The sequence below is a fragment of the Aeromicrobium sp. 9AM genome (assembly GCF_902506105.1).
Lineage (GTDB): Bacteria > Actinomycetota > Actinomycetes > Propionibacteriales > Nocardioidaceae > Aeromicrobium.
In genome coordinates, this window is record NZ_LR733304.1 from 2261959 (window position 1) to 2371589 (window position 109631).

Below are 109631 nucleotides of genomic sequence, written 5' to 3' on the forward strand. Positions count from 1 at the left end.
CTGCGTTTCATAAGGGCAGCCTAACCTAAGGAAAAGCGCTACTCCGGGGTGCCCCCGTACGTGAACTCCACCTCGCGCCGGGCCTCGTCGATCCGGGCCAGGACCACGCTGACCTGCGTACCTTCGCGCAGACCGGGACCTTTGCAGCGCGCGATGGCCGGCGGATCGTGGAGCACGATGTCACCGCCCTCGCGATCGGCATGCACCACGATCGCGTCGAACGACTCACCGATGCGGCCGGCGAGCGCCCAGACCTCGGCCTGGTCGATGCAGGTGCGGTCAGCCTTGGCCGCTCGCTGGTCCGAGGACTTCATGATCTCCGGAAGCGAGGGCAGCGCCTCTCGTACCCAGTCCGGCACGTCCCGCTTCTCACAGATCGCGAGGCAGGCCTCGGTGCCGAAGCGGTCGGCCAGTCGCCTCAGCGGCGCGGTGACGTGGGCGTAGGGCCCACCGACCCCGGCGTGGTCGGCCTGGGCGGGCGCGGACGCGTCGAACGCCTCGTAGCCGGCGCCACGGAGCAACCGGGTCGCCTCGGTCATGAGCGCAAGGGAAGCCGGCCGTGCCGGGTCGAGCGACAGCAGCACGAGCGCCGGAGTCGCCCCGTCGGGCACCGGAATCTGCAACGTGCGCGCCGTGCGGAGGAACCCGGCGTTGGCCCGCTCGTCCGCCGGAGGGAGCGTACGCAGCAGTCCGACCTGCGCCTCGAGCATCAGCTGGGCGGCCGCCATGCCGGTCAGCAGCGAGACCTCGGCGTTCCAGCCGTCGACGTCCGTCCGGATGCGCATCACGACCCGCCAGCCGTCGCCGTCGCGCTCGACCTCCTGCTCGGGCAGGGCCAGCTCGATCGCGCCGCGGTCGACGCGTACCTTCTGGCGGAGCCGGCCGAGGTCGGCGAGCGGCTCGAGCGACGGGTGCGGCGAGCCCGCGTCGAACGACTTCTGCACGCCCTCGTAGTCGAGCTGGGCAACCGACTTCACGAGCGCTCGGCGCACCGACGCGTTGCTCAGGCTGCCGTCAGCGGCGACGTCGACGGTCCACAACGCTGCGCCGCGGACCTGGTCGGCAAGCAGGCTCAAGGCGCCCTCCGACAGCACCGGCGGGTGCAGCGGCACACGTCCGTCAGGCAGGTAGATCGTCTGCCCCCGGAGCCGCGCCTCGGTGTCGACCGCGCCGCCTGGCGGGATCGCGGCACCGAGGTCGGCGATCGCGTAGTGGACCTTGAAGCCGCCGCCGTCCCGTTCGAGGAACATCGCCTGGTCGAGGTCCTTGGCGCCCGGTGGGTCGATCGTGACGAACGGGATCGAGGTCGCATCCTCGAGGTCGCCGCGTTCGGCTGCGGCGATCGTCGCCGCTTCGGCGAGCACATCAGGTGGGAAGCGATCGGTCTCGTCGACGGACGGGAGGCCCAGGTCAGCGCGTACGCCGGCGAAGTCGTGCCGTGGAGTGCTCACCCCGATGAATCTAGCGGGAGGGCGTCCTTCGCTCGCAGAGCTCGCTCCCGGTCGGCCGCTGGCGGCCTCCCTAGGAACCGGATCATCGCAGGATCTGACATACGAGGGCCGGGCCCCAGCACAATGCTGGAGCCCGGCCCTCGGGTCATTCTTGGGTCCGGATCAGTGATTGTGACCCGCGTGCGCGTCCTCGGCCTCTTCGGCCGGCTTCTCGACGATCAGCGTCTCGGTCGTGAGGAGCATCGCGGTGATCGACGCGGCGTTGGCGAGCGCGGAGCGCGTCACCTTGACCGGGTCGAGGACACCCTGGGCGACCAGGTCGCCGTACTCCTCGGTGGCCGCGTTGTAGCCCTCGCCGCTCTCGCGGACCTTGTTGACGACGACCTCACCGGAGACGCCGCCGTTGCGGGCGATCCACTCCAGCGGGGCGTCGGCGCCGATGCGGACGATCCTTACGCCGACCGCCTCGTCGCCCGTGAGGCCGAGGTTGCCCTCGAGCACCGAGACGGCGTGGACGAGAGCCGAGCCGCCACCGGCGACGATGCCCTCCTCGATCGCCGCGCGAGTCGCCGAGACGGCGTCCTCGATGCGGTGCTTCTTCTCCTTGAGCTCGACCTCGGTGGCCGCGCCGACCTTGATGACGCAGACGCCGCCGGCGAGCTTGGCGAGGCGCTCCTGGAGCTTCTCGCGGTCCCAGTCGGAGTCGGTGCTGTCGATCTCGGCCTTGATCTGGCTGACGCGTCCGTCGACCTCGGCCTTGTCGCCGCCGCCGTCGATGATCGTCGTGTTGTCCTTAGTGATGACGACGCGGCGAGCCGTGCCGAGCACCTCGAGGCCGATCTGGTCGAGCTTGAGGCCGACGTCGGGCGTGACGACCTGCGCGCCGGTGAGGGTCGCGATGTCCTGCAGCATGGCCTTGCGGCGGTCACCGAACGCGGGCGCCTTGACGGCCGCCGAGGTGAACGTGCCGCGGATCTTGTTGACGACGATCGTCGACAGCGCCTCGCCGTCGACGTCCTCGGCGATGATGAACAGCGGCTTGCCGGCCTGGACGACCTTCTCGAGGATCGGCAGCAGGTCGCTGACCGACGAGATCTTGCCCTGGTTGACGAGGATGTAGGGATCGTCGAGGACGGTCTCCATGCGCTCGGTGTCGGTGACGAAGTAGGGCGACAGGTAACCCTTGTCGAACTGCATGCCCTCGGTGAACTCGAGCTCGGTGCCCATGGTGTTGGACTCCTCGACCGTGATCACGCCGTCCTTGCCGACCTTGTCGAACGCCTCGGCGATGAGCTGGCCGATGACGCCGTCACGCGACGAGACGGTCGCGACGTCGGTCATGTCCTTGATGTCGTCGACGTCGCGGGCGACCTCGTGCAGGCGCTTGACGACAGCCTCGACGGCCGCCTCGATGCCCTTCTTGAGGCCAACCGGGTTGGCGCCGGCCGCGACGGCGCGGAGGCCCTCGTGGACCATGGCCTGGGCCAGGACGGTCGCGGTCGTCGTGCCGTCACCGGCGACGTCGTTCGTCTTGGTGGCGACTTCCTTGGCCAGCTGGGCGCCGAGGTTCTCGAACGGGTCGTCGAGCTCGACCTCACGGGCGACGGTCACGCCGTCGTTGGTGATCGTGGGGGCGCCCCACTTCTTGTCGAGGACGACGTAGCGGCCCTTGGGACCGAGGGTGACCTTGACGGTGTTGGCGAGCTTGTCGACGCCGCGCTCGAGCGAGCGGCGGGCGTTCTCGTCGAATTCGAGGATCTTGGGCATGTCAGCTTCTTTCGAAAAATGTGGGTGCGACTGAGGGGCTGCGTGGTGCAGAAACGTGAGAGGCCCCGGCGCCCTCGGAGGGGCGCCGGGGCGTCAGATCACGAAACGACAGCGAGGACGTCGCGAGCGGACAGGATGAGGTACTCCTGGCCGTCGTACTTGACCTCGGTGCCGCCGTACTTGCTGAAGATGACCTTGTCGCCGACGGCGACGTCAAGAGGAACGCGGTTGCCGTTGTCGTCGACCCGACCGGGTCCGACAGCGATGACGTTGCCCTCCTGGGGCTTCTCCTTGGCGGTGTCCGGGATGACCAGACCTGATGCAGTGGTCTGCTCGGCTTCGACAGCCTGGATGACCAGGCGATCCTCGAGCGGCTTGATGGTGACCGACACGTGTCGACCTCCCCTTTCAGGCGGTGGAACGTTGGACGCTGGTGGGCACGCCGTCGCGGGGGTCGTACTCACCGATGCTTGGCACTCTCATGGCGAGAGTGCCAATACGAAATCTAGCACGCGGTTAGCACTCACCCCAAGAGACTGCTAATCGCGAGATGCAGGCGCTGGCAGGTTCATCCTCTTGAGTCTGGCCGGGTCGCGGAGGGAGAGCATCTCGACGATCCGGCCACCGACCACGGCGCAGGCCGCGACGGCGACCGGCTCGCCACTCGGGGTACGGGCGACGATCCCGGGCTCGCCGTTGACCAGCACGGGCTGCGTCATCACAGCGGCGCCGATCCCCTGCATCACCTGGTGCGCGATCTCGGAGGCGCCGATCAGCGAGGCCGGACCCTCCGGGGAGAAGTGCCGCCAGGCGACCTCGGGATCGAGGAGCCGGAGCAGGGCGGCGAAGTTCCCGTCCCGCGCTGCGCTGAGGAATGCGTCGACGACGGCGCTGCGGGGCCGGCGATCCTGCGGCGGGGCCGCGCCCTGCACCTTGCGGCGAGCGCGGCTCGCGAGCATGCGGCTGGCCTCGACGGACCGGTCGAGGATGAGCGCGATCTCGTCGAACGGCACAGCGAACATGTCGTGCAGCACGAAGGCGAGGCGTTCGGCCGGCCGCAGCGTGTCCAGCACCACCAGCATGGCGAGCCCGACCGAGTCCGTCAGCAGCGCATCGCTCTCCGGCCCGGCGTCAGGATCGGTGACGACCAGGTACGGCAACCGGTCGTCGAAGGAGGTCACCGGCCGGGACGTACGTGATCGCAGGGCATCGATGCACACCCGGCTCACCACGGTCGTCAGCCACCCGGCGAGGTTGTCGATGGCGTCGGAGTCGTGCCGCGCCAGACGGAGCCAGGCTTCCTGGACCGCGTCCTCGGCGTCCGACTGCGAGCCCAGCATCCGGTACGCCACGGCCGTCAGGCGCGTGCGCTGGTCCTCGAACGCTGCCACCAGCACGTCGTCGCGGGTCGCTCTGCTCATGTCGTCGCCTTCCATCTGCTCATCTCGTCTCAGTGATGACGAACGGCGCACCGTCCATGTAACCAATCGAGGGAGAAAATTTGTATCCAAGCCGCACACGGCAGACTGCTCCTCATGGATCTGGCGACGTTCGAGCAGCTGCAGTCCCCTGCGGGCCAGCTGCTGCTCGCCGAGATCGCCGAGCGAGCCGGCGTCGAGTCGGATCTCGCGCTCGGCACCCGGCTCCGCAAGACGTACGCGCCGGCGCTCGTCGCGGCAGCCGTGACGCAGAACCACCTGCGCGGCAAGGCGGTGCCGAAGTTCGGTGCCGACGCAGCGCGGATGTACTTCACGCACGACGCGCTCGAGCAGTCCACGCGCATGCCCGTCGCCACGCACCGGGCCGCGAGACTGGCGTCGACCGGCGCGTCCGGCGTCATCGACCTCGGCTGCGGGATCGGCGGTGACCTCGTGGCGCTCGCGCGGGCCGGCTTGCGGGTGCGGGGGGTCGAGCTGGATCCCGTACGAGCTGCGATCGCCTCGGCCAACCTGCGGGCCCTCGACCTCGACGGCGAGATCGTCTGCGCCGATGCCCGCTCCGTCGAGATCCAGGCGGACGAGGTCGCCTTCATCGACCCGGCCCGCCGCGACGGCCGCGGGCGTACGTTCTCGACCGCCGACCTGCAGCCACCGTGGGACTGGGTACGACAGCTGCTCGCAGGACGCGCGGTCGCCAAGCTCATGCCGGGGCTGGCTCACGACGCGGTGCCGCACGGCGTCGAGGCCGAGTGGGTCAGCGACGGCGGCAACCTTGTCGAGGCGTGCCTGTGGGGTGCGCCGTTCGCGACGGCGACCCGACGAGCCACGGTGCTGCCGTCCGGTGCCGGGCTCGAGTCGACCGGCGAGCCCGTGGCGGTCGCCGACGTCGGGGCCTACCTCTACGAGCCCGACGACGCGGTCATCCGTGCGGGCCTCGTCAGCGAGCTCGCGACGACGATCGGCGGCTGGCTGCCGGACGCGCACATCGCGTACGTCAGCTCCGACGGCGCGCATACGACACCGCTCGCCCGCGGGTTCCGCATCATCGATGAGCTGCCGTTCCGTGAGAAGCCGCTCAAGGCTGCCCTCCAGGTCCGGCGGGTCGGCACGCTGACGGTCAAGAAGCGGGGCGTCGACATCGTCCCGGAGGAGCTGATCCGCCGGCTCAAGCTCAAGGGGCCCAACACCGCGACGGTCATCATGACGCGAGTGCTGGGCGTCGGCCGGGCATACCTCGTCGAACGCCTCTGACCTCCGAGATTCGGGGCATAGGCTGGCGGCATGCGGATCGACCTCAACGCCGATCTCGGTGAGTCGTGGCCACGGTGGGAGTCCGGCGAGGACATCGCGCTGCTCGATGTCGTGACCAGTGCCAACGTGTGCTGCGGGGCGTACGCCGGCGACGCCGACCTGATGCGGGCCACGTGCGATGCCGCCGTCGCCCGGGGCGTGGCGATCGGGGCGCAGGTCGGCTATGCGGACCGGGAGAACTTCGGCCGCCTGTGGCTCGACCTGCCCGCCGACGAGCTCACCGGCGAGCTGCTGAGCCAGATCCTGCTGCTCGACGAGATCGCGCAGGCCGCCGGTGGCCGGGTCGCGTACGTCAAGCCGCACGGTGCGCTCTACAACCGGATCGTCGACGACGGCGAACAGGCCCAGGCGGTGGTCGACGCCCTCCAAGGTCTCGCCTCCCCGCTGCCCCTGCTCGGGCTGCCGGGATCGGTGTCGCTGTCGATCGCCGAGGCGTGCGGCATCCCGATCGTCCGCGAGGGATTCGCCGACCGGGCCTACACCTCCGACGGCAGGCTCGTCCCACGCGGTGAGCCCGGCGCGGTGCTCGACGACCCGCATGCCGTGGCGTCGCAGGCCGTACGCCTGATGGACAGCGTCTCGTCGGTCTGCGTGCACAGCGACAGTCCCGGCGCGGTCGCTCTGGCGCGTGCGGTGCGCACGGCTCTCGAAGCCTCCGGGGCCGAGCTGACGGGCTTCGCGACGTGATCCTCAAGCCGTACGGCGACACGGCTCTGCTGCTCGACTGCGCGTCGCTCGACGAGGCGCAACGCTGGTTCGCCGCGCTGCACGGCGACGCGGAGGCCGTGCTGGGGGCGCGGAGCGTGCTGCTGCGTGGGCAGCCAGCGGACCTGCGGTCGCTCGTCGGGCGGACCACTCCGGGGGACTCGGCCACGCCCGATGACGGCGCCGAGATCGAGATCCCGGTGGTCTACGACGGCGCTGACCTCGACGAGGTCGCCCGGTTGACGAGCCTGACCACTGCGGAGGTCGTCCAGGCCCACACCGGCACGCCGTGGACCGTGGCGTTCGGCGGCTTCGCACCCGGCTTCTGCTACCTCGTCGACGGCGACGCGGGGCTGCAGGTGCCGCGCCGCGACTCCCCTCGGCCACGGGTGCCGGCCGGCGCCGTGGGGTTGGCCGGCGAGTTCAGCGGGGTCTACCCGCGCGAGTCACCCGGCGGATGGCAGCTCATCGGTCGTACGGAGCTGACGATGTGGGACACCTCCCGCGAGAAGCCTGCGCTGCTCGTCGCGGGCATGACCGTCAGGTTCGTCGTCGCATGACCCTCGTCGTGGAGTCGCCCGGGCTCCGGACCCTCGTGCAGGACCTCGGTCGGCCGGGTCTGGGACATCTCGGGGTCAGCCCGTCCGGCGCGTTCGACCGTTCGGCGCTGCGCCAGGTCAACCTCGTGCTCGGCAACGACGCGGACGCCGCGGCACTGGAGGTGCTCGGTGGCGGGCTCGTGCTGCTCGCGGAGACATCGTCGTGGGTCGCGGTCACTGGCGGAGCGGGCGCCATCACGGTCGACGGCGATCCTGCGGCGTACGGGCGGGCGATCCCGCTGCAGCCGGGTCAGCGCGTGTCGCTGGGATCTCCGACGACGGGCCTGAGGGCGTACGTGGGGGTGGCGGGCGGTTTCGCGGTCCCGGAGGAGCTGGGCTCGCGGTCGACCGACACGTTGTCCGCGCTCGGACCGCAGCCAGTGCGGGCGGGTGACCGGCTTGAGACGGGATCGCCGAGCCATCCACCGGAGCTCGAGGACGTACCGCCCATCGGACGGGCCGGCGAGCTGACGCTCGACGTGACGCTTGGTCCGCGAGACGACTGGTTCACCGCCGCGGCCGTGCGACGGTTGCTGGAGTCCGCGTGGCACGTCAGTCCTGCATCGGACCGGGTCGGCGTACGCCTGACCGGAGCCACGCTGGAGCGGTCCCGCACCGAGGAGCTGCCGAGCGAGCCGTGCATCCGAGGCAGCATCCAGGTGTCCGCGGACGGCCAGCCGATCGTCTTCGGCCCGGACCACCCGGTGACCGGCGGCTACCCCGTCATCGCGGTCGTCCTCGACCAGCACACCGACCGGCTCGCCCAGGCCGCGCCCGGGCAGGTCGTCCGGTTCCGCCGGGTTGGCTAAGCCGCGACGACGTGGGTCACCGGCATGCTGGAGTCGGCCGGCAGGTTGAGCGACGACGGCGGCAGCCCGCGGCGTACGACCTCGGCGCCGAGCGCGGCGACCATCGCACCGTTGTCGGTGCACAGCCCCATGCGCGGCACGCGGATCTGGATGCCGGCCTTGGCGGCGCGCTCCTCGGCGAACTGGCGCAGGCGGCCGTTGGCGGCCACTCCCCCGCCGATGATCAGGGTCTTGACGTCATGGTCGAGGCACGCGTCGATGGCCTTCTTGGTCAGCACGTCGCACACCGAGTCCTGGAACGACGCGGCGATGTCGGCGACCTCGAACGTACGGCCCATGCGGTCCTCGTGCTGCACGTGCCGGGCGACGGCGCTCTTGAGTCCGGAGAACGAGAAGTCGTAGCGGTGCTTGTCGAGATCGCGCCCGGTCAGGGCTCTGGGGAAGGCGATCGTCGTAGGGTCACCGTCGCGGGCGACCCGGTCGATGTGCGGACCGCCGGGGTAGGGCAGGCCGAGCAGCCGGGCCACCTTGTCGAACGCCTCGCCAGCGGCGTCGTCGATCGTCTGCCCCAGCAGCGTGATGCCGGTGACGATGTCGTCGACGAGCAGGATCTCGGTGTGACCGCCGCTGACCAGCAGTGCCACGGCGCGTTCCTCGAAGCGCCCGTGCTCGAGCTGGTCGACCGCGACGTGGGCCGCGAGATGGTTGACCCCGTAGAGCGGCTTGTCATGCGCGAGGGCCAGGGCCTTGGCCGCCGCGACGCCGACCAGCAGTGCACCGGTGAGGCCGGGTCCGCTGGTCACCGCAATCGCGTCGACGTCCTGCACACGTACGCCGGACTCGGCGTAGGCCTGCTCGAGCGTCGGGACCATCGCCTCGAGGTGGGCACGGCTCGCGACCTCCGGGACGACACCGCCGAAACGTACGTGCTGCTCCATGCTTGACGAGAGCGCATGGGCCAGCAGCTCCGTCCCACGCACGATGCCGACGCCCGTCTCGTCGCACGACGACTCGATGCCCATCACCAGAGGTTCGCTCACCGTTTCATTGTGTCAGGCTGAGGCATGGCGCCTTCGGACACACCGGACTCGTACGACGAGCGCAGCATCCTGCTGCAGATGCTGCGCTACTCGCAGGAGACGGCGATCGGCAAGGTACGCGGACTCAGCGAGGAACAGGCCCGCACCGCGCCCCTGCCGACATCGCCGAGCATGTCGCCGGCCAACGTGCTCAACCACCTGCGCTGGGTCGAGTGGTCGTGGATCAACGAGGACCTGTTCGGCGGCCCGGAGGTGAGTCCGATGCTCGCTGACCGGCCGTACTCGTCGTTCGACGAGGGCTCGGTGCTCCCGCTCGACGAGGTGCTCAGGCTGTACGAGGAGCAGGCCGCGGCGTCGCTCGCGGTGTTCGCCGAGGTCGATCTCGACATGCGCATGGTCGGCACCTACAGCAAGGACCCCCTGACCGCCCGGTGGATCCTGCAGCACCTGATCGAGGAGACCGCGCGCCACAACGGCCACCTCGACATCCTGCGCGAGATGATCGACGGCTCGGTCGGCTAGCCGCGGGTCGCGCTGTGTCAGGGTGGGCCCATGGTCCGTACAGACACGCCCCCCGCCGGTGACGAACGCTCCGTCCAGATGCAGATGCTGGAGTACGTCCAGCAGACCGCGCTGTTCAAGGTGCGCGGTCTCAGCCAGGAGCTCGCGCGCACGGCACCGGTGGCGACCTCTCCGCTGACCAACCCGGCCTCGCTGCTCAACCACCTGCGGTGGAACGAGCACTACTGGATCGAGGTCGTGACACTCGGCGGCGACGACCGGGCGCCGTGGAGCGCGGAGCACCCCGACGGCGAGCTCGAGGCGGGTCTCACCGTGCCGATCGAGGAGATCATCGACGGCTACAGCGAGCAGGTGCAGCTGACCCGCACCCTGCTCGCCGACCTCGACTTCGACGCCGAGACGGAGAAGCCGCTCAAGGACTTCCACCCGACCGTGCGCTGGGTCGTCGCCCACCTGATCGAGGAGACCGCCCGCCACAACGGCCACCTCGACCTGCTGCGCGAGATGGCCGACGGCTCAGTCGGCGACTGACTCCCCGCTGGGAGTTGGGGGCACCTCCCGCGAGCTCTGCGAGCAGGGGGCCGTTTCGGTCGGCCATCCACGGCGTTTCGCGACCCAAACGTCACTCCCAGCGACGGTTCTCAGCTCTCGTACGGGAGTCCGCCGAGCTTGACCTTGCCCTCGCCGCTGATCGGCAGGTCGATGCGGTCACACCTGCCGGTGGCCGGCTTGCACACCACGAGCTTGTCGCTCTTGGCGTCGACCTCGAGCGTGTTGCCTCCTGGCGTCCAACCCAGCGGCCCGCTTCGGTCGAGGTCGACGACCTTGCCGGAGGCGATCGCGATGAACTGGAACGGACCGGGACCCTGGATCAGGTTGTCCTTGTCGTCATAGCCCGTGTAGTGCGCGTCGAGGCGGATGAACCGGCCGTCGGGCGAGAGCTCCGGGCTCGGAACGTGTCCCATGTCGTCGTCCGTCGCCGGGCGAAGCTGCACGGTCTGGAGCGTCCTGCCGGTGACGAAGTCACGCAGGGCCCAGTGCGTCTCGTCCTTGTCGGTCGGCTGGAGGAACTGGCCGTGCGCTGCGCTCAACGGCGCGTTCTTCGTGCCGGGAATCATCCGCGTCGCGCCGGACTTCCAGTCGTACTCCATCCAGCCTGCGTCGAACAGCGCCCACATGCGATGCCCGGCCATCGTGACCGGAGGCGCCTCCCAGCCGCCCCAGGTGAAGGCCCCGTCGACCGTGGTGCGCGCGACCTCCTTGCCGGTCACGAGGTTGACCACGACGAAGGACCAGCGCTTGCCGGCCGGTTCGGCGTACGCCACGTCGGGGCTGCTCGGATCGGTCGCGACGACGCGGTCGCCCATGCGGAGGTCGATGTTCGAGTGGCTGCCGTCGGGACGGATCAGTGAGTAGTGCGACGGCCCGTTGTCGTCGGTGTAGTCGACCCGCCCCATCCGCACCAGGACACCCTCGGACGTGTAGTACATCGCCTTGATCTTCTCGTCGAACGTCACCTGGTGGTTGCCGATGTAGACCGTCCTGCCGGCCGAGAATGCGCCGTAGGTGCCATACGCGGGTGCCGCGCCAGCGTTGGTGAATCGCTCCTGCGCGGCACTCGCCGGCGAGGACCCACCGAAGGTCAGGCTCAGGCCCGCACCGACGACGGCCAGCACAGCCGCCGCGGCGGTCAGCCGGACCAGGGTGCGGCGCCGGCGTACGCGTGGCAGCACCGTGGCGTACGAATCGCCGGTCTCGGCCAACGCAGTGGTCAGGACGTCGGATCGCAGGCGACCGGCTTCGTCGCGCATGCCAGTCGTGCTGGGTGCGTGCTTCTTGAGCAGCTCGTCGACGTTCATGAGAGGGCCTCCTTGGAAGGCAGGTGAGGGGCAACGACGGTGAGTCCCGACTCGAGCTCGGCAGCGAGCCGTGCGCGGGCACGACTCAACCGGGCCCGGAAGGCCCGCGGCGCACAGCGCGCCACCTCGGCGGCACCGCGCGGATCGAGCCCGTCCCACGCCACCAGCAGCAACGCCTCGCGCTCGAGCTCGCTGAGCCGTTCCAGGGCGGCGAGCAGGTGGGCGCGTTCGGCCACGACCTCGTCCACACCGGCCGAGTCGGCCTGGTGCACATACGCCAGGTTGCTGGCGAGGGTCGACCGCCGTACGTCTGCACGTCGCCGGTTGCGGATGACGTTGCCCGCCGTCACCAGGAGCCACGGGAGCGGCTCCGGCGGCACGATCTCGATGCGTCGCCAGGCAGCGGCGAACGTCTCGGAGACCACGTCGTCGGCGTCATCGCGACCGCAATGGCGCAGGGCGTAGGCATAGACCTTGGGCGCGCAAACGTCGTACATCGACTCCAGGCGCTGATGGTCCTTCATCGGGCTCACACTAGGTAATGTCGCGGGCCCTCAGAAATGCCACATCGCGTACGCGGAAAGTTTCTAGTCCGCCTTCTTGGCTGCCCGGCGAGCGGCGCGGGCGATCAGCTCTTCCTCGTCGAGCTTCTTGGCCTGCTCCGGCGTCGGGGCGGTGCCGCCGTGCCGGGCGGGCGCCCACCACTGGCCCTCGGGGCTGAGCGGGTACTCGGCGATCGCCTTGTCGAGCAGCGCCGTCATGGCCTCGCGGAGGCGCGCCGTCTCGGCGACCGGGTCCTCGCCCGTGACATCGAGGGGCTCTCCGACGTGCAGCCCGATGGTCTTGCCCCGGCCCTTGAGGTCGGACGGGTGGTCCTTGGTCTTGAGCAGCTGCGTGCCCCACGTGACCATCGGGATCAGCGGGACGCCGGCCTCGGCCGCCATGCGTACGGCGCCGGTCTTGAGCTCCTTGATCTCGAAGGAGCGACTGATCGTTGCCTCGGGGAAGATGCCGACGATCTCGCCGTTGCGGGCGTACTCGACCGCCTGCTCGTACGACGCCTGGCCGTTGTCGCGGTCCACCGAGATGTGGTGCAGGGAGCGCATGATCGGGCCGGAGACCTTGTGGTCGAAGGCGTCCTTCTTGGCCATGAACCGCACGAGCCGGCCGCTGGGGTGCGCCGCGAAGCCGTCGAAGATGAAGTCGACGTAACCGATGTGGTTGGCCGCGAGGATCGCGCCACCGGTGCGCGGGATGTGCTCGGTGCCCGACATCTGGAACTTCATCCCCAAAGCCTTGAACAGCGTCTTGGCGGTCAGGATCACCGGGGGGTACGTGATGTCGCGCATCAGGTCACCTTAGTGGACACGTGTGCACCGGAGCGATGTTCGAGATCAGGCTCACGGCCGCTCACGCTCAGGTCCGCCGTCAGTCGTCTTCGACAACGTGCACGGCGGCTTCTTCGGCGCTCGCTGCGGCGCCGTCGATGCCGACGTCCTCGCCGACGAGGTCCTTCTCGGTGTCCTCGCCGATGCCCCCATCCGGATCGACCAGCCGACCGGCGCGCTCCGTGCCGACCTCACCGTCGTCGACATCCTCCGCAGGCTCGGCGTACGGGTCGGCCTCCGGCTCCTCCTGGCGGAGGCGCTCGTCGAGCGACTCGCCCTGCAAGGCCTCGTCCGCCGTGGTGCCGAAGCCCTCGCCGCGGTAGCTCTCGGGCGGCGAGTAGCCGGAGTCGAGGGTCTCGTCTGGGTTGTCGAAGATCGCGTCCTGGTCGGGGCCGTCGCCATCGTCGTCGAACGTGTCAGGAGTCTCGGTCATGAGCCCAGCCTTCCACGCCAGCCTGAGGGCGCAACGTGTGCGTCGATCTCGATCTCCACGAGGTGCTCGGGGCGCGCCAGCGCGACAACCTGCACCATCGTGGCGACAGGGCGTACGACGTCGAAGATCTCCTTGTGCGCCCGGCCGACCTCCTCGAAGTCGGCGATGTCGGTGACGTACATCCGCGTGCGGACGACGTGCTGCGTGTCCATGCCTGCCGTACGGAGTGCCGCCAGCGCGATCTCGAACGCGATCCGCGTCTGCTCGTACGGATCGCCGACGCCGACCACCTCACCCTTGACCGTCGCGGTCGTGCCGGCGACCCATGCGCTGTTGCCGACCCGGACGGCGCGGGAGTAGCCCACGACGTCCTCGAACGGTGACGGTGAGCTGACGTTCTTCCTCATCGGGTCTCCTCGAGCTCGAGCTGCATGACGAGCGCGTCGACGCCGCCGCGGTAGTAGCCGGCGCGCTTGCTGATGGTCGTGAATCCGTACGCGTCGTAGAACGCGAATGCGGCCTCGTTGTCGGCCGCGACCTCCAGCAGCATGCGCGTCGCTCCCTGGGCCACGGCTGCGGCGCACAAGGCGTCGAGCAGCTGGCGCGCGACCCCGTGCCTGCGTCGCGACGGCATCACGGCGATGCGTTCAAGATCCGCGACGTCGCCGGCCACCGACGCCACGGCGTATGCCTCGAGGTCGTCGATCAGGACCGTGCGGCGCTCGTCCTCGATCGCATCACGGACCAACGTCTCGGTCCAGGCGTCACGGCCGAAGCACGCGAGGTCGATCGCCGTGACAGCGGTGACCTCGGTGCGCAGGGCCACCCGGATCATGCGCGTTTGGTCGTCGCCGAAGGCACGGCGTCCGGGCGCCGGAGGTAGAGCGGCTCGAGCGGCAGCGTCTGTGCGGTGCCCGCGACGACGATCCTCGCGAGGGCAGCGGCGCGCGGGTCGTGCGACTCCCCTGCAGCACGGAGGACGCCGTCGTAGAGCTGGCCACCTCGTCCGTACGTCGGAAGGTCGGGATGGCGCGCCGCGACCTCGGCCGGAAAGTCGACATGTGGACCGTCGAGGCGTACGTGGTCCGCTCCGTAGCGAGCCCAGTAGACCTCCTTGCGGCGGGCATCCGTGGCGACGAGGAACTCGCCCTCGACCTGGCAGTCGGCGGCGATGATGTCGAGCGTGCAGACGCCGTGCGTCGTCAGGCCGAGAGTGGAGCCGAGCGTCAGTGCCGTGACGACACCGACCCGGAGGCCGGTGAACGGTCCGGGCCCCACGCCGACGGCGACGTCGGTGAGGTCAGCCATCGTGGCGCCGGCCTGCACCAGCGCGTCGCGGATGGCCGGTGCGAGCAGCTCGCCGTGCGCCATGGCCCCCTCGCCGGCCGCCTCGCCGACGACGCGCTCGCCGTCGTGGACGGCGACCGTGATGGCCGGGGTGGCGGTGTCGAACGCAAGCAGCAGCACGCATGAACCCTAACGCTGACGGTGGGGGTCCCCCCGTGAGCCCTGCGAGCAGGGGGACAGTTGTTGCCCCGTGACGGGTCAGTTACCGCCCCGTGACGGGTCACTTCCCGGCACCAAGGCAGACCACAAGTGACCCGTCAGCGGGCCATAAGTGACCCCTCAGCGGGCCAAAAGTGACCCGTCAGCGATGTGGTCAGGAGAGGAGGGTCGAGCGGAGGGGGGTGCCGACCCAGCGGGGGCCGTGGGGCTTCACCGTCACGACGCGCGGCTCGGCCTCGTCGACGAGGTCGCCCTCGTGCGGGGTGCCGAGCGGGTCGATCGGCCGTGCACCACGCACCTCGATGCGTACGTGCAGCCAGCTGTCCGCGAGCTGCTCGGCCATGCCGTCGCCCCACTCGACGACCGTGACGGCCTCCTCGGTGGTGGCGTCGAGGTCGATGTCATCGAGCTCGGCCGCGCTGCCGAGCCGGTAGGCGTCGACGTGCACCAGCGGCGGACCGTCCGCCAGCGACGGGTGCGTGCGGGCGATGACGAACGTCGGCGACGTGATCGGCCCGCGTACGCTCAGCGCCTCGCCGAGACCCTGCGTGAACGTCGTCTTGCCGGCGCCCAGGTCGCCGGACAGGACCAACAGGTCGCCGGGGCGCAACAGCGTCGAGAGCTTGGCGGCGAGGTCGTGCATCTCGTCGGGCGTCGGCACCTCGCGAGCGAGCCACAACGTCTTGCCGAACTCGATGAACTGCCGGTCGCGGCCGACGGGGTAGTAGAGCCGCCGCGACCAGAACTGCACCGTCTCGGGCAGCTCTTCGCGGACGTCGAGCCAGATGCCGTCCTTGCCACGCTCCTCGGCGGTGTCCTCCGCGACGCCGACCATGGCCGACGCGACACCGCGAGCCTGGATGTCGGGGTCGACGCAGACCCGCTTGAGGCCCAGCTGTCCGGGCCGGGACTCGTCGAACAGCATCGCACCCATGGGCAGGCCGCGACGCTCGACGAGCAGGCCGCCGGCGGTGCCGAGCACCTCGGCGACCGACTCGACGGTCTCCTCGGAGGCCGTCGACGGCGGGTCGAGCACGGGGCGAGCCCCGAACGACCGGTGGATGATGTCGACGATCTGCGGAGCGTGCTCCGGCCCGGCGTGTATGACGTTGAGCGCGGTCATGCCGCCACCTCCAAGAAGAACCCACGATACGGAGGCAGCGGCATGACATCTGCCACATGATTCCCGCCCCCTACTCGCAGGGCTCGTGGGGGTGCCCCCAGCTGGCGCTCGGTCATGCGATCTCCTCCAGGACGTCCTCGATGACCTTGGTGACCTTGGCGTGCTCCTCGAACATGACCATGTGGCCGACGTCCTCGAGGGCGACCAGCCTGGCGCCAGGGATGGCCTCCGCGAGCCGCCGGCTGTGCTTGATCGGTGTGACGAGATCGGCGGTCCCGCCCATGACGACTGTCCTGGCCTTGCCGATCACCTTGAGGCCAGGGGTCAGGTCGAGCGTGACGAAGTTGGGATAGAAGTCCATCAGCACGTGGGTCGGCGTCTTGAGGATCATCTCGTTGGTCATGTCCGCGTGGCGCTCCTGGGCATTCGGCCCGAGCCCCCAGCGGCGGACGATCGAGTAGCTGTTGAACGTACGACCCCAGTCCAGCACGGGTGAGGTGACGCGCAGCAGCGGGACCAGGTAGCGAAGGGCGGGGCTGCTGCGCATGAGCTTGCCGGAGCTCGTGCTGATCAGCACGACGCCCTTGACCCGGCGACCGAACTGCTGGGGCTCTGCCGCCGCCAGCTCCATGATCGCCATGCCACCCATCGAGTGGCCGACAAGGACGATCGGCCCGCGCGGCACCAGGGCGCTGATGACGGTGCGCAGGTCGTCCGCGAGGTGCGGGATCGAGGAGTTGTCGTGGTACGAACGGCCGGACTCGCCATGCGATCGCAGGTCGACGAACACCATGCGGACCTTGCCGCGCAGCGCGAGTCGCTGGTAGTGCCAGACGTCGATCGACTCGACCCAGCCGTGCACGAACACGACCGTCGGGGTCTTGCGCTCGGCCTCGTCGATCTCGCAGTTGAGCTGCACCCCGTCGGTCGCCGTGACCTGCACCGGATCGCTGTGTACGGAGCCGAACTCGACGTCCTCGCCCCGCCGCAACCGCCGCTGCTGGCGCTGCCGGCCGTTCAGCACCGAAGCGACGACACCCGCAGCCACGAACGCCCCAGCCGTCGTGGCGACCTTGGCCGTGCGACTCATACCGCCGCCTGCAAGAAAAGCCCACGATACGCAGACGGCGGCATGAGCTCTTCATTGTTCGCTCGCTGGCGCTCGCTCATGACTGCTCCCCCACGTACGTACGCTCGATGCGACCGCCCAGCCGGGTGACCACCTCGTACGCGATGGTGCCGGCTGCCTCGGCCCAGTCCTCGGCGCTCGGCTCGCCGTCGTGCCCGGGACCGAACAGCGTGACGACGTCACCGCGAGCAGCCTCGGCGTCGCCGAGATCGATGACGAACTGGTCCATGCACACCACTCCGACCTGGCGCGCGCGGCCGCCGGCGAAGCCGACCTCCGCACGGTTGGACGCGGTCCGCAGGATGCCCTCGCCGTAGCCGAGGGGCACCAGCCCGAGCGTCTTGTCGCGGTCGGCGGTCCAGGTGTGGCCGTACGACACGCTGGCCCCGGCCGGCACCCGCTTGACCGCGGCGAGGCGGCCCCGCAGCGTCATGACAGGGGTCAGCTTGGTCGCGTACGTGAGCTGGGGATCGGGCCGGATCCCGTACGCCGCGATGCCGACCCGCACGAGGTCGAAGTGCGCGGACGGCCTGGTGAGGGTCGCTGCGGAGTTGCTGAGGTGGTGCAGCGGCGGCTCGATGCCGGCTGCCGCCAGCTCGTCGACCGCGTGCCTGAACGCCGCCTCCTGGGCGTCGTTGGCCGGGTGTTCGGGCTGGTCGGCGCACGCGAAGTGCGACCAGACGCCGGTGATCTCGGCGGACCCGGCGGACTGGGCGGCTGCCGCCGCGGCGACGAGCTCGGTCCACTGCTCCCCGAAGGCGCCGTTGCGCGACAGCCCGGTGTCGACCTTGAGCTGGACCCTCGGCCGTAACGACGCCGGCGCGGCGAGGATCTCGGCAAGCTGCTCGGCCGACGACGCGGTGACCTCGATGCCCGCGTTGATCGGCGCTGCGAAGTCGGCACCCGGTGCCGCCAGCCAGCACAGCAGGTCGCCGTGGTCCCCGGCCCGTCGCAGGGCCAGCGCTTCGTCGAGTGTCGCGACGCCGAGCCAGTCCGACCCGGCCTGTCGCGCGGCGCGAGCCATCTGGGCGGCACCGTGGCCGTAGCCGTCGGCCTTGACGACGGTCATGAACGCCGACTGCGGCGCACACGCCTTGAGCGCGGCGATGTTGGCGCGGAAGGCGTCGAGGTCGACGACGGCCTCAGCCTGGGGTCCGGTCATGCCAGGCTCCCCTGCACGAATGCCGCCACCGTCGCCGGCAGCTCGTACGCCACGTCGGTGGCCACGACGGGTCCGTCCGGATTGGCCCTGACCGAGGCCACCCCGTGGAGGTAGGCGGCGATCGAGCCGGCGTCGCGCGGGTCGAGACCAGCGGCCAGCAGTGATCCCGCGAAGCCGGCGAGGACGTCGCCCGCGCCTGCGGTGCCGAGCCACGACGAGCCGCTGCGGTTGACGCGGGTGGGCGCGCCCGCCTGCGCGATGAGGGTGCGGCGCCCCTTGAGCAGCACGGTGGCGTTCCAGCGCTCGGCCGCGGCGGTGGCGTGGCCCAGCGGATCGCCCTCGACCGCCTCGCGGGTCGTGTCGAGCATGGTTGCGAGCTCGCCGGCGTGCGGAGTCAGCAGAGCGGGCACGTCGAACGTCGCCGGTGCGTGCTGCAGCGCGCTCGCGTCGACCACGACCGGCACGCCGTCCTCCAGGGCCATCGACAGCTGGGACTCCGCGTCGTCACCGCTCCCGGGGCCGACGACCCAGGCCTGGACGCGACCCCGCCCTGCGACGACCTCCGGCGCGCGATCGACGACCCGCTGGCTCAGCGCCTGGCTGCCGACGAACCGGATCATCCCGGCCAGCCCAGCCTGCGCGCCCGCGACGCAGAGATGGGCCGCCCCGGCGTACTGCTCGGAGCCGGCGGCGATGCCCAGGACGCCTCGGGCGTACTTGTGCGAGGTCTCTCCCGGCAGCACGGCGTCGAGCAGGTGGCCGTCCGTCGCCTCGATCGCCTCGATCGACGGGGCCGGCAGGTGCGGGATGAGGCCGATGTCGACCAGCGACACCGGTCCGGCCGCCCGGGCCGCCGGGTCGGCCAGCAGCGCCGCCTTGTGGGTCCCGAACGTCACGGTCGAGTCGGCACGCACGTACGCACCCGGGAGCGTTGCACCGTCGACATCGACGCCGGACGGCACGTCGACGGCGACGACGTACGGCCTGTGCTCATCGATCCAGTCGGCCCACTCCGCTGCCTTGCCGCTGAGACCGGGACGCGCACCGATGCCGAAGACCGCGTCGAGGCACCAACGCTGTCCGGTCGGGGCGACCACGACCTGCGCCCCTGCCGATGTCGCAGCGGAGAGCCCGGCAGCGTGGACCTTGGCCCCGTCGAGCAGGCACAGGTCGACGCGGACGCCGCGATCCAGCAGGTGCGTCGCGGCATACAGGGCATCGCCGCCGTTGTTGCCGGGCCCGATGAGGCACAGGACGACGTCGCCGGCGGGGATCAGTCCAAGGCCGTCGGCGAGACCGCGCGCGGCTCTCTGCATGAGCTCACCGTCAGGAAGCGTCGCCGCGAGAGCCTCCTCGGCGGCACGGATGTCGCCGACGGTGTGCGCACTCAGCATTCAGCCACCACGAAGGCCGTCGCGACGCTGGTGTCGTGCGAGATCGACAGGTGCACCGTCACGATGCCCAGCGCGCTCAGCCGTTCAGGCGCAGCGCCGTGCAGCGCGAACGTCGGTGCCCCGCGTGCGTCGTTGACGACCTCGAAGTCCTGCCACGACAACCCCGACGGCGCACCCATGGCCTTGGCGAGCGCCTCCTTGGCGGCGAACCGGCCGGCCAGCGACTCGAGCGGCAGCCCTCGCTCGGCCTCGGTGAACAACCGGCTGCGCATCATGGGCGTACGTTCGAGCGTCTCGGCGAACCGCGCGAGGTCCACCACGTCCACCCCGATGCCCAGAATGGTCATGTCAGCCCCGCACCTTGGTCATTCGTGGATCACTCGACCGTGACGGACTTGGCGAGGTTGCGGGGCTGGTCGACATCGTGGCCCAGCACCGAGGCGAACTCGCACGCGAAGATCTGCAGCGGCACGACCGCGACGAGAGGTTGCAGCAGCGTCGGGACCTTGGGCAGCCGGACCAGGGTGTCGGCATAGGGCACCACGTCCTCGTCGCCGTCCTCGGCCAGCACGATCGTGCGAGCGCCGCGGGCGCGGATCTCCTGGATCGAGCTGACGGTCTTCTCCTGCAGCTGGTCACGGCCCTTGGGCGGCACGACGATGAACACCGGCAGGCCTTCTTCGATCAGCGCGATCGGGCCGTGCTTGAGCTCGCCGGCGGCGAAGCCCTCGGCGTGGATGTAGGCCAGCTCCTTGAGCTTGAGCGCACCTTCGAGCGCGACCGGGAACCCGGCGTGGCGGCCGAGGAACAGGATCGACCGGGACTCCGCGAGATCGGCGGCGAGCTTGCGCATCTGGTCGCCCTCGTCGAGGAGGCGCTGGATCGCGGCCGGGATCTGCTCGATGTCGGCGATGATGTCGCTGATCTCGTCGCCGTACTTGGTGCCCTTGACCTGGGCGAGGTAGAGCGCGAGGAGGTAGCACGCGACGATCTGCGCCAGGAAGCCCTTGGTCGAGGCGACCGCGATCTCGGGGCCGGCGTGGGTGTAGATCACGGCGTCGGACTCACGCGGGATCGTCGAGCCGTTGGTGTTGCAGATCGACAGCACGCGCGCCTTCTGCTGGCGGGCGTAGCGGACGGCCATCAGGGTGTCCATCGTCTCGCCGGACTGGCTGATCGACACGACCAGCGTCGAGCGGTCGATGATCGGGTCGCGGTAGCGGAACTCCGACGCGAGCTCGACCTCGCAGGGGATGCGCGTCCAGTGCTCGATCGCGTACTTGGCCACCAGGCCCGCGTACGCCGCGGTGCCGCACGCCACGATGATGATGCGGTCGACGTCGCGCAGCTCGCTGTCGGACAGACGCATCTCGTCGAGCTGCAGCCGACCGTCGGCCGAGTGCCGGCCCAGCAGGGTGTCGGCGACGGCCTGCGGCTGCTCGGCGATCTCCTTGAGCATGAACCAGTCGTAGCCACCCTTCTCGGCGGCCGACACGTCCCAGTCGACGTGGTACTCCTTGGTCTCGGCGGGGTTGCCGTCGAAATCGGTCACGACGATGTCGTCGGGCGTGATCGTGACGACCTGGTCCTGGCCGAGCTCGATCGCGTCGCGCGTGAACTCGATGAACGCCGCGACGTCGGAGCCGAGGAAGTTCTCGCCCTCACCGCGACCCACGACGAGCGGGGAGTTGCGGCGGGCACCGACGACGACGTCCGGGTGGGCCGCGTCGCAGATCACCAGCGTGAACGCGCCCTCGAGCTGACGGCACACCGCGCGTACGGCCTCCGGCAGGTCGTCCGTGTGCTCGAGCTCGTCATGGAGGAGGTGCGCGACGGTCTCGGTGTCGGTCTCGGAGATCAGCTCGTGGCCCGTCGCCTCGAGCTTGGCGCGAAGGGCGGCGAAGTTCTCGATGATGCCGTTGTGGACCACGGCGATGCGCCCGGTCTGGTCCAGGTGCGGGTGCGCGTTGCGGTCGTTGGGCGCCCCGTGCGTGGCCCAGCGGGTGTGGCCGATGCCGGTGTGGGCGACGGGCAGCGGATTGGCCTCGAGCTCCGCGTCGAGGTTGACGAGCTTGCCGGCCTTCTTGGCCGACACCATCGTCCCCTCGTGGACCAGCGCGACTCCGCCGGAGTCGTATCCGCGGTACTCAAGACGCCTCAGACCACCCATGACGACGTCGAGCGCAGAGCGCTGTCCGACATATCCGACGATTCCACACATAGCGTCAAGGGTACCGGCGCTCAGGGCGGCGACTGCCGTCGCGTAAGCCTCCCGAGGGGACCGCGTGCGCCCGTCATACGAGGGAGACGAGAGAATGGCAGCATGACGCGCGACCAGTCACCGTATGTCGAGCTCGAACGCGCTGCGTGGGCCAAGCTCGCCGGCGACGCTCCGCAGCCGCTCCAGCCGGCCGAGATCGAGCGCGTACGAGGTCTGGGTGATGAGCTCGACCTCGAGGAGGTCCGGCAGGTCTACCTGCCGATGACGCAGCTCATCAGCATGCGCGTACGCCTCGCCGGTGCGCTCTACCAGGCGACCGAGGCGTTCCTCCACGCTCCGCAGACGCAGCGCACGCCGTTCGTGATCGGCATCGCCGGGTCCGTGGCGGTCGGCAAGTCGACGACGGCCCGCCTCCTCAAGGAGCTGCTCTCCCACTCCCCCGACCACCCCGTCGTGGAGCTCGTGACCACCGACGGGTTCTTGTTCCCCAACGCCGAGCTCGAGCGCCGCGGCCTGCTCGAGCGCAAGGGCTTCCCCGAGTCGTACGACCGCAAGGCCCTGCTGCGGTTCGTCATGGAGGTCAAGTCCGGCGTCGAGGTCGTGACCGCCCCGGTCTACTCCCACCTGACGTACGACCGCACTGACGAGCTCGTGACGGTCAAGGCGCCGGACATCGTGATCGTCGAGGGCCTCAACGTCCTCGCGCCGGCCCGCCCTCGCGGCGACGGCAGCCCCGGCCTGGCGGTCAGCGACTTCTTCGACTTCTCGATCTACGTCGACGCCTCCAGCCGCGACCTTCGCCGCTGGTACGTCGACCGGTTCCTGACGCTGCGCAAGACCGCGTTCGCGGACCCCGCGTCGTACTTCCACCGCTACAGCGCACTCACCGACGACGAGGCCGAGGCCCGCGCAGGTGAGCTGTGGGACACGATCAACCTGCCCAACCTGCGCGAGAACATCCAGACCACCCGCGGCCGGGCATCACTCGTCCTGCGGAAGGGACCCGATCACTCCGTCGACTGGGTCCGCCTCCGCAAGATCTGAGCGATCAGAGGTCGCAGTACGACTGCCGGTACGTGAACGGGGCCGAGGTCTTGGCCGCCGCGCTGTTCTCCTGGTCCGTGGTGGCCTTCCCGGCGAACGTGAACGCCGATGCGCCCGGATAGAAGTTGACCGCTGCGTTGCCCTTGGCGTCCTGGTATGCCTGGAGCGACCCGACGTTGGTGCTGAAGTGCACTGACCGGTAAGGCCGCACCGGATAGAAGTGCGCGAACATCGTGACGTTCTCCGGGCTGAGGTTCGAGCACTGGAAGCTCGGGGTCACCGCGAAGAACGTGACCTTCTGCGACACCACCGTGATCTTCTTGGAGTTCCCGGAGATCTTCGGGTCACCACCTCCGGCCGGCACGTAGTAGCGGAAGTAGCGCGTGCGGCTCGTGCTGGGGGTGAACTCGAAGTAGCCGAGCGAGCTGCTCTTCTGGGTCGACAGGGTCTTCCAGGCGTTGTCGACGTCATCGCGGTACTGCAGCTTGACCGTGCGGATGTTGTGGGTGGCCAGCCGCCCGTACGCCGAGAACCTCTCGTTCTTGATGACCTTGGTGTAGGTGACGTTGAGGTCTTTCGAGCTGGCAGCGTTGGCCGCCTCGGTCGTCAGACCCACCGCGACCAGGCCGGTGAGCGCCAGGATGGCGGCACAGAGCAGACGTACGGGTTTCATGAGGTCTCCCATCAGAGGATCTGGCACGAGGTGATGGAGTAGTGGACGACCGGAGTGGCGAACGAGCTGGCCCCGTAGAAGCTCTCCGCGCTTGCTGCGGCGTCGAACGTCCCGTTGGTCGTGCCGGGATTGAAGCGGAACGACACCTTGCCGGAGCTGTCCTGGTAGTCGTTGGTGTCGATCGCGCTCGACGCGAAGTTGACCTGACGACCCACCCGGTTGGGATAGAAGTCGAACGTCACGGTCACGTCACTCGTGGGGTTGGCGCCGAAGTGGCACTGAGTCTTGCGGACGACGTCGATCGAGACCTTCTGCGCGACCACGGTGACCTTGCGAGGGTTGCCCTTGATCGATGCCAGCGAGCCGCTCGCCGGGGCGTAATAGCGCCAGTAGCGGGTCTTCGTGGTGCTGGGCGAGAACCCGAAGTAGCCCTCCGAGTCGCTCGTCGTGGAGCTCTTGGTGGTCCACGGGCCGGAGCTCGAGTTGCGGTACTGGAGCCTGACGGTGCGTACCGCGTTGGTCGACAGCTCGCCGTAGGCGAAGAAGGTCTCGGACTTCATGACCTGGCTGTAATTGACCGTGAGGTCCTTCGAGCTGGCGGCATTGGCCGCCTCGGTCGTCAGACCCACCGCGACCAGGCCGGTCAGGGCCAGGATGGCAGCGCAAAGCATACGTACGGGTTTCATGGGGTTCTCCCTGTAGAAGTGTCCCGAGAGGCGTTCGAAAAACTACTGCAGTCCGGGACAGCGCGTACCCGAAACGGAGAAATCGTCTGGACCTATTGAGTCCGGACGTACTCGCCCAGCCAGCCGACCTGGCGGAAGCCCATCTGCTCGTTGACGGCGATCATCGGTCCGTTGCTCGCGGCGTTGAAGGTGTGGACGTGCCGGCGCGACTCGAGGAGGTCCGCCGACTCCTCCATCGCCCGCACCTTGAGCGACAGGCCGAGACCGTGCCCCCGATGATCCGGCAGCACGAGGGTGTCCCACTGGTAGGCGTCCTGCGGGTCGGTCTCAGAGAACACGAGCTGTGTGTGCCCGGCCAGGACACCGTCGGGCGACATCGCCGCGACGATCTGCATGACCCTGCCCTGCGCCACCAGCAGCTCCTCGTCAGAGCGTATGCGTGCCCGGTCGAAGAACTCGTTCTCCAGCGGATAGTCGCCCGACGGCGCCTCCTGGACGATCAGCGTGAGCAGGTGCGCGTACTGGTCGATCCACTCCTCCGGGCACGCCCCCCGCCAGGCATGCAGCACATAGCCGTCGCGGGGTGGCGCCGGCGGGAGCTCGGCAGGCAGGGTCAGTACGCGGTGCGCGTCGGCCAGGTCGCGCGTGAAGCCCATCGCCTCGGCGAACGCCGTGTGACCAGATCCTTCCTCGCCGATGCCCCACCCGACCTCGGCATACAGCGTCGAACGGCCCGCACCGGCGGCTATCTCGGCGAGCCGCGCCAGGATGGCCGACCCGTGGCCGCGGCGCCGGTGCTCGGGGCGGACGACGACATCGATGTAGCCGAGGTCGACGTTGTCCTTCTGCGGCATCTCGACGTAACCCATGCCGACCACGTCGCCCGACTCGTCCCGGGCGACCACGCCCTGGATCGTCAAGTGAGCGGCGTCCTGGAGCAGCTCGGCGCGCTGCTCACGAGCCGTGTAGGGCCGATCCCACTCCTCGGCGTGCCCAGCGGCGTACGCAGCGTGGTACGCCGCGAACTGCTCGTCGTCCCGGGGGTCCAGCAGCTCGACGTTCGTCATCAGGGGAGTCTACGAAAGCGGGTCGGCCTTCTGTCGGTGGCCGGCGGCAGCATGAGGGCCATGACCTCACCACGACACCACCGCATCGACTACGTCGAGCTCGCCGCCACCGACCTGGCGCGGCTCAAACAGTTCTACGCCGACGCCTTCGGCTGGGCGTTCAACGACTACGGACCCGACTACGCCGGCATCCAGGGCCGCACGCCCGAGGATCCCGAGGTCGGTGGCCTCAATCCCGAGTCCAAGCCCAGCCGCGGAGGCGTCTTCGTGCAGCTCTACTCCGACGATCTCGACGCGACCGCCGAGGCCATCCGGTCGGCCGGCGGCGAGATCGTCGACGGGCCCTACGGCTTCCCGGGTGGTCGCCGACTCCACTTCGTGGACCCCAGCGGCAACGAGCTCGGCGTCTGGTCCGAGCAGCAGTAGCTCAGAGCGCGAGGGTCGAGCGGACCACGCCGGCGAGGCGCTGGGCGACCTCGGTCGCCTCGTCGTGCGTCGCGGCCTCGACCATGACGCGTACGAGGGGCTCCGTGCCGGACTGACGCAGCAGCACCCGGCCGCTGTCGCCGAGCTTGGCTGCGGCGATCGCGACCTCGCCTTGCAGCACCGGGTCGGTGTCGGCGCGGGCCTTGTCGACATCGGGGACGTTGATGAGCACCTGCGGCAGCCGGGTCATGACCGACGCGAGCTCCTCGAGCGTCTGGCCGGTCTCGCGGATGCGGGACGCCAGGTGCACCGCGGTCAGCACGCCGTCGCCGGTCGTCGCGAAGTCGGCCATGATGACGTGCCCGGACTGCTCGCCGCCGAGGCTGTAGCCACCCGACCGCATGGCCTCGAGGACGTAGCGGTCGCCCACGGCGGTCTGGATCACGGTGAGGCCTGCGGCCTGGAGCGCCTGGACGAAGCCGAGGTTGCTCATCACGGTGGCCACGACGGTGTCGTCCTTGAGCCGCCCGGCGTCACGGGCGGCGATGCCGAGGATCGCCAGGATCTGGTCGCCGTCGACGACGGCTCCGGAGTGGTCGACTGCCAGGCAGCGATCGGCGTCACCGTCGAACGCGAAGCCGGCGTCCGCCTTGTGGTGGATCACGGCCTTCTGCAGGTCGTCGAGGTGCGTCGAGCCGCAGTCGAGGTTGATGTTGAGGCCGTCGGGCTCGGCGTGGATCGCGACGACCGTGGCGCCGAGCTGCTCGAACACCTGGGGCCCGACCTCGTACGCCGCACCGTTGGCGCAGTCGAGCACGATCGTCAGCCCGTCGAGCGGTCCGGGCGCCGAGGCGACGAGGTGCTTGACGTACGCACTCACGCCCGCGTGACTGTCGCCGATGCGGCCGACGTCGGAGCCGGTCGGCCGGTCCCACGGCTCCTCGAGGCGGTTCTCGATCTGCAGCTCGAGCTCGTCGTCGAGCTTGAGCCCGCCACGCGCCAGGAACTTGATGCCGTTGTCGGGCATCGGGTTGTGGCTCGCCGAGATCATGACGCCCATGTCGGCCTCGAGGTAGGACGTCAGGAACGCCGCACCCGGGGTCGGCACGACGCCGAGCCGGTGCACGTCGACCCCGGCAGACGCAAGACCCGCGACCACCGCGGCCTCGAGGAATTCTCCTGAGGCGCGGGGATCGCGGGCTACGACTGCGGTCGGACGCTGATCGGCGAACGCACCGACCTCGCCGAGGATGTGGGCTGCCGCGACCGCGAGGTCGACGGCCAGCTCTGCGGTCAGATCACGGTTCGCGAGTCCGCGAACGCCATCTGTGCCAAAGATCCGGCCCACAGCGTGATTAGCGCTTGCTGTACTGGGGAGCCTTACGGGCCTTCTTGAGGCCGGCCTTCTTGCGCTCCTTGATGCGCGAGTCGCGCGTCAGGAGTCCGGCCTTCTTGAGCACCGGGCGGTTGGCCTCTTCGTCGATCTGGTTGAGCGAGCGGGCCACACCGAGGCGCAGCGCGCCGGCCTGGCCGGTCATGCCGCCGCCCGTGACACGGGCGATGACGTCGAAGCGGTCCTGCAGACCGGTCTCGGCGAAGGCTTCCTTGGCAATCTGCTGGTGCAGCTTGTTGGGGAGGTACTCCTCGAGCGGCTTGCCGTTGACGGTCCACACGCCGGTGCCCGGAACGATGCGGACGCGCGCGATGGCTTCCTTGCGACGACCCGTCGCGGCACCCGGAGCGATCGTCGCGGGCTTGTCGGAGGTGACAGCGGAGCCAGTCGTCTCGGAGGTGTATGCCACACCTTCGGCGTTGGTCTCGAACTCGGTCTCTTCGGTGGTGGTCTCAGCCACGATGCGCCTGCTTCTCTTCTTTACTGGGAGATCTGCGTGATCTCGAACGGCTGGGGCTTCTGGGCGTGGTGCGGGTGCTCGGGGCCGGAGTAGACCTTGAGCTTCGTGATCAGCTGATCACCCAGACGGTTCTTGGGGAGCATGCCGCGTACCGACTTCTCGATCGCCTTGCGGGCATCCTTGTTGAGCAGGTCACCGTAGGCGATGGACTTGAGTCCACCCGGGTAACCGCTGTGGCGGTAGGCCAGCTTGTCGGTGCGCTTGTTGCCCGACAGGGCGACCTTCTCGGCGTTGATGATGATGACGAAGTCGCCACCGTCGACGTGAGGTGCATAGGTCGGCTTGTGCTTGCCGCGGAGCAGCGTCGCAGCCTGGACGGCGAGACGGCCCAGGACGATGTCCTCGGCGTCGATGACGTGCCACTGACGGGTGATGTCAGACGGCTTGGGGCTGAACGTGCGCACGGCGTGACCTTCTCGTTCTTGGTGGTGTGGTGTCGGTGGTCGTTCCCGCGGGTCAAGCCGACGGAGACACGACACACAAGGTTAACCGGCGGCAGCCACTCGGGTCAAAACGAGGCGGCGACTCGTCTCACACTTGAGACCCCCGCATCGTGTGAATTGCGGGCCCGCACTAAGTTGGTTGATGGCTGCATCACCTCGCAGCAGGGCATTTCCCCGCCGTCACAGGAGACCCATCGTGACCGAAAACCAGACTTTGACCGTACGCGACAACCGCACGGGCGAGGAGTACGAGCTCCCGATCACCGACGGCACCGTCCGCGCCGGCGACTTCGGCAAGATCGGCAAGACCGACGACGAACCAGGCCTCGCGGTCTACGATCCGGGCTTCACCAACACCGCCTCGACTCGCAGCGCCGTCACCTTCATCGACGGCGAGAAGGGCATCTTGGAGTACCGCGGCTACCCCATCGAGCAGCTCGCGGAGAAGTCCACGTTCCTCGAGGTCGCCTACCTCCTGATCCACGGCGAGCTGCCCACCAAGGAGCAGCACGAGCGCTGGGTGCACGAGATCACGTTCCACACGTTCGTGCACGAGAACGTCAAGTCGCTGATGCAGGGCTTCCGCTACGACGCGCACCCCATGGGCATGCTGCTGTCGAGCGTCGGCGCGCTGTCGACGTTCTACCCCGAGGCGCGCAACATCAGCGATCCCGAGGTCCGCCACGAGCAGGTCGTACGCCTGATCGCCAAGATGCCGACCCTGGGCGCGTGGTCGTTCCGGCACGCGCAGGGCAAGCCGTACGTCTATCCCGACAACGACCTCAACTACACCGAGAACTTCCTCTCGATGCTGTTCAAGATGAGCGAGCCCAAGTACGACCCCGACCCGCGGCTGGCCAAGGCCCTCGACGTGCTGCTGATCCTGCACGCCGATCACGAGCAGAACTGCTCGACCAACGCCGTCCGCTCCGTCGGATCGAGCCAGGTCGACCCCTACTCCGCGGTCAGCGCCGGCATCGCGGCTCTCTACGGGCCGCTGCACGGTGGCGCCAACGAGGCCGTCCTCAAGATGCTCCGCCGCATCGGCACCAAGGACAAGATCCCCGCGTTCATCGAGGGCGTCAAGAACGGCGACGAGAAGCTCATGGGCTTCGGTCACCGCGTCTACAAGAACTTCGACCCGCGCGCCACGATCATCAAGAAGGCCTGCGACGACGTCTTCGAGGTCACCGGCGTCAACCCGCTGCTGGAGATCGCCCAGGAGCTGGAGCGGATCGCGCTCGAGGACGACTACTTCATCTCCCGCAAGCTCTACCCCAACGTCGACTTCTACTCCGGCCTGATCTACGAGGCGCTGCAGTTCCCGCCCGAGATGTTCACGGTGCTGTTCGCCATCGGGCGTACGCCCGGCTGGCTGGCGCAGTGGCTCGAGCTGGTGGACGACAAGGAGCAGAAGATCGCCCGCCCCAAGCAGATCTACACCGGCGACCGGCAGCTCGAGTTCGTCCCCGCTGAGGAGCGCTGGGCCTAGCCCGTCCAAATGACCTCGGCGGGCACGCCGGGTCTGCCACAGTGTCCGCATGAGCGAGACGCAGACCGCCGTGCCGGCCGGAAGGCTCGCGGTGCTGCTCGTCAGCGTCCTGCTGATGGGGCTCACACTGACGTGGGCGTTCTTCAGCATGCGCGCCGTCATGGCCGTCGGCGGCTCCTGCGCTGACGGCGGGCCGTACGTCAGCGCGCAGCCCTGCCCCGGCGGTGCGGGATTCATCGGCGTCGCGATCCCGGTGCTGATCTTGGCGACGTTCGCCGGCACTGTCTCGGCGATCAGCATCAAGGCGCCCAACCTCCTGGTGCCGATGTGGACGCTGTTGTTCGGCTCGCTCGGCTGGAACTTTCTCGAGTCCGCCATCACGTGGCCCGGCGGCGTCGACCCGGGCTGGCTGATCTGCGGGATCGTCTTCGAGCTGATGGCCCTGCCCGGCCTGATCGTGATCATCATTTCCCGGGGATCGATGTGGACGACGGGCCAGGGCGCTGAGGGCAGACCCGCGGACTCCGTCCTGTGGTGGGGCATCTATCTCGCCGTCGGCACGGTCGGCGCTGCGCTGGGTGCCTGGTCCTTCTACTCGTGGCGCTGACCTGCCCGGTAGCGTGACGGGGTGCGATTGCGACTCGACCTCTCCTATGACGGGACCGGCTTCCGGGGATGGGCCATCCAGCCGGGCCTGCGCACGGTCCAGGGCGAGCTCGAGGCGGCCATCGCGATGATCCTGCGACTCCCCCGGTCGGCCCCACTCACCTGCGCGGGCCGCACCGACGCCGGCGTCCACGCCCGCGGGCAGGTGGCGCACGTCGACCTCGACGACGTGGACCCGGCGTACCTCGAACGCCGATTGCGCCGGCTCCTGCCCGACGACATCGTCCTGCGGTCGCTGAGCCTCGCGCCTGACGGCTTCGATGCCCGCTTCGCCGCCCTGGAGCGCCGCTACACGTACCGGATCTCCGACAGTCCCTCCGGCGCTGACCCCCTGACCCGCACCTCGGTCGTACGGTGGCAGCGCCGCCTCGACGTCGACGCCATGAACGCGGCCGGCGAACGCCTGCTCGGCCTGCACGACTTCGCCTCGTTCTGCAAGAAGCGCGACGGTGCGACCACGACCCGTACGCTCCGACAGCTCAGCACCGAGCGTTCCGGCGACACCCTGGCCACCACCGTGCGTGCGGATGCGTTCTGCCACTCGATGGTGCGATCGCTGATGGGCCTGCTGGTCGCGGTCGGCGAGCACCGCTACGAGCCGGAATGGGCCGACGACGTGCTCGCCAAGGCGTCGCGCGACGCCCGGGTGATGGTGATGCCGCCACACGGCCTCGTGCTCGAGGACGTCGTCTATCCCGACGACGCCGGGCTCGCAGTCCGCGCCGCCGAGTCACGTCGCAGGAGGGACGAATGAGCCTGCGTCTGGTGCCCCTGTCGTTGGCCGCGTTCGAGGCGCTGGCCGCAGGGCAGGTCGACGAGGCCGAGCGGCTCACCGGGCTGACCATGAGCGAGTGGTTCGCCGAGCGGCTCGAGATCTGGCGCTACATGATCAGCCTGCTCGACGGCCGGCCAGAGAATGCCGACTGGCTCATGCAGGCCGTGGCGATGGGCGACGCTGCCGTCGGCAACGCCGGCTTCAAGGGTGCCCCCCTCGGCGGTCAGGTCGAGCTCGGCTACAGCATCGCGCCCGAGCTCCGTCGACGCGGGCATGCGTCCACCGTCGTGGGCCTGCTGCTCGAACGCGCCGCCGGCGACCCGCGCGTCGATCGGGTCATCGCGCGGATCAACCCGGACAACGCGGCCTCCCTCGGAGTCATCGCCAAGGCCGGCTTCGTACGCGACGGTGAGTACCTCAGCCCGAGCTCTGGCCTCCAGCTCCAGTTCGCGCACCCGATCGACCGAGCCACGCGATGAGAGACTGATCGGCATGGCAGTCACCTGGGACGAGCTCGTGGCGTACGCGACGACACTGCCGGAAGTCGCGACCTCGACGTCGTACGGCACCCCGTGCCTCAAGGTCGCGGGCAAACTCATGGCCCGGCTCCGCACGGAGGACGACGGCGGCCTCGCGATCAAGTGCTCGGCGTCCGACAAGATGGCGCTCGCCGGCGGCGACGACCCGGCGTTCTACACGACGCCGCACTACGACGGCTACAACTACGTGCTCGTACGTCTCGACCTGGCTCGGCCCGACGAGGTCTTCGAGCTCATCGCCGACGCGTGGCACATCGCGGCGCCCGCGAAGCTCCGCAAGGAGCACAGCCCATGAGCGCCTTCCTGGCTGCTCTGGTGGCGCTGATCGGGCTGGCGGCCCCGACCGGGCCACCCGAGGCCGGCGTCGCCGACTACCAGCTCGGTGGCGCGTACCCGCCTGAAGCCAACGTGCAGATCGTGACCCGCGACCGCACGGAGAAGCCGGCCGAGGGGACGTACTCGATCTGTTACGTCAACGCGTTCCAGACCCAGCCCGGCACGTACTCGTGGTGGAAGAAGCATCACCCCAAGCTCCTGCTGCGGACCGCGGCCGGCCGGGTCGTGCGCGATCCGGGCTGGCCCGACGAGATCCTGCTGGACCTCCGTACGTCCGCGAAGCGGACGGCGCTCGCCAAGGTGGTCAAGGGCTGGTTCGACCGATGCGCCAGCGACGGCTTCCAGGCCATCGAGCCGGACAACCTCGACTCCTGGACCCGTTCGCGCGGACTGCTCCGCCAGCAGCACGCGGTGGCCTTCGCCAGGCTGCTGGTCCGGGATGCCCACGGCGCGGGTCTCGCCATCGCGCAGAAGAACACCCCCGAGCTGTCCGGCAAGGGCATCGGCTTCGACTTCGCCGTGGCCGAGGAGTGCGAGGTCTACCGGGAGTGCGGCGCGTACACCAAGACGTACGGGCGGCGGGTCATCGAGATCGAGTACACCGACAACGGCCTCAGCGCCTATCGACGGGCCTGCGCCGCGCGTTCGGGCAGCATCTCCATCATGCTGCGCGACCGGGACGTCGTGCCTCGCGGCGCTGAAGGCTACGTCCACCGCACCTGCTGAGACACCGGCAGCGGCGTCAGGACGGCAGGTCCGCGGCGATGACCTCGTCGCCCCGTGCATCGACGACCTTGAAGCGCTTCGCGTCGGCCAGCAGCACCGATGCGCTCATGTCGCAGGTGATGACCTTGCCCTTGACGCCGATGAACTCACCCGCGTCGTACGCCTTGCCGTCATCGCCCTCGACCCACATCTCGAACGTCTCCCCCGCGGGCAGCCCCTTCGTCGTCAGCTTGATCTCGACCCCCCACGTGTGGTCGACCAGACCGGCCGACGCTGTCACACCGTCGACCGACTCGACATGCGGCACGGCAATGACGGTCGGTGCCGGTGGTTCATCCTGCTCCGGGAGTGCCACCACGACGATCGCGGCGGCAGCAGCCCCCACCAGCGCGCCCCCGACCGCCGGCGCCCAGCGACGGAGGCCATGAACCGGCTGCGGCAGCGCACGCCTGACGCGTTCATCCAGCTCGGGTGGCGGCGCGACACCCACGGGCCGTACGTCGTCGGGGTCGACCTGCTTCAGGGCGGCGGCCAACGGGCCGATGTCGGCGACTTCTGCTTGGCACTCGTCGCACGTGGCCAGATGCCTCTCGACGTCGCGCAGCAGATCCGCGTCGTCGAGCTGGCCGAGAACGTACGCGCCCAGGGCCTCTCTCAGCTCGTCGTGCGTACGGCTCACGGCTCGACCACCATCATCTTCATCGCGTGTCTCAGCTGTTTGAGTCCATGGAACACCCGGCTCCTGAGCGTACTCACCGAGACGCCCAGCTCAGCGGCCACCTCGTCGTACGGTCGGTCGCGCAGGTAGGTCTCGACGATCGCCGTTCTGTGGTCGTGACTGATCAGCCCCAGAGCGCGCGTGATGAGGTCGGCATCTGCCACGACGCCCGTCTGGTCCGGCATCTGTCCCTCCCCTTGCTCGGCGACCGCTCCAGGCAGGGTCGCAACCCTCGCGCGGGCTGCAGCATGGTCGATGATGACGTTGCGCAGGATCGCGAAGAGCCAGGTCCGGAGTGTTGCCCTGGCCGGGTCGAACCGGACCCCTGCCCGCCAGGCCCTCACGATCGTCTCCTGCACCGCGTCCTGGGCAGCACCGTCATCGGACAACCGGCTCAACGCATAGCGGTAGAGCTCAGCCCCGTGGCGGTCATAGCCCTCGCGGGCCAGCGACTCCGGCGAATCGAGGACGCCGTCGTCGCTGGCCCGTGAGCTCCTCCACGGTGCCACCAGTGCTGCTCCTGTGCTCAGTTGCGCGGCGATCCGCGCCCGGTCTCAGGGCTGCGGAATGGCGAGGTCGGCGACGTCGTGATTGAAGCCTGCCACCTTGGTGACATCTCCGCTCAGCAGATCGACCTTGTAGAGACCGCCCAGGCCGCCGCTGGTCGGACGCAGGGTGGCGAAGCCGACGTTGCCGGTGGCGGTGCCGTTGGACGAGACCGTGGTGACGATGTCAAAGCCTGAGATCGGCCCGACTCCACCGCCGAACGGTCCGGACACCACGAGCGTTCCGGAGTTGGCGGGCACCTGCTGGGCAACCCGGTCGAGCGTCGTGTCGAGGTCGAACAGGGTCGTGCCCGTGCTCGTCACGGAGAAGGCGTCGTTGTTGGTGTACGCAGCACCCGTGATGCCCGTGGTCGTGGGACCAGGCGTCGGCGGGTTGCCGACCGGGTAGTTCAGCGTGCCGTCGACTGCCGTCGCGGGCGCCGCCATCGAGACGTCGTGGCGCAAGCTCTGTCCGGTGTTGCTCACGATGCGGAGGCGGTCAGCGGCCGGGTTGAAGTCGACACCGAAATGGGTTCCGTTCAACGCCACGCTGAGCTGCGAGACCTTGACGGCGGCACCCGTCGAGGAGCTGATCGTGTAGATGCCACCCGCGTTGCCCACGCCGTAGAACTTGTGGTTGCTGGGGCGCTGGTCGATGCCGATGAGCGTGGTGTCACCCGCCAGACCGCTCACTCCCCCGAGCGCCTTGACCTGTGCACCGGTCGTCAGGGAGAACGTCTTGAGGCTCTTGCCGTTCGAGGAAAGCCCGAGTGCAGTCTTGGGAATCGTGTCGGCGCTGGCCGATCCGACGAGTGCTGCGGTGGTGCCGAGTCCGAGAGCAGCGACTGCTCCAAGAGCGATGGCCGTACGAGTGCGCTGACGCATGGGTTCCTCCGTCGTCCGGGCCGGCACCGTTGCCGGTCTCGTAAGGGATACCGGCCCCACACCGTCCGCGTTGAAGCTGCCGCAGACTTTCTTCGGCAGGCGCCTGAGACACTGGTCCGGTGCCAGAGCACTACTTCGAGGGAACGCCCACCAGCGACGACCGCCGACGAGACATCACGACACACATCTGGGGGCGCGACCTGACGTTCACGACGTCGTCGGGTGTGTTCTCGCAGGACGGGCTCGACAAGGCGACTGCGGTGTTCCTGCGGGCCTCAGCGCCGCCGGCCGGCGGCACGATCCTCGACCTGGGCTGCGGCTGGGGCCCGATCGCCTGCGCCCTGGCCGGCACCGGAGCCACCGTGTGGGCCACCGACACCAACCAGCGCGCGCTCGAGCTGACGGCGCTCAACGCCTCCCGCCTCGGCGTCACGGTTCACACGGCCCTGCCTGACGACGTACCGGCCGACCTCGTGTTCGACGAGATCTGGTCCAACCCGCCGATCCGCATCGGCAAGCAGGCCCTCCACGACCTGCTGCTGCGCTGGCTGCCCCGCCTGGCGCCCGACGGTGTCGCGCGCCTCGTGGTCGGCAAGAACCTCGGCGCCGACTCGCTGCAGCGGTGGCTCGGTGACCAGGGTTGGCCGACCGAGCGCACCGCGAGCGAGAAGGGTTTCCGGATCCTCGAGGTCCGGCGCGCCTAGTACGACTTGATGCGTTCGGTCTTCGCGGTCTTCCCCGAGATCACATCGGTGCCGGAGTAGACGACCTTGATGTTGTGATAGCCCTTCGACAGCCGCGGCAGGAGGATCGACCGCTTCCCGTTGGCACCCGAAGACAGCGTGGCGTAGACGATCTTCTTCGACCCGTCGTATATCCGCAGCTGACCGCTCGGCTTGGGAACGTTCGGCACCGTCACGGTGATGCCGATCGTGGCGCGTGACGTGTAGCGGATGCTCGAACGCAGCGACGTGGCGATTGCCGAGCTCGCCTTGGTCACCACGACCGGGACGCCCACCGAGGACGCCTGTGGTTTCGTCTCACCGAGCGGGATGAATGTGGCGCGGATGCGGTTGCTGCCCGCAGCCCACTTCGTCCCGTCGATCGTCAGGTCCGCCGTACCGGTGGCCGACTCCTGGGAGGCCAACACCGTGGTGCCACGCCGCAGCTGGATGGTGCCGTCGGCGCCACCATTCGCCACGTTCACGCTCGCCGTCGCGGGGATGCCGTACGTCACCGTGGGCGGCAGGCCCGTCAGGGTGATCTCCGGCCCGGCCGGCACGGTTGCGGTCGGCGCGGAGGTGGAGCCGAACATCGAGTAGGCAGCGGTGCCCGGGCTGATCCGCACTGTCAGTGCCTTGCCGACGTCCAGCTGCGTCGGGTAGTAGGTCGCACTCGTTGCGCCGGCGATCGGGCCGCCGTTGCGGAACCACTGGTAGGTGAACGTCGTGGGGATCCTCACCCAGCCGCCGCGGACAGCTGTCAGAGGTTCACCGATGATCGGGTCGCCGCTGATGGTGCTCGCTGTGCGGGGGACCTGGAACTTGCTCAGGTCGATGATGCCCTTGCCGCAGATCGACGTGGTGCACCGCTTGAACTGTGACGACCGACCGCGCGGGAACCCTTGCACCGAAGCCCTGATAGCCGTGTCCGTCTGCCCCGCCGTGAGGTCTGGGTCGATCGACTTCAACAGCGCGGCGGCGGCCGAGACGACCGGGGCGGCCATGCTCGTTCCGCTGTAGCGGGTGTATCCGGCGCCTCCCGGTGTCGTCTTGCCGGTGTTGATCGAGGAGACGATTCCGCCGTCGCTCCAGTAGACGTCGCCGCCGGGTGCCACCAGGTCGACCGCGGAGCCGTAGTTGGAGTAGACGCTCTTGCGGCCGCTGTCATTCGTGTAGCCGGCCCGGTCGCCGTACTCGCTGGTCGCACCGACGGCGAGCACACCCGCGCAGCTGGCGGGGAGCACAGGGTGGGTCGACATGTTGGCGCCGTCGTTGCCCGCGGAGGCGACCACCACCGTGCCGGTCGCACGCACGGCTTCGATGGCTGCTTTCATCGGCAGAGCATTGGCGCTCGTGCAGGAGCCGGACTCCCCCAAAGACATGTTGATGACGTCGGCATGGTTGGGGTTCGTCGGCACCGGCAGTCCGGTGAGCGGATCGACCACGGTCAGTCCGGCCGCCCATTTCATCGCTGCGATGATGTCATTCGTTGTGCCGCCGCAGCGGCCGAGGACGCGGACCGGGAGGATCTTCGCCTCGGGCGCGACGCCCACGACTCCACCGTTGTCCTTGCCAGCGGCCACGATGCCGGCCACGTGGGTGCCGTGCCACGAGCTCGGCTCCTTCGGAGCGCCGGGGTAGCAGTAGCCAGCGGACGACTCCCAGTCGCCTTGGTCCTGCGGGTTGGGATCCCAGCCGTCATGGTCACGCCCGGTGTCCTCGAGCTTTCCGTCGTCGAACACGTACTGGCTCACGAAGTCGCGGCCCTGGAGGATGCGTTGGCTCGCCGCGGTGCCGTTCCAGATCGGCAGGTCGGGGTGCGCGGTGATGCCGGTGTCGAGCACCGCCACGACGGCGCCTGCGCCCTTCGTCGCGCGCCAGGCGTACGGGGCGCGGGAGCTGAAGCCGCCGCTTCCGAAGGTGTTGGACGTGCCCAGCACGGACCTGACCTTCGAGTCGTTCTTCGAGCGCCAGTCCCACACGGCACGGTTCTTGTCCTGCACGAAGTACTTGTCGGTGGCCGGCTCCGGCGGACTCGCATCTGCCGTCAGGATGTAGTTGGGCGCCGCCCACACCACGTCGGACCGCTCCCGCAGCTCGGCCGCGACCTCTTCGGCCTCGGCCGCGGTGACCCGCCGACTGGTTGGCAGTACGGAAGTTCGCGCGCCTGCTGCACTCTTGCCGACACGAGCCACGTCGACTCCCTTCGGGAGTGCGCGCTCCGCCTCCTGGATCACGGCAGTGCTCGGTGTCGAGGTGGTCGTCTTCACGATCACTCCGGCCGCCATGGCGGGCGCCGATGCCGCGCTGGGCGACGAGGCCGAAGGCACCGCCGGTGCGGCGGTGACGGGCGACAAGGCAAGCCCGGTGGCGGTCAGGGCGCCGACGGCGATGACAGCGATGACAGCGAAAGAACGGCGGACGGCCAACGTGTGCATGAAGCTCCCCAAGAGGTGGTGGACGGAGCTCTGAGGCGGCACCGGCCGGGAAAATCTAGCATTGCGGGGTCTCGTTGGAGACACGGACCACCGAGTACCCGCGGCATAGCAGGAAGCCCGCCACCTTGCGGTGACGGGCTTCCTGACGAGCTGATGCCTACTTGGCGTCGTCCTCGGTGGTCTCCTCTGCAGGAGCCTCCTCGGCGGCCGGAGCCTCGTCGGTGACCTCGGCAACCGTCTCAGCTGCCTCGGCAGCGTCGTCGGTGGCGTCGACCGGCACGTCGGTGCCGAGGTCCTCGGTCACGACGACCTCGTCCTCAGCAGCCGGCTCCTCGACGGAGGCTTCGACAGGCTCAACCGGCGCGGACTTGGCAGCCTTGGCCTTCTTGGGCGTCTGGTTCTGAGCGCCGAACTGCTTGGCCTCGACGATCTCGATGACGGCCATGGGGGCGTTGTCGCCCTTGCGCGGCGCGACCTTCGTGATGCGCGTGTAGCCGCCGGGACGGGTCGCCATGGCGGGACCGATCTCGGTGAACAGCGTGTGCAGGATGCTCTTGTCACGGATGACCTTGACGACCTGGCGGCGGTTGGCCACCGTGTCGGTCTTGGCCTTGGTGATGAGCGACTCTGCGTAGGGACGCAGACGACGGGCCTTGGCCTCGGTCGTCGTGATCTTGCCGTGCTCGAACAGGTTCTGCGCGAGGTTGGCCAGGATCAGACGCTGGTGGGCCGGGCTACCGCCGAGGCGAGGTCCCTTGGTGGGGGTGGGCATGTTGTGTCTCCAGAATCAATCGGGCTGGTTGCCGTGATCGGGCAGTACGTCAGTACTGCTCGTCCTCGGCGAAGCTGGCGTCGTCGTCGTAGGCGTCGATGACGGCCGACGGGTCGAAACCAGCCGGGCTGTCCTTGAGCGCGAGGCTCATCTCGGCGAGCTTGGCCTTGACCTCGTCGATCGACTTCGAACCGAAGTTGCGGATGTCGAGCAGGTCCTGCTCCGAGCGCGTGATGAGCTCACCCACGGTGTGGATGCCCTCGCGCTTGAGGCAGTTGTAGGAGCGCACCGTGAAGTTGAGGTCCTCGATCGGCAGTGCCAGGTCGGCAGCGAGCTGCTCGTCGACCGGCGACGGTCCGATGTCGATGCCCTCGGCCTCGACGTTGAGCTCACGAGCCAGGCCGAACAGCTCCACCAGGGTGGAACCGGCCGACGCGATCGCGTCACGCGGCAGGATCGACTTCTTGGTCTCGACGTCGATGACGAGCTTGTCGAAGTCCGTACGCTGCTCGACTCGGGTCGCCTCGACCTTGTAGGTCACCTTGAGGACCGGCGAGTAGATCGAGTCGACCGGCATACGGCCGATCTCTTCGTCACCGGACTTGTTCTGCACGGCCGACACGTAGCCACGGCCACGCTCGACGACGAGCTCGATCTCGATCTTGCCCTTGGCGTTGAGCGTCGCGATGTGCAGGTCGGGGTTGTGGACCTCGACACCAGCCGGGGGCTGGATGTCAGCGGCGGTCACCGCACCGGCACCGTCCTTGCGGAGGTACATGACGACGGGCTCGTCGTTCTCCGAGGAGACCACGAGCTCCTTGAGATTGAGGATGATCTCGGTGACGTCCTCGGTCACACCGGGGACGGTCGAGAACTCGTGCAGGACTCCGTCGATCTTGATCGACGTGACGGCAGCACCCGGGATCGACGACAGGAGCGTACGACGCAGGGAGTTGCCGAGGGTGTAGCCGAAGCCGGGCTCCAGGGGCTCGATGACGAACCGCGAACGGAACTCGTCGACGACCTCTTCGGACAGGGCGGGGCGCTGGGCGATGAGCATTGTTTCTTCCTTTCCGGACCAACCTCTATTTGAAGGTCCGGGTTGTTTTCTCTGGTGAGAGTGGGCCGATCAGATCTTGGAGTAGAACTCCACGATGAGCTGTTCGTTGATCGGGACCGTGATCTGCTCGCGTACGGGCTGGCTGTGCACGAGGATGCGACCGCGCTCGGGCGCAACGTCGAGCCAGGCAGGAACCGTGTCGCGGTCGTGGGTCTCACGCGCGACGATGAACGGCGTGGTCTCCAGCGACTTGGTCTTGACGTCGATGATGTCGTGCTTGCTCACCTGGAACGACGGGATGTCGGTCTTGACGCCGTTGACCACGAAGTGACCGTGGTTGACGAGCTGGCGGGCGTGACGACGCGTACGGGCGAAGCCGGCACGGTAGACGACGTTGTCGAGGCGCGACTCGAGGATCTGCAGCAGGTTGTCGCCGGTCTTGCCGGGACGACGCGAGGCGAGCTCGTAGTACTTGCGGAACTGCTTCTCGAGCACTCCGTAGGTGTAACGCGCCTTCTGCTTCTCGAGCAGCTGGTTGCGGTACTCCGACTCCTTGACGCGCGCGCGGCCGTGCTGGCCGGGAGGGTAAGGACGCTTTTCGAATGCAGCGTCACCACCGACGAGGTCGATGCCGAGGCGGCGCGACTTCTTGGTGAGAGGTCCGGTGTAACGGGCCATGGTTGATAGCTCCTAGAAAACTGTGTAAGTCGTGGGCAGCGCGTCAGAGACGACGGTGCTTGGGAGGACGGCAGCCGTTGTGGGGGCTGGGGGTCACGTCGGAGATGGTGCCGACCTCGAGGCCGACTCCGCTCAGCGACCGGATCGCGGTCTCGCGGCCCGAACCGGGGCCCTTCACGAAGACGTCGACCTTCTTCATCCCGTGCTCCATCGCCTGACGACCGGCCGACTCGGCAGCCATACCGGCAGCGAACGGCGTCGACTTGCGCGAGCCCTTGAATCCGACGGTTCCGCCGGAGGCCCATGCGATCACAGCGCCCGAGGGATCCGTGATGGTGACGTGGGTGTTGTTGAACGTGCTCTTGATGTGGGCCTCGCCCTGAGCGACGTTCTTCTTCTCCTTGCGGCGAACCTTCTTGCCAGCTGTCTTAGGAGGCATGCGCTATCACTTCTTCTTTCCGGCGACGGTGCGCTTGGGGCCCTTGCGGGTACGCGCGTTGGTCTTGGTGCGCTGGCCACGAACGGGCAGGTGCGCACGGTGGCGACGGCCCTGGTAGCTGCCGATCTCCATCTTGCGGCGAATGTCACCGGTGACCGTACGACGCAGGTCGCCCTCGGTCTGGTAGTTCGCTTCGATGTGATCGCGCAGAGCGACGAGGTCGTTGTCGTCGAGCTCGTGGACGCGCTTGTCCGGGCTGATGCCGGTTGCTGCGAGGGTCTCGGCGGCGCGGGTGCGACCGATCCCGAATACATACGTGAGTGCGATCTCAATGCGCTTTTCGCGCGGGAGGTCGACTCCTACGAGGCGTGCCATCTAGGCATTTCCTTCCATTCGGCGAGGTATGGCCACCTGATGCATCCCGACTGCCTCCAGGATCTTTGGTCGATCCTGAGTCGGGCTCCGGCCTACGCTTCCGGAGGTGACCCGCCACGGTGGTGCTGTGACGGGAGCGATCAGATGTTTCGTGTTGCTGTGTGAAGAACTTCTGCTCAGCCCTGGCGCTGCTTGTGGCGGGGGTTTTCGCAGATCACCATGACGTTGCCGTGGCGACGAATCACCTTGCACTTGTCACAGATCTTCTTCACGCTCGGGTTGACCTTCATCGAGATTCTCTCTTTGGGATCTGAACGTGTTGGATTTACTTGTAGCGGTAGACGATGCGGCCGCGGGAGAGGTCGTACGGCGAGAGCTCCACCACAACGCGGTCCTCGGGGAGGATGCGGATGTAGTGCTGGCGCATCTTGCCGCTGATGTGCGCGAGAACCTTGTGGCCGTTGGCCAGCTCCACGCGGAACATCGCGTTCGGAAGTGCCTCTACTACGGCGCCTTCCATCTCGATGACGCCTTCTTTTTTCGCCATAACCTCTTCTTTGTGTCGCTTGTCTGGTCCGGCCGTCCTGGCGCACCCCAGCGAAGCCGCCTGAGCGGTGGCCACGACATGGGAATGCAGACCTAAAAAGGCCGACTCCCGATTCTACGCTCACAGGGGCGGCAGACTCAAATCCGCTGAAACCGAGCGAGCTCTGCGAGCGAGCGTTGAGGCGCGCCAGGGAGCGAAGCGACCGTGAGCGTTCGCGGCGAAGCCGCCAGCAGCGAGGCGTGGCGAGCCGAAAGGCTCGGGTGAGCCCGTGACCGTTACGCCCCTTCGCTTCGCTCACAGTCGGCCGCGGACGGCCTCCTTAGGGGCCGAACCATGGCTCAAGCCGGTGGGTTGAACTCGGTCTGGCCGGGACCGTACCGCTCGATCAGGCGGGACAGCACGATCGCGGTCTCGGTGTGGTCGATGTTGTCGGTCTCGATCCGGACCCGTTCCAGCGCCCGCTCGAGGTCACGTACGTCCTTGGCGACGATGTGCAGGATCGCATCAGCCGCGCCGGACACCGTCGCCGCCGCATGCACCTCCGGAACGCGGCTGAAGGCGGCCCGCAGCTCATCCGGGGAGATCGTGCCCTTGCAGTGCACCTCGACGTACGCCTCGGTGCTCCAGCCGACGAGGTCAGGGTCGAGCACGGCGGTGAATCCGCTGATGACGCCGTCCATCAGGAGGCGATCCATGCGGCGCTTGACCGCCGGCGCCGACAGCCCGATGCGGTCGCCGATCGTGGCATAGCTCGCCCGGCCGTCCTCGAGCAGGCAGCCGATGAGCTTGCGATCCAGATCGTCCATCTGCCCAGTATTGCAAGAATCCGCCACGAAACGGCCAATGACGCAACTAATCGCCGGGGTCAGCGCGACTTTCCGATTCGTTGCCCCGCTCATCGCGGCTCTAGCATTGATTCATTGCGCAGGGCTCACTTCTGGAGGCACGACGTTGACCGTTCTCGACACCCGCTCCGTCACCCGCACCGCGGCCCCCACCACGCGCACGTCGAGAACCCGGCACTACCTGATGTGCGCACCGACGCACTTCGAGGTCACCTACGCGATCAATCCGTGGATGGACCTGACCAACCCGGTCAACGTCGAGCGCGCGCTGCTGCAGTGGGAGGTGCTGCGCAACACCTACCTGAGCCTCGGCCACCGCGTCGACGTGATCGACCCGATGCCGGGCCAGCCCGACATGGTCTTTGCGGCCAACGGCGGCCTCGTCGTGGGCGGTCGGGCGTACGGTGCGAAGTTCCGCTTCGCCGAGCGCGCCGCCGAGGGTCAGGCGTACGCGACCTGGCTCCGGCTCTCGGGCGTCTCGGTCGCCGAGCCCAACCACACCAACGAGGGTGAGGGCGACTTCCTCGCGCTCGGCTCGATGGTCCTCGCGGGCACCGGCTTCCGGACATCGCTCGCGGCCCACATCGAAGCCGCGGAAGCGGTCGACCGGCCCGTCGTGTCGCTCGAGCTCGTCGACCCGCGGTTCTACCACCTCGACGTCGCGATCGCCGTGCTCGACGATGGCAACGGCGATGCCCCGGCGGAGATCGCGTACTACCCCGGCGCCTTCAGCAAGCACAGCCAGCGCACCCTGCGCGACCTGTTCCCCGACGCGGTCATCTGCTCCGAGGCCGATGCCCGGGTCCTCGGCCTCAACGCCGTCAGCGACGGGCGCCACGTCGTGCTCCCCACTGCCGCGAAGGGGCTCGCCGCCTCACTCAAGGAGCGCGGCTACACCCCCGTGCCGGTCGACCTGAGCGAATACCTCAAGTCCGGGGGCAGCGTGAAGTGCTGCACGATGGAGCTCCACCGCTAGTTGTGATGCCCAGCCAGGTTGTCCAATCTGGTGATGGGCGCTTTCTGCCCGACTGCTGAGTGGGGCCGGTGGTGGTTGTATTCGTGGATCCATGATGGCAGCGCTGCGAGTCGTGCTGATTCGGAGTTGTAGAACTTCTTGAAAGCCCAGCCCTCGGCCAGTGTGCGGTGGAAGCGTTCGATCTTGCCGTTGGTCTGGGGCCGGTAGGGCCGGGTCTTCTTCGGAGTGNCACGAAGCTTCGCCACGATCTGCTCTGTCGTGTACCTCTTAGCTGCTGGCATCCTCAACCTCCATTAGCACTCTCATTATCTGAAGCACTCACACAGAAGTTGGACCGAAAAACGGGGGGCCGGACAGTGATTACGCATTGGCGGCTCTCAAGGACGCCGGCTCGGACTTAGACCCCACTCTCTTGACAACGTGGCTACGAGCCGGCGAGTTGACTCAAGAATTCGAGGGAGGCAGACACTTTAGATACAGCCCATCAGCTCTTCTTCGAAAGCTTCCAGAACTACGTGCACGCGCTGCCGACCCAGACATTCAAATGCTTAACGATTTGGCGAGAATGCTTGCTGAAACAGGAGTTGTCCTACTCGTAGTCGAGCCCCCGGCGAAGTTCCCCCTCCTTGGCATGACCAGGTGGATCGACAAGAAGGTTCCGGTCATCCAGCAAACCGGACGATGGGGCAAGGACGGCTTCGTCATCTGGACGCTCTTCCACGAAATTGGGCACGTCCTCAACGATCCTCGAGGTGAAATGCACCTTGAGTTCTCGTCTGAGAAGAAGCGCAACACCGTGGCGGAAAAGAATGCGAACAGCTTCGCCCTAGACACACTTTTCGGCGACAACGGACTCGATCGCCTCAGAGGCCTTACGTCAGAACGCGACATAGCCAACGCAGCTCGAAGTATCGGAATTTCGCCCGGCCTTGCTGTTCATCAAATGCATCGACGCCGAATGCTCGACTACAGCTATGGCAATCGACTTTGCGTAGACCTGAGTGGAACCTACGTGCAGATGAACTAGGTCGGCGTAGCACCAAGCCAGACTCCCGCGTAACCACCGTTTCGAGCACATCCGCGAGCACGTCGAGGTCAGATGCAATCACCGGATATTTGGGCTTCGCCTAGCAGTAGGGCCGACTGCAGCACCAGAATCATTGGCCTTGCCGGATATCAGGACTTGCGATGGTGGGAGCAGAGCAACTCCCCGACAGCCACGGCCAGGACCGGACCCAGGCCACGCACTTCACAGGTTTCCACAACCAGGTCGCGCCCGTTGGACACGACGCAATCAGTGATGAACACAGTCTTCTCCAATCAGATGTAGCCCGAAGGCTCGAACAAGCTAGGTGCGGCCCGCTTACGCGAGCCGGCCTAGCTTGTGCATCTGATGAGTTTTGGTCACGACGTCACGGTATCGGTCGAAGCGCTCCTCAGCACAACAATTTCCCCGTCGCTTCCCCGCGCCCGTGCGGAACCATCCGACTCTGTCGAGGAGTGTCGATGCCTGCTCGAGAGGTTGACGAACCGTTCTATGACGTCTGACCAGATACTCCGGCTCGCGACGGGCCAACCGACATACATGCAGGTAGACGCGACCGCGGCGGTAAAGGCCGGAAATTTCCCCGCGTATTCCCCGCACGCTCCGCCGCACAGCAGGTGGCGCTGACGTTTTCGCAGGTCAGAGGGTCGCGGCAGCCAATGGAGATTTGCCTTCGCCAGACGCCATAGAAGCGGACACAGAAGAGCCCGTGACCTGCGTCTCCGCTGGTCACGGGCTCTTCGTCGTGCTGTGGCAGGTGCAGGGTTCGAACCTGCGTAGGCTGAGCCGTCTGATTTACAGTCAGATCCCTTTGGCCACTCGGGCAACCTGCCGGGGGTGTTGCCGGGGCAACGACAAGCAAGACTATCGCAGCCGATTAGGGTGAGAGAAATCAGATCCCCGCGGCGCACCACCAGGAGCACTCATGGCCGACTCTTCCTTCGACATCGTCAACAAGATCGACCGCCAGGAGGTCGACAACGCGCTCAACCAGGCCGCCAAGGAGATCGCGACGCGCTACGACTTCAAGAACACCGGCGCAGCGATCGACTGGAGCGGCGAGTTCGGCATCGAGATCAAGGCGAACGCCGACGAGCGGGCCCTGGCGATCCTCGACGTCTTCAAGGACAAGCTGATCAAGCGCGGCATCTCGCTCAAGACCCTCGAGGAGGGTGAGCCCCGCCAGTCCGGCAAGGAGGTACGCCTGACGTCGACGATCACCGAGGGCATCAGCCAGGAGCAGGCCAAGAAGGTCTCCAAGCTGATCCGCGACGAGGGCCCCAAGGGCGTCAAGGTCCAGATCCAGGGCGACGAGCTCCGGGTCAGCAGCAAGAAGCGCGACGACTTGCAGGAGGTCATCGCCCTGGTCAAGGGCGCCGACCTCGACTTCGCGGTGCAGTTCGTCAACTACCGCTGACCACACCTCGCTGAGCGTGACGTTGCGGTCGGGGTCGTACGGCGATTCGCGACCGAAACGTCACTGCCAGCGAGGTTGTCAGGGCAGGTGGGCCAGCAGGAGGTCGGGCCAGGCGCTGAGAGCGACGAGGCCGGCGGTGCCGATCAGTACGGCGGCCTTGGAGATGCGGATCGAGACCGGCGGTGAGGGACTGCGGTACGGGTCGTCGATCGCAGGCCGGTCGACGAGCACCACGACGAACTTCAGGTAGTACGCGAGTCCCAGCATCACGTTGACCGCCATGACGACCGCGAGCCAGGTCTCGCCGGCCTCGATGACGGGGCGGATCACGACGTACTTCGTGACGAGGCCGATCACGGCGGGCGGGAAGCCGGCCAGCGTCAGGGCGGCCATCACGAGCGGTACGCCCGTCGGCGGGTCCGTACGGGCCAGGCCCTTGAGCTCGCTGTAGTCGGTGCTGCCGCGCAGCCGCAGCACGACCGCCAGCGCGGCGAACGCGACGAGGTTGGCCAGGACGTACACCGCGAGGTACTGAACCGCGGCCTTCGGGCCGAACCGGGTGACGACGGCGACCGGCGCGATCAGGAAGCCGGCCTGCGCGATCGACGACCAGGCCAGCATCGAGATGGCATTCGTCTGCCGCAGCGCCCCGAGGTTGCCGACCGTCATCGTCACGGCGGCGACCACCGCGAGGATCGTCGTCCACGTGTCGAACGCCGCGGGCAGCGCCACGACCAGGAGCGTGTAGACGGCACCGAGCGAGGCGGCCTTGGAGACCGACGACAGGAAGCCCGCGACCATGACCGGAGCACCGGTGTACGTGTCGGGGATCCACACGTGGAACGGCACGGCGCCGAGCTTGAACAGCAGCCCGATGATCGTCAGGATGACCGCGACCGCGACGACTCCGTCAGGCAGGTCGGTGCTCGACAGTCCCGCGTTGAGGCCGTCGTACGTGAGCGTTCCCGCGACGCCGTAGAGCAGCGAGACGCCCATCAGCGTGATCGCGGTCGACACGACCGAGGCGAGGAAGAACGTCCACGCCGACTTGATCGCCCGTTGGTCACCCTGCCGGAGCCCGACGAGCGCGATCGAGGGCAGCGACAACAGCTCGAGCGCGACGATCAACGTCACGAGGTCACGCGCCGCGACCATCATCAACGCGCCACCGGCGGCCGCGAGCAGCAGGAAGTGATACTCCCCCGGCGGCATCGCGTTCTCGAAGTTCATGACGTTCGACGCCACCACGACGACAAGGGTTCCGACGAGGATGACCAGCGACAGCGCGAACGTGAAAGGGACGATGTCGTCGTGCAGCCGGAACAGCTCGATGCCGGCCCAGACGAGCGCGATGCTGGCCGGCAGGCCTGACCCCAACCACGTACGCCGGGAGTAGAACGCATCGACCAGCAGCGCGACCAGCGCACCGAGCGCGACGATGACTGCGGGACCGACGACAGACCAGTCCACGGGGATGTTCATGGCGTCACCGCCGTATACGTGCCTTCATACGTGACGGTCGACCCCGAGTCGTACAGACCGACGATCAGGCCCGGCGCCAGGCCGAGCACCAGGATCGACACGACGAGGGCGACGCTGACGACCGACTCCCGCACGGCGAGGTCACGATCGGCCTCCTGCGCGACCGGCTCACCCTGGGCCAGCAGGCGGATCGCCCGGACGAAGTACGCCGTGGTGAGCGCGACGCCGAGCACGGCGAGCCCGAGGGCGGTCCACGCGTACGGCTTGTCAAGCACCCCGACCTCGTACGCCGCGCGCAACGACAGCAGCTCGCCCCAGAATCCCGCGAGGCCGGGCAGGCCGAGGCTGGCGACCGCGGCGAACACGAACGCCACCGCGAGCCACGGCGTACGCGCATAGAGTCCGCGACCGATCGCCCGCATCGACGCGGTGCCGAAGCGATCCTTGAGCGAGCCGGACAGGAAGAACAGCAGTCCCGTGACGAGTCCGTGGGCGACCGAACCGAACACCGCGGCGGCGATGCCGATCGGGCTCATGGTCGAGATCGCGAGGGCGACGAAGCCCATGTGACCGATGCTGGAGTAGGCGATCAGGCGCTTGAGGTCGTCCTGGGCGTAGCAGGCCAGCGCCGACCAGATGATGCCGACGACCCCGGCCCCGGCGACGTACGGGGCCACATCGGCGAACGAGGCGGACAGCAGGCCCGAGGAGATGATCAGGCCGTACGTGCCGAGCTTGAGGAACACCGCCGCGAGGAGGACTGATCCGACGGTCGGGGCCTTGCTGTGCGCGTCGGGCAGCCAGGTGTGCAGCGGGACGAGCGGGGTCTTGACCGCGAAGCCGAGCACGATCAGCACCGCCGCCACGAGCGGGCCGCCATCGATCTCGGTGAACTGCAGTGATCCACTGTCGCGAGCGACCAGCACGATGCCGACCAGCAGCAGCGCCGAGCCGGTGACGGTGAAGAGCAGGAAGCGGGTGGCAGCCCGCGTGCGGCCGGCCGAGTCGTGTGGGTCGCCCCACCACGAGATGACGAACCACATCGGGATCAGCGCGAGCTCGAAGAACACGAAGAACAGCAGGAAGTCGAGGGACGCGAACACCCCGAGCGACGAGGCGCTGATGATCAGCACGAGCCCGACGAGCGCCGGTGCCGTGTCGCCGGCGATGAGCCACACGCAGCACAGCAGCCCGATGAACGCCGTCATCAGCAGGAACGGCCACGAGATCGCTGTGGCACCCAGGTGCAGGCGGGCGCCCAGCGGCTCGATCCACTCCGTGTCGACCTCACCGGAGATGGTGTCCTTGCCCTCCCAGACGAGCGCGAGCAGCACGAGCGAGACGGCCATCGAGGCGGCGCCGAGGCCCGCAGCGGCTCGCCCGGAGACCAGCTTGCGGAGGAACAGCAGGCCGAGGCCGACGGTGAACGGGATCGTGAGCGCAGCGGCGATCATGCCCAGATCACCGCCGCCGCCGTGACGACGATGACGCCTGCGGCGATGACCGTCGCATAACGCTGGACGTTGCCGGACTGGACGAGCGCGAGCACCCGCGAGACGCGGTGGGCGACGAACGCCGAGCCGTACGAGTACGCATCGACGCCGTCGCGGTCGACGTCGACGACCGCCTGCGCCGAGGACCGCAGCGTCGCCGGGATCCATCGCGCGTACGGGCGATCGAGCCCGAGCTCGGCGGTCAGCCACGGCGCGTCAAGGTCGAGCGAGCGACCGTTGCGCCAGGCCACGAAGACCGCGGCGATGCCGGCAGCCGCGATCGCGGTCGAGAGCAGGCCGATGCCGAGGTGGAACGGCTGGCCAATGGACAGCGCGAGGGTCGCGACCGCGAGGACGACGATCGGGCCTGTCATCGCGTGCGGCGCGTCGTGGGTGACCGCGCGGCGCTCGTCGGGCGCACGGACGAGGAACGCCAGGATCCACAGCCGCGCGGCGTACGCGGCGGTGATGAGCGAGGTCAGCAGGGCGACGGCGAACAGCGCGACCCCGACGCCACCGGGCAGCTCCCGGTCGGCGTGCAGCAGAGCCTCGAGCACCGAGTCCTTGGTGAAGAAGCCGGCCGTCGGCACGACCCCGGCCAGTGCCGCGAAGCCAACCGTCATGCTCCAGAACGTCGCGGGCATCGACCGGCGGAGACCGCCCATCGCGGAGAGCGCGCTGGACCCGACGGCGTGCATCAGGCAGCCGCAGCCCAGGAACAGCAACGCCTTGAAGACGCCGTGCGCCAGCAGGTGGTCCGTGCCGGCCGCGGGGTGACCCGCCGAGATGGCGGCGAACATCAAGGCGAGCTGGCTCACGGTCGACCAGGCGAGGGCCCGCTTGAGGTCGGTCTGCACGAACGCGAACACCGCCCCCATCAGCATCGTGATGCCGGCGATGACCGCCATCGCGGTGAGCACGACGGCGGAGTCCGCGTAGAACTGGAACAACCGTGCCGCGAGGTAGACGCCGGCGGCGACCATCGTCGCGGCGTGGATCAGCGCGGTGATCGGGGTCGGCCCGGGCATCGCGTCGGGCAACCAGGTGTGCAGCGGGAACTGCGCCGACTTGCCGACGACCGCCACGAGCACGAGAAGACCGATCACGGTGCTGCTCTGGGGTCCGTCGTCGGACATCGCAGCCGAGGCGCCGATCATGTCGTACGTCCCGTAGGTCTCGCCGATCACCAGGATCGCCAGCACCAGCCCGAGGTCGGCGATGCGCGTGATCAGGAACGCCTTGGCCGCCCCGGCCCGCGCCTCGGGGGTCTGCCACTCGTGGCCGATCAGCAGGTAGGAGCACAGGCCCATGACCTCCCAGCCGACCAGCACGACCCACAGGTTGGTGGTGCCGACCACGGCGATCATCGCGACCAGGAACAAGATGATGATCAGCGCGTACGACCGGTAGCGCGGGTGGTGACCGAGGTAGGCCGTCGAGTAGATCTGCACCAGCAGCCCGATGCCCACGGCAAGCAGCACGATCTGGGCGGAGACGGGGAACAGGAACAGGTCGGGCGAGAGGCTCGGCAGCGGTGGCACGATGCCGGGAACGCTCTGGCCCACGTACCCGAACCAGCCTGGCTCGTCGAAGTGCGGGATCGCCCACACGGCGACCGCCACGGCGAGCGCGGCGGTCAGGACGACGTACAGCCAGCGCCTCATCGGTCGACCCCGTCGACGTCGACCGTACGCACGGCGCGGAACAACGCCAGGACGATTGCCAGACCGAGACCGATCTCGGCCGCCGCCAGGGTGATCGTGAACAGCGTGAGGACCTGGCCCGTGTGGAGCTGATCGGCGAACCACGCATCGAACGCGACGAGGTTGAGGTTGACCGCATTGAGCATGAGCTCGACGCCGAGCAGCATCAGCACGGCGTTGCGGCGGGCGAGTACGCCGTAGAGACCGATGCCGAACAGCGCGGCCGACAGCACCAGCGGATAGAGCAGCGGCATCAGCGTTCGGTTCCCGACCGGGAGATGACGATGGCGCCGATGAGGGCGGCGAGCAGGACGCCGCTGAGGATCTCGAACGGCAGCACCCAGTCGCTGAACAACGCATCGCCGATCGACTTCGCGCTGCCGATGCGGTGCCCCTCGATGCGCTCGCCGTGGAAGCCGCTGATGACAGTGGCACCGAGCCCCACCGCCGCGACGAGGCCCAGCACCGCAGCGGTCCAGCGGTTTCCGGTGACCTCGGCGGAGATCGTCGACTGCTGCCGGGTCAACATGAGCGCGAAGATCACGAGCACGACGACCGAGCCGACATAGACGAGCACCTGGACCCAGGCGACGAACTCGGCGGTCATCAGCACGAAGCAGCCGGCGACGGCGCCGAGCGTCGCGACGAGCCACAGCGCGGAGTGCACGAGCTGCTTGGTCGTCATCGCGAGCAGCGCCGACCCGACGGCGAGGGCGGCGAACAGCAGGAAGACGATCTCGGTCGCGCTCACTCGGCGTCCTCCGCGGCTTGCTTCGCCTGCCACGCGCTGAGCTCCTTGGCCGGCTCCGCTCCGGGATCGAGCGCCTGCGGCGCAGGGACGGTCCACATCCACTCGCGCAGCCGGTTCATGTCGTGCGTCAGGTCGACGATGTCGCCCTCGGCGTACGCGAACTCCGGCGACCAGTGCAACGCGTCGAACGGGCAGACCTCGATGCAGATGCTGCAGTACATGCAGAGCGAGTAGTCGATGTCGAACGTGTCGAGCACGTTCTGGCTGCGGTCGCGGCCACCCTCGGTCGTCGCCGGGATCGTCTCCTTGTGCGAGTCGATCGTGATGCACCACGAGGGGCACTCGCGGGCGCACAGCATGCACGAGGTGCAGTTCTCCTCCTGCAGCGCGATGACGCCGCGGCTGCGAGGCGGCAGGTCGGGCTGCACGTCGGGGTAGTGCGCCGTGACGGACCGCCGCGTGAGGTTGCGCCAGGTGACCGCGAGTCCCTGCAGGAGGCCCTTTCCGTATGTCATGCCACCACCAGCACCGTCGTCAGGGTGATCTGCGCCAGTGCGACCGGCACGAGGACCTTCCAGGCCAGCGAGTTGACCTGGTCCTCGCGCAGTCGCGGGTATGCCACGCGCGCCCAGATCACGAGGAACGACACCGCCATGACCTTGACCAGGGTCCACAGCCAGCCGATGTCGTCGGAGAACGGGCCGGCCCAGCCGCCGAGGTAGAGCACCGTCGTCAGGGCTGCCAGCACGACGATGCCGGCGTACTCCGCGAGGAGGAACATCGCGAACCGCATGCCGCCGTACTCTGTCAGCGGCCCCATGACGAGCTCGGCGTCGGCGAGCGGCGCGTCGAACGGGGGGCGCTGCAGCTCCGCGAGCCCGGCGACGAAGAAGACGACCATGCCCGGCAGCTGCGCGACGAGCCACCAGGGCTCCCACTCGTTGGCGATGCCGACGAGCGACAGCGTGCCGGCGGCCATCGCGACACTCGCAGCGGCGAGCACCATCGGCAGCTCGTACGACATCAGCTGAGCCGCGACGCGCATGCCGCCGATGTAGGAGTACTTGTTGCCGCTGCCGAGGCCACCCATCAGCGTGCCGAGCACGCCGACGCTCATCGCGGCGAGCACGAAGAACAGGCCGAGGTCGAGGTCCTGGCCGATCAGGTTGCCCTGGCCGAAGAACGGCCCGAGCGGGATCGCGAGCATCGCCAGGAGGTACGGGACCAGGGCGACAGCGGGGGCCAGCTCGAAGACCTTGCGGTCGGCGGCGGTCGGGACGATGGACTCCTTCTGGACGAACTTGACCCCGTCGGCGACGAGCTGGGCCCAGCCGTGGAACCCGCCGGCCTTCATCGGGCCGACCCGGCTCTGCATGTGCGCCATGGCCTTGTGCTCCATCTGGCCCACGACCAGTGGGAACACCATGAACACCGCGACCACGGCGACACAGCGCAGGAGCGCGTCGATGACCTCAGCCATCGGTGTCCCCATCCGCGGGTGGTTGAGGTGCGGAGCGAAGCGTGGGGGTCCCCCCACGAGCTCTGCGAGTAGGGGGCGCCTCGAAACCACCGTCCGCTGGTTTCGAGACGCTCGTTCCTCGCTCCTCGACCAGCTTCTGCGGGCCCCAGTCCTCGGGGTCGGGCACGCCCGGGGGCTTGATCCTGCGGCGGCTCGGCGAGTGGGTCGACTCGGCGTCGCTCTCCCCCGGCTCCTTGGCGCCCGGCCACGGCTTGGCGACGCGCGACGCGAGCACGAACTCCTTGCGCAGCGGGTGCCCCTCGAAGCCGTCCGGCAGCAGCAGCGGATCCAGGTCGAGGCCGAAGTCGATGCCGAACATCTCGTGCGTCTCCCGCTCGTGCCACGACGCGCCGGCGTAGACGTCGGCGATCGATGCGACGGCGGCAGCGTCCCGATCGACGTACGTCACGAGCAGCAGGTGGTCCAGCCCTCCGCCCCCTGAGCCCGTCGAAGGGACCCGGGCGACGTGCAGCACGAGCCGGAAGCCCTCGGGGTGCTCGTCGACCGCCGAGAGCCAGTCGAAGTAGGTGTAGCCGTCGCGCTTGAGCTGCGCCGCAGCGTCGTGCCACTCGGCTGCCTCGACGACGCGGTGCGGCGGGCCGAAGCTGTTCTCCTCCAGCGTCACTCTGGCGCCTCCATACGAGGGCTCAGGAGCGACGTGGCCGGGCGCTGGTAGCGGTCCGCGAGGTTCTCGCCGCCGATCTTGTCCTGCAGCGTGACGATGCCGTTGAGCAGCGCCTCGGGTCGCGGCGGGCACCCCGGGACGTACACGTCGACGGGGATGATCTGGTCGACGCCCTTGGTGACGCTGTAGGAGTCCCAGTAGGGGCCGCCGGAGTTGGCGCACGAGCCGAAGCTGATGACGTACTTGGGCTCGGGCATCTGGTCGTAGAGCCGCTTGATCGCGGGCGCCATCTTGTCCGTGACGGTCCCCGAGACGACCATGAGGTCGGCCTGGCGCGGGCCGGGTGCGAACGGGATGACGCCGAGGCGGATGAAGTCGTGGCGCGACATCGACGTCGCGATGAACTCGATGGCGCAGCAGGCGAGGCCGAAGTTGAAGACCCAGAGGGAGTATTTGCGACCCCAGTTGAGCAGGTAGCGGGCCGGCTTGGGGGCATGCTGCGACACAGGCCCGAGGGTCGGTGGTGCGAGGGTCGGCATCGGCAGGTCAACGGCTCCTACGACGTCCACGACAGCACCCCCTTGCGCCAGGCGTAGACGAGCCCCACGACGAGGATGCCGATGAAGATGCCCATCTCGACCGCGGCCGCCCGGCCGATGTCCTCGAGCACGACGGCCCACGGGAACAGGAACACCGCGTCGACCGCGAAGATCACGTAGAGGAAGGCGTAGACGTAGTAGCGGACTGTTGACTGCGACCAGCCCTCGCCGACCGGATCGACACCCGACTCGTACGTCAGGAGCTTCTCGCGTGCGGCGACCCGAGGGCGCATGAGCCGGTTGACCCCGAGCATGCCGCCGGCCAGCACGAAGCCGGCCACGATGATGACGCCGACCGCGAGGTAGTCGTCAAGGTAGGCGGCCATGAAGACACTCTAGGGAAGATCACCGCCGGGTGGTTGCGCCCGGCACCCGGAAGTTGCGTGACGTGGCGCGGCCAACCCGCCCTCGGGGCATACTGAACCGGATCCGCAGCGAAGAAGTGAACGACGGAGAGTGCGAGTGGTTGAGGTGGTCAGGGCGGAGTCGGTGCCGTCCGTGGCGTCATGGCTGCGAGGTTTCGCGGCTGCGGTGCGAGAGCGCGACTACGACACGGCCCGGGAGATGTTCCATCCCGATGCGGAGGGATTCGGCACCGTCGCCGAGCGCTGGATCGGACTGGATCAGCTGTACGCCGAGCAGTGGCACGGGGTCTGGGAGCGTACGACGGGGTTCGACTTCGATCTCGCGGGCGCGACCGTCTTCGCCGACGGCGACGTCCTGATCGCGATCAGCGACTGGTCGTCGGAAGGAGCAGGGCCCGGTGGGGCCGTCGGGCTCCGCCGAGGCCGCGCCACAATCGCCCTCGTCGGCAACGCGACGCTTCTGGCGGTCCACACCCACTTCTCGATGGTGCCGGGGACATCGGCGTGATCCACTTCTACACCGCGCGGAAGTTCCTGTGGGGCATCGAGCGGTTCATTGCCGGCTGGTCGCCGGGACTCGCCGGCGTCATCCAGCCCACGGCGTACGACGGCGTACGCGTGGGTGAGCCGTTGCCGCCCGGTGCGCATGTGTTCGCCGACCTCGAGCGACTGCTGCGGCCCGAGCTGGCCATGGTCCGGCGACTGCATCATCGCCTCGCCGCCCAGCCCGACAGCTATGTCACGCTCAACGACCCGGCGGCGTGGCGGGACCGCCTGGGACTGCTGGAGGAACTGTCCAGGCTCGGCATCAACGACTTCCGCGCATACCGGCTGCGCGATCTCGACACCGAGCTCCGGTTCCCGGCGTTCCTGCGGTGGGCCAACGAGCACTCCGGCAACCTCGGCGAGCTCGTCCGCTCCGACGCCGAGCTCAGGGAGCGGGTCATCGAGCGGGTCAGTCGCCGGCGGCGGATGTTCGACCGGCACCTGCTGGTGGTCGAGCAGTCCAACGCCCGCAGCGCCGACGGGCTGGTCCGCAAGTACTCAGCGATCAAGATCGGCGATCACCTGATCCCCCGGCACGTGCTGTTCAGCAGGAGGTGGATGGTCAAGAAGCCCAAGATCGTCACCCCCGCGACCGCCGAGGAGGAGCGCGAGTTCGTGGATACGTTCCCGCACGAGAAGCAGCTGCGCGAGATCTATGCGATCGCCGGGCTCGACTACGGGCGCATCGACTACGGGTTCAGCAACGGCCGGCTCCAGGTGTGGGAGATCAACACCAACCCGGTCATCGTGCCGCTGCCCGAGCAGATCGCACCCTTGCGCCTGCCCGCCCAGGAGCAGTCCGCGGCCGCCATCGTCGCGGCGTTCGAGGACCTGGCCTCCAGCGCGCCGACCACGCCCGGACGGCGTCCCTTCGGCCCCGTCGGGCGGCTGATGTGGGCGGCGCAGACCCGGATCAACCGGCGGTACGAGCCCCATCGCAAGTAGTGCGGTCTGCGTGTCTCACCATTCGAACAGGTGTTCGACAACGTCGGGGTTTGGCGGTATGGTCGTGGGATCGAGGGTGAAGTCTTCGCAGCAATCCCTCGACGTGACTGGATTCGACTGAGACCGGCCCGTGGTGCATCGAGCTTGGGTGTGCCGCACTCTGATCGTGGCCAAGCGTGCGACCGCCCTGTTGGCTTGAGGTTCGTCGTGTCTGTTGCTCCGGTCGTGTCGCTCCCGCACCCGTTGGTGGGTGCGGTCGAGCAGATCGAGAGCGCGTTGGATCGTATGCCGCTCAGTGCGTGGGCCGGTCTGGAGCCGGCCAAGGTTCAAGGCCTCGTCGAGCGGTTGATGCGGGTCGAGGCCCGGGTCAAGGCGCAGCAGGTTGCCGGGACCAGAGCTTTAGATGCGTCGGGTCTTGCCAAGTCTCGAGGTGCGTCGTCGACCGGTGCGATGTTGGCTGGTGCGTTCGGTGGTGATCGTCGTGCTGGTGACCAGATGGTCAACATGGGCAAGGCGCTGCAGAGTGCCTCGCGGACTGAGGATGCGTTGGCTCGTGGTGAGATCGGCCCGTCGCAGGCGGCGATCATCGCTGGCGCCATTGCGGATCTGCCTGATGACACGACGCCGGAGCAGAAGCAGGCGTGTGAGGACACGCTGATCGGCGACGCCTGCCGGTTCTCGTTGAAGGACCTGCGGTCACGTTCGAGGCGGATCACGGACCAGTTCAAGCCAACCCCTGAGGTCGACGCTGTCGAGAACCAGAATCTGGAGCGTCAGGAGTCCGAGGCGTGGCGGCGGGCCGAGTTCTGGATGGTGGACAACCGGGACGGCACCCACCGGGGTGGGTTCGTTCTTCCGGACGCGCAGGCCGACATGCTCCGCACTGCTGTGGAGGCGATCAGCGCACCGCGCCGCGACCATCTGCACGATGATTCACCGGCCGCGGAGTCGTACTACGACCGCGACCTGACCCACCGGCACCGTCTCGGCATGGGATTCGCCGAGCTGTGTGGCCACCTGCCCGCCGACCAGCTCCCCGGCAAAGGCGGACTCGGCGCCACGTTGATCGTCCGACTCGACCACGACACCCTGGTCCACGGCATCAAAGCCGCGACCCTGTCGACCGGGACCCGGTTGTCCGCCGGGCAGGCCCGGCAGATGGCCTGCCGCCTCGGCATCATCCCCCAGGTCTTCAACGGCAAGTCCCTCCCGCTCGATCACGGTCATGAGCAGCGCACCTTCACCAAGACCCAACGCCAGGCGTTGGAGAATCGCGACGGCGGCTGCACCTACCCCGGATGCGACCGACCACCCGAATGGTGCGAAGCGCACCACTGGAACACCAGCTGGGCCGACGGCGGCGAAACCAGACTCGAAGACGGTGTCCTGGTCTGCCCGTTCCACCACCGCACCATCCACGACACCGGAACCACAATCCGGATGTCACCCCTCGACGGCCACCCCGAATACCGGTCACCCGGCACAGACGTCTGGAAACGAAACCACCGATGGCGACCCTAGGTGGACGGCACCCGTCTGCCCACCCACGGCCAGGTCAGCAGGGCCCACACGGTCGCGACGATCGCGATCTCCAGCACGACGAACAGCGGCCACGGGCCGAGGTAGTCCAGCAGCGACGCGTTCTTGGGCAGCCGGTTGAGATAGCCGTAGTTGGTGCCGGCGATGACGTTGAAGACGTACGCGGAGACGGCCCAGGCCAGAGTGATGGCGACGGTCTGCCGGTACGTGTGCCAGGTCGGCAGGATGCGGAGGCCGAGCACGAGGAAGAACGACGCCCACACGATCAGCAGGTGCATCCCCCAGAACATCAGGAACCGTGGCTCCGGGAAGTCCGACGCGAGGTCGGGCGTCAGCATGCCCTGGGTCGTGAGCGTGATGCCCCAGAGGTACGTGACGGTCGCGGCGAGCCGGTTGCGGGTCCAGAGCGCGTACACCGCGAACATCCAGGCGAGGTCGCACAGCTGGAACGGCAGCGAGGTCTGCAGGTTCCACTCGTCAGGGGTGAACTGCAGGATCTGCAGCGGCACCGTGATCGCGAGGATCGCCACCGCGAACGTGCGCCGCACGGCCTGCTCCGCCGCTGTGCCCCGCAGCCGGTGTCCTGCCAGCACGATCAGCACGACGCCGACGACGAAGATCGCGAGGACCGTCAGGTGCGACGGGCCGTACGTCTCAAAGCGGTCGGCGGCGAGCATGCGATGACGCTAGCCGATCGCCGACGGGCAGTCCCTGAGCGTCAGGCGACAGGGCACGACGGACACGTTCCCTCGATTTTCGGCCATCCTGTCGCGCCCGATCCTGCCGGGACGCCGTCGGCGCACCCACGGGCGTACTCTCATCTGGTGAATGACTCCAAGAGCGGTGTGGGCCTTGGAGTTGCGGCCTACCTGTGCTGGGGATTCTTCCCGCTCTACTGGCCACTGCTCGACCCGGCGAGCTCGCTGGAGATCCTTGCCCACCGCTTCGTCTGGTCGATGGTGTTCGTGCTGATCTCGATCACCGTGATGGGCAAGTGGACCAAGTTCATCGCCATCGCCCGCGACCGGCGTCTCATGGTGATCCTGACGTTCGCGTCGATCACGATCGCGCTCAACTGGGGCGGCTTCATCTACGGCGTCACCAACGGCCACGTCGTCGAGACGTCGCTCGGCTACTTCATCAACCCGCTCGTGACGGTGCTCCTCGGCGTCTTCGTGCTCAAGGAGACGCTGCGCCCCGCGCAATGGGGCGCCATCGGGATCGGCGGTCTGGCAGTCGTCGTGCTGTCGATCGGGTACGGCCGGCTGCCGTGGATCGCGCTGCTCGTCGCGTTCTCGTTCGCGACGTACGGCTTCCTCAAGAAGAAGGCCAACCTCGGCGCTTTCGAGGGACTCGGCATGGAGACCGCGATCCTGTTCCCGGTCGCCGTCGCCTTCCTGGTCGTGCTGCAGGTGCGCGGCGACCTGACGTTCGGGCACGACGGGCCGGGCAACGCCGCGCTGCTGGTCGGCACGGGCGTGGTCACCGCGATCCCGCTGCTGCTGTTCGGCGCCGCGGCCACCCGCCTGACCCTGACGACGATCGGCATCCTGCAGTACCTCGGCCCGATCATCCAGTTCATCACCGGCCTGACGATCTTCGACGAGACCATGACGACGGAGCGCTGGATCGGGTTCGTCCTCGTCTGGCTCGCGCTGGTCATCTTCACGGTCGACGCGGTCACCAGCCGCCGCCGCGTGATCCGTACGGAACCCGCCCCGATCTAGCCGGCCACCCGAGACGTACGGGAGCTGGTCCGTGAGACCGAGACGTAGCCCGTCAGCCGGCCGGTGACCGTCACGGTGATCCGCTTGCCCTTGGCCGATCGCGGGATCCGCCACGACGACTTCGTCGCGCCGCCGACCGCCGCACCGTTGATCCGCCAGCGGTAGGAGTACTTCACGCCGTACGGCCCCCAGCCGGACACCCGGGCATACAGCGTCCGGCCCACCTTGGCGGTTCCGCTGATGCGAGGTGTCGCCGTGACGAGCTTGCCCGCTGCCACGGTGGCCGTCGGCGCACTGGTGCGCTGAGTCGTCCCATAGCCGGCGCGCGTGCCAGTGACCACCAGCGTGATCTTGCGGCCGGCTGCAGTGCCGGGGATCGTGAGTGTCTTGCTCGCTCCCGACTTGAGCTGCAGATCACCGGCGTACCAGGTGTAGGTCAGGGTCGACCCGGCCGGCTGCCAGTCCGAGGCGGTGCCGGTCAGCACGAGTCCGACCTTGGCCGTGCCGGTGACCAGGGGTGTCGTGCCGGGCATAGTCCCCACATCGATCCCGACGGGATCGCTCACGCGGGAGGTCGGGACGTAGCCACTCTTGGCGCCGGAGATCGCGACGGTAACCTCGTGCCCGACGTCGGTCGACTTCGGCGCATACGTGGACTTGGTCGCACCGACGATCGGGGCGTTGTCGAGCCGCCACTGATAGGTGAAGCTCGACGGCGTCGGCTCCCACAGCCCCGTGTCGACGCCGAGAGTCTGGCCGTACGACGGGGTGCCGGTGATCGCCGGCGCCGTCGTGGTCGTCATCTCCATCAGCGCCACCGGACCGCACGGCGCGCTGGTCTCGGTGCGGTCGTCGAACCCGCTGCGCTTGCCGGTGACCTTGACCGTGATCGCCTTGCCGGCCTCCGCGGCCGACAGCAGCACCTTGGTGCCGGTCTGTCCCGAGATCGCCGAGCCGTTGGCGTACCACTGATACGTGTAGGAGTCCGGCCGCGGCACGAAGTCCACGACGCTGGCGGTCAGCTCGCTGCCGACGGCCGGCGGGATGTCGCACGCGATCGTGGGTTGCTGGCCGTCGAACGTGCCGTCCTGGATGGGCAGCGTGACGTACCACCAGTCGGTCGACCCGGTCGTCGGGAACGTCTCGCGCCGGTAGCCGTCCTTGACGCCGGTCACCAGTGCCATGAGGCAGTGGTTCTTGTCGATGTTCGTCGGGACGTACGACTGCCGGTCCGCGTCAGGGATGGCGCTCCAATTGACAAGCGCGGTGGAGTAGCAGTTGGTCGTCGATGTGGTGGCTGCCCGGTACCAGCGGAACCGCAGCTCGACCTGACCCGGGAACCAGCCGTTGCCGTCGACATGGGTGTCATGGACCGCGTTGTCGTACTTCTCGATGTCGACCGTGGCGCGCACCGGGTCGAGCGTCAGCACGTTGCCGACGCCTCGGTGACCCACGATGACCGCGCGGACCGCAGCGACGCCCGTCGCGGGACTCATCCCGGCGGCGCTGTACGAGCACGACGGGGCGAACCGGACGTGGTCGACCACCGCGACCGAGTCGAGCAGGCCGTTGTTGGCGTCGGCGATCGAGATGTTGACGGTGTGCTCGTCGCCAGCCGGGATCGGGACCTCGGCGGTGTCCCGCGAGCTGAAGTTGTCGATCGAGCTGATGGCGGGCAAGCGGGGCACCTCGACCGCACCGTGCGCCGGATCGTTCTCGTCGCCCGGCTGGTGCCAGTAGTCGACCCGGTTGACCTCGTACGGCACCGCGCCCGGCACCTTGTCGTAGTTCTGGCCCACCTGCGAGAAGTACGCGCCGCCGGTGTTCATCGCATATTCCGTGGTGTCGCCCGCGCGCTTCACCGAGAGCCGGTCGCTCGGTGCCGTCGGCACGTACGTGTGCACGCGCTCCTCGGTGCCCATCGCGAAGTCGACGAGGAGGCACCGTGCCGTGTCGGACGCCGGCACCGTCAGCGTGAGCGTCGAGGTGTCCGGCCCAGCAGTCCCGAGGTCGGTGCTGGGCTGGTCGTCGGGCACCGTAGAGGAGAACACGTCGGCGGCCTTGCCGGTCGACAGCAGCACGTAGCTCGAGCCGCTCGACGGGAAGTCGTTGAACTGCGCATCGGCGACCGCGTACGCCAGCGGGTCGGACGAGCCGGTGCCCACCACCACACCGGCCGGCGCATCAAGCGCGCCGGCCAGCGCAGTGGCGTCGGGCGGGTCAGCCGTCGCAGGCGCGGCGAGTGCCACGCATCCCGACAGGACGAGCACCGCTGCGGCGCTCATGCGTGTGACGACGCGACGTGACATGCCCACTCCCTCATGCCATCGGGGACGAGCGTGCGTCACCGATGGACTACTCCCTCAGTCCTCACGCACTCCCATACGTTGACGAGGACTCCTGCGAGGAGTTTAGGGATCAACGAGCCGGCGCGGGCCGGAATTGCGAGATCAGCCCAGGCGGGTGGCGACGGTGTCGCAGAGGGCCTGCAGCGCTGCACGGGCCGGTACGTCGGGGAGCTTGGCGAGCAGCGCGCTCGCGGCATCCGCCTCGGCCTGTACGTACGACCGGGCCTCGGTCATCGCGGGGTGCACGCGCAGCAGTCGGAGCGCCTCGTCGAGCTCGGCGTCGTCGGTGAGCGGCTTGGCCAGCAGCGAGCGCAGCCGCTCGCTCTCGGGATCGGTCGACCGGAGCGCGATGAGCGTCGGCAGCGTGGGCACGCCCTCGCGCAGGTCGGTGCCGGGCGTCTTGCCGGAGTCGCCGGTCTCGCTGGCGATGTCGATGATGTCGTCGCTGAGCTGGAACGCCGCGCCGACCCGCTCGCCGAACTCGCTGAGCGTCTCCTGCACGTCAACGGGTGCGCCGGCCATCTTGGCGCCGAACAGCGCCGCGGTGGCGATCAGCGATCCGGTCTTGTCCGCGACCACCGAGAGGTAGTGCGCGAGGGCGTCATCGCCTTCGGCCGGGCCGAGGGTCTCGCGGATCTGGCCCTGCACGAGGCGGGAGAACGTACGCGCCTGGATGCGGACGGACTCGGGCCCGAGGTCGGACACCAGGTCGGAGGCCTGCGCGAAAAGATAGTCACCGACGAGGATCGCGACCGAGTTGTCCCAGCGCGCGTTGGCGCTCGGGGCGCCGCGACGCTTGTCGGCCTCGTCCATGACGTCGTCGTGATAGAGCGTCGCGAGGTGGGTCAGCTCGACGACGACGGCAGAGCGGGCGACGTCAGGGTTGGCTGACTCGCCGAACTCGGCGCTGAGCATGACCAGCAATGGCCTGAACCGCTTGCCGCCGGCGTTGAGCAGGTGCGCCGCCGCCTCGGCGACGAACTTCTCCGGGCTGTCGACGGCCGCGGCGAGCTGCTCCTCGACCTGTTCGACCCCCGCCAGGACGCGTGCTTCCAGGGCGGGGTCGGTGAACGAGACACCCAGACGGGACACGCAGAACTCCTTGGGGGACGGATCAGCGCACGAAGGCGCCCGCATGCTGCGCGAGATCCAGCACCGGTCCCGGAATGATACCGAGTCCCAGGGTGACGATCACAGCCACGGCAATGACACCGGTGGTCATGATGCTCGGTGCCGCGACGGTCGGTCCCTCGCCGACGGGGTCGGTGAAGAACATCAGCACGATGACCCGGACGTAGAAGTAGGCCGCCAGGGCGCTGACGAGCACACCGATCACGACGAGCCACCAGAAGCCGCCGGACCAGGCTGCGCTGAAGACCGTCCACTTGCCGATGAAGCCGCCGGTCAGCGGGATGCCCGCGAACGACAGCATGAACAGCGCGAACGACCCTGCCAGCAGCGGCGACTTCTTGCCGAGCCCGGCCCACTTGGACAGGTGCGTCGTCTCGCCACCGGAGTCGCGTACGAGGGTCACCACCGCGAACGCGCCGATCGACGAGACGCCGTAGACCGTCAGGTAGAACAGGATGCTCGACGTCGAGGTGACCCGCGAGGAGTCGCTCGACCCGATGTAGGCACCCGTGAAGCCGACCAGCAGGAAGCCTGCGTGGGCAATGGACGAGTAGGCCAGCATGCGCTTGACGTCGGTCTGCGAGATCGAGACGACCGCGCCGAGGAACATCGTGATGATGGCGACCGCGACGATCGTCGGGCGCCAGTCCCACGACGAGCCGCCGAACGCCACGAAGAACACGCGCAGCAGGGCCAGGAACGCAGCGGCCTTGGTGCCGGCGGCCATGAACGCGGTGACCGGGGTCGGCGCGCCTTGGTAGACGTCCGGCGTCCAGGTGTGGAACGGCACGGCGCCGATCTTGAACAGCAGGCCGACCGCGATCAGGGCGGTCGCGGCGAGCAGCATGTTCTCGCTGTCCGAGCGGTTGGTGACCGCGACGTCGATGTCGGAGAGCCGGAAGCTGCCCGAGTAGCCGTACGTCAGGGCGATGCCGTAGAGGAAGAACACCGACGAGAACGCACCCAGCAGGAAGTACTTGAGCGCGGCCTCCTGGCTCATGAGCCGGCGACGGCGCGCGAGGCCACAGAGCAGGTAGAGCGGAAGGCTCAGCACCTCGAGTGCCACGAACATCGTCAGCAGGTCGTTCGACGTCGCGAACAGCATCATGCCGACCAGCGCGAACAGCGCGAGCGGGAAGACCTCGGTGTGCTCGACGCGGTGCTTGATCGCCTCGACCTCCGCCGCCGATCCCGGTGCGTCGGCCGCGCGGCCGGTGAACCCGCTGAGCCCGCCCTCGAGGCGGCGTTCGGCGAACAGCAGCATGCTCAGCAGCCCGAAGATCAGCAGGATGCCCCAGGCGAAGACGCCGGGACCGTCGATCGCGAGGGCGCCCTCGGCGGCGATCTTGCCGCGCGCGAGGTGGGAGGCGTCCTTGACGGGGTCCAGGTCCTGGAACACCCAGACCGTGTCGATGAAGGCTGCGATAATGCCGACGACGGCGATGCCGGTCTGCACCAGGAAGCGGCTGCTGCGGGGCCAGAACGCCTCGACGATGACGCCGAGGACCGCGGCACCCGCGATGATGAAGATCGGCGCCAGCAGGGCGTACTCGATGTCCGGCGCGGCGATGTCGGGCAGGTCGGTCGCGGTCGCGAACGTGGCGATCATTCGTGGCCCCCTTCCTGCGCAGCTGAGTCATCGATGTTGACGGGCGTCTTGGGTGCTGGGTCACCCTTGCCGACATGGCTGATCACGTCGTCGATCGCGGGGTTGATGACGTTGAGCAGCGGCTGCGGGAAGAAGCCGAGGCCGACGATCAGGATGATCGCGGGAGTCAACGACGCCATCTCGCGGTGGTCCAGATCGCTCACGCCTTCGTTGCCGGGCTTGAGCGGACCGGTCATGACGCGTTGGTACATGATCAGGATGTAGAGGGCCGCGAGCACGATGCCCAGCGTCGCGAATGCTGCGGCCGGGATCGATCTCGTGAACGTACCGGCCAGCACCAGGAACTCGGAGATGAACGGCGCGAGGCCCGGCAGCGACAGGCTCGACAGGCCAGCCACCAACAGGACTCCGGACATGATCGGGGCGATCTTCTGGACGCCGCCGAAGTCGGAGATCCGCGCCGAGCCACGGCGGGCGATCATCATGCCGGTCACGAGGAACAGCGCAGCGGTCGAGAGCCCGTGGTTGAACATGTAGAGCGTCGAGCCGGCCAGCGACGTCGTGGTGAACGCGAAGATGCCGAGGATGATGAAGCCGAAGTGCGACACCGAGGTGAACGCGATGAGCCGGCGGATGTCGTCCTGGCCGACCGCGAGCAGTGCACCGTAGAGGATGCTGATGACCGCGAGCACGATAACGACCGGGCTGGCCCAGTCGGAGGCACCGGGGAACAGCCCGAGGCACCAGCGGATCATGCCGAACGTGCCGATCTTGTCGATCACGCTGACCATCAGCACCGAGGTGCCCGGGGTCGCCTGGCCTGCGGCGTCGGGCAGCCACGTGTGCAGCGGCCACAGCGGTGCCTTGATCGCGAACGCGGCCATGAAGCCGAGGAACAGCAGGCGCTCGGTGTTGGTGCTGAAGTCGAGGTTCTGCAGGTCGCTCAGCAGGAACGACGCGTCGCCCTGGCGGGCGCTGATGACGTAGAGACCGACGATCGACGCCAGCATCAGCAGGCCGCCGACGAGGTTGTAGATCAGGAACTTCACCGCGGCGTACGACCGGTTGGGCCCACCGAACGAGCCGATCAGGAAGTAGAGCGGGATCAGGGTCGCCTCGAACAGGACGTAGAAGAGGAACGCGTCGGTCGCGGCGAACGCGCCGATCGCGAGGCCCTCGACCGCGAGCATCCAGGCGAAGTAGGCGTTGGTGCTCTTGGGGTCCGGCAGCCGGTCACCGAACGCCGCGAGGATCACGATCGGCGTGAGGATCGTCGTCAGCAGGATCAGCGTGATGCCGATGCCGTTGACGCCGAGCGAGTAGTAGGCGCCGAAGACCTTGATCCACTCGTGCTTCTCGGTCAGCTGGTAGCCGCCGGCGTCCTGGTCGAACTTCGCCATGACGACGAGGGACAGGACGAGCGTGATGAGCGAGACACCGAGCGCGACGTACTTGGCCCGGTGGTGCGGTGCGGCCTCACGAGGCAGGAGCGCGAGGAGCAACGCTCCCGCGATCGGAGTCGCGGCGAGGATCGAGAGGATCATGCGAGGGTCACCGCCAGGAGGGCAAGGACGAGGACGGCAACGCCGCCGAACATCGTGAGTGCGTACGAACGGACGTAGCCGGTCTGCGGCTTGCGCAGGAACTGTGAGGTGTCACCGAGCCGGTCGGCGACGCCGGTCACGAAGCCGTCGACGCCCTTGCCGTCGAACCACACCAGGAACCGGGTGAGGTGACGTGTCGGGCGTACGACCACGGCGTCGTTGAGCTCGTTGCCGTAGAGCTCGTGGCGACCGGCGCGGGCGAAGATCGACACCGAGCTGTCGGCCGGCGTCTCGGCGGCGATCGGCTCGCGGTTGTAGAAGAACACCGCAGCAGCGACACCGATCAGCACGACGACCGTGATGATCAGTGTCAGGACGATCGCCGGGATCGCGAGCTCTTCGTGCTCGGCGTGCCCCGTGATGGGCTCGAGCCACTCGCTGATCCAGTCGCTGACGAGCAGGATGCCGCCGACGGCGGACAGTGCCGCGAGACCGATCAGAGGCCAGGTCATGACGCGGGGCGACTCGTGCGGATGCACCTCCTCGCGCCATCTCTTCTCGGAGAAGAACGTCATGATCATCAGGCGGGTCATGTAGAACGCCGTGACGCCGGCGCCGAGCAGGGCGCCGAGGCCGACCCAGACGTTCTGGCCGAACGCCGCCTCGATGATCTTGTCCTTGGACCAGAAGCCCGCGAACGGCGGGACACCGATGATCGCGAGGTAGCCGAGGCCGAACGTCGCGAACGTGATCGGCATGAACGTACGCAGGCCGCCGTAGTGGCGCATCTCGACGTCGTCGTTCATGCCGTGCATGACCGATCCGGCGCCGAGGAACATGTTGGCCTTGAAGAAGCCGTGCGTGATGAGGTGGAAGATCGCGAACGCGTAGCCGGCGGGGCCGAGGCCGGCCGCCAGCATCATGTAGCCGATCTGGCTCATGGTCGAGCCGGCGAGCGCCTTCTTGATGTCGTCCTTGGCGCAACCGATCCAGGCTCCGGCGAGCAGCGTGACGAGGCCGACGACGATGACCGCCGTGCGGGCGGCCTCGGACGCGTCGAAGATGCCGTTGGAGCGTACGACGAGGTAGACGCCCGCGGTGACCATCGTCGCGGCGTGGATCAGGGCCGAGACCGGGGTCGGGCCCTCCATCGCGTCGAGCAGCCAGCTCTGCAGCGGCACCTGGGCGGACTTGCCGCACGCGCCGAGCAGCAGAAGCAGGCCGAGCGCCGTGGCGACCGACCCCGAGGCGCCCGTGATGGCGCCGTTGACGGCGTGGATCGAGGAGGTGCCGAACTCGGTGAACATCAGCATGATGCCGAGCGCCATGCCGAGGTCGCCGACGCGGTTGACGACGAAAGCCTTCTTGGCGGCTGCCGCGGCCGAGTCCTTGTGCTGCCAGAAGCCGATCAGCAGGTACGACGCGAGGCCGACACCCTCCCAGCCGAGGAACAGCACGAGGTAGTCAGAGGCCAGGACGAGGGTCAGCATCGCGGCGATGAAGATGTTGAGGAACGCGAAGAACCGGCGACGGCGCTCGTCGTGCGCCATGTAGCCGATCGAGTAGACGTGGATCAGCGTGCCGACGCCCGTGATGAGCAGGACGAACAGGCCCGACAGCTGGTCGAACGTGAAGCCCATGTCGACGTGGAACGATCCGGCGTCGATCCAGGTGAACAGCTTGGTCGACTGGGACCGGTCCTCACCGTCCTTGCCGAGCAGCGACGCGAACAGCACGACGCCGAAGAGGAACGACAGCGCCGAGGCGACCGTGCCGATGAGGTGACCGAACCGGTCGCCCTCCTTGCCCCACACGAGCAGGCCGAGGCCACTCGCCAGTGGGATGGCGATCAGCAGCCATTGGAGATCGAACATCGTGCTCCCCCTACGACTTCAAGAGGCTCGCCTCGTCGACCGAGGCCGAACGACGCGCGCGATAGATGGACACGATGATCGACAGCCCGACGACGACCTCGGCGGCCGCGACGACCATGACGAAGAACGCCGCCACCTGCCCGTCGAGATTGCCGTTCTGCCGGGAGAAGCTGACGAACGCGAGGTTGGTCGCGTTGAGCATGAGCTCGATGCACATGAAGACCACGATCGCGTTGCGGCGGACGAGGACGCCCACGCAACCGATCGTGAACAGGATCAGCGACAGCGTGATGTACTCGTTCACTTCTCGCCTCCCAGTCCCTGCTCGTCGTCGTCGAGCTGCTCGACGACCTTGTCGATGTCGTCCTCGAAGCCGTCACGGACCTGACCGCGAGCCACGAGGCTGTCCGAGATCGAGCTCTCGAGCGGTGAGCCGTCGGGCAGCAATGCCGGGGTGTCGACCGCGTTGTGACGGGCGAAGACGCCGGGCGCCGGCAGCGGACCCGGGTGGCGGCCGGACTCTGCGTACTCGCGCATGCGGCGCGCGGAGATGTCGGCCTGCGAGTGCCGGGTTGTGAGGCGCTCCTTGTGCGCCAGCACCATGGCCCCCAGCGCGGCGGTGATCAGCAGGGCGCTGGTGAACTCGAACGCCAGGACGTACTTGCCGAACAGCAGCTCACTGAGTCCGTACGGATTGCCGTTGCCGTTGGCGGCCTTGAGCCCCACGACGACGCCTGACACGGTCTGGCCGACCGCGAGGACGACGGTGACGCCGAAGATCAGGCCGATGATCGCGGCCGCGAGGCGCTGCCCGCCGATCGTCTCCTTGACCGCGTCGGAGGAGTCGACGCCGACCAGCATCAGCACGAACAGGAACAGCATCATGATGGCGCCGGTGTAGACGATGATCTGCACCGCGAACAGGAACGGCGCACCCTGCGCGGCATAGAGCACCGCGAGGCTGATCATGACGACCGCCAGGCAGAGTGCGGCGTGCACGGCCTTGCGGGCGAAGACGAGGCCGAGCGCGGCGATCACCATGATCGGCGCGAGGCACCAGAACGCGGTCACACGGCACCTCCGCCTTCGGCGGGACCCGGATTCACGTCCGCATTCAGCGCCGAGTCGATCGGGAAGATCGGCAGCGACTTGCCGCGGTAGTAGTCCTGGTGATCGTCGCTGATCATCATCTCGTGCGGCGGCTCGACCATGCCGGGCAGCAGCGGTGCCAGCAGGTCGTTCTTCTCGTAGATCAGGTCGGCGCGGTTGTTGTCGGCCAGCTCGTACTCGTTGGTCATCGTGAGCGCGCGGGTCGGGCACGCCTCGATGCACAGGCCGCAGAGGATGCAGCGCAGGTAGTTGATCTGGTAGACGCGGCCGTAGCGCTCGCCGGGGCTGTGCCGATCGCCCTCGGTGTTGGAGGCGCCCTCGACGTAGATCGCGTCGGCGGGGCAGGCCCAGGCGCACAGCTCGCAGCCGATGCACTTCTCGAGGCCGTCGGGCCAGCGGTTGAGCTGGTGCCGGCCGTGGAATCGCGGCGCCGTGGGCTTCTTCTCGAACGGGTACTGCTCCGTCACGGTCTTGCGGAACATCGTCCGGAACGTCACGCCGAATCCGGCGATCGGGTCCCAGAGGGTCTCACGGATCGGATTGCTCATGTCGTCACCTCGACTGGAAAGGCACGGTATCGAGGCAACGACATGATCGCTGCCACATGATTCGTTCGCTGGCGCTCACTCATCGTTCGTTCCTCGTGGGGGGTGCGGTGATGGGCGGTACGGGATAGCCACCGGCGAAGGCGTCGACCTCGGCGTCTTCATCTTCTGGCGACGGTTCCGGCTCCTTCTTCTCGGGGATCAGGAACGTCAGGAGGATCAGCACGCCGGCAGCGACGGCGACGCCGATGAAGACCTTGGGGTCGTCGAGCATGCCCTCGCTCTTGAGCTTGCGGATGAAGGCGACCGCGACGATCCATGCCAGTGCGACCGGGATCAGGACCTTCCAGCCGAAGCTCATGAACTGGTCGTAGCGCATGCGGGGCAGGGTGCCGCGGAGCCAGACGAAGATGAAGATGAAGAACAGCGTCTTGCCGAAGAACCACAGCAGCGGCCAGTAGCCCTCGTTGGCGCCTTCCCAGATGTGGGAGATGCCGAACGGTGCCCGCCAGCCGCCGAGGAACATCGTGGTGGCCAGGGCCGAGACGGTGACCATGTTGACGTACTCGGCGAGGAAGAACAGCGCGAACTTCAGCGAGGAGTACTCGGTGTGGAAGCCGCCGACGAGCTCGCCCTCGGCCTCGGGGAGGTCGAACGGGGCGCGGTTGGTCTCGCCGACCATCGCGATGAGGTAGATGACGAACGACGGGAACAGCGGCACGAAGTACCACATGCTGTGCTGCGCCGACACGATCTCCGACGTCGACATCGAGCCGGCGTACATGAACACCGAGACGAGCGAGAGGCCCATCGCGACCTCGTACGAGATCATCTGAGCGCTCGAGCGGAGGCCGCCGAGCAGGGCGTAGATCGAGCCCGAGGACCAGCCGGCGAGCACGATGCCGTAGACCCCGATGGAGGTCACGGCGAGGATGTAGAGCACCGCGACCGGCAGGTCGGTGAGCTGCAGCATCGTCTTCTGGTCGGTGAACGGGATCGTGACCTCGGGCCCGAACGGGATGACGGCCCAGGCCAGGAACGCCGGGATCGTCGCGAGGATCGGCGCCAGGATGTAGACGACCTTGTCGGCCGCCTTGACGACGATGTCCTCCTTGAGGGCGAGCTTGACGCCGTCGGCGAGGCTCTGCAGCAGTCCGAAGGGACCGTGGACGTTGGGGCCGATGCGGTGCTGCATCTTGGCCACGACACGACGCTCGAACCAGATGTTGAACAGCGTGTAGACGACCAGCACGACGAAGATCAGGACGGACTTGAGCAGGACCACCCAGAACGGGTCGTGCCCGAACAGGGGGTTCATGCGACTCCTCCGCTGATCGTCACGTGATCGGCATAGCCGGCGCCGAGTGCGCTGTGCAGGCTGGCGCCGGAGTTGGCCGGTGCCCAGACGACACCGTCGGGCAGCTCGGCGACCTCGGTCGGGAAGCTGACGATGCCCGCATCGGTCGACAGCGTCGCCATGCCGCCGGGCTCGACGTCGAATGCCTTGAGCGTGGCCTCGCTGGCCCGCAGCACCGCCGGGCGGGCGGTCGCCTTGAGCTCGAGCTGGCCGTCCTGGCCGCGGCCGTCGTCGATCATGAGGCGCCAGGTGTCGAGCACCACGGCGCGCTTGGGCGCGGCCGTCGTGTCAGGCTCCACGGTCGGGACCCCGATGCGCTCGCCGTCCCACGGGCCGAGCTCCTGCATGGCGGCCCGGACCTGGGCGACAGTACGGAAGCCGAGCGGCTGGCCCATCTCCTCGGCCAGGCCGGCCAGGACACGAATGTCGGTCAGCGAGTTGGGCTCGTGGAGGACGGCGTCGAACGTACGGACGCGCCCCTCCCAGTTGACGAAGCTGCCGGGCTTCTCGACCACCGGGGCGACCGGCAGGACGACGTCGGCGACCTCGGTGACCTCGCTCTCGCGGACCTCGAGGCTGACGATGAAGTCGGCGCTGGCGAGCGCCCGGCGAGCGGCAGCCGGATCGGGCAGGTCGTTGATCTCGACGCCGCCGATCAGCAGCGCGTGGACCGTGCCGAACCGGGTGTCCTCGAAGATCTCGGTGGTGTTGCGGCCCCGACGCGCAGGGACCGTTCGCACGCCCCAGGCCGCGGCCAGGTCGGTACGTGCTTCGACGTCGTCGAGCGGGCGGCCACCGGGCAGCAGGTCGGGCAGGCAGCCGGTCTCGGCCGCGCCACGCTCACCGGCGCGCCGCGGGACCCACGCGATGCGGGCTCCAGCCTTGTCGGCCGCGGCGACGAGGGCGCTGAAGCCGCCCGGGACCATGGCGAGACGCTCACCGGCGAGGAAGATCGCGTCCTGGTCGAGCTGGAGCGCGGCCAGGGCCGCCGGCTCGTGACCCGGGATCGTCTGGACCAGCTCACCGGACATCTTGCGCAGGCCGCGGGTCGCGTGGCTCGCGATCGCCACGACCTTGAGGCCGGCGCGCGATGCCTTGCGGAGCCGCAGGAAGATGCTGCCGTTCTCGTCCTCGGGCTCCAGGCCGACCAGCACGACGGTCGACGCCTTCTCGAGATCGGCGAACGTGACGTCCAGCGACGTCGTGACCACGCGCGACGCGAGGAACTGCGCCTCCTCCTCGGAGTGGGCGCGGGCGCGGAAGTCGATGTCATTCGTACGCAGCACCGTGCGCGCGAACTTGCTGTAGGCGAACGCGTCCTCGGTGGTCAGGCGACCGCCGGGCAGCACACCGACCTTGCCTTCGGCTGCGGCGAGGCCCTTGGCCGCGGCCGCCAGGGCTGCGGGCCACGAGGCCGGCTCGAGCTGCTCGGTCTCGGGGTTGCGGACGAGCGGCGTCGTGATGCGGTCACCGACCGTGGCGTAGGTGAACGCGAAGCGGTCCTTGTCGGTGATCCACTCCTCGTTGACCTCGGGATCGTCACCGGCGAGCCGGCGCATGACCCGGCCGCGACGGTGATCGACGCGGATCGCGGAGCCGCTCGAGTCGTGCTCGGCGATCGACGGGGTCGAGACGAGGTCGAACGGGCGGGCGCGGAAGCGGTAGTCAGCGCTGGTCAGGGCGCCCACGGGGCAGATCTGGATCGTGTTGCCCGAGAAGTAGGAGCTGAACGGCTCCTCCTCGTAGATCCCGACCTGCTGCTGCGAACCGCGCTCGATCAGGGCGATGAACGGGTCGCCGGCGATCTGCTCGGAGAAGCGGGTGCACCGGGCGCACAGCACGCAGCGCTCACGGTCGAGCAGGACCTGCTCGGACACCTTGATGGGCTTGGGGAACGTCCGCTTGACCTCGGTGAAGCGGGTCTCGCCCTGGCCGTGCGTCATCGACTGGTTCTGCAGCGGGCACTCGCCGCCCTTGTCGCACACGGGGCAGTCGAGCGGGTGGTTGATCAGCAGGAACTCCATGTTGCCGCGCTGCGCCTTCTCGGCGACGGGCGACGTGACCTGCGTCTTGACGACCATGCCGGCCGCGACCTCGATCGTGCAGGATGCCTGCGGCTTGGGGAATCCGCGGCCGTTGCCGGCGTCGGTGATCTCGACGAGGCACTGGCGGCAGGCGCCGACCGGGTCGAGCAGCGGGTGGTCGCAGAACCGCGGGATCTCGGTGCCGATCAGCTCGGCGGCGCGGATCACGAGCGTGCCCTTGGGGACACTGACCTCGACGTCGTCGATCGTCAGCGTGACGAGCTCGACCGGGGCAGCGCCGGTTGAGCCTGTCGAAACCTCGTCGACTGTCATGCCTTGCCTCCGACGGTCTGGGGGGCGAACAGGGTCGAGGCCGCCGGCGGGAAGAGCTCACGCGACGGCGTGTGCAGGCCGGACTCGAACTCGCTGCGGAAGTACTGGATCGCCGACGTGATCGGGCTCGTGGCGCCGTCACCGAGGGCGCAGAACGAGCGGCCCAGGATGTTCTCGCACAGGTCGAGCAGCAGCTCGATGTCGCCGTCCTTGCCCTGGCCCTCGTCGAGGCGTTGCAGGGTCTGGACGAGCCACCACGTTCCTTCGCGGCACGGCGTGCACTTGCCGCAGGACTCGTGCTTGTAGAACTCGGTCCACCGGAGCACACACCGTACGACCGAGGTCGTCTGGTCGAAGACCTGGAGCGCCTTGGTGCCCAGCATCGAGCCGGCCGCGCCGACGCCCTCGTAGTCGAGCGGGATGTCGAGGTGCTCCGCAGTCAGGATCGGGGTCGACGAGCCGCCGGGCGTCCAGAACTTGAGCTCGCTGCCGGGGCGCATGCCGCCGCCGAGGTCGAGCAGCTCGCGCAACGTGATGCCGAGCGGCGCCTCGTACTGGCCGGGGCGGGCGACGTGTCCCGAGAGGGAGTAGAGCGTGTAGCCCTTGGACTTCTCGGTGCCCATCGAGCCGAACCAGTCGATGCCGTTCTTGACGATCGACGGCACCGAGGCGATCGACTCGACGTTGTTGACGACGGTCGGCGACGCATAGAGGCCCTCGACGGCGGGGAACGGCGGACGCAGGCGGGGCTGCCCGCGGCGACCCTCGAGCGAGTCGAGGAGCGCGGTCTCCTCGCCGCAGATGTAGGCACCGGCGCCGGCGTGGATGATGAGCTCGAGGTCGACGCCCGAGCCGAGGATGTCTGTGCCGAGGTAGCCGGCCTCGGCGGCCTCACGCGCCGCGGCGCGCAGGCGGCGTACGACGTGCAGCACCTCGCCGCGCACGTAGATGAACGCGGTCTTGGCCCGGATCGCGTGGGCCGCGATGATGACGCCCTCGATCAGGGTGTGCGGCGTGGCCATCATGAGCGGGATGTCCTTGCAGGTGCCCGGCTCTGACTCATCGGCGTTGACGACGAGATATTTCGGCTTGGGGTTGTCCTGCGGGATGAAGCTCCACTTCATGCCGGTCGGGAACCCGGCACCACCGCGACCGCGCAGGCCGGAGTCCTTGACCAGGCTGATGAGGTCGTCGGGTGCCATCTTGAGGGCGGTCTCGAGGGCGGAGTAGCCACCGGCCTTCTTGTACGCCTTGAGGGTCCACGCGCGATCCGTGCCCCAGTCGGCGCTGAGCACCGGGGTGAGCGTGTCAGTCATCCTTGCCCTCCTCGGCAGTGTCGGCGGGCGATTCCTCGACCTTGGTCTCGGACTCGGCGCGTGAGGTGTCGGCCTGCTCGGCGGCACCCGTCTTGGAGTCGGCGGCCGCTTCGCTCGCGTCGCCGGCAGAGGCCTTCTTGGCATCGTCGACCGAGGGAGCGGACCAGCCGCGCTCGGCGGCGATCTCGAGGCCCGCGAGCGAGGGCCCGGCAGCGGCCGGACCTTCGTCGGCGAGGCCGTCCTCGAAGCCGGCGAGCACGCGCTCGGCCTCGCGCCACGACGTGATCGTCGCGCCGCGCGTGGCCTGCACCGGCTCACCGGCGCGGAGCTTGTCGACGACCTCGATCGCCGAGTCGGGCGTCTGGTTGTCGAAGAACTCCCAATTGACCATCATGACCGGCGCGAAGTCGCACGCTGCGTTGCACTCGATGTGCTCGAGGGTGACCTTGCCGTCCTCGGTCGTCTCGTCGTTGCCGACGTCGAGGTGGCCCTTGAGCCGCTCGAAGATCAGGTCGCCGCCCATGACGGCGCACAACGTGTTGGTGCAGACGCCGACGTGGTGCTCACCCATGGGGCGGCGCTTGTACATCGTGTAGAACGTCGCGACGCCGGAGACCTCCGCGGCGCTGATGCCGAGGATGTCGGCGCAGACCTCGATGCCCTCGTTGGTGACGTTGCCCTCGGTCGACTGGATCAGGTGCAACATCGGCAGCAGCGCGCTGCGTGACTGTGGGTAGCGTCCGGCGAGCTCGCGCAGCTCACCCAGCGTGGTGTCGGTGAGTGTCATCAGCGATCCACTCCCCCCATGACGGGGTCGATGCTGGCGATCGCGACGATCACGTCCGACAGCATGCCGCCTTCGCTCATGACCGACGTGCCCTGCAGGTTGACGAACGAGGGATCGCGGAAGTGCGCGCGATAGGGCCGCGTGCCGCCGTCGGAGACGAGGTGGCAGCCGATCTCGCCGCGAGGCGCCTCGATGCTCGCGTACGCCTGACCGGCCGGGACCCGGAAGCCTTCGGTCACGATCTTGAAGTGGTGGATCAGCGCTTCCATCGACTCGCCCATGATGTGCTTGATGTGCTCGGCGGAGTTGCCCTGACCGTCCGAGCCGACGCTGAGCTGCGACGGCCACGCAATCTTCTTGTCGGCCACCATGACGGGCTGGCCCTCCATGCCGGCGAGCCGCTCGATGGCCTGCTCGACGATCTTGATGGACTCCCACATCTCGTCGAGGCGGACGCGGAACCGGCCGTAGGCGTCGGGCTCGTCGCGGGTCACGACGTCGAAGTCGTACGTCTCGTAGCCCCAGTAGGGCTGCTTCTTGCGAAGGTCCCAGTCGTAGCCGGTGGCCCGGAGCACCGGTCCGGTCAGGCCCAGTGCGAGGCAGCCGGCGAGGTCGAGGTGGCCGACGCCCTTGAGCCGGCCCTTGAAGATCGGGTTGGCGTTGCACAGCGCGGCGTACTCGGGCAGCCGCTTCTTGAGCAGCCGGACCGTGGAGCGCAGCTTCTCGATCGCGCCGGCCGGCAGGTCCTGTGCGACACCGCCGGGGCGGAAGAACGCGTGGTTCATGCGCAGGCCCGTGATCATCTCGAAGAGGTCGAGGATCAGCTCACGGTCGCGGAACCCGCACGTCATGACCGTCAGGGCGCCGATCTCCATGCCGCCGGTCGCCAGGCACACGAGGTGCGAGGAGATCCGGTTGAGCTCGAGCAGCAGGACGCGCATGGCCTGGGCCTTCTCGGGGGCCTCGATGCCGAGCAGCTTCTCGACCGCCATGACGTACGCGGCCTCGTTGGAGAACGGTGCGACGTAGTCCATCCGGGTGCAGAACGTCACGCCCTGCGTCCAGGTTCGGTACTCCATGTTCTTCTCGATGCCGGTGTGCAGGTAGCCGACACCGGCACGGGCATCGCGTACGGTTTCGCCGTCGATCTCGAGGATCAGGCGCAGCACGCCGTGGGTCGACGGGTGCTGCGGGCCCATGTTGATGACCAGGTGGTCACCCTCGACGGCCGAGGCGTCGATCGTGTCCCAGTCCTGGCCCGTGACGGTGAAGACCGGCCCTTCGGCGGAATCGGTCGTGCTGGCGTACGGGTCGCTCACGGTCTCGGTCATGAGTAGCTCCTCCGCTGGTCGGGCGGGGCGATCGTGCCGCCCTTGTACTCGACGGGGATTCCGCCCAACGGATAGTCCTTGCGCTGCGGATGGCCGGGCCAGTCGTCCGGCATCAGGATGCGGGCCAGTGCGGGGTGGCCGTCGAAGACGATGCCGAACATGTCCCAGGTCTCCCGCTCCTGCCAGTCGGCGGTCGGGTAGATGCTGACGACGCTCGGGATGTGGGGATCTTCGTCGGGGGCGACGACCTCGAGCCGGATGCGCCGATTGTGGGTCATCGAGAGCAGGTGATAGACGACGTGCAGCTCGCGCCCGGTCTCGTGGGGGAAGTGCGCCCCGCTCACGCTGGAGCAGAACTCGAAGCGCAGCACCGGGTCGTTGCGCAGGTGCGTCACGGTGTCGAGCAGCTTGTGCCGGCGGATGAAGAACGTGATCTCGCCGCGGTCGACGACGACCTTCTCGATCGCCTCGTCGAGCTCCGTGATGGTCGCGAGCTGGTCGGCGACCTCGTCGTACCAGCCGCCATAGGGACGCTGGCTGGCGCCGGGCATGATGACCGGCCGGGTCAGGCCGCCGAAGCCCGTGGTGTCGCCGGTGCCGTGGATGCCGAAGGCTCCTTCGCGGACCTCGACGATCTCGAGCTCGACTGCGTCGCTCTTGACGAGCTCCGACTGCGTCTCGTGCGAGCCGTCCTGGGTCTCGGTGCCCTTGTCCCGCTCGTCCTTGTTGCCTTTTGCGTCAACCATCAGCGCATGAGCCCCTTCATCGCCGAGGTCGGCGTGGCCAGGAGGGCGACCTTCTCGTCCTGCTTGATCTCGTTGAGGCGGTTGACGCCGAGCTTCTCGTGCTGGATCTGGTCGTGCAGCTTGAGGATCGCGTCGATCAGCATCTCGGGGCGCGGCGGGCAGCCGGGGAGGTACATGTCGACCGGCACGATGTGGTCGACGCCCTGGACGATCGCGTAGTTGTTGAACATGCCGCCCGAGCTCGCGCAGACGCCCATCGCCAGGACGTACTTGGGGCCGGCCATCTGGTCATAGATCTGGCGCACGACAGGGGCCATCTTGTTGCTGACCCGGCCGGCGACGATCATCAGGTCGGCCTGGCGCGGCGAGGGCCGGAAGACCTCCATGCCGAAGCGCGCCGAGTCGAACCGCGGGGCGCCGAACGTCATCATCTCGATCGCGCAACATGCCAGCCCGAACGTCGCGGGCCAGAACGAGGCCTTGCGCATGTAGCCGGCGAGTCCCTCGACCGTCGACAGCAGAACTCCGGACGGCAGCTTTTCTTCAATTCCCACGTCGGCCACTCCTCGTTTCGTAGTGCGCCCGCGTCCTCACTCGAAGGCCGTGCCCGACGCGGGGCCCGGAACGTGCTGTGCTGAATTGGTCCTTCGCTTCGCTCAGTCCCATTCGAGGCCTCCACGGCGCCATACGTAGGCATAGGCGATGAACACCGTCAGCATGAAGATGAACATCTCGATCAGCCCGAACCACCCGAGCGCGTCGAAGGCGACCGCGAACGGGTAGAGGAAGATGATCTCGATGTCGAACACGATGAACAGCATCGCGATGATGAAGTAGCGGATCGACACCTTGCCGCCGCCCTCGGGCAACGGACTGGGCTCGATGCCCGACTCGTAACGGTCGAGCTTGGCGCGGTTGTAGCGCTTGGGCCCGGTCAGCGGCGCGATCGCGACGCTGCCGATGGCGAATGCGGCCGCGATGGCTCCCAGCACGATGATCGGCGTGTAAGCCGTCACGGCACCTCCCAGGCTTCAACCGACAGAGCAAGAGCTGTGTGTGTTCGTGCGCTTGTGAATTGCTTCACAACGTGATCACGGTCTCACCCTACGCCCGTCGCACGGACCTTGTAACTGAGGTCACACTAACCTCGCGCGGCGTCGACCCAAACCCACGGTTTGAGACCTGGGTCACACCGGCACCGATCATCCCAGAGGTCGGCGACGAACACCTCATGACCCCCATCCACAGAACGAGGTGCGCGACATGCACGATCCCTTGCTGACAGCCATCGCGGGCTCGCACCGCGCGCTCGACGACCAGCTCACCGCCGTCGGCCGCGCGGTGCAGGATCGCCAGGCGACCCGCGTGGTCATGCAGATGACTGATGCGTTCATGATCCACGCCTGCCGGCACGTCTCGGCGACGTGCGCCGTCATCCTGCCCCGTGCCCGACGCGGGTTGCCGGAGGGTCGCCGCCGCGTGCGGCTCTACATCCGTCAGGCCCGGCAACTCGAGCGATCGGTCGCCCAGGCCAAGCGCCGGCTCTACGGGGCATCCCGGTCGATCGAGCTGCCGTGGTCGTACGTGTGGGCAGGCCTGCGGCACGAACTCCATGAGCTCATGGCGATCGAGCTGGCGCTGGTCGAGGATGTCGCCGCGGAGCTGGGTCCGCGCGCAGGAGGTCATCTCGCGCGCCAGCTCGCGGGCTCGGAGGCGGGCAGCCCGACGAGGCCACATCCCCACTCGCCGCACACGGGCTGGACTGCGTCGTTGAGCCGGGTGCTGTGGGTGCGAGCGGACTCCTTCTGGGATGCCGTCGAAGGACGCATCGTCGCGGGTGCCGTCAAGCGGTTCAAGGCACCGGCGCGCTTCGCGTCCTAGGGGCGGAATGAATGGTGCAGCGCGACGATGCCGCCGGAGAGGTTGTGCCACTCGACCCGGCCCCAGCCGGCCTCGACCATGCGCAGCGCCAGCCCCTTCTGGTCGGGCCACTCGCGGATCGACTCGGCCAGGTAGACGTACGACTCGGGGTTGGACGAGACCTTGCGGGCGATGGGCGGCAGCGCGCGCATGAGGTAGTTGGAGTAGATCGCCTCGAACGGTCCCCACGTCGGCGTGCTGAACTCGCACACCACGATGCGGCCGCCCGGCTTGGTCACCCGGAAGAGCTCGCGCAGTCCCGCGATCGGGTCGACGATGTTGCGCAGCCCGAACGAGATCGTGACGGCGTCGAACGTCTCGTCGCCGAACGGCAGCAGCATCCCGTCGCCGGCGGTGAAGGCCAGCCGTGGACGCTCCCGCTTGCCGACCTCGAGCATGCCGATCGAGAAGTCGCACGGCACGACCGTCGCGCCCGCGTCGGCGAACGGCTGGCTCGACGTCCCGGTACCGGCGGCGAGGTCGAGGATCTTCTCGCCGGGCTGCGGGTCGACGAGCTCGACGACGCGCTTGCGCCAGCGCCGGTCCTGCCCGAGAGACAGCACGTCGTTGGTCACGTCGTACTTCTCGGCGACCCCGTCGAACATCTTCGCGACGTCGTGGGGTTCCTTGTCCAGACCGGCTCGGCTCACCTTCCCACCCTGCCACGGGTAGGCTCGATCATTGTGAGCAACCCTGCTGTCGATGCAGCGACGGCACCACTCCTGGTCCGTTCGGCGCCGATTGACGACCCCGGCCCGCTGCTCGCGCTCCTCCCCCCGAGCGATGCCCTCGCGTGGGTCCACGGTGGTGACGGACTGGTCGGCTGGGGCCGCGCGGCGGAGTTCTCCACTGCCGGACCGCAGCGGTTCACGGATGCCTCCGACTGGTGGCGCGAGCTGTCGGCCCACGCCGTCGTACGCGATGACGTCGACGTGCCCGGCTCCGGACTGGTCGCGTTCGGTTCCTTCACCTTCACCGACGACGCGGAGGGCAGCACGCTCGTCGTGCCCGAGGTCGTCGTCGGTCGCCGCGACGGCGCCGCCTGGATCACGGTCATCGGCCTCGGCATCAGCTCCGCACCGGCCCTCACGGCCTCGGCTCCGGTGGAGCCGGCCGGCACGACGTTCGCGGACGGACCCGTCGACAGCGTCACGTGGCAAGGCCTCGTCGGCGAGGCGGTGCGGCGGATCGAGCAGGGCGGGCTCGACAAGGTCGTCCTCGCTCGCGACCTCGTCGCGACCCTCGCCGAGCCCCTCGACGTACGCGCACCGCTGACCCGTCTCGCCGCCGACTACCCCAGCTGCTGGACGTTCCACGTCGACGGGTTCTTCGGCTCGACGCCGGAGATGCTCGTACGGCTGGAGCGCGGCCTGGTCACGTCTCGCGTGCTGGCCGGGACCATCAGGCGTACGGGCGACGACGCCCACGACCTGGCCCTCGCCGGCTCCCTCGCCCGGTCCAGCAAGGACCTCGAGGAGCACGAGTACGCCGTCCGGTCGGTCGCCGATGCCTTGGCGCCGCACTGCACCAGCATGAACGTGCCCGAGACGCCGTTCGTGCTGCACCTGCCCAACGTCATGCACCTCGCGACCGACGTCACCGGCGTGATCCGTGACGACGCCAGCGCCCTCAGCCTGGCCGCGTCGCTGCACCCGTCGGCGGCCGTCGGGGGCACGCCGACTGCCGAGGCCGTGCAGCTGATCGCCGAGATCGAGCTGCTTGACCGCGGTCGCTACGCCGGCCCGGTGGGCTGGATCGGGGCGTCCGGCGACGGCGAATGGGGCATCGGCCTGCGGTCCGCCCAGGTCGAGGGCGACGGCTCGGTCGTACGGCTGTTCGCCGGCTGCGGGATCGTCGCCGACTCCGTGCCGGCCGACGAGCTCGCGGAGTCCAACGCCAAGCTCATCCCGGTCCGCGACGCGCTGACCCCGCGCGACTAGCTCTGCAGCGCCTTCGCGGTGGCGTCGTCGGCCGGCAGGAACGCCTCGATGCTGAGCTCGGCAGCGGTCAGGTCCAGCGCCGTGCCGAATGTCGTCACGGTGCTGATGAACGACATCGGTCCGGCGGGCGAGTCCAGCACCATCGAGACGGCGACCCCGCCGTCGTCGGCGCCGGCCTGCATCCCACCCGGGTATGCCAACAGCTCCTCATGCAGGGCGCGAAGCGGCTCGGAGCCGCTCGCCGCGGCCTCGCGGGCCAGGCGGCCGAGCACGTGGAACCGCCACTCGGCGAGGTTGAGGATGCGTGGCGCGAGGCCTTCAGGATGCAGGCTGATGCGCAACGCGTTCGGCGACTCCAGCAGGTGCGGCGCCACGCCGTCGAGGATCGGCGCGACCCCGGCGTTGGCCATGACCATGTTCCAGCCGCGATCGACGACCAGGCACGGGTAGGGCTCGTACGCCGTCAGGATCCGGTCGAGGCCGGCGCGGATCGCCGACAGGTCCGGGTCGCCGATCGGTCGCTCGGCGAATGCGGGGGCGAAGCCGGCGGCGATGAGGAGCTGGTTCTGCTCGCGCTTCGGCACGTCGAGGGTCTGGGCCAGCTGCAGCACCATCGCCCGGCTCGGGCGTGAACGCCCGGTCTCGACGAAGCTCAGGTGGCGCGACGAGATGCCGGCCTCGATCGACAGGTCGAGCTGGCTGAAGTGCCGGCGCTGGCGCCACTCACGGAGCAAGGAGCCGACGGGCGAGGCAGCGGTCGCGGTGGTCATGCCGGCCACTCTTCCGGATCCGGCCGCGCTGGACCATGACCCCGAAGGTAATTGCGGGGACTACCTGGGCTGCACAGACTCATCGGCATGAACTCGACAACGACACACACCGTCACTGCCACCACGAGCCCGGTCAGCCTCAGGACCGCGCTCCTCCTCGATGCCACCATCACGGGCGCCAACGCCTTGGCGTACGTCGCCGGCGCCACCGTCCTCGACTCGCTGCTCGGGCCGTCGCCGGGTCACTTCGTCGCCATCGGCGCATTCCTCGCGGTGTGCGCGGCGATCCTCGCGGTCACCGGCACGCGCCGGCCGATCCCGCGCGGCTGGGCGATGTTCGCCGCCGAGGTCAACATCGCCTGGGCCGTCGGGTCGGTCGCCGTCGTGGCGTTCGGCTGGTTCGACCTCACCTCGACCGGTCAGGTCTGGACGATCATGCAGGCCGCGCTCGTCGCGGCGTTCGCGGCGCTGCAGCTCACGGCCCTGCGGCGTACGCCCTGACCCTCCACCGCGAGCGGTGACTTAGGGCCCATGCGAACCGCCGCGGTGGGCCCTCAGTCACCGCTCGACGGGAGTGAGGGTCGGCCAGCGCGGGCTGAGGTTGTCGCCGGAGGAGACGCCGGTGAGGCGGCGCTTGACCCACGGCGCGGCATGAGCCTTGGCCCACTCGAGATGGGCGGCTCGCCGTTGCTTGGCGGTGAGGGCTGTGACGCGCGGCAGCTCGGGCATCGTCAGGGCGTGCTCGACGCCGAGCGCGTCCAGCACCGCGATCGCCATGCGCTGGTGGCCCAGGCTCGACATGTGCATGCGGTCGACGTCCCACAACCGGTCGTCGCGGTAGTCGCGCAGGCGCCAGAAGTCGACGAGTGTCGCGCCGTGCTTGTCGGCGACCTGGCGGACGAGCTCGTTGTAGATCGCGAACCGGCCACGCAGCGCACCGAATACCGGCGAGCCACCCGGGTCGTACGCGGTGAACAGCAGCAGGTGCGCGCCGGCGTCGGCCAGCCGGCCCAGCGCGAGGTCGTAGGCCGCGACGAGCCGGTCGATGTCGATCCGAGGTCGCAGGACGTCGTTGGCACCGGCGTAGATGCTGACCAGGTCGGGCTTCATCTCCAGCGCCGGGTCGATCTGCTCCGCGAGGATCGGGAGCAGCTGCTTGCCGCGGATCGCGAGGTTGGCATAGGTGAAGTCGTCGCCGGCCAGCACCTCGGCGATCCGGTCGGCCCACCCGCGTACGCCGTTGGGCAAGGTGGCGTCGTTGTCGCCGACGCCTTCGGTGAACGAGTCGCCGAGCGCGACGTAGCGATGAAATGGCACGGGGTCAGGCTAGCCAGTCGCGCAGGCGTCAGTCATCGAGGAGTCCGCGGCGGCGGGCGATCGCCGCCGCCTCGGTGCGGCCCGAGGCGCCCAGCTTGGCGAGGATGTTGGAGACGTGCACCGACACGGTCTTGGTGCTGATGAACAGCCTCGAGGCGATCTCCCCGTTGCTGCGGCCGGAGCTGACCTGTTCGAGGACCTCGCGCTCGCGCGGGGTCAGCTCGACGTCAGACTTGGCGGGCCGGCGCGACAGGCCGTTGATCTCGTCGAAGAGCGGCCGAGCCGCGAGGCGCTCTGCCGTCGCGCGCGCCTCGCCGAGGAGCTGCTTGCCCTCGGCCTCGCCGCCGGCGGTCAGGAGCACCGCGGCCAGCCGCGTGGCCGACCGCGCAGTCTCGTAGGGGTCGTCCATGCCCACGAATGCCTCGTGGGCACGCCGCCACAGGTCGGTCAGCTCGTCGACCTCCGGCGCGTCGACCCCACACAGCCAGCGCAGCCGCGCGTGCTCGGCGTGCACGCGGATCTGCCAGGCCACGCCTTCGGGACCCATGGGGTCGATCGCGGCCGCCACGCGGTCGGCGAACCCGGCCAGCTCCGCGGCCTCCTCGAGCAGTGGCGCCTGCTCGGCTCGTCCCAGGGTGGGTGCCGCCGTGGCGTACTGGCCGATCAACAGCGCTGCGAGGCGGATGCCACCGGGAAACAGCTGCTCGTCCCAGGCCCGGACCTGCAGGTCGGTGAGATCGTCGAACGCTCGCCGGGCAGCGGACAGGTCACCGGCGACGCCGTGCAGCTCGATCAGGGCCGACGTCGCATGGACGGACGCAGAGACCTCGTGACGCCACAGCGAGCGCATCGTGAGGGTGCGCTCGATCTCGTCGACGTTGCCGCGCCCGGCGTGCACCATGAGGGCGATCGCAGCCAGCGAGGCGTCCGGGATGGCCGGCGCATCGGCACCGACGTTGCGGAGGGCGAGCGCCTCGTCCCACCGTCCGCGCATGTAGCAGATCAGGGCGGAGTAGAACCGGCCGTCGAACCCGTAGGGTCCCCACGCCCAGCCGGTCTCGGAGGCGCGGATCATGCCCTGCCGGAACGCGCCCTCGGCATCGTCGAGCTCACCGGCGTTGTAGTGCACGAAAGCCAGCTGGTGCAGCCCGCGCAGCTCGCCGAGCACGTGGCCGTCGGCGCGGGAGACCTGGACGAGCTCGAGGAAGCCACGCTTGGCCTTCTCGGGGTCGTCGCCCGTGCGCACCATCACGCGGGTGAGCGTCGCCTTGGCGTCGGCGATGACGTCGGCCGCGCCGATCTGCTCGGCGATCGCCAGGGCTCGTTCGCCCCACTCGATCGCCTCGTCGTTGCGCCGCCGGTTGGACGCGGTGCGTGCCTGCAGTGCCGCAGCCTCGGCCCTGAGCTCGGTCGGCTCGTCGGGCACGACGGTGACGGCCTCGAGGCTCGCCCGCTCGGACTCGCTGTCGAGATTGGCGTAGTAGGCGGTGTCGCCGATCGCCACGAGGAGTCGCCCACGCGTCTCGGGAGACGCGCTGGACGGCAGCTGGTTGAGGTGGTCACGCAGGAGCTCGACCGCACGGAGCAGGCGCCCCGATGTGACGAGTGTCGAGGCGGCGTCGATCACGAGCCCCACCAGGTCGGCGTCGGCCGGCGCGGCATCGACCAACGTCAGGGCCTGCTCGTAGTGCTGCGCCGCCTCGTCATAGCCCGACAACCGCTGCGCGTCCTCGGCTGCCTGGACGCTGGCCAGGAAGGCGCGCTCTCGTTCACCGGCACCGAGGGCGTGCAGCGCGATCTCGGCGGCCGGCCCGTGACGACCCTCCGACGTGAGTGCCTCGAGGTAGGCGGCGTGGATGCGTCGGCGCTCGCCGGGCAGCAGGTCGTCGCGCACCGCTTCGGCCAGGAGGGCGTGACGGAACCAGTAGGAGTCGTCGCCCACCCGCGTCAGCACCTTGTGGTCGATCGCGGAGCGGAGGGCGTCGTCGAGCTCGTCCTCCTTGAGCCCGACGACACGCGTGAGGACCGTGTAGTCGTGACGCGCGTCGGAGCACGCCGCAGCGCGTACGAGCCGGCGGGCATTGTCGTCGAGCCGCTCGAGGCGCATCAGGAGGAGGTCGGCGAGGGTCTCGGGCAGCGCTCCGTCGGCGCTGGAGAGGCCGGCATCGAGCAGCTCCTCGGCGAAGAACGCGTTGCCGGCCGCACGGCGTACGACCGCGAGCAGGTTGTCGCTCTCCAGCGCATCGGCACCGTGCGCACGGATGAGGTCGACCACGTCGGCGTCATCGAGCGGCTCGAGCTCGATGCGGCGTACGCCCGGGAGGCGTACCCACTCCGAGAGTGCCTGGCGCAGAGGGTGCCGGCGGTGGAGGTCGTCGGCGCGGTAGCTGACGACGACGTGCACCGGGCCGTGGAAGCCGTGCGACAGGACGAAGCGGATGAGGTGGCGGGTCGAGGCGTCGGCCCAGTGGGCGTCCTCGATCACGAGGAGCAGGGGCTGGTCGGCGGCGAGCGAGTCGAGCCCGGCAACGACGGAGGCGAACAGCTCGGCACGCTCGACGCCGTCACCGGGGGCGGACGTGGGCCAGGGCAGGAGCGGGCCGAGGGCCGGGAAACGTGAAGCCAGCTCGTCGCGCTCGGCGTCATCGACGGAGGCGAACGCCTCGGAGAACGGCTGGTAGGGCGGGGCGCTGTCGCCGAGGTCGAGGCAGTGGCCCGCCAGCACGCGGTGGCCGGCGGCGCGCGCGCGAGCACCGAGCTCGCGCAGCAGGCGGGTCTTGCCGATGCCGGCGTCGCCGCCGATCAGCACGACGTCACGTGCGGCGGGGTCGGTCACACCGGCCGCCTCGAGCAGCTGCTCGAGCTCGCGGACGCGTCCGATGAGGGGCGTGGCGGGCGCGCGGTCGTTGGCCATGTCCCCAATCATGTCGGAAGCAGCCGACACGGGGGCGACGGTCATACGTGTGCCGTCCGCCCCACCGTCATGCTCACGACGCGTACGACGAGGCCGCGGCGCGCCTTCCGGGTACGCCGCGGGGCGAATCCGCTGCGGTCACGCTCGTGGCGCGACAGCTCGGACAGGGCGAGGGCGGCTGCGTGGTGGCGGCTGACCTCGAGAGGGACGAAGTGTTCTGGATTCAGGATCATGACTCCAGAGTCGTCCTGTGAGGTAGGCGCCCACATCGGGCGACCTACCTAGATTCTGGTGACATTCCAGATCTGAGGTACCTAGGTGGGCCTACCTGAGGGTTTTCTTGCCTCCATGCATGACGGTGATGAGCTTGAGCGCCTTGCCGTCGGTCTTGGCGTCGCGCGCGAACGACGTCAGCATCATCAGCGGCTTCATGCGCTGCCGGGTGATCGCCTTGGCGTACGTGAACTCCTTGAGCCCGTCCGGTCCGTGGATCCGGCCGAATCCGGACTGTCCCACGCCGCCGAACGGCAGGCCCGGCACCGCGGCGAACGCGATGACCGAGTTGACCGACGTCATGCCCGAGCGCACGCGGCGGGCGATGTCGACGCCGTTCTTCTTGGCGAACACCGAGCCGGCGAGACCGTACGAGGTCGCGTTGGTCAGCTCCACCGCCTCGTCCATGCTCGCGACCGGGTTGATCGCCAGCGTGGGGCCGAACGTCTCCTCGGTGATCTCGGTGGAGTCCTCGGGGACGTGCGTCAGGATCGTCGGCTGGACGAACCGCTCGCCGACGGCGTCCGAGCCGCCCATCACGACCGTGGCGCCCTTGGCGATCGCATCGTCGATGTGGCTCTTGATGATGCCGATCTGCGACGGCATCGTGATGGGGCCCAGCTTCGCCCCCGGGTCGTCGCCGGCGCGCAGGTCCTTGGCCTGTTCGGTGATCTCCTTCATGAACGCGTCGAAGACCTTCTCGTGGACGTAGACGCGCTCGGTGCCGATGCAGGTCTGGCCGGCGTTCGACATGCCGCCCCAGAGCGCAGCCTCGGCGGCCTTGTTGAGGTCGGCGTCCTCGTCGACGATCAGCGAGTCCTTGCCGCCGGCCTCGATGAGGACGGGCGTGAGATTCTGGGCGCACGCCGCCATGACCTTCTTGCCGGTCGGCCCGGACCCCGTGAACGCCAGCTTGTCGATGTCTGCGGTGCAGAGCGCGGCGCCGGTCTCGCCGAGGCCCGTGACGACCTGCAGCACCGGACGCCCGTGCACGACCTCGGTGAACGTGTCGGCCAGCCACTGGCCCACACCGGGCGTGTACTCACTGGGCTTGAAGACCACGGAGTTGCCGGCGGCCAGGGCGTACGCGATGGAGCCCATCGGCGTGAAGACCGGGTAGTTCCACGGTCCGATGACGCCGACGACACCGAGCGGGTGGTACTCGACGGACGCGGCCTGGTTGGCCATGAGCAGGCCCGGCGAGACCTTCTGGGGCCCGAGGATCTTCTTGGCGTGCTTGGCGACCCACGCGATGTGGTCGATGGCGATGATGATCTCGAGCTGCGCGTCGCCGTGCGGCTTGCCGGTCTCGCGGTGCGACAGCTCGGCGAGCTGCGCGATGCGTCGGGTGATGACGCTGCGCCAGGTCAGGAGGTAGTCGCCGCGCTCCTTGAACGACAGGCCGCCCCACCACGCGGCCGCCTCACGGGCCCGAGCCACGGCAGCGTCGACCTCGGTCTTGCCCTGGACGGGAAAGGTGCCGACGACATCGCCGTTGGCCGGGTTGAGCGACTCGAAGGTCGGCGCGGTGCCGCTCTCGGCAGTGGGCTCCAGAGTTGCGGTCATCGTGACTCCTTGATGAGGTCGGCAGCCTTCTCGCCGACCATGATGGCAGGTGCGTTGGTGTTGCCACGGGGTACGCGCGGCATGACGGAGGCGTCGGCGACCCGGAGGCCCTCGACGCCGTGGACCTTGAGGTCGGGGCCGACGACGCTGCCCTCGACCGTGCCCATCGCGCAGGTCGCGACGGGGTGATAGACCGTCTGGCCGAGCCGTTTGATCGTGCCGATGAAGTCGTCGGTCGTGGGATTGCGGGTCGCCGGCTCCCACGGCTCGGCGATGTACTTGGCGAGCGGACCCTGGCTGACGACCTCGAACAGCCGGCGGAAGCCTTCGAGCATCGCGTCGAGGTCGACGCCGTCGTCGTAGTAGTTGGGCTCGATCTCGGGGTGCCAGGTCGGGTCGGCCGAGCGCAGCTTGATGTAGCCCTTGCTCTCGACGCGCACGAGCGTCGAGGCGACCGTCAGCCCGCGGCGTACGGGCTCGTGCAGGCCGTTGTCGTAGAACCCCGCCGGGAGCACGTGGAACTGCAGGTCGGGCGCCGTGAGGTCGTCGCGCGAGGTGAAGAAGCCACCAGCCTCGGCGACGTTGGAGCTCAGGGGCCCGCGCCCGGCCGCCTGCGCCTTGACCACGTTGCCGAGGCTGAGGAACTCGGCGAGGTCGGTCGTGTCCTTGGTGTAGAACAGCGCACCGGCGATCGGGTGGTCCTGCATGTTCTGGCCCACGCCGGGCAGGTCGACCCGTACGTCGATGCCGTGCTCGCGCAGGTGCGCGCCCGGGCCGATGCCGGACAGCATCAGCATCTGCGGGCTGGCGATGGCTCCCGCCGACAGCACGATCTCGGCGTTGGTGCGCGCCGTGTGGGTGACGCCACCGCGGCGGTAGGTCACGCCGGTCGCGCGCGTGCCCTCCATCTCGATGCGGGCGACGAACGCCTCGGTCAGCACGGTCAGGTTGGTGCGCTTGGCAGCCGGGTGGATGTAGGCGTCCGCGACCGACCAGCGGCGACCCTTCTTGCAGGTCACCTGGTAGAGACCGGCCCCCTCCTGCTCGGCGCCGTTGAAGTCCTCGGTGCGCTTGAAGCCGGCGGAGACCGCGGACTCGACGAACGCATGGCTGAGCTCATGCGTGTAGCGGCGGTCCTCGACGTGCAGCGGGCCGTCGGAGCCGTGGAACTCGCCGTCGAGCCGCGTGTTGCCCTCAGACTTCTTGAAGTAGGGCAGGACGTCGTCGTAGCCCCAGCCGGTGGCGCCGTACGCGTCGCGCCACTCGTCGTAGTCGGCACGGTTGCCGCGGATGTAGATCATCGCGTTCATCGACGAGCAGCCGCCGAGCGCCTTCATGCGTGGCCAGTCGGCACGCCGGCCGCCGAGCTGCTTCTGCGGGGTCGTCTGGTAGCCCCAGTCCCACTTGGTCTTGAACAGCGCCGAGAAGCCCGCGGGCAGGTGGATCATGTCGTCATCGTCGTCGGGACCGGCCTCCAGCAGGAGGACGGAGACGGACGGATCCTCGCTCAGGCGGGCCGCGACGACGCCGCCCGCACTGCCGGATCCGATGACGATGTAGTCGTAGCTGTCGTCGCCCATGACTCCCTTTCAGCGGCCGTGACGTGAGACACAACCTACTGCGGGTATGTCAATGACACAACCACTGTCAGGGTTGCAGGACCGCCCTGACGGCGGCGCCGATCCTGGCGGTCAGGTCGCGGCGCCCGGACCGGTCGATCGGCACCTCGAGGACCCGGATCCCGGGCACGTCCTCCTCGAGCGCGGCGGCGAGGTCGGCCGGGGCGACGCGACGGTGCGACACCCCGTACGCCGCGCAGAGGGCGGAGATGTCAGCGCCCGTCGGCGTCGCGTAGACCCGCTCGAACGTCGCGGCATACTCCGGCGCGCCCTGCTCGAGCGTCGAGAAGATGCTGCCGCCGTCGTCGTTGACGACCACGATCGTCAGGTCCGGCCGAGGCTCACCGGGTCCGATCAGCAGGCCGTTGCTGCCGTGCAGGAACGTGAGGTCCCCGACGTACGCGATCGAGCGGCTGGACGTACGCGCGAGGGCCGCGCCGATCGCGCTCGACAGCACGCCGTCGATGCCGGCGAGCCCGCGGTTGGCGATGACCAGGCGCCGCTCGCCGACCGTGTAGGGGCGAGCGACGAGGTCCAGGTCGCGGATGGGGCTGGACGAGCCGATGAACAGCAGCCCTTCGGGCGGCACCGCTGCGTTGATCGTGCGCGCGACGTCGTACGGGGTGGTGCCGTCCAGCTCGGCGTCGATCGCCGCGGTCGCCTTCGCATCGGCGGCCTTCCACTCGTCGAGCCAGGCCGGCTCCGGCTCCCCCGCAGGCTCGACGACCTCGGCGAACCGGACGTTGGGACCGGCCGGCACCGGGAACGTCTCCTGCGTGCCGGCGTGCACGATCTCGATGTCGGTGCGGCCCAGGAGCCGCGTGACCGGGCGGGACAGCGTGGCATGACCGAAGCTGACGACGCGCTCGATCTGCTCGGCGAGCGGCGAGTGCTGCAGCAGCATCCGGTACGCGATGAGGGCCTCGCCGTTGCGCGAGCCCGAGCTGGGTTCGGCGAGCAGCGGCCAGCCGGCGTCGCGGGCCAGCACACGGGCGGGCTGCTTGGCGTCGTCTCCGGCGACGACGACGGTGCGCGGGCCGATCGGGAGGTGATGTCCTTTCGACAGGCTCAAGGACCGCTCCTTGAGCCTGTCGAAAGGAACGTCCATCTCGAAGTCCCAGTCGATCGGCTCGACGAGCGGCTCGTCGAGCTCGAGGTTGAGGTGCGCGGGGCCGCCGTCGATCTGGTTGACCCGCTCGATGAACGGCACCCCGGGGAAGATCTCGCGCTGGTCGGTGGTCTGGTTGGCGCCGGTACCGCGCAGCCGCGCCGGCCGGTCGGCCGTGACCGCCAGGACCTCGACACCTGCGTGCCTGGCCTCGAGCATCGCGGGATGGAGATTGGCGACCGCGGTGCCGGACGTGGTGACCACCGGCACGAGCCGCCGCGCCGCCTTGGCCAGGCCGAGGGCCAGGAACCCGGCCTCGCGCTCATCGACGCGGACGTGCAGGCGGATGAGTCCTTGCTCGTCAGCTGCGGCGAGCGCCAGTGCGAGTGGACCCGACCGCGACCCGGGCGACAGCACCGCGTCCGTCACGTGACAGGCCAGCAGCTGCATCACGAATCGCCTGGCGACGCCGACGGCCCGTTGTTCATCTGTCATGCGAGCACCGCTCGTACGGCCGACAGTCGCGCCTGCCAGCGGGCGTCGGTCTCACCGTCGGCGGCCACCGAGTCGTACGCCGCGGGGTCGAGCACCTGACGCCCGACGGGCAGGAACCCGTCGACGGGCCTCAGCGGCTGGGCGACGACATCGCCGGCGAGCAGCGACGTGGTGGCGAGGCCGCAGGCGTACGGCAGCTCCGGCAGAGCCGCGGCGAGGGCAAGGCCGGCGGCGAGGCCGATCGACGTCTCGACGGCGCTGGAGACCACGACCGGCAGGCCGATCTGCTCGGCGATCCGCAGGCATGCGTGCACGCCGCCGAGCGGCGCGACCTTGAGCACCGCGATGTCGGCGGCCTCGAGCTCGACGACGCGGAACGGGTCGTCGGCCCGGCGGATCGACTCGTCGGCCGCGACCGGCACGCCGACCTTGCGGCGTACGGCGGCGAGGTCCTCGACGGACGCACACGGCTGCTCGACGTACTCCAGGCCGTGGGCGGCCAGGTTGAGGGCCGCGATCGCGCTGATCGCCTCGTCGACGGACCAGCCGCCGTTGGCGTCGACGCGGACCTTGCCCTGGGGCCCGATCGCGTCGCGCACCGCCTCGACGCGCTCGATGTCGTCGGCGCGGGCCTGCCCCTTCTCGGCGACCTTGACCTTGGCGGTGGAGCAGCCGCTGCGACGCACGATGGCGGCTGCCTGGTCAGGACCGACGGCCGGGACGGTGCAGTTGACCGCGACCTGCGAGCGTACGGGCGTGGGCCACTCGCGCTCGGCCGAGTCGAGCGCTGCGGCGAGCCAGGGCGCGCTCTCGCGGGCGTCGTAGTCGAGGAATGGGCTGAACTCGGCCCAGCCGGCCGGGCCTTCGACGAGCATCCCCTCGCGCCGGTCGATGCCGCGGAACCGCGTCGGCATCGAGATGGCGTACGTACGAAACTGCACGAGTTGAACCCTAGCCCCGCCGTCGTACTGTCGAACCATGACTCGAATCGCCATCGTCGGGGGCCACGGCAAGATCGCCCGCCTCCTGATCCCCCAGCTCGCCGCCGCCGGACACCAGCCTGTGGCGCTTGTCCGCAACCCCGACTACACGGCCGAGCTCGAGGGTCTCGGCGCCGAGGTCGGCATCCTCGACATCGAGCAGGACGACGCGGACGCGTTCGCTTCGTCGTTCGGTGACGCCGAAGCGGTGGTGTTCGCCGCGGGCGGCGGCCCCGACGGCAACATCGAGCGCAAGCGGACCGTCGACCTCGAGGGCTCGCTCAAGTCGATCGAGGGTGCGCGCAAGGCGGGCATCTCCCGGTTCGTGCAGATCTCCGCGATCGCCGTCGACCAGCCGATCGACGCCGATGCGGGCGACGTCTGGACGGCGTACGTCGAGGCCAAGCGCGACGCCGACATCGCCCTGCGCGGCAGCGACCTGGACTGGACGATCATCCGGCCCGGCGGCCTGACCGACGACGAGCCGACCGGGCACGTCGAGCTGGCCGAGACGGTCGAGCGCGGGCAGGTGCCTCGTGCCGATGTCGCCGCCGTGATCGTCGCGGCGCTCGACGAGCCGGCCACGATCAACCGTCAGTGGGAGCTCGTCAGCGGCGAGCACCCGATCGACGACGCGATCGCCGGCGCGGTGGCCTGAGGCGCGCCGCAGGCAGCGCCGGCTGACGAGTCTCTTAGCGCCTGCCGAGGAGGTCAAAAGCCTGCGCAAGCTGAGCAGGAACCACCTCGTCGGTGGGCGCTAAGTGACTTGTCAGCGTCACTAGGTCGTAGGCCGGGAACTACTCAGCCGGCTGAACGACGCAACCCCTCCCGGTCCACCTTGCCGCCGGGCAGCAGAGGCAGGGCATCGACGAGGACGACTTCTCGTGGCGCCCACGCCCTCGGCAGCCCGGCCTCCTCGACCCCGTCGCGCAGCTCGTCGAGGCGCAGCCCGTCGAGGCACACCGCGTCGTCGGGCACGAGGAACGCGACGACCCGAGACCCCCACTCCTCGTCCGGCACGCCGATCGCCACCGCATCTCGCACTCCCTCGTACGTACGCAGAGCCGCCGTCACGGCCGGCAGTGGCACGTTGACGCCGCCGCTGATGACGACGTCGTCGATCCGGCCGGTGACCCGCAGCCGCCCCTCGTCATCGATCTCGCCGAGGTCCGCCGTGGCGAACCAGCCGTCGTGCAGCACTCGCGCGGTCGCCTCGGCATCGGCGTAGCCGTCGAACAGCATCGGGCCGGCGAGCTGCACCTGACCCGATTCGTCGATGCGCATCTGCACACCGTCGAGCGGGACCCCGTCGTAGACACAACCCCCACACGTCTCGCTCATCCCGTACGTCCGCACGACCCGCACGCCGGCCGACCGCAGCGCGTCGAGCAGGTCCGACGGCACGGCGGCACCGCCGATCAGCACCGCGTCGAGATCCGCGAGCACCCCGACCTCGCCGGACTCCACGAGCCGGTGCGCCTGTGTGGGCACCAGCGAGGCGTACCGTCGCTCCCCCGGCACCGCAGCGATCGCCGCCGCCAGCGACGCGTGCTCATCGGCGTACGCGGGCTCGAGCCCGGCGACCGCAGAGCGTACGAGCACCTGCAGGCCCCCGACGCCCGTGACCGGCATGGCCTGCAACCAGCCACCCGGGCCGCCGAGACGGGCGAGGCTCGCGTGCGCCGAGGCCAGCACCGCTGCGTGGGACAGCACGACGTCCTTGGGCTCGCCGGTGCTGCCGGACGTACGGATCACGATCGGCTCGCCCCCGTCGCGCACCCACGCCTCGACGAGGGCGAACACCTCGCGGGGCGCCCCCGCGACCGGCCGGAGGCTGGGGCTCATGCCGGCTCGCCGGGCTCGGCGGGGGCGTCAAGGTGCCGCTTGAGGTACGTCCACGGGAACCACATCGTGCCGATGCGCTCCCACCCCTTGGCCTCGAGGTCCTTGGCCTTGCGGCTGCCGACCACGGCCCGCCTGTGCTCCCACTGCACGGGCGACTTCTCGACGTCATGGAACAGCGGGCCGTAGCCGATCGAGTGCCAGCCGTGGCGTCCCCAGGCGTTGAGCACGTCGATCTCGTTGAACGCGGTCAGGCCGACGAGCTGGCGGTGCTCGGCGGTGCCAGGGATCGGCTGCGGGCGGTGGCCGAAGCGTTGCTGCGCGGCCTGCCGGCTCATGCCGAGGGCCGAGCCGATCGCCTCCCAGCTCCAGCCGGCGGCGCGCGCCGACGTCACGGCGGAGCGCAGCAGACGCCCGGCCTCCTCGTGCGTACGGTTGGTCAGCACGACCAGATCGAGGTGCGCCTGGGCCTCGCTCTCGAGGCGGCGCTCGATCGTCGGATCGAGTCGGGCGATGGCGCGGCCGATCAGGCCGGAGAACTCCTCGTCGTCGATCGTCATGCTGTCAACGCTAACTTGACGACCCAATCGCGTCAACTCGACGTTGACAGACTGTCAGGTGGCAGACTGGTCGTTCGTGACCACCCCCAGCCTCTCGCCCACCCAGCTCTGGGTCGCCGGCGCCCGCCCCCGCACCCTTCCGGCCGCCGTCGCTCCGGTCCTGGCCGGCACCGGTGCCGCCGCCTTCGCCGACGCGTACGTCTGGTGGAAGGCCCTGCTCGCGCTCGGGGTGTCGCTCTCGCTGCAGATCGGCGTCAACTACGCCAACGACTACTCCGACGGCATCAAGGGCACCGACAACGACCGCGTCGGCCCGCTGCGGCTCGTCGGCTCCGGGCTCGTGCCGGCGGGCAAGGTCAAGCGGGCGGCGTTGCTGTTCCTCGCGCTCGGTGGCGCCTTCGGCTTCGCCCTGGCCGCGACCTCGAGCTGGTGGCTCCTGCTGGTCGGCGTCGCCGCGATCGGAGCGGCGTGGACGTACACGGGCGGGCCCTCTCCGTACGGCTACCGGGCGCTCGGCGAGGTCAGCGTCTTCGTGTTCTTCGGCCTCGTCGCGGTGCTCGGCACGGCGTACGCGCAGATCGGTGAATTCACCTGGCTCGCGGGCGCGTGTGCGCTCGGCGTCGGCTCACTGGCCTGCGCGATCCTCGTCGCCAACAACCTGCGCGACATCCCGACCGACTCGGTGACGGGCAAGAAGACCCTCGCGGTCGTGCTGGGCGACAGGTGGACCCGGCGGTTCTACGCGTTCCTCCTGCTCGTTGCGATCGCCGCGCTGGTGTGGGCCTCGGTGTTCACGCTCTGGGCCCTGCTCGGGCTCGCGATGGTGCCTCTGGCCGTACGCGCCCGCCAGGTCGTCGCGTCGGGCGGCAAGGGCATGGCGCTGATACCGGTCCTGCGCGACACGGGCCTGGCGGAGTTGGTGTACGCCGTCGGGCTGGCGCTCGGGCTGTTCATCGGGGCCTGACGTGCTGCGCGTCGCGGTCCTCGCCGACACCCACGCGCCGCGCTTCTGGAAGTCCATGCCGGCAGCCGTCGCCGAGCAGCTGACCGATGTCGACGTCATCCTGCACGCCGGCGACGTGTGCACGCCCAGCGTGCTCGACGAGCTTGCCGCGTACGCCCCGGTGCACGTCGTGCTCGGCAACAACGACGGACCTGACGTCGCCGCGTGGGGCGCGCCGGAGACGCTCGAGCTCGACCTCGACGGCCTCAAGGTCGCCATGATCCACATCTCTGGTGACAAGGTCGGGCGTGCCGCCCGTATGCGCGGCCGGTTCCCCGACGCCGACCTCGTCGTGTTCGGTCACTCGCACATCCCGTGGGACACCGAGCAGGACGGCCAGCGACTGTTCAATCCCGGCTCGCCGACCGACAAACGGCGTCAGCCCCACGGCACGATGGGCCGCCTCGTGATCGACGACGGCGTCCTGCTGTCGGCCGAGATCATTCCAGTCAGCTAGCGCCGAGCGGTCACGTGACGGCCGGCAGCACTCCGGTCGTGTCGAACTCGGCGAGCGCAGCGGCGTACGGGGCGATGTCGAGACCCTTGGACTCGAGCCACGCGTCGTCGTAGTAGGTGTGCCCGTAGCGTTCGCCGCCGTCGCACAGCAGCGTCACGACGCTGCCGGACTCACCCTTGCCGCGCATCTCGGTGATGAGCTGGAGCGACGCCCACACGTTGGTGCCGGTCGAGCCGCCGACGCGCCGGCCGAGGATGTCGGACACCCAGCGCATCGCCGCGATCGAGGCGGCGTCGGGCACGTGGACCATGTCGTCGATGACCCCGCCGACGAACGACTTCTCGACCCGCATCCGGCCGATGCCCTCGATGCGGGAAGGCTGATCGGTCGTGACGTCGGACCGGTCGGCCTCCCAGCCGCCGAAGAAGGCGGAGTTCTCGGGATCGGCCACCACGACCCGGGTGTCGTGCCGGCGGTAGCGGACGAACCGACCGATCGTCGCCGACGTCCCGCCGGTGCCGGCGCCCACCACGATGAGGCTCGGGCAGGGGTGCGGCTCGGCGGCCAGCTGCTCGAAGATCGACTCGGCGATGTTGTTGTTGCCCCGCCAGTCGGTGGCCCGCTCGGCGAACGTGAACTGGTCCATGTAGTGCCCGCCGCACTTGCTCGCGAGCTGCTGGGCCACGTCGTAGACCGTGCCGGGGTCGTCGACCAGGTGACACTGGCCGCCGTAGAACTCGATCAGGTCGATCTTCTCCGGGCTCGTCGTGGCCGGCATGACCGCGACGAACGGCAGCCCGACGAGACGCGCGAAGTAGGCCTCGCTGACCGCCGTCGAACCACTGGACGCCTCGATGACCGTCGTCTCGGGCTTGAGCCAGCCGTTGCACAAGGCGTACAGGAACAGGGACCGGGCGAGGCGGTGCTTGAGGCTGCCGGTGGGGTGGACCGACTCGTCCTTGAGGTAGAGGTCGATTCCCGGGACCGGGATCGGCAGCACGTGCAGGTGGGTGTCGGCGCTGCGGTTGGCGTCGGCGTCGACCCGCCGGATGGCCTCGGCGATCCAGGCGCGGCTCTCAGTCGACGTCTTCGGCATTGCGCGACTCCTCGATGCGTTGCGTCATGCGCGCGGCCCGCTCCTGGACGTTCTGGGCGAGGTTGTCGCGCAGCCCGGCGAGCGCGAAGATCGAGATCACCGACGAGAGCACGAGCGAGATCAGCAGCACCAGGAGCGACGTGAGGTTGCCCCACTCGACCCAGATCGACGCGATCAGCCAGACCACACCGAACGTCACCGCGAACACGGCGAGGCGGGCGAGCGTGTAGGTCCAGAAAGCCTTCATGTCGGCAGCCTAATCGTTCGGGAAGTCAGCCAGAGAGCCGGTTGCGGTGCCACCGGTACGGTTGACGCATGGGCAAGTTCGTACTGATCGTCATCAGTCTGGCCCTGTTCGTCTACGCGTTGTTCGACCTCGTCGCGACGCCCCGGGAGCGGGTCCGCTACATCCCCAAGCCGATCTGGTTCGTGGTGATCCTGCTGATCGCGATCGGCCCGCTGCTGTGGCTGCTCCTCGGCCGCGAGCGATCGGCGCCCGGCGGCAGCCGGCCCAAGCCGACTCGCCCCGACCCGGGCCCGCGCGGTCCCGACGACGACCCCGACTACCTCCGCGGCCTCTAGCCCTCCACTTTTGAAGCGTTGCGGCCCAAGATCTCCGTCAGAGTGGGCCGCAAGCCATCAAACGTTGCGGGTGAACCAGCGATCCCAGACGTCGCTGGTGACGGGCCTGGGGCCGGCGTAGCCCCTGGCGGCAAGTGCCGCGTGGACGCGCCAAGGTATCGAGCGCGGAGTTCGAAGATCGGCGTCGGTCACGACGATCAACCGGTAGCCGAGGGCTTCGAGGACCTCCCTGCGCTCTCGATCGCGTTGCCGTTGGGCCGAGTTGCGCTCATGCTGCCAACCGTCGTACTCGACAATGACTTTGTGCCGGGCGTAGAGGAGGTCGACGCGAGCGACCCGACGGCCGGCGCCATCGACGATCCAGACGTTCGGCTCCGGGCACGGCAACCGAGCGAAGACCAGCATCAATCGCACGAGCGTCTCCATCGGTGACTCCGAGCCCGGGACGACGAAGGCCATGGCGCGGCGAGCACGCCGTACGCCGTGGAGGTGCCGTGCCAGGCAGTACGACACGAGCCGATCGAACGTCGTCGCTCCAGTGTGTATGAGGTGCTCAGCCACCTGCACCAGCTGGATGAGTGACAAGCGCGACGCGCAATCGACGAACGTACGGTCAGGGCCGGTGACCGGGAGGCCACCGCGTTCTTGGGGTTTCAGGCGCCCTTGTCTGCGGTGGAGTCGGATGCCGGGGAGCGCCGTCACGGCATGTGTGTTGGTGGAAAACTCAAGCTCATCCGAACGTCGCGCGTCGAAGCCCCACAAACGGAGCGCGGTGAGATGGCTGACGACCGCGTCGCCCGGCAAGACGAGGAGTGCGGCCATGATCCAGGTCCGGAGCGTGACCTCGACACACGTGCTCACGTAGACGCCGCGGAAAAGTGATCTGAACCGCCGGCCACGGAGTACCTTGCGGTTGACGCCCATCGAGGCGGCCTGCTCGATGGTGAACGGTTCGGCGAGAAGCTCCTGCGGGATCGGGATGGCTGACGGCACGGCACCAGCGTTGACGGAACGGAACGGCGACGACATCCGCGCCAACCAAGCTGTGGAAACGGGCGGTCGGCCCGCACAGGCCCAGCTTTTGAAGACTAGAGGCCCACATTTCGCGGCCAACTGGGCCGCAACGCTTCAAAAGTTGGGGGTGGTCAGTCGTCCCAGCGGAAGACCCGGCTCGCCACCGCGGAGACGACGACGGCGAAGCCCAGCAGGATGAGGATCGGCAGCAGCGCCGACGACGGGCCCTCGCCGCGCACCATCGTGTCGAGCATGCCCTCGTTGAGGTGCTTGAGGGGCAGGATCTCGCTGACCGCCGTGACCCAGCCAGGGGCACCGTCGAGCGGGAAGAACGAGCCGGACAGGAACGCCATCGGCAGCACCACGAAGTTGGCGATGCCGACCGCTGCCTCCTCACTCTTGGCCACCGCGCCCGCGAGCAGACCGATGGCCATGAACGACAGCGTGCCGGCCGTGAGCAGCGGGACGATCATGGGCCACGAGCCGGTCAGCTGCAGACCGAACAGGGCCACCCCGACACCGATGAAGATCGCCGCCTGGACCGCGGCGATCGCGACGCTGACGGCGATGCGGGCCAGGACGACGGCCCACGTCGGAACGGGCGCCAGGCGCAGGCGGCGGAGCAACCCGTTCTTGCGCCAGACGACGAGGTTGGTCGCGGCTCCGAACGTCGCGCCGGAGGCGATCGCCCAGCCCATCAGGCCGGGCGTGAAGAACTGGATCGTCGACAACGAGTCGTCCTCGACCTGGTCCGCCTCGAGAACGAACTTGGGTTGCTGGCCGGTGACCGCGATGTTGGCCGACTGGACGATGCCCTGGAACGTGCCCTGGACGGTCGCCGCCTTGACCTGGTCGGCCTGCGAGAAACGTACGACGAGGGTGTCGCCGCGCTGAGTGATCATGGCGTCGGCGTCGCCCTTGCGGACCTTGCGGATCGCGGCCTTCTCGTCGGTCGTGCGGTGGATGTCGAGGCTCTCCTTGAGATAGGCCCGGACCTCCTTGGGTGCGTCATCGAGCACCGAGACCTTGCCGACCTGCTCGACGTCGATCTTGGAACCGCCCGAGTCGCCCAGCAGGCCACCGAACAGCGCCAGGAACATCAGCGGGAAGATCACCGCGAAGAAGACCGCCATCTTGTCGCGGAAGAATCCCTTGAGCATCGCCACGGCGAGGCTCTTGAACGCCGTCATCCGGGGAGGATTCATGCGCGGTACTCCCGGCCGGTGAGGTCGAGGAAGACGTCCTCGAGCGAGGCGCCCTTGACGCTGAGCCCGTCCAGGGCATCGCGATGGGCGAGCTCTGTGAGGATGCGGGCGGGGTCTCGCGTCGTGATCGTGAGTCCGGACTCCTCGTCCGCGACGTCGTCGGAGCCGGCGATCGTCCGCGCCGCCTCGGCATCGAGCGTGCCCGGCGCGACGCTGATGCGTACGGGGGCGTCGAGTCCGCGTACGAGCGCAGCGGGGGTGTCGAGCTCGAGGATCTTGCCGGCGTCCATGATCGCGACGCGGTCGCACAGCGCCTCGGCCTCGTCCATGTAGTGCGTCGTCAGGATGACGGTGCGGCCCGAGTCGTTGATGCTGCGCAGCACGTCCCATAGGTTGCGGCGGGCCTGTGGGTCGAGCGCGGCGGTCGGCTCGTCGAGGAACACGACATCGGGGTCGTGGATCAACGCGCACGCGATCGACAGGCGCTGCTTCTGACCGCCGGACAGGTCCTCGGTGCGGTCGTCGGCCTTGTCGACCAGGCCGACCTGCTCGAGCATCTCGTCGGTACGCCCTGCGGGGACGCCGTAGAGGGCACCGAACGTGTCGAGCTGCTCCCGCGCGGTGAGCCGTTCGAAGAACGACGACGCCTGGAGCTGCACGCCCATCCGCCGTTGCAGCTCTGGCTCACGCCTGGACGGCACGTGGCCGTCGATGCGCACCGAGCCGGCCTGCGGCTTGCGCAGCCCCTCGACCATCTCCAGCGTCGTGGTCTTGCCGGCGCCGTTGGGTCCGAGCAGTCCGAAGAACTCCCCCGACGCCACCGTGAAGCTGACGCCGTCGACCGCGCGCACGTCGCCGTACGTCATGACGAGGCCCTCGGCCGTGATCTCTGCCCCCATACCGATGACCCTATGGGACGGGTTGTCGGTTTCCTACCCGCGGCTTACTTGGCGTACGAGTGCATGCCGGAGACGAACAGGTTGATGCCGACGAAGTTGAACACGAACGTCGCGAACCCGATCAGGGCGATGATCGCGGCGGCCTTGCCCTTCCAGCCGGCGGTGGCGCGGGCGTGGAGGTAACCGGCGTAGACGACCCAGGTGATGAAGGCCCAGACCTCCTTGGGGTCCCAGCCCCAGTAGCGACCCCACGCGTACTGCGCCCAGATCGGCCCGGCGATCAGCGCAGCGAACGTCCAGATGGGGAACGCGAAGGCGTGCACGCGGTAGGCGACCTGGTCGATCTTGGCCGACGGCGGGATGCGCCACAGGAAGCCGACGCGGTCCTCCTCGGGAGTCGTCCGCTCGGCGCGCGCCTTGACGAGGTAGAGCACCGACGCCGCGGCGCCGACGAGGAACGCCGAGCCGGAGATCATGGCGCCGAGCACGTGGATCACGAGCCAGTACGAGTGGAGCGCCGGCACGAGCGGCCCGGGGGGGACGAACACCAGCGCGGACAGGCCCAGCACGACGGTGCCGAATCCCGTGATGATCGGGCCGACCCAGTCGATCGCCCACATGCGGACCAGCACGATGTATGCCGTGAGGGCCATGAGGGTCGCGGCGCAGCCGAACTCGTACATGTTGCCCCACGGCACGCGCTCGGCCGAGAGCCCGCGCGCGATGACGCCGGCGAGCAGGACGAGCCAGGCGAGGCCCGTGAGCGAGAAGCCGATGCCGCCAGCGACGTCGCTGCGCTCCGACGCGGTGTCCTCGGCGGTCGGCGCCTCGCCTGCACCGCCCGCAGTCACCAGCTCGCGGTCGGGCGCGATCTTGCGCGCGAAGCCCCACTGGGCGACGTACGCCACGAAGGCCAGCGCGAGGATGCCGGTTGCCGACGCGACGGCATAGTTGGAGAACTGCTCATATTGCGCAGCGGTCATCGTGCCTTCTCCTCTGTCTCTCCGAGCGCTTCGCGGAACCGCTCGAGGAAGTCGTCCAGGTCGGCGGGCAGGTCGTCACGGGGGACGCGGTCGAGCACGGCGACGTCAACCACGGTACGTGAACCGTCGCGACGGGCCCTGATCCAGGTCCTGCGCGGCTTGATCGTCAGCGACGTGACGAGCCCCAGCAGGCCGGCGATGATGCCGATCAGCGGCACCTGCACGCCGGGCGACGAGCTGATCTGGAACCGGGCGAACTGCTTGAGGCCGGTGAACTCGATCGTGCCGCCGTTGGGCAGCTTCTGCGACTGGCCCGGCTGCAGGCTGACGCGGTAGCCCTTGTCGCCGTTCATGTACTGCTTCATCTTCGACTTGTCGAGGATGTAGACCGACTGCGGCGTGCCGCCGTCGAGGCCGAGGTCGCCGTGCCACACGAACAGCCCGAGCAGGGGGTTGGCGGCCGCCGGGTAGACCGAGATCGACGCGCCGTTGGCCCCGCTGGCGGCGGTCGGCAGGAAGAAGCCCTGGAAGCCCAGCTGCTCCGGCTCGGCATCGGGCACCTTGACGACGCCCGTGGAGGTGTAGGACGGGTCGTTCGGCAGGAAGGGCACCGGCTCGTTGAAGACGACCTCACCGTTGGCGTCGGTGACCTTGAGCACCGGCGCATAGCCCTGGCCGACGAGGAACACCGACGTGCCGTTGATCTCGAGCGGGTGGTTGACGGTGATGTCGAACGTACGCTCGCCGGCGCCTGGCTTGGCGGTGTACGTCCCTTGGGCGCGGAACAGCCGGGGCGCGCCGGCCTGCTGGCTGCCGAGCGGCTGGAACTTCGCGGTGAACGTGTCGAGCTTGAGGGAGAACGGCGGCAGCTGGTCGGCCTTGAACAGCGACCCGGAGCCGAACTCGTCGTACTGCGTCAGGGAGTTGGAGAAGCCCTGCCCCTCCGTCACGATCGCCGAGCCGCGATAGCCGAACAGGGTGCCGACCGCGACGCCGACCAGCACCACCACGACGCTGATGTGGAACACCAGGTTGCCAGCCTCCCGCAGGAAGCCACGCTCGGCACTCACCTCGGCCGTGCCGGGCTCACCTTCGACCACGTCGACGCGGGCCCGGCCAAGGGTCCGGCGACCGGCTGCGACGACCTCGTCGACACTCGCGGACGTCTCGAACGACGCCGAGGCGGGCAGCCGCGAGAAGTTGCGCGGAGCCTTGGGCGGCCGGGCGCGCAGGGCGCGGAGGTAGACGAACGACCGCGGGACGATGCAGCCGATCAGCGAGATCATCAGGAGCAGGTAGACCGCGCTGAACCACGGCGACGTGTAGACGCTGAAGAAGCCGAGCTTGTCGAGGGTCGGCGCACTCTTGGGGTGGTCGAGGAAGTACGCCTCGACGGCCCTCGCATCCACACCGCGCTGCGGCACGAGCGAGCCGGGCACCGCGGCGATCGCCAGCAGCAGGAGGAGGAACAGCGCCGTACGCATCGAGGTCAGCTGTCGCCAGAACCACCGGGTGAACTCCCGGCGCCCCAGCGAGGGAACCGCATTGCTGCTCATAGAGGCGCCTCGAATCCGGTGACCCACGTCTGCATCTCGCCGACGAGGTCGTCCCAGCGGCCGGTCACGAGCATGACGCCGACGGCGATGAGCAGCACGCCACCGGCGATCGAGACGCCGCGCTGGTGCCGCTTGAACCACGAGACCGTACGCATGAACTTGCCGAAGCCGAGGGCGGCGAGCACGAACGGGATGCCGAGGCCGAGGCAGTAGACGAACGTGAGGAACGCGCCCCGAGCCGCCGAGGCGTCGTCGGTCGCGAACGACAGGCTCAGCACCGCCGTCAGGGTCGGGCCGATGCACGGGGTCCAGCCGAGACCGAAGAACACGCCGAGCACCGGTGCGATGGCGAGCCCGACGGTGGGCACGGCGTGCACCCGGGCCTCACGCTGCATGAGCGGGACCAGTCCGATGAAGACCAGTCCCATGACGATGACAAGGATGCCGGTGATGATCGACAGCGTGTGCTGGTGCTCCTGGAGGCGCAGGCCGACAGACCCGAAGAGCGCCCCACCCAGCACGAACACGGTGCTGAAGCCGAGGACGAACAGGAGCGACCCGGCCAGCAACCGCCCACGCCGAGCCGACGCCAGGTCCTGGGCCGCGACCCCCGAGACGTACGACAGGTAGCCCGGCAGCAGCGGCAGGACGCACGGGGAGAAGAACGACACGAGTCCCGCCAGGATCGCGACGGGCACCGCGAGGAGCAGGTTGCCGGAGTAGACGGTGTCCTCGAACCAACCCGTCACGACGTGCTCTTCTGCACGTCGTCGATGACGCCGGCAAGGGTCGAGGCCCGCAGCTTGGGATCCATGATGCGGGCGGCGACCCGGCCCTTGGCATCGATGACCCACGTCGTGGGGATCGCCGTGGTCGGCAGGCTGTCGACGAACTCCAGCTCGAGGCGGCCGCCATCGTCGGCGAAGCTCGGATAGGTGAGGCCCTTCTTGCGGTTGAACGCGATCGCCGAGGACGAGTCGGGCGTGCGCGTGAGCATGCCGATGAACTGCACGTCCTTGTCGGCGTACTCGCTCGAGACCTCCTTGAGGGCGGGCGCCTCGGCCCGGCACGGCGGGCACCACGGGCCCCACAGGTTGATCACGATGGTCTTGCCGGCGAAGTCTGCGATCGACAGCGGCTTGCCGTCCAGCCCCTCGCCCTCGAGCTTGGGGGCCGGTTTGCGGTCACCGACCGGCACCACCGTGACGAGCTCGTTCTTGCTGCCGTCAGCGCCGACGTAGCCGTCGGTCGTCCGGTCCCGGCCGCCGGTGCACGCGGCGACGAGGACCAGCGCCCCGACCGCCACCGTGACGCGGAGAGTACGGCTCGTGAGGTGCACTGTCAGGCGCCGCCGGCGAACTTGTTGCGCAACGCCTCGGGGATGAGGTCGCCCGCGGGCTCGCTGTAGGTGAAGCCGACGAACTCGTCGCCGTCGAACGTCAGGCTGGTCAGGCTGGCCAGCGAGCACTGCCGCTTGCGCGGGTCGTGGATGAAGCTCTTCTTCTCGTACGCCCGACGCGCGATCCAGACCGGCAGCTGGTGCGAGACGATGACCGCCTCGTGGCCACGGGCCGCATCACGGGCGTCGTGGACCGCGAGCTGCATGCGGGCCGCGATCTCCTTGTAGGGCTCGCCCCACGACGGCCGGAACGGGTTGCGCAGCATCCACCAGTTCTGGGGGCGCTTGAGCGCACCGTCGCCGACGCCGAACGTCTTGCCCTCGAACAGGTTGGCCGCCTCGATGACCCGGTCGTCGGTATGGATCGGCACCTCGAGGAGCTTCGAGAGCGGCTCGGCAGTCTGCTGCGCGCGCTCGAGCGGCGAGGCCACCATGTGCACGATCTCGTTCTTGGACAGGTGGTCGGCGACCCTCTCAGCCATCTTGTGACCGAGCTCGGACAGGAAGTACTCCGGCAGCCGGCCGTAGAGCACGCCGTCGGGGTTCTCGACCTCGCCGTGGCGCATCAGGTGCACGATCGTACGTTCGGACATCAGGTTTCCTCAGTTCTCGGGGTTGGCCTGCGCTGCGGCACGAGCGGCGGCGGGAAGTGCCTCGGCAATTCTAGAGAGTGCCTCCGAGTCGTGCGCCGCCGAGACGAACCAGCACTCGTACGCACTCGGCGGGAGGTAGACACCGGCGTCGAGCATCGCGTGGAAGAACGGCTTGTAGCGCCATGACTCCTGCGCCTGCGCGCCGGCGAAGTCGGTCACCGGCTTGTCGACGCCCCAGAAGACACTGAACATGTTGCCGGCGTTCTGCAGCGCGTACGTCACCCCGGCGGCGTCGAGCGCGTCGGCGACGAGCGACTGCAGCTGCGACGAGGCATCATCGAGCCGCGCGTATGCCTCGGCGTCGGCGAGCCGCAGGGTCGTGAGCCCGGCCGTCGTCGCGATCGGATTGCCCGACAGCGTGCCGGCCTGGTAGACGGGACCCACCGGGGCGAGCTGCTCCATGACGTCGCGGCGACCACCGAACGCGGCGGCCGGGAAGCCTCCGCCCATGACCTTGCCGAACGTCAGCAGGTCGGGCCGCCAGCCCTCGGGCTCCCCGTCGACGCCCCAGTGGCCCGACCGGGTGACCCGGAACCCGGTCATCACCTCGTCGCTGATGAACAGCGCGCCGTTGCTCGCGCACGTCTCGGCGAGGAAGCCGTTGAATCCCGGCTCGGGCGGCACGACGCCCATGTTGCCCGGCGCGGCCTCGGTGATGAGGCAGGCGATCTGGTCGCCGTACGCCTCGAAGGCGGCCTCGACCGCGGCGCGGTCGTTGTAGGGCAGCACGATCGTGTCGGCCGTGACGTGGGCCGGTACGCCCGGGGTCTCGGGCAGGCCGAGGGTCACGACGCCGGAGCCGGCCTCGGCGAGCAGCGCGTCGACGTGACCGTGATAGCAGCCGGCGAACTTCACGATCTTGTCGCGACCGGTGAAGCCGCGCGCCAGCCGGATCGCCGACATCGTCGCCTCGGTGCCCGACGACACGAGCCGCACGGACTCGGCCGGCGTACGCCCGACGATCTCCTCGGCGAGCAGCACCTCCGGCTCGCTGGGCGTGCCGAACGACGTGCCGCGGCTGACGGCGGCCGACACCGCGGCGAGCACCTCGGGGTGCGCGTGGCCCAGGAGCATGGGGCCCCAGGACCCGACGAGGTCGACATACCGGTTGCCGTCGAGGTTGGTCAGCCACGCCCCCGAGCCGGACCGCATGAAGATCGGCGTGCCGCCAACGGCCCGGAAGGCGCGCACCGGCGAGTTGACGCCTCCGGGCGACACGGCTCGGGCGCGGTCGAACAGGCCTTGCGAAGCGGGGTTGGAAGTCACGCCTTCCATTGTCCTCAATGGGATTTCCGGTCGGTCGGCGGCGTCGGCCGACCGTAACCAAGAGGCCGTCGGCCTCGTTGTGAAGGTGTTCACTGCTTTGCGGCGCGTCTCGGCTGGCAGTAACATCGGTTTACGCTATGTCGCACCTGTCGCGGCAGCATGGAGGGCACGTACTTATGGGAGCTCGCAAGCTCACGCGTTGGCAGAAGGCCAGCGCCCTGGTTCCGATGGCGGTCCTTGTCGGAGCATGGGGTGCCGCATTGACCCGCGCAGACCTTGCGACCGCATCCGACGGCACCTCGGCGTCGGACATCCCCGCCGTCCCCGCGACCGCGTTCGAGGATCCCGCGAGCGTCCAGCCGACGCCTGCCGGTGTCGACCCCAAGGCGGGCCTCGCGGGCACCGTGTCGACGTTGTCGACCAACGGCATCCCGTCGTCCGCGCTCTACGCCTACCACCGCTCCGAGGACCTGCTGAGCAAGGCCGACAAGGCCTGCAAGCTCCCGTGGAACCTCGTCGCAGCCATCGGTCGCGTCGAGTCCAACCACGGACGCACCGGCGGCAACTCGCTCAACGCTGACGGCGTCGCGACGCCCGGCATCTACGGCGTCGCGCTCGACGGTCGCGACGGTCGCGCCAAGATCTCCGACACCGACAGCGGCTCGCTCGACAACGACCCGGTCTACGACCGCGCTGTCGGCCCGATGCAGTTCATCCCCGGCACCTGGAAGAGCGTCGCGGTCGACTCCGACAACGACGGCAAGAAGAACCCGCAGGACATCGATGACGCCGCGACCTCGGCCGGCGTCTACCTGTGCGCGGGCTCCGACGACCTGTCGACGCCGGCGGGTGCGGCGGCCGCGGTCAAGCGCTACAACCACTCCGACTCCTACGTCGACCTGGTCCTGGCCATCTCGGCCCGCTACGCCCAGGGTGACTTCACCCAGTCGCCCAACGGCTACACCACCTCGACCGTGCTCACCTCGTCGTCCAACGACCAGACGCTGAGCGCCGACGAGCGCAAGAAAGCCAAGAAGGCCGAGACCAAGGCCAACCACCCCAAGCCCGGCGGCAGCGCAGGCGGGGGCACGGGTGGCACCGGTGGAGGCACGGGCGGCGGGACCGGCGGAGGCACGGGCGGCGGCACCGGCGGCGGCACCGGCGGAGGTTCCGGCGGCGGCGTGACCGGCCTGGTCGATGGCCTCGTCACCGACCTGACCGGCGGCGGCAGCACCGGCGGCACGACTGGCGGCGGCACCGGCGACACGGGTGGCGGCGGCTCGGCCACGCTGACCTGGGCCGAAGCCAAGGTCCAGTGCCTCGCAAGCGGCATCTCGGTCCTCGACGTCACCAAGCTGCTGAGCTGCATCACCTCGCTGCTGAGCTGAGGCGCGCGGGCTCCGCCCGCAGGCGACTTCGTCGCCACCACGCTTCGCGTGGGCGCCCGCCTCGCTTCGCTCGGCCTATGGTCGGGGCCTTTGCTGCTCGTCCGAGTCGAGGCTCACTGGTTGGCTAGGATTGTCAGCCGAATCCATGGGGGATGCACATGAGCGGACCGAAGCCTTTCGAGATCCATGAGTCCGGGGCACTGCTGCACGGGACCAAGGCCGACCTGACAGTCGGCGACGTGTTGGTGCCCGGGCACGGCTCCAACTATGAAGAGGGCCGGACGGCCAATCACGTATATGTCTCGGAGACGCTGGACGCTGCAGCGTGGGGTGCCGAGCTCGCGCTGGGCCAGGGCCGCGGCCGGATCTACATCGTGGAGCCGACCGGCCCGCTGGAGGACGATCCGAACGTGACGGACAAGAAGTTCCCCGGCAACCCGACGCGGTCCTACCGCACCAAGGAGCCGGTCACGATCGTCGCAGAGCTGACGGACTGGGAGGGGCACACCGCCGAGCAGCAGCAGGCCATGCGCGACGGCCTCGCCGAGCTGCGACGCCAGGGCCGCGCGGTCATCTACGACTGACGGTCGAGGCGGGCGGCGAGCTCGGCGGCCCAGTAGGTCAGCACGATGTCGGCGCCGGCGCGGCGGATCGACGTGATGATCTCGTCGATCGTGCGCTCGCGATCGATCCAGCCGTTGGCGGCGGCGGCCTCGACCATCGCCATCTCGCCGGAGATGTTGTAGGCCGCGACCGGCACGTTGACCGTCGCGCGTACGTCGGCGATCACGTCGAGGTAGGACAGCGCCGGCTTGACCATCACGATGTCGGCGCCCTCCTCGATGTCGAGCAGCACCTCGCGGATCGCGTCGCGGGCATTGGCCGGGTCCTGCTGGTACGCCTTGCGATCGCCCGTGAGTGACGACGCGACGGCTTCGCGGAACGGGCCGTAGAAGGCGGAGGAGTACTTCGCGGCATACGCCAGGATCACGGTGTCGTCGTGACCGGAATCGTCGAGTGCTGCACGGACGACGCCGACCTGGCCGTCCATCATGCCGCTGGGTCCGACGACATGGGCGCCGGACTCGGCCTGCACGACACCCATCTGGGCATAGATCTCGAGCGTCGCGTCGTTGTCGACCCGGCCCTGCGCGTCGAGAACCCCACAGTGCCCGTGGTCGGTGAACTCGTCGAGGCAGAGATCGGACATGATCGGCAGGTCGTCGCCGACCTCCGCCCGGGCATCGGCCAGCGCGACGTTGAGGATGCCGTCAGGATCGAGTGCGCCCGACCCCTGGGCGTCCTTGTGCTCCGGGACGCCGAACAGCATGACGCCGCCCAGCCCCAACGCAGCCGCCTCGGCGTACGCCT

Annotated in this window: 119 protein-coding genes, 1 tRNA gene and 1 pseudogene (2 of these 121 only partly in view); 32 read left to right on the forward strand and 89 right to left on the reverse strand. The window is 68.8% G+C overall.

Annotated features, from left to right (window positions below; translation table 11 throughout):
• The 5 genes from BOSE46_RS17620 to BOSE46_RS17640 all read right to left on the reverse strand — a co-directional run.
• Positions 1 to 11: the beginning of an ABC transporter substrate-binding protein gene (locus BOSE46_RS17620; protein WP_159541479.1), read on the reverse strand. Its footprint begins 970 nt before the window's first position; 11 of the gene's 981 nt are visible here — the first part of the coding sequence; it begins with the start codon at positions 9 to 11; its stop codon lies off the left edge, out of view.
• Positions 12 to 38: 27 nt separating this feature from the next.
• The gene (locus BOSE46_RS17625) at positions 39 to 1451 is read right to left on the reverse strand and encodes an RNB domain-containing ribonuclease (protein WP_201299664.1); all 1413 of its coding nucleotides are present in this window, start codon (positions 1449 to 1451) and stop codon (positions 39 to 41) included.
• Between the two features lie 162 nt (positions 1452 to 1613).
• A complete protein-coding gene (gene groL, locus BOSE46_RS17630; RefSeq protein WP_159541480.1) occupies positions 1614 to 3218 on the reverse strand; it encodes a chaperonin GroEL in 1605 nt (534 codons plus the stop codon).
• A 98-nt stretch (positions 3219 to 3316) separates the two neighbouring features.
• Entirely contained in the window at positions 3317 to 3610 is a 294-nt protein-coding gene (gene groES / locus BOSE46_RS17635; RefSeq protein ID WP_056209271.1) for a co-chaperone GroES, read from the reverse strand.
• Positions 3611 to 3757: 147 nt separating this feature from the next.
• Positions 3758 to 4639: a sigma-70 family RNA polymerase sigma factor gene (locus tag BOSE46_RS17640; RefSeq protein ID WP_159541481.1), complete on the reverse strand. Its 882-nt coding sequence runs from the start codon at positions 4637 to 4639 to the stop codon at positions 3758 to 3760.
• A gap of 114 nt (positions 4640 to 4753) precedes the next feature.
• Here BOSE46_RS17640 and BOSE46_RS17645 point away from each other — a divergent pair, with 114 nt between their 5' ends.
• The 4 genes from BOSE46_RS17645 to BOSE46_RS17660 are packed head-to-tail and all read left to right on the forward strand — an operon-like array spanning position 4754 to position 8081.
• A complete protein-coding gene (locus BOSE46_RS17645; protein WP_159541482.1) occupies positions 4754 to 5908 on the forward strand; it encodes a class I SAM-dependent methyltransferase in 1155 nt (384 codons plus the stop codon).
• Between the two features lie 30 nt (positions 5909 to 5938).
• A complete protein-coding gene (locus BOSE46_RS17650; protein WP_159541483.1) occupies positions 5939 to 6655 on the forward strand; it encodes a LamB/YcsF family protein in 717 nt (238 codons plus the stop codon).
• Positions 6652 to 7233 (forward strand): allophanate hydrolase subunit 1, encoded by a 582-nt coding sequence (locus BOSE46_RS17655; protein WP_159541484.1) that lies wholly within the window; start codon positions 6652 to 6654, stop codon positions 7231 to 7233. Before BOSE46_RS17650 ends, BOSE46_RS17655 begins: the two co-directional genes overlap by 4 nt.
• Positions 7230 to 8081, forward strand: a complete 852-nt coding sequence (locus BOSE46_RS17660; protein ID WP_159541485.1) for a biotin-dependent carboxyltransferase family protein — start codon at positions 7230 to 7232, stop codon at positions 8079 to 8081. Before BOSE46_RS17655 ends, BOSE46_RS17660 begins: the two co-directional genes overlap by 4 nt.
• Here BOSE46_RS17660 and tsaD read toward each other — a convergent pair.
• Positions 8078 to 9121: a tRNA (adenosine(37)-N6)-threonylcarbamoyltransferase complex transferase subunit TsaD gene (gene tsaD, locus BOSE46_RS17665; RefSeq protein WP_236551789.1), complete on the reverse strand. Its 1044-nt coding sequence runs from the start codon at positions 9119 to 9121 to the stop codon at positions 8078 to 8080. The genes BOSE46_RS17660 and tsaD overlap by 4 nt on opposite strands.
• Before the next feature lie 24 nt (positions 9122 to 9145).
• On the opposite strand from tsaD, the gene BOSE46_RS17670 reads away from it, so the two are divergent.
• Together BOSE46_RS17670 and BOSE46_RS17675 are read left to right on the forward strand one after the other, a co-directional pair.
• Positions 9146 to 9643: a DinB family protein gene (locus tag BOSE46_RS17670; RefSeq protein ID WP_159541486.1), complete on the forward strand. Its 498-nt coding sequence runs from the start codon at positions 9146 to 9148 to the stop codon at positions 9641 to 9643.
• Between the two features lie 30 nt (positions 9644 to 9673).
• Positions 9674 to 10174: a DUF664 domain-containing protein gene (locus tag BOSE46_RS17675; protein ID WP_236551790.1), complete on the forward strand. Its 501-nt coding sequence runs from the start codon at positions 9674 to 9676 to the stop codon at positions 10172 to 10174.
• Between the two features lie 110 nt (positions 10175 to 10284).
• Here the strand turns inward: BOSE46_RS17675 and BOSE46_RS17680 are convergent, their stop codons facing one another.
• From BOSE46_RS17680 to glmS, 13 genes are all read right to left on the reverse strand, one after another.
• Positions 10285 to 11502: a hypothetical protein gene (locus tag BOSE46_RS17680; RefSeq protein WP_159541487.1), complete on the reverse strand. Its 1218-nt coding sequence runs from the start codon at positions 11500 to 11502 to the stop codon at positions 10285 to 10287.
• Positions 11499 to 12026, reverse strand: a complete 528-nt coding sequence (locus BOSE46_RS17685) for an RNA polymerase sigma factor (protein ID WP_159541488.1) — start codon at positions 12024 to 12026, stop codon at positions 11499 to 11501. The genes BOSE46_RS17680 and BOSE46_RS17685 overlap by 4 nt, the downstream gene beginning before the upstream one ends.
• Before the next feature lie 63 nt (positions 12027 to 12089).
• Positions 12090 to 12851, reverse strand: a complete 762-nt coding sequence (locus tag BOSE46_RS17690; RefSeq protein ID WP_159541489.1) for a 1-acyl-sn-glycerol-3-phosphate acyltransferase — start codon at positions 12849 to 12851, stop codon at positions 12090 to 12092.
• 79 nt (positions 12852 to 12930) lie between these two features.
• Positions 12931 to 13323 carry a DUF5709 domain-containing protein gene (locus BOSE46_RS17695; RefSeq protein ID WP_236551791.1) on the reverse strand — a complete coding sequence of 131 codons (393 nt, stop codon included), beginning with the start codon at positions 13321 to 13323 and terminating at the stop codon, positions 12931 to 12933.
• Positions 13320 to 13730 carry a RidA family protein gene (locus BOSE46_RS17700; protein ID WP_159541490.1) on the reverse strand — a complete coding sequence of 137 codons (411 nt, stop codon included), beginning with the start codon at positions 13728 to 13730 and terminating at the stop codon, positions 13320 to 13322. The genes BOSE46_RS17695 and BOSE46_RS17700 overlap by 4 nt, the downstream gene beginning before the upstream one ends.
• Positions 13727 to 14158 (reverse strand): N-acetyltransferase, encoded by a 432-nt coding sequence (locus BOSE46_RS17705; protein ID WP_159541491.1) that lies wholly within the window; start codon positions 14156 to 14158, stop codon positions 13727 to 13729. Before BOSE46_RS17705 ends, BOSE46_RS17700 begins: the two co-directional genes overlap by 4 nt.
• A complete protein-coding gene (tsaB, locus tag BOSE46_RS17710) occupies positions 14155 to 14790 on the reverse strand; it encodes a tRNA (adenosine(37)-N6)-threonylcarbamoyltransferase complex dimerization subunit type 1 TsaB (protein WP_159541492.1) in 636 nt (211 codons plus the stop codon). Before tsaB ends, BOSE46_RS17705 begins: the two co-directional genes overlap by 4 nt.
• A gap of 193 nt (positions 14791 to 14983) precedes the next feature.
• Complete coding sequence (tsaE, locus tag BOSE46_RS17715) at positions 14984 to 15952, reverse strand: tRNA (adenosine(37)-N6)-threonylcarbamoyltransferase complex ATPase subunit type 1 TsaE (protein ID WP_159541493.1); 969 nt, start codon at positions 15950 to 15952, stop codon at positions 14984 to 14986.
• A gap of 112 nt (positions 15953 to 16064) precedes the next feature.
• Entirely contained in the window at positions 16065 to 17042 is a 978-nt protein-coding gene (locus BOSE46_RS17720) for an alpha/beta fold hydrolase (RefSeq protein ID WP_159541494.1), read from the reverse strand.
• Positions 17043 to 17118: 76 nt separating this feature from the next.
• Positions 17119 to 18243, reverse strand: a complete 1125-nt coding sequence (gene alr, locus BOSE46_RS17725; RefSeq protein WP_159541495.1) for an alanine racemase — start codon at positions 18241 to 18243, stop codon at positions 17119 to 17121.
• Entirely contained in the window at positions 18240 to 19637 is a 1398-nt protein-coding gene (locus BOSE46_RS17730) for a bifunctional ADP-dependent NAD(P)H-hydrate dehydratase/NAD(P)H-hydrate epimerase (RefSeq protein WP_159541496.1), read from the reverse strand. Before BOSE46_RS17730 ends, alr begins: the two co-directional genes overlap by 4 nt.
• Positions 19631 to 19984, reverse strand: coding sequence for a holo-ACP synthase (locus BOSE46_RS17735; protein WP_159541497.1), 354 nt, complete (start codon positions 19982 to 19984; stop codon positions 19631 to 19633). The genes BOSE46_RS17730 and BOSE46_RS17735 overlap by 7 nt, the downstream gene beginning before the upstream one ends.
• A 29-nt stretch (positions 19985 to 20013) precedes the next feature.
• A complete protein-coding gene (glmS, locus tag BOSE46_RS17740; RefSeq protein WP_159541498.1) occupies positions 20014 to 21858 on the reverse strand; it encodes a glutamine--fructose-6-phosphate transaminase (isomerizing) in 1845 nt (614 codons plus the stop codon).
• A gap of 102 nt (positions 21859 to 21960) precedes the next feature.
• On the opposite strand from glmS, the gene coaA reads away from it, so the two are divergent.
• A complete protein-coding gene (coaA, locus tag BOSE46_RS17745) occupies positions 21961 to 22902 on the forward strand; it encodes a type I pantothenate kinase (RefSeq protein WP_159541499.1) in 942 nt (313 codons plus the stop codon).
• 4 nt (positions 22903 to 22906) lie between these two features.
• Here the strand turns inward: coaA and BOSE46_RS17750 are convergent, their stop codons facing one another.
• The 3 genes from BOSE46_RS17750 to BOSE46_RS17760 form a co-directional block, all read right to left on the reverse strand.
• Entirely contained in the window at positions 22907 to 23575 is a 669-nt protein-coding gene (locus BOSE46_RS17750) for a hypothetical protein (protein ID WP_159541500.1), read from the reverse strand.
• 11 nt (positions 23576 to 23586) lie between these two features.
• Positions 23587 to 24261, reverse strand: a complete 675-nt coding sequence (locus BOSE46_RS17755; RefSeq protein WP_159541501.1) for a hypothetical protein — start codon at positions 24259 to 24261, stop codon at positions 23587 to 23589.
• 92 nt (positions 24262 to 24353) lie between these two features.
• On the reverse strand, positions 24354 to 25328 hold the full coding sequence (locus BOSE46_RS17760; protein WP_159541502.1) for a GNAT family N-acetyltransferase: 975 nt from the start codon (positions 25326 to 25328) through the stop codon (positions 24354 to 24356).
• A gap of 60 nt (positions 25329 to 25388) precedes the next feature.
• Here BOSE46_RS17760 and BOSE46_RS17765 point away from each other — a divergent pair, with 60 nt between their 5' ends.
• Complete coding sequence (locus BOSE46_RS17765; protein WP_159541503.1) at positions 25389 to 25754, forward strand: VOC family protein; 366 nt, start codon at positions 25389 to 25391, stop codon at positions 25752 to 25754.
• 1 nt (position 25755) lies between these two features.
• On the opposite strand, the gene glmM is transcribed toward BOSE46_RS17765, so the two are convergent.
• From glmM to rplM, 3 genes are read right to left on the reverse strand one after another with little or no spacing between them, the layout of a single operon-like run.
• Positions 25756 to 27102, reverse strand: a complete 1347-nt coding sequence (gene glmM / locus BOSE46_RS17770) for a phosphoglucosamine mutase (protein WP_159541504.1) — start codon at positions 27100 to 27102, stop codon at positions 25756 to 25758.
• A gap of 7 nt (positions 27103 to 27109) precedes the next feature.
• Positions 27110 to 27607 (reverse strand): 30S ribosomal protein S9, encoded by a 498-nt coding sequence (gene rpsI, locus BOSE46_RS17775; RefSeq protein WP_159541505.1) that lies wholly within the window; start codon positions 27605 to 27607, stop codon positions 27110 to 27112.
• A gap of 20 nt (positions 27608 to 27627) precedes the next feature.
• Positions 27628 to 28071, reverse strand: a complete 444-nt coding sequence (gene rplM / locus BOSE46_RS17780; RefSeq protein WP_159541506.1) for a 50S ribosomal protein L13 — start codon at positions 28069 to 28071, stop codon at positions 27628 to 27630.
• A 235-nt stretch (positions 28072 to 28306) separates the two neighbouring features.
• Here rplM and BOSE46_RS17785 point away from each other — a divergent pair, with 235 nt between their 5' ends.
• Genes BOSE46_RS17785 through BOSE46_RS17810 form a run of 6 tightly spaced genes read left to right on the forward strand, consistent with a single transcriptional unit; the run spans position 28307 to position 32644 of the window.
• Positions 28307 to 29602, forward strand: coding sequence for a citrate synthase (locus BOSE46_RS17785; RefSeq protein WP_159541507.1), 1296 nt, complete (start codon positions 28307 to 28309; stop codon positions 29600 to 29602).
• Between the two features lie 49 nt (positions 29603 to 29651).
• Positions 29652 to 30209 (forward strand): hypothetical protein, encoded by a 558-nt coding sequence (locus BOSE46_RS17790; RefSeq protein WP_159541508.1) that lies wholly within the window; start codon positions 29652 to 29654, stop codon positions 30207 to 30209.
• Between the two features lie 21 nt (positions 30210 to 30230).
• Positions 30231 to 31022 (forward strand): tRNA pseudouridine(38-40) synthase TruA, encoded by a 792-nt coding sequence (gene truA, locus BOSE46_RS17795; protein ID WP_159541509.1) that lies wholly within the window; start codon positions 30231 to 30233, stop codon positions 31020 to 31022.
• The gene (locus BOSE46_RS17800) at positions 31019 to 31522 is read left to right on the forward strand and encodes a GNAT family N-acetyltransferase (RefSeq protein ID WP_159541510.1); all 504 of its coding nucleotides are present in this window, start codon (positions 31019 to 31021) and stop codon (positions 31520 to 31522) included. Before truA ends, BOSE46_RS17800 begins: the two co-directional genes overlap by 4 nt.
• Before the next feature lie 13 nt (positions 31523 to 31535).
• Positions 31536 to 31877: an MmcQ/YjbR family DNA-binding protein gene (locus tag BOSE46_RS17805; protein WP_159541511.1), complete on the forward strand. Its 342-nt coding sequence runs from the start codon at positions 31536 to 31538 to the stop codon at positions 31875 to 31877.
• Entirely contained in the window at positions 31874 to 32644 is a 771-nt protein-coding gene (locus BOSE46_RS17810) for an endo alpha-1,4 polygalactosaminidase (RefSeq protein ID WP_159541512.1), read from the forward strand. The genes BOSE46_RS17805 and BOSE46_RS17810 overlap by 4 nt, the downstream gene beginning before the upstream one ends.
• Positions 32645 to 32660: 16 nt before the next feature.
• On the opposite strand, the gene BOSE46_RS17815 is transcribed toward BOSE46_RS17810, so the two are convergent.
• Genes BOSE46_RS17815 through BOSE46_RS17825 form a run of 3 tightly spaced genes read right to left on the reverse strand, consistent with a single transcriptional unit; the run spans position 32661 to position 34792 of the window.
• Positions 32661 to 33323 carry a zf-HC2 domain-containing protein gene (locus tag BOSE46_RS17815; RefSeq protein WP_159541513.1) on the reverse strand — a complete coding sequence of 221 codons (663 nt, stop codon included), beginning with the start codon at positions 33321 to 33323 and terminating at the stop codon, positions 32661 to 32663.
• Entirely contained in the window at positions 33320 to 33871 is a 552-nt protein-coding gene (locus BOSE46_RS17820) for an RNA polymerase sigma factor (RefSeq protein ID WP_159541514.1), read from the reverse strand. Before BOSE46_RS17820 ends, BOSE46_RS17815 begins: the two co-directional genes overlap by 4 nt.
• 45 nt (positions 33872 to 33916) lie before the next feature.
• Entirely contained in the window at positions 33917 to 34792 is an 876-nt protein-coding gene (locus tag BOSE46_RS17825) for a DUF4394 domain-containing protein (RefSeq protein ID WP_159541515.1), read from the reverse strand.
• Between the two features lie 119 nt (positions 34793 to 34911).
• Between BOSE46_RS17825 and BOSE46_RS17830 the strand changes: the two genes are divergently transcribed.
• Positions 34912 to 35496, forward strand: coding sequence for a class I SAM-dependent methyltransferase (locus BOSE46_RS17830; RefSeq protein WP_159541516.1), 585 nt, complete (start codon positions 34912 to 34914; stop codon positions 35494 to 35496).
• Here BOSE46_RS17830 and BOSE46_RS17835 read toward each other — a convergent pair.
• Positions 35493 to 37784, reverse strand: coding sequence for a S8 family serine peptidase (locus BOSE46_RS17835; RefSeq protein WP_159541517.1), 2292 nt, complete (start codon positions 37782 to 37784; stop codon positions 35493 to 35495). The two genes, BOSE46_RS17830 and BOSE46_RS17835, sit on opposite strands and share 4 nt — an antisense overlap.
• On the opposite strand from BOSE46_RS17835, the gene BOSE46_RS17840 reads away from it, so the two are divergent.
• Positions 37756 to 37986: a hypothetical protein gene (locus BOSE46_RS17840; RefSeq protein WP_236551792.1), complete on the forward strand. Its 231-nt coding sequence runs from the start codon at positions 37756 to 37758 to the stop codon at positions 37984 to 37986. The genes BOSE46_RS17835 and BOSE46_RS17840 overlap by 29 nt on opposite strands.
• A gap of 123 nt (positions 37987 to 38109) precedes the next feature.
• Here BOSE46_RS17840 and rplQ read toward each other — a convergent pair whose 3' ends face one another.
• The 8 genes from rplQ to BOSE46_RS17880 form a co-directional block, all read right to left on the reverse strand.
• On the reverse strand, positions 38110 to 38724 hold the full coding sequence (gene rplQ, locus BOSE46_RS17845; RefSeq protein WP_159541519.1) for a 50S ribosomal protein L17: 615 nt from the start codon (positions 38722 to 38724) through the stop codon (positions 38110 to 38112).
• Between the two features lie 49 nt (positions 38725 to 38773).
• Positions 38774 to 39784 (reverse strand): DNA-directed RNA polymerase subunit alpha, encoded by a 1011-nt coding sequence (locus BOSE46_RS17850; RefSeq protein ID WP_159541520.1) that lies wholly within the window; start codon positions 39782 to 39784, stop codon positions 38774 to 38776.
• A 69-nt stretch (positions 39785 to 39853) separates the two neighbouring features.
• Positions 39854 to 40462 carry a 30S ribosomal protein S4 gene (rpsD, locus tag BOSE46_RS17855; RefSeq protein WP_056209369.1) on the reverse strand — a complete coding sequence of 203 codons (609 nt, stop codon included), beginning with the start codon at positions 40460 to 40462 and terminating at the stop codon, positions 39854 to 39856.
• Between the two features lie 43 nt (positions 40463 to 40505).
• Positions 40506 to 40901, reverse strand: a complete 396-nt coding sequence (gene rpsK, locus BOSE46_RS17860; protein WP_056209373.1) for a 30S ribosomal protein S11 — start codon at positions 40899 to 40901, stop codon at positions 40506 to 40508.
• A 6-nt stretch (positions 40902 to 40907) separates the two neighbouring features.
• Entirely contained in the window at positions 40908 to 41276 is a 369-nt protein-coding gene (gene rpsM / locus BOSE46_RS17865; RefSeq protein ID WP_056209375.1) for a 30S ribosomal protein S13, read from the reverse strand.
• 176 nt (positions 41277 to 41452) lie between these two features.
• Positions 41453 to 41566, reverse strand: a complete 114-nt coding sequence (rpmJ, locus tag BOSE46_RS17870; protein WP_007540807.1) for a 50S ribosomal protein L36 — start codon at positions 41564 to 41566, stop codon at positions 41453 to 41455.
• A gap of 35 nt (positions 41567 to 41601) precedes the next feature.
• On the reverse strand, positions 41602 to 41823 hold the full coding sequence (gene infA / locus BOSE46_RS17875; protein ID WP_007078610.1) for a translation initiation factor IF-1: 222 nt from the start codon (positions 41821 to 41823) through the stop codon (positions 41602 to 41604).
• A gap of 338 nt (positions 41824 to 42161) precedes the next feature.
• On the reverse strand, positions 42162 to 42629 hold the full coding sequence (locus BOSE46_RS17880; protein ID WP_159541521.1) for an Lrp/AsnC family transcriptional regulator: 468 nt from the start codon (positions 42627 to 42629) through the stop codon (positions 42162 to 42164).
• Between the two features lie 145 nt (positions 42630 to 42774).
• On the opposite strand from BOSE46_RS17880, the gene ddaH reads away from it, so the two are divergent.
• A complete protein-coding gene (ddaH, locus tag BOSE46_RS17885) occupies positions 42775 to 43644 on the forward strand; it encodes a dimethylargininase (protein ID WP_236551793.1) in 870 nt (289 codons plus the stop codon).
• On the opposite strand, the gene BOSE46_RS17890 is transcribed toward ddaH, so the two are convergent.
• Positions 43641 to 43872: integrase core domain-containing protein (locus tag BOSE46_RS17890; protein ID WP_236551794.1), on the reverse strand; the 232-nt coding region annotated here is incomplete at its 5' end. The two genes, ddaH and BOSE46_RS17890, sit on opposite strands and share 4 nt — an antisense overlap.
• 403 nt (positions 43873 to 44275) lie before the next feature.
• On the opposite strand from BOSE46_RS17890, the gene BOSE46_RS17895 reads away from it, so the two are divergent.
• Positions 44276 to 44671, forward strand: a complete 396-nt coding sequence (locus BOSE46_RS17895; RefSeq protein ID WP_159541524.1) for an ImmA/IrrE family metallo-endopeptidase — start codon at positions 44276 to 44278, stop codon at positions 44669 to 44671.
• Positions 44672 to 45440: 769 nt separating this feature from the next.
• On the opposite strand, the gene BOSE46_RS17900 is transcribed toward BOSE46_RS17895, so the two are convergent.
• Positions 45441 to 45522: transfer RNA gene (locus BOSE46_RS17900), tRNA-Tyr, on the reverse strand.
• 92 nt (positions 45523 to 45614) lie between these two features.
• Here BOSE46_RS17900 and BOSE46_RS17905 point away from each other — a divergent pair.
• Positions 45615 to 46106: a YajQ family cyclic di-GMP-binding protein gene (locus BOSE46_RS17905; protein WP_159541525.1), complete on the forward strand. Its 492-nt coding sequence runs from the start codon at positions 45615 to 45617 to the stop codon at positions 46104 to 46106.
• Between the two features lie 78 nt (positions 46107 to 46184).
• Here BOSE46_RS17905 and BOSE46_RS17910 read toward each other — a convergent pair whose 3' ends face one another.
• From BOSE46_RS17910 to BOSE46_RS17955, 10 genes and pseudogenes are all read right to left on the reverse strand, one after another.
• Complete coding sequence (locus tag BOSE46_RS17910; protein ID WP_159541526.1) at positions 46185 to 47588, reverse strand: NADH-quinone oxidoreductase subunit N; 1404 nt, start codon at positions 47586 to 47588, stop codon at positions 46185 to 46187.
• Positions 47585 to 49042 carry a NuoM family protein gene (locus BOSE46_RS17915; RefSeq protein ID WP_159541527.1) on the reverse strand — a complete coding sequence of 486 codons (1458 nt, stop codon included), beginning with the start codon at positions 49040 to 49042 and terminating at the stop codon, positions 47585 to 47587. Before BOSE46_RS17915 ends, BOSE46_RS17910 begins: the two co-directional genes overlap by 4 nt.
• A complete protein-coding gene (locus tag BOSE46_RS17920; protein ID WP_159541528.1) occupies positions 49039 to 50745 on the reverse strand; it encodes an NADH-quinone oxidoreductase subunit L in 1707 nt (568 codons plus the stop codon). Before BOSE46_RS17920 ends, BOSE46_RS17915 begins: the two co-directional genes overlap by 4 nt.
• Complete coding sequence (gene nuoK, locus BOSE46_RS17925; protein WP_159541529.1) at positions 50742 to 51038, reverse strand: NADH-quinone oxidoreductase subunit NuoK; 297 nt, start codon at positions 51036 to 51038, stop codon at positions 50742 to 50744. Before nuoK (BOSE46_RS17925) ends, BOSE46_RS17920 begins: the two co-directional genes overlap by 4 nt.
• Positions 51038 to 51535: an NADH-quinone oxidoreductase subunit J gene (locus BOSE46_RS17930; RefSeq protein WP_159541530.1), complete on the reverse strand. Its 498-nt coding sequence runs from the start codon at positions 51533 to 51535 to the stop codon at positions 51038 to 51040. Before BOSE46_RS17930 ends, nuoK (BOSE46_RS17925) begins: the two co-directional genes overlap by 1 nt.
• 167 nt (positions 51536 to 51702) lie before the next feature.
• A pseudogene (locus BOSE46_RS21505) lies at positions 51703 to 51927 on the reverse strand (4Fe-4S binding protein); the annotation flags it as partial.
• Between the two features lie 119 nt (positions 51928 to 52046).
• Entirely contained in the window at positions 52047 to 53015 is a 969-nt protein-coding gene (locus BOSE46_RS17940) for a complex I subunit 1 family protein (RefSeq protein WP_159541532.1), read from the reverse strand.
• On the reverse strand, positions 53008 to 53679 hold the full coding sequence (locus tag BOSE46_RS17945) for an NADH-quinone oxidoreductase subunit C (RefSeq protein WP_159541533.1): 672 nt from the start codon (positions 53677 to 53679) through the stop codon (positions 53008 to 53010). Before BOSE46_RS17945 ends, BOSE46_RS17940 begins: the two co-directional genes overlap by 8 nt.
• Positions 53676 to 54218 carry an NADH-quinone oxidoreductase subunit B gene (locus BOSE46_RS17950; RefSeq protein ID WP_159542922.1) on the reverse strand — a complete coding sequence of 181 codons (543 nt, stop codon included), beginning with the start codon at positions 54216 to 54218 and terminating at the stop codon, positions 53676 to 53678. The genes BOSE46_RS17945 and BOSE46_RS17950 overlap by 4 nt, the downstream gene beginning before the upstream one ends.
• A 17-nt stretch (positions 54219 to 54235) precedes the next feature.
• Positions 54236 to 54604 carry an NADH-quinone oxidoreductase subunit A gene (locus BOSE46_RS17955; protein WP_159541534.1) on the reverse strand — a complete coding sequence of 123 codons (369 nt, stop codon included), beginning with the start codon at positions 54602 to 54604 and terminating at the stop codon, positions 54236 to 54238.
• A gap of 136 nt (positions 54605 to 54740) precedes the next feature.
• Here BOSE46_RS17955 and BOSE46_RS17960 point away from each other — a divergent pair, with 136 nt between their 5' ends.
• The 3 genes from BOSE46_RS17960 to BOSE46_RS17970 all read left to right on the forward strand — a co-directional run bounded on the left by BOSE46_RS17960 (position 54741) and on the right by BOSE46_RS17970 (position 57655).
• Entirely contained in the window at positions 54741 to 55151 is a 411-nt protein-coding gene (locus BOSE46_RS17960; RefSeq protein ID WP_159541535.1) for a nuclear transport factor 2 family protein, read from the forward strand.
• Positions 55148 to 56134: a hypothetical protein gene (locus BOSE46_RS17965; protein ID WP_159541536.1), complete on the forward strand. Its 987-nt coding sequence runs from the start codon at positions 55148 to 55150 to the stop codon at positions 56132 to 56134. Before BOSE46_RS17960 ends, BOSE46_RS17965 begins: the two co-directional genes overlap by 4 nt.
• Positions 56135 to 56341: 207 nt before the next feature.
• On the forward strand, positions 56342 to 57655 hold the full coding sequence (locus BOSE46_RS17970; protein WP_159541537.1) for an HNH endonuclease signature motif containing protein: 1314 nt from the start codon (positions 56342 to 56344) through the stop codon (positions 57653 to 57655).
• Here BOSE46_RS17970 and BOSE46_RS17975 read toward each other — a convergent pair.
• Complete coding sequence (locus BOSE46_RS17975) at positions 57652 to 58350, reverse strand: TIGR02206 family membrane protein (protein WP_159541538.1); 699 nt, start codon at positions 58348 to 58350, stop codon at positions 57652 to 57654. The two genes, BOSE46_RS17970 and BOSE46_RS17975, sit on opposite strands and share 4 nt — an antisense overlap.
• 147 nt (positions 58351 to 58497) lie before the next feature.
• Between BOSE46_RS17975 and rarD the strand changes: the two genes are divergently transcribed.
• Positions 58498 to 59400, forward strand: a complete 903-nt coding sequence (rarD, locus tag BOSE46_RS17980; protein ID WP_236551795.1) for an EamA family transporter RarD — start codon at positions 58498 to 58500, stop codon at positions 59398 to 59400.
• Here the strand turns inward: rarD and BOSE46_RS17985 are convergent.
• The 16 genes from BOSE46_RS17985 to BOSE46_RS18060 form a co-directional block, all read right to left on the reverse strand.
• Positions 59397 to 61709 (reverse strand): hypothetical protein, encoded by a 2313-nt coding sequence (locus tag BOSE46_RS17985; protein ID WP_159541540.1) that lies wholly within the window; start codon positions 61707 to 61709, stop codon positions 59397 to 59399. The genes rarD and BOSE46_RS17985 overlap by 4 nt on opposite strands.
• A 141-nt stretch (positions 61710 to 61850) precedes the next feature.
• Positions 61851 to 62840 (reverse strand): polyprenyl synthetase family protein, encoded by a 990-nt coding sequence (locus BOSE46_RS17990; RefSeq protein WP_236551796.1) that lies wholly within the window; start codon positions 62838 to 62840, stop codon positions 61851 to 61853.
• 22 nt (positions 62841 to 62862) lie between these two features.
• Positions 62863 to 64488, reverse strand: coding sequence for an NADH-quinone oxidoreductase subunit NuoN (nuoN, locus tag BOSE46_RS17995; protein ID WP_159541542.1), 1626 nt, complete (start codon positions 64486 to 64488; stop codon positions 62863 to 62865).
• Positions 64485 to 66032 carry an NADH-quinone oxidoreductase subunit M gene (locus tag BOSE46_RS18000; protein ID WP_159541543.1) on the reverse strand — a complete coding sequence of 516 codons (1548 nt, stop codon included), beginning with the start codon at positions 66030 to 66032 and terminating at the stop codon, positions 64485 to 64487. The genes nuoN and BOSE46_RS18000 overlap by 4 nt, the downstream gene beginning before the upstream one ends.
• Entirely contained in the window at positions 66029 to 67906 is a 1878-nt protein-coding gene (gene nuoL / locus BOSE46_RS18005) for an NADH-quinone oxidoreductase subunit L (RefSeq protein ID WP_159541544.1), read from the reverse strand. Before nuoL ends, BOSE46_RS18000 begins: the two co-directional genes overlap by 4 nt.
• Before the next feature lie 10 nt (positions 67907 to 67916).
• A complete protein-coding gene (gene nuoK, locus BOSE46_RS18010; RefSeq protein ID WP_159541545.1) occupies positions 67917 to 68210 on the reverse strand; it encodes an NADH-quinone oxidoreductase subunit NuoK in 294 nt (97 codons plus the stop codon).
• Entirely contained in the window at positions 68207 to 68947 is a 741-nt protein-coding gene (locus BOSE46_RS18015) for an NADH-quinone oxidoreductase subunit J (RefSeq protein WP_159542925.1), read from the reverse strand. The genes nuoK (BOSE46_RS18010) and BOSE46_RS18015 overlap by 4 nt, the downstream gene beginning before the upstream one ends.
• Before the next feature lie 26 nt (positions 68948 to 68973).
• The gene (nuoI, locus tag BOSE46_RS18020; RefSeq protein ID WP_159541546.1) at positions 68974 to 69564 is read right to left on the reverse strand and encodes an NADH-quinone oxidoreductase subunit NuoI; all 591 of its coding nucleotides are present in this window, start codon (positions 69562 to 69564) and stop codon (positions 68974 to 68976) included.
• Between the two features lie 79 nt (positions 69565 to 69643).
• Entirely contained in the window at positions 69644 to 70879 is a 1236-nt protein-coding gene (gene nuoH, locus BOSE46_RS18025) for an NADH-quinone oxidoreductase subunit NuoH (protein ID WP_159541547.1), read from the reverse strand.
• Positions 70876 to 73275, reverse strand: coding sequence for an NADH-quinone oxidoreductase subunit G (locus BOSE46_RS18030; RefSeq protein WP_159541548.1), 2400 nt, complete (start codon positions 73273 to 73275; stop codon positions 70876 to 70878). Before BOSE46_RS18030 ends, nuoH begins: the two co-directional genes overlap by 4 nt.
• Positions 73272 to 74591 (reverse strand): NADH-quinone oxidoreductase subunit NuoF, encoded by a 1320-nt coding sequence (gene nuoF, locus BOSE46_RS18035; protein ID WP_159541549.1) that lies wholly within the window; start codon positions 74589 to 74591, stop codon positions 73272 to 73274. The genes BOSE46_RS18030 and nuoF overlap by 4 nt, the downstream gene beginning before the upstream one ends.
• Positions 74584 to 75378 (reverse strand): NADH-quinone oxidoreductase subunit NuoE, encoded by a 795-nt coding sequence (nuoE, locus tag BOSE46_RS18040; protein WP_159541550.1) that lies wholly within the window; start codon positions 75376 to 75378, stop codon positions 74584 to 74586. The genes nuoF and nuoE overlap by 8 nt, the downstream gene beginning before the upstream one ends.
• Complete coding sequence (locus BOSE46_RS18045; RefSeq protein ID WP_159541551.1) at positions 75378 to 76709, reverse strand: NADH-quinone oxidoreductase subunit D; 1332 nt, start codon at positions 76707 to 76709, stop codon at positions 75378 to 75380. Before BOSE46_RS18045 ends, nuoE begins: the two co-directional genes overlap by 1 nt.
• Entirely contained in the window at positions 76706 to 77455 is a 750-nt protein-coding gene (locus tag BOSE46_RS18050; RefSeq protein WP_159541552.1) for an NADH-quinone oxidoreductase subunit C, read from the reverse strand. Before BOSE46_RS18050 ends, BOSE46_RS18045 begins: the two co-directional genes overlap by 4 nt.
• The gene (locus tag BOSE46_RS18055) at positions 77455 to 78009 is read right to left on the reverse strand and encodes an NADH-quinone oxidoreductase subunit B family protein (protein WP_149688694.1); all 555 of its coding nucleotides are present in this window, start codon (positions 78007 to 78009) and stop codon (positions 77455 to 77457) included. Before BOSE46_RS18055 ends, BOSE46_RS18050 begins: the two co-directional genes overlap by 1 nt.
• Positions 78010 to 78111: 102 nt before the next feature.
• Positions 78112 to 78471, reverse strand: coding sequence for an NADH-quinone oxidoreductase subunit A (locus BOSE46_RS18060; RefSeq protein WP_056209772.1), 360 nt, complete (start codon positions 78469 to 78471; stop codon positions 78112 to 78114).
• Positions 78472 to 78718: 247 nt separating this feature from the next.
• On the opposite strand from BOSE46_RS18060, the gene BOSE46_RS18065 reads away from it, so the two are divergent.
• Positions 78719 to 79336, forward strand: a complete 618-nt coding sequence (locus tag BOSE46_RS18065; RefSeq protein ID WP_159541553.1) for a hypothetical protein — start codon at positions 78719 to 78721, stop codon at positions 79334 to 79336.
• Here BOSE46_RS18065 and BOSE46_RS18070 read toward each other — a convergent pair.
• The gene (locus BOSE46_RS18070; protein ID WP_159541554.1) at positions 79333 to 80025 is read right to left on the reverse strand and encodes a demethylmenaquinone methyltransferase; all 693 of its coding nucleotides are present in this window, start codon (positions 80023 to 80025) and stop codon (positions 79333 to 79335) included. The two genes, BOSE46_RS18065 and BOSE46_RS18070, sit on opposite strands and share 4 nt — an antisense overlap.
• Positions 80026 to 80058: 33 nt before the next feature.
• On the opposite strand from BOSE46_RS18070, the gene BOSE46_RS18075 reads away from it, so the two are divergent.
• Positions 80059 to 81315 carry an isochorismate synthase MenF gene (locus BOSE46_RS18075; RefSeq protein ID WP_159541555.1) on the forward strand — a complete coding sequence of 419 codons (1257 nt, stop codon included), beginning with the start codon at positions 80059 to 80061 and terminating at the stop codon, positions 81313 to 81315.
• Here the strand turns inward: BOSE46_RS18075 and BOSE46_RS18080 are convergent.
• On the reverse strand, positions 81312 to 82085 hold the full coding sequence (locus tag BOSE46_RS18080) for a helix-turn-helix domain-containing protein (RefSeq protein ID WP_159541556.1): 774 nt from the start codon (positions 82083 to 82085) through the stop codon (positions 81312 to 81314). The two genes, BOSE46_RS18075 and BOSE46_RS18080, sit on opposite strands and share 4 nt — an antisense overlap.
• An 87-nt stretch (positions 82086 to 82172) precedes the next feature.
• On the opposite strand from BOSE46_RS18080, the gene BOSE46_RS18085 reads away from it, so the two are divergent.
• A complete protein-coding gene (locus BOSE46_RS18085; RefSeq protein WP_159541557.1) occupies positions 82173 to 82586 on the forward strand; it encodes a hypothetical protein in 414 nt (137 codons plus the stop codon).
• A 57-nt stretch (positions 82587 to 82643) separates the two neighbouring features.
• On the opposite strand, the gene BOSE46_RS18090 is transcribed toward BOSE46_RS18085, so the two are convergent.
• From BOSE46_RS18090 to BOSE46_RS18120, 7 genes are all read right to left on the reverse strand, one after another.
• Positions 82644 to 83402 (reverse strand): SGNH/GDSL hydrolase family protein, encoded by a 759-nt coding sequence (locus BOSE46_RS18090; protein ID WP_159541558.1) that lies wholly within the window; start codon positions 83400 to 83402, stop codon positions 82644 to 82646.
• Positions 83403 to 83430: 28 nt separating this feature from the next.
• Positions 83431 to 86316: a helix-turn-helix transcriptional regulator gene (locus tag BOSE46_RS21625; RefSeq protein ID WP_159541559.1), complete on the reverse strand. Its 2886-nt coding sequence runs from the start codon at positions 86314 to 86316 to the stop codon at positions 83431 to 83433.
• Between the two features lie 41 nt (positions 86317 to 86357).
• Positions 86358 to 86549, reverse strand: coding sequence for a hypothetical protein (locus tag BOSE46_RS18100; protein ID WP_159541560.1), 192 nt, complete (start codon positions 86547 to 86549; stop codon positions 86358 to 86360).
• Between the two features lie 91 nt (positions 86550 to 86640).
• Positions 86641 to 88155: an aldehyde dehydrogenase family protein gene (locus BOSE46_RS18105; RefSeq protein ID WP_159541561.1), complete on the reverse strand. Its 1515-nt coding sequence runs from the start codon at positions 88153 to 88155 to the stop codon at positions 86641 to 86643.
• A complete protein-coding gene (locus BOSE46_RS18110; RefSeq protein WP_159541562.1) occupies positions 88152 to 89735 on the reverse strand; it encodes a GMC family oxidoreductase in 1584 nt (527 codons plus the stop codon). The genes BOSE46_RS18105 and BOSE46_RS18110 overlap by 4 nt, the downstream gene beginning before the upstream one ends.
• Before the next feature lie 67 nt (positions 89736 to 89802).
• Positions 89803 to 91377 carry a 2-succinyl-5-enolpyruvyl-6-hydroxy-3-cyclohexene-1-carboxylate synthase gene (gene menD, locus BOSE46_RS18115; RefSeq protein WP_159541563.1) on the reverse strand — a complete coding sequence of 525 codons (1575 nt, stop codon included), beginning with the start codon at positions 91375 to 91377 and terminating at the stop codon, positions 89803 to 89805.
• Positions 91374 to 92318: an o-succinylbenzoate synthase gene (locus BOSE46_RS18120; protein WP_236551797.1), complete on the reverse strand. Its 945-nt coding sequence runs from the start codon at positions 92316 to 92318 to the stop codon at positions 91374 to 91376. The genes menD and BOSE46_RS18120 overlap by 4 nt, the downstream gene beginning before the upstream one ends.
• 37 nt (positions 92319 to 92355) lie before the next feature.
• Here BOSE46_RS18120 and BOSE46_RS18125 point away from each other — a divergent pair, with 37 nt between their 5' ends.
• A complete protein-coding gene (locus tag BOSE46_RS18125; protein ID WP_159541565.1) occupies positions 92356 to 93015 on the forward strand; it encodes an SDR family oxidoreductase in 660 nt (219 codons plus the stop codon).
• Positions 93016 to 93158: 143 nt separating this feature from the next.
• On the opposite strand, the gene BOSE46_RS18130 is transcribed toward BOSE46_RS18125, so the two are convergent.
• Together BOSE46_RS18130 and BOSE46_RS18135 are read right to left on the reverse strand one after the other, a co-directional pair.
• Positions 93159 to 94202 (reverse strand): AMP-binding protein, encoded by a 1044-nt coding sequence (locus tag BOSE46_RS18130; RefSeq protein WP_159541566.1) that lies wholly within the window; start codon positions 94200 to 94202, stop codon positions 93159 to 93161.
• On the reverse strand, positions 94199 to 94759 hold the full coding sequence (locus BOSE46_RS18135) for a hypothetical protein (protein ID WP_159541567.1): 561 nt from the start codon (positions 94757 to 94759) through the stop codon (positions 94199 to 94201). Before BOSE46_RS18135 ends, BOSE46_RS18130 begins: the two co-directional genes overlap by 4 nt.
• A 76-nt stretch (positions 94760 to 94835) precedes the next feature.
• Between BOSE46_RS18135 and BOSE46_RS18140 the strand changes: the two genes are divergently transcribed.
• Positions 94836 to 95723 (forward strand): 1,4-dihydroxy-2-naphthoate polyprenyltransferase, encoded by an 888-nt coding sequence (locus tag BOSE46_RS18140; RefSeq protein ID WP_159541568.1) that lies wholly within the window; start codon positions 94836 to 94838, stop codon positions 95721 to 95723.
• 1 nt (position 95724) lies between these two features.
• Positions 95725 to 96219, forward strand: a complete 495-nt coding sequence (locus tag BOSE46_RS18145) for a metallophosphoesterase family protein (RefSeq protein ID WP_236551798.1) — start codon at positions 95725 to 95727, stop codon at positions 96217 to 96219.
• A 10-nt stretch (positions 96220 to 96229) separates the two neighbouring features.
• Here BOSE46_RS18145 and BOSE46_RS18150 read toward each other — a convergent pair whose 3' ends face one another.
• Both BOSE46_RS18150 and BOSE46_RS18155 read right to left on the reverse strand, forming a co-directional pair.
• Positions 96230 to 97315: a PLP-dependent cysteine synthase family protein gene (locus tag BOSE46_RS18150; protein WP_159541569.1), complete on the reverse strand. Its 1086-nt coding sequence runs from the start codon at positions 97313 to 97315 to the stop codon at positions 96230 to 96232.
• Positions 97296 to 97562: a DUF4229 domain-containing protein gene (locus BOSE46_RS18155; RefSeq protein ID WP_159541570.1), complete on the reverse strand. Its 267-nt coding sequence runs from the start codon at positions 97560 to 97562 to the stop codon at positions 97296 to 97298. Before BOSE46_RS18155 ends, BOSE46_RS18150 begins: the two co-directional genes overlap by 20 nt.
• A 68-nt stretch (positions 97563 to 97630) precedes the next feature.
• Between BOSE46_RS18155 and BOSE46_RS18160 the strand changes: the two genes are divergently transcribed.
• The gene (locus tag BOSE46_RS18160) at positions 97631 to 97897 is read left to right on the forward strand and encodes a PLD nuclease N-terminal domain-containing protein (protein WP_159541571.1); all 267 of its coding nucleotides are present in this window, start codon (positions 97631 to 97633) and stop codon (positions 97895 to 97897) included.
• Positions 97898 to 97954: 57 nt separating this feature from the next.
• On the opposite strand, the gene BOSE46_RS18165 is transcribed toward BOSE46_RS18160, so the two are convergent.
• The 9 genes from BOSE46_RS18165 to hemL all read right to left on the reverse strand — a co-directional run bounded on the left by BOSE46_RS18165 (position 97955) and on the right by hemL (position 106872).
• The gene (locus BOSE46_RS18165) at positions 97955 to 98719 is read right to left on the reverse strand and encodes a DUF559 domain-containing protein (RefSeq protein WP_159541572.1); all 765 of its coding nucleotides are present in this window, start codon (positions 98717 to 98719) and stop codon (positions 97955 to 97957) included.
• A gap of 323 nt (positions 98720 to 99042) precedes the next feature.
• Positions 99043 to 100116, reverse strand: coding sequence for an ABC transporter permease (locus tag BOSE46_RS18170; protein WP_201299666.1), 1074 nt, complete (start codon positions 100114 to 100116; stop codon positions 99043 to 99045).
• Positions 100113 to 101015: an ABC transporter ATP-binding protein gene (locus tag BOSE46_RS18175; protein WP_159541573.1), complete on the reverse strand. Its 903-nt coding sequence runs from the start codon at positions 101013 to 101015 to the stop codon at positions 100113 to 100115. Before BOSE46_RS18175 ends, BOSE46_RS18170 begins: the two co-directional genes overlap by 4 nt.
• A 44-nt stretch (positions 101016 to 101059) precedes the next feature.
• Positions 101060 to 101998, reverse strand: coding sequence for a c-type cytochrome biogenesis protein CcsB (gene ccsB, locus BOSE46_RS18180; RefSeq protein ID WP_159541574.1), 939 nt, complete (start codon positions 101996 to 101998; stop codon positions 101060 to 101062).
• Positions 101995 to 103554, reverse strand: coding sequence for a cytochrome c biogenesis protein ResB (locus BOSE46_RS18185; protein ID WP_159541575.1), 1560 nt, complete (start codon positions 103552 to 103554; stop codon positions 101995 to 101997). Before BOSE46_RS18185 ends, ccsB begins: the two co-directional genes overlap by 4 nt.
• The gene (locus BOSE46_RS18190) at positions 103551 to 104303 is read right to left on the reverse strand and encodes a cytochrome c biogenesis CcdA family protein (protein WP_159541576.1); all 753 of its coding nucleotides are present in this window, start codon (positions 104301 to 104303) and stop codon (positions 103551 to 103553) included. The genes BOSE46_RS18185 and BOSE46_RS18190 overlap by 4 nt, the downstream gene beginning before the upstream one ends.
• Entirely contained in the window at positions 104300 to 104860 is a 561-nt protein-coding gene (locus tag BOSE46_RS18195; protein WP_159541577.1) for a TlpA disulfide reductase family protein, read from the reverse strand. Before BOSE46_RS18195 ends, BOSE46_RS18190 begins: the two co-directional genes overlap by 4 nt.
• 35 nt (positions 104861 to 104895) lie before the next feature.
• Positions 104896 to 105546 carry a histidine phosphatase family protein gene (locus BOSE46_RS18200; protein WP_159541578.1) on the reverse strand — a complete coding sequence of 217 codons (651 nt, stop codon included), beginning with the start codon at positions 105544 to 105546 and terminating at the stop codon, positions 104896 to 104898.
• Between the two features lie 9 nt (positions 105547 to 105555).
• A complete protein-coding gene (gene hemL, locus BOSE46_RS18205; protein ID WP_371415518.1) occupies positions 105556 to 106872 on the reverse strand; it encodes a glutamate-1-semialdehyde 2,1-aminomutase in 1317 nt (438 codons plus the stop codon).
• Positions 106873 to 107048: 176 nt separating this feature from the next.
• Here hemL and BOSE46_RS18210 point away from each other — a divergent pair, with 176 nt between their 5' ends.
• Both BOSE46_RS18210 and arr read left to right on the forward strand, forming a co-directional pair.
• Positions 107049 to 108260: a lytic murein transglycosylase gene (locus BOSE46_RS18210; RefSeq protein ID WP_201299667.1), complete on the forward strand. Its 1212-nt coding sequence runs from the start codon at positions 107049 to 107051 to the stop codon at positions 108258 to 108260.
• 158 nt (positions 108261 to 108418) lie between these two features.
• Complete coding sequence (arr, locus tag BOSE46_RS18215) at positions 108419 to 108844, forward strand: NAD(+)--rifampin ADP-ribosyltransferase (RefSeq protein WP_201299668.1); 426 nt, start codon at positions 108419 to 108421, stop codon at positions 108842 to 108844.
• Here the strand turns inward: arr and hemB are convergent.
• Positions 108835 to 109631, reverse strand: the 3' portion of a protein-coding gene (gene hemB, locus BOSE46_RS18220; protein WP_159541581.1) for a porphobilinogen synthase. It continues 187 nt past the right edge of the window; 797 of the gene's 984 nt are visible here — the last part of the coding sequence; the start codon falls outside the window, past its right edge — the gene reads right to left on this strand; its stop codon occupies positions 108835 to 108837. The two genes, arr and hemB, sit on opposite strands and share 10 nt — an antisense overlap.

What these genes read in the sequence shown, in the direction of transcription:
- BOSE46_RS18210 (WP_201299667.1), top strand. Translation starts at nt 107,049, where the DNA reads ATGGGAGCTCGCAAGCTCACGCGTTGGCAGAAGGCCAGCGCCCTGGTT.
- BOSE46_RS17685 (WP_159541488.1), bottom strand. Translation starts at nt 12,026, where the DNA reads ATGAAGGACCATCAGCGCCTGGAGTCGATGTACGACGTTTGCGCGCCC.
- BOSE46_RS18085 (WP_159541557.1), top strand. Translation starts at nt 82,173, where the DNA reads ATGAACTCGACAACGACACACACCGTCACTGCCACCACGAGCCCGGTC.
- BOSE46_RS17955 (WP_159541534.1), bottom strand. Translation starts at nt 54,604, where the DNA reads ATGGCCGCCTACCTTGACGACTACCTCGCGGTCGGCGTCATCATCGTG.
- BOSE46_RS17695 (WP_236551791.1), bottom strand. Translation starts at nt 13,323, where the DNA reads ATGACCGAGACTCCTGACACGTTCGACGACGATGGCGACGGCCCCGAC.
- rpsK (WP_056209373.1), bottom strand. Translation starts at nt 40,901, where the DNA reads ATGCCTCCTAAGACAGCTGGCAAGAAGGTTCGCCGCAAGGAGAAGAAG.
- ccsB (WP_159541574.1), bottom strand. Translation starts at nt 101,998, where the DNA reads ATGACCGCTGCGCAATATGAGCAGTTCTCCAACTATGCCGTCGCGTCG.
- BOSE46_RS18175 (WP_159541573.1), bottom strand. Translation starts at nt 101,015, where the DNA reads ATGGGGGCAGAGATCACGGCCGAGGGCCTCGTCATGACGTACGGCGAC.
- BOSE46_RS17850 (WP_159541520.1), bottom strand. Translation starts at nt 39,784, where the DNA reads ATGCTCATCGCCCAGCGCCCCGCCCTGTCCGAAGAGGTCGTCGACGAG.
- BOSE46_RS17790 (WP_159541508.1), top strand. Translation starts at nt 29,652, where the DNA reads ATGAGCGAGACGCAGACCGCCGTGCCGGCCGGAAGGCTCGCGGTGCTG.
- BOSE46_RS18200 (WP_159541578.1), bottom strand. Translation starts at nt 105,546, where the DNA reads ATGTCCGAACGTACGATCGTGCACCTGATGCGCCACGGCGAGGTCGAG.
- BOSE46_RS18015 (WP_159542925.1), bottom strand. Translation starts at nt 68,947, where the DNA reads ATGGTGATCGCCGCGCTCGGCCTCGTCTTCGCCCGCAAGGCCGTGCAC.
- BOSE46_RS17730 (WP_159541496.1), bottom strand. Translation starts at nt 19,637, where the DNA reads ATGCTGAGTGCGCACACCGTCGGCGACATCCGTGCCGCCGAGGAGGCT.
- rplQ (WP_159541519.1), bottom strand. Translation starts at nt 38,724, where the DNA reads ATGCCCACCCCCACCAAGGGACCTCGCCTCGGCGGTAGCCCGGCCCAC.
- BOSE46_RS18000 (WP_159541543.1), bottom strand. Translation starts at nt 66,032, where the DNA reads ATGATCCTCTCGATCCTCGCCGCGACTCCGATCGCGGGAGCGTTGCTC.
- BOSE46_RS18165 (WP_159541572.1), bottom strand. Translation starts at nt 98,719, where the DNA reads ATGGCCGCACTCCTCGTCTTGCCGGGCGACGCGGTCGTCAGCCATCTC.
- BOSE46_RS17915 (WP_159541527.1), bottom strand. Translation starts at nt 49,042, where the DNA reads ATGATCGCCGCTGCGCTCACGATCCCGTTCACCGTCGGCCTCGGCCTG.
- alr (WP_159541495.1), bottom strand. Translation starts at nt 18,243, where the DNA reads ATGACCGGACCCCAGGCTGAGGCCGTCGTCGACCTCGACGCCTTCCGC.
- rpsD (WP_056209369.1), bottom strand. Translation starts at nt 40,462, where the DNA reads ATGGCCCGTTACACCGGACCTCTCACCAAGAAGTCGCGCCGCCTCGGC.
- BOSE46_RS17805 (WP_159541511.1), top strand. Translation starts at nt 31,536, where the DNA reads ATGGCAGTCACCTGGGACGAGCTCGTGGCGTACGCGACGACACTGCCG.
- BOSE46_RS17985 (WP_159541540.1), bottom strand. Translation starts at nt 61,709, where the DNA reads ATGTCACGTCGCGTCGTCACACGCATGAGCGCCGCAGCGGTGCTCGTC.
- rpsM (WP_056209375.1), bottom strand. Translation starts at nt 41,276, where the DNA reads ATGGCACGCCTCGTAGGAGTCGACCTCCCGCGCGAAAAGCGCATTGAG.
- BOSE46_RS17645 (WP_159541482.1), top strand. Translation starts at nt 4,754, where the DNA reads ATGGATCTGGCGACGTTCGAGCAGCTGCAGTCCCCTGCGGGCCAGCTG.
- BOSE46_RS18185 (WP_159541575.1), bottom strand. Translation starts at nt 103,554, where the DNA reads ATGAGCAGCAATGCGGTTCCCTCGCTGGGGCGCCGGGAGTTCACCCGG.
- BOSE46_RS18170 (WP_201299666.1), bottom strand. Translation starts at nt 100,116, where the DNA reads ATGAATCCTCCCCGGATGACGGCGTTCAAGAGCCTCGCCGTGGCGATG.
- nuoN (WP_159541542.1), bottom strand. Translation starts at nt 64,488, where the DNA reads ATGATCGCCACGTTCGCGACCGCGACCGACCTGCCCGACATCGCCGCG.
- rpmJ (WP_007540807.1), bottom strand. Translation starts at nt 41,566, where the DNA reads ATGAAGGTCAACCCGAGCGTGAAGAAGATCTGTGACAAGTGCAAGGTG.
- BOSE46_RS17680 (WP_159541487.1), bottom strand. Translation starts at nt 11,502, where the DNA reads ATGAACGTCGACGAGCTGCTCAAGAAGCACGCACCCAGCACGACTGGC.
- nuoH (WP_159541547.1), bottom strand. Translation starts at nt 70,879, where the DNA reads ATGAACCCCCTGTTCGGGCACGACCCGTTCTGGGTGGTCCTGCTCAAG.
- BOSE46_RS17920 (WP_159541528.1), bottom strand. Translation starts at nt 50,745, where the DNA reads ATGAGGCGCTGGCTGTACGTCGTCCTGACCGCCGCGCTCGCCGTGGCG.
- BOSE46_RS17735 (WP_159541497.1), bottom strand. Translation starts at nt 19,984, where the DNA reads ATGACCATTCTGGGCATCGGGGTGGACGTGGTGGACCTCGCGCGGTTC.
- BOSE46_RS18105 (WP_159541561.1), bottom strand. Translation starts at nt 88,155, where the DNA reads ATGACCGCAACTCTGGAGCCCACTGCCGAGAGCGGCACCGCGCCGACC.
- BOSE46_RS17975 (WP_159541538.1), bottom strand. Translation starts at nt 58,350, where the DNA reads ATGCTCGCCGCCGACCGCTTTGAGACGTACGGCCCGTCGCACCTGACG.
- BOSE46_RS21625 (WP_159541559.1), bottom strand. Translation starts at nt 86,316, where the DNA reads ATGGCCAACGACCGCGCGCCCGCCACGCCCCTCATCGGACGCGTCCGC.
- BOSE46_RS17690 (WP_159541489.1), bottom strand. Translation starts at nt 12,851, where the DNA reads ATGCGCGACATCACGTACCCCCCGGTGATCCTGACCGCCAAGACGCTG.
- BOSE46_RS17700 (WP_159541490.1), bottom strand. Translation starts at nt 13,730, where the DNA reads ATGAGGAAGAACGTCAGCTCACCGTCACCGTTCGAGGACGTCGTGGGC.
- BOSE46_RS17950 (WP_159542922.1), bottom strand. Translation starts at nt 54,218, where the DNA reads ATGCCGACCCTCGCACCACCGACCCTCGGGCCTGTGTCGCAGCATGCC.
- coaA (WP_159541499.1), top strand. Translation starts at nt 21,961, where the DNA reads ATGACGCGCGACCAGTCACCGTATGTCGAGCTCGAACGCGCTGCGTGG.
- nuoI (WP_159541546.1), bottom strand. Translation starts at nt 69,564, where the DNA reads ATGAGCAATCCGATCCGTGAGACCCTCTGGGACCCGATCGCCGGATTC.
- BOSE46_RS18080 (WP_159541556.1), bottom strand. Translation starts at nt 82,085, where the DNA reads ATGACCACCGCGACCGCTGCCTCGCCCGTCGGCTCCTTGCTCCGTGAG.
- tsaE (WP_159541493.1), bottom strand. Translation starts at nt 15,952, where the DNA reads ATGACCGCGCTCAACGTCATACACGCCGGGCCGGAGCACGCTCCGCAG.
- nuoK (WP_159541529.1), bottom strand. Translation starts at nt 51,038, where the DNA reads ATGCCGCTGCTCTATCCGCTGGTGCTGTCGGCCGCGCTGTTCGGCATC.
- BOSE46_RS18125 (WP_159541565.1), top strand. Translation starts at nt 92,356, where the DNA reads ATGACTCGAATCGCCATCGTCGGGGGCCACGGCAAGATCGCCCGCCTC.
- nuoF (WP_159541549.1), bottom strand. Translation starts at nt 74,591, where the DNA reads ATGACTGACACGCTCACCCCGGTGCTCAGCGCCGACTGGGGCACGGAT.
- BOSE46_RS17910 (WP_159541526.1), bottom strand. Translation starts at nt 47,588, where the DNA reads ATGAACATCCCCGTGGACTGGTCTGTCGTCGGTCCCGCAGTCATCGTC.
- BOSE46_RS17670 (WP_159541486.1), top strand. Translation starts at nt 9,146, where the DNA reads ATGGCGCCTTCGGACACACCGGACTCGTACGACGAGCGCAGCATCCTG.
- BOSE46_RS18160 (WP_159541571.1), top strand. Translation starts at nt 97,631, where the DNA reads ATGGGCAAGTTCGTACTGATCGTCATCAGTCTGGCCCTGTTCGTCTAC.
- BOSE46_RS17905 (WP_159541525.1), top strand. Translation starts at nt 45,615, where the DNA reads ATGGCCGACTCTTCCTTCGACATCGTCAACAAGATCGACCGCCAGGAG.
- infA (WP_007078610.1), bottom strand. Translation starts at nt 41,823, where the DNA reads ATGGCGAAAAAAGAAGGCGTCATCGAGATGGAAGGCGCCGTAGTAGAG.
- BOSE46_RS18135 (WP_159541567.1), bottom strand. Translation starts at nt 94,759, where the DNA reads ATGACGATCGACGACGAGGAGTTCTCCGGCCTGATCGGCCGCGCCATC.
- BOSE46_RS17940 (WP_159541532.1), bottom strand. Translation starts at nt 53,015, where the DNA reads ATGGCTGAGGTCATCGACGCGCTCCTGCGCTGTGTCGCCGTGGTCGCG.
- BOSE46_RS18155 (WP_159541570.1), bottom strand. Translation starts at nt 97,562, where the DNA reads ATGAAGGCTTTCTGGACCTACACGCTCGCCCGCCTCGCCGTGTTCGCG.
- BOSE46_RS17660 (WP_159541485.1), top strand. Translation starts at nt 7,230, where the DNA reads ATGACCCTCGTCGTGGAGTCGCCCGGGCTCCGGACCCTCGTGCAGGAC.
- nuoE (WP_159541550.1), bottom strand. Translation starts at nt 75,378, where the DNA reads ATGACACTCACCGACACCACGCTGGGTGAGCTGCGCGAGCTCGCCGGA.
- BOSE46_RS17755 (WP_159541501.1), bottom strand. Translation starts at nt 24,261, where the DNA reads ATGAAACCCGTACGTATGCTTTGCGCTGCCATCCTGGCCCTGACCGGC.
- groL (WP_159541480.1), bottom strand. Translation starts at nt 3,218, where the DNA reads ATGCCCAAGATCCTCGAATTCGACGAGAACGCCCGCCGCTCGCTCGAG.
- glmS (WP_159541498.1), bottom strand. Translation starts at nt 21,858, where the DNA reads ATGTGTGGAATCGTCGGATATGTCGGACAGCGCTCTGCGCTCGACGTC.
- menD (WP_159541563.1), bottom strand. Translation starts at nt 91,377, where the DNA reads ATGACAGATGAACAACGGGCCGTCGGCGTCGCCAGGCGATTCGTGATG.
- BOSE46_RS18130 (WP_159541566.1), bottom strand. Translation starts at nt 94,202, where the DNA reads ATGAGCCCCAGCCTCCGGCCGGTCGCGGGGGCGCCCCGCGAGGTGTTC.
- BOSE46_RS17800 (WP_159541510.1), top strand. Translation starts at nt 31,019, where the DNA reads ATGAGCCTGCGTCTGGTGCCCCTGTCGTTGGCCGCGTTCGAGGCGCTG.
- BOSE46_RS18100 (WP_159541560.1), bottom strand. Translation starts at nt 86,549, where the DNA reads ATGATCCTGAATCCAGAACACTTCGTCCCTCTCGAGGTCAGCCGCCAC.
- BOSE46_RS17765 (WP_159541503.1), top strand. Translation starts at nt 25,389, where the DNA reads ATGACCTCACCACGACACCACCGCATCGACTACGTCGAGCTCGCCGCC.
- BOSE46_RS17895 (WP_159541524.1), top strand. Translation starts at nt 44,276, where the DNA reads ATGACCAGGTGGATCGACAAGAAGGTTCCGGTCATCCAGCAAACCGGA.
- BOSE46_RS17705 (WP_159541491.1), bottom strand. Translation starts at nt 14,158, where the DNA reads ATGATCCGGGTGGCCCTGCGCACCGAGGTCACCGCTGTCACGGCGATC.
- BOSE46_RS17720 (WP_159541494.1), bottom strand. Translation starts at nt 17,042, where the DNA reads ATGAGTCGCACGGCCAAGGTCGCCACGACGGCTGGGGCGTTCGTGGCT.
- BOSE46_RS17675 (WP_236551790.1), top strand. Translation starts at nt 9,674, where the DNA reads ATGGTCCGTACAGACACGCCCCCCGCCGGTGACGAACGCTCCGTCCAG.
- BOSE46_RS18030 (WP_159541548.1), bottom strand. Translation starts at nt 73,275, where the DNA reads ATGACAGTCGACGAGGTTTCGACAGGCTCAACCGGCGCTGCCCCGGTC.
- BOSE46_RS18110 (WP_159541562.1), bottom strand. Translation starts at nt 89,735, where the DNA reads ATGGGCGACGACAGCTACGACTACATCGTCATCGGATCCGGCAGTGCG.
- BOSE46_RS18150 (WP_159541569.1), bottom strand. Translation starts at nt 97,315, where the DNA reads ATGCCGAAGACGTCGACTGAGAGCCGCGCCTGGATCGCCGAGGCCATC.
- nuoL (WP_159541544.1), bottom strand. Translation starts at nt 67,906, where the DNA reads ATGTTCGATCTCCAATGGCTGCTGATCGCCATCCCACTGGCGAGTGGC.
- BOSE46_RS17760 (WP_159541502.1), bottom strand. Translation starts at nt 25,328, where the DNA reads ATGACGAACGTCGAGCTGCTGGACCCCCGGGACGACGAGCAGTTCGCG.
- BOSE46_RS17640 (WP_159541481.1), bottom strand. Translation starts at nt 4,639, where the DNA reads ATGAGCAGAGCGACCCGCGACGACGTGCTGGTGGCAGCGTTCGAGGAC.
- BOSE46_RS18065 (WP_159541553.1), top strand. Translation starts at nt 78,719, where the DNA reads ATGCACGATCCCTTGCTGACAGCCATCGCGGGCTCGCACCGCGCGCTC.
- arr (WP_201299668.1), top strand. Translation starts at nt 108,419, where the DNA reads ATGAGCGGACCGAAGCCTTTCGAGATCCATGAGTCCGGGGCACTGCTG.
- BOSE46_RS17750 (WP_159541500.1), bottom strand. Translation starts at nt 23,575, where the DNA reads ATGAAACCCGTACGTCTGCTCTGTGCCGCCATCCTGGCGCTCACCGGC.
- BOSE46_RS18045 (WP_159541551.1), bottom strand. Translation starts at nt 76,709, where the DNA reads ATGACCGAGACCGTGAGCGACCCGTACGCCAGCACGACCGATTCCGCC.
- BOSE46_RS17810 (WP_159541512.1), top strand. Translation starts at nt 31,874, where the DNA reads ATGAGCGCCTTCCTGGCTGCTCTGGTGGCGCTGATCGGGCTGGCGGCC.
- BOSE46_RS18050 (WP_159541552.1), bottom strand. Translation starts at nt 77,455, where the DNA reads ATGGTTGACGCAAAAGGCAACAAGGACGAGCGGGACAAGGGCACCGAG.
- BOSE46_RS17825 (WP_159541515.1), bottom strand. Translation starts at nt 34,792, where the DNA reads ATGCGTCAGCGCACTCGTACGGCCATCGCTCTTGGAGCAGTCGCTGCT.
- BOSE46_RS17880 (WP_159541521.1), bottom strand. Translation starts at nt 42,629, where the DNA reads ATGGACGATCTGGATCGCAAGCTCATCGGCTGCCTGCTCGAGGACGGC.
- BOSE46_RS17650 (WP_159541483.1), top strand. Translation starts at nt 5,939, where the DNA reads ATGCGGATCGACCTCAACGCCGATCTCGGTGAGTCGTGGCCACGGTGG.